The organism is Candidatus Manganitrophaceae bacterium (genome assembly GCA_016200325.1).
Classification (GTDB): domain Bacteria; phylum Nitrospirota; class Nitrospiria; order SBBL01; family Manganitrophaceae; genus Manganitrophus.
The window spans coordinates 230,319-317,523 of the sequence record JACQEZ010000007.1; the positions used below are offsets into that span (position 1 = coordinate 230,319).

An 87,205-nucleotide genomic window follows, 5' to 3' on the forward strand; every position below is an offset into this window, starting at 1 on the left:
TGCTTCAGGCCGGAATGAATGTGCCGCGTGCGGAGCATACAGCGACCCTCATGACGAACGGCAAAGTGCTGATCACAGGCGGGTTTGATCAATCGGGACTCGGCTTAAACTCAGCGGAGATCTATGACCCCGACCAGAACCTGTTTATCCCGGTTTCCTCGACGATGGGGCTCGCCCGATTCGGTCACTTCGCCGTCCCATGGCACAGTGGGGCCGTTGGAAAGGACGGAGTGCTCCTCATCGGCGGGGGGGATGCGGCCGGGGCGCCGACCTCGCTGATCGAAATTTTTTATCCTTAACGGTTTTTTCGTTGCAGCGGCGGCCTCTTAACCCGCGCGCCGGTCGCCGCGTTCGCAATGACATACACCCGCCGGGGACCCCCACCACCGCCTCTTTGCTTGATTGCCTCAATCAAATGTGATAGGTTAAACACGCCTCAAAACAGATCAAAGGCCTGTCGTGAGCATCTACGCCTCCCAGAAAAAATATTTTGAGAAGGCCTATCGGACCGGCGAGCATGGCTGGCCGGTCGAAGGGGCCTCTGCGCCGGTCGTCCGGTTTGTCGAGCGATTCAAAAAAGAGCGGCCCTCCGGCCGCATCCTCGACATCGGCTGCGGCGAGGGGCGGCACACCGCCCTCTTTGCAAAAGCGGGATACCGCGCCGTCGGCCTCGACTATCAGCCGCTGGCGCTGGAGCGGGCCCGCCGGTTCTCCGGGAACGGCGCCGCCAACCCGAACCTCCGATTCATGCTGGGAGATGTCTTCCATCTTCCGTTTCGACCCGGCGCCTTCGACGTCCTGCTCGATTACGGCTGCCTGCATCATGTCCGCCGGCGGGATACGCAGCGCTACCTGGCGAATGTCCTTCCGGTGTTAAAGCCGGGCGGCTATTTTCTTCTCTCCTGCTTTTCAACCGATTTTAAACATCATGCCGATGAGAAAAGAAAACGGAATTGGATGGTCCATCACGGCCACTACGATCGATTTTTTCGGAAGGGCGATTTCAGGTCGATCTTCGGCGGCGCTTTTAACATCCTTCAAATCGAAGAGGAGCGGCAGCCGCTCTATGTCTTCCATCATGTCTTGATGCAAAAGAAAGGGTAACGTCCGGATGCCGAATATCGCTTTTGTGAATGGGAAATGGTCTCCGCTTGCCGCCGCGAAGGTTTCCGTGGAAGACCGCGGGTTTCAGTTTGGAGACGGCATCTATGAGCTGATTCGGACCTATGATCGCCGGATCTTCCATATCGGGGAGCACCTCTCCCGGATGGCCGCGAGCGCCAAAGAGATCGAAATTACCCTCCCTTATACGGCGGCGCAGCTGGAGCGGATTATCCGGACCGGCTGTCGCAAAAGCGGGTATGCCGACACCAAGATCTACATTCAGGTGACGCGGGGGGCGGCGCCCCGCCTTCATTCCTTTCCCAAAAAGATCAAACCGACCGTCGTGATGACCTTTCGTGAATTTGAGCCCCTTCCGATGCGGCTTCGGGAGGAGGGGGTGGCGCTGGTCTCGACGGCCGACATCCGATGGACCCGGTGCAACGTCAAGTCGCTTAACCTCTTGCCGAACGTGATGGGCCGAGAGCAGGCGAGCCGCGCCGGCGCGTTCGAGGCGATTTTCATCCGCGAGGGAAAGGTGACCGAAGGGGCTGGAAGCAACCTCTTTGCGGTGATTGGAAAGAAGGTAATCACACCCCCCGCGGGACCCTATATCCTCTCCGGCATCACCCGCGAGGCGGTCCTCCAGATCGGTAAGAAAAGCGGCCTGGAAATGGTCGAGAAAGAGCTGAAACTCTCGCAGTTGTATGCCGCCGACGAGCTTTTTCTCACCGGGACCACCGTCGAAGTCTTGCCGGCGGTCCGTCTCGACGGGAAGGTGATCGGCACCGGCCGACCCGGGGAAAAGACGAAGATTTTATACCGCGCGTTTCAGGAGCAGATTACGGGAAAGTGAGGATTGCCCTTGCATTTTTACAACGCGTATGCTATAAACACTCTTGAATTTGGTCTACTTGTCAAAGTGGGCAGCTCCTCCGCCCACTTTTTTGTTTTAAGGCATCGATGGATCGAATGGTTCTGATCGATAAGGTCAAGCAGATCGCCGAGCCGATGCTTCGATCGCTCGGCCTGGAATTGGTTGACATCGAATATGCCGGCTCTCCACGAAGCGGCATCCTGCGCGTCTTCATTGACAAGCAGGCGGGGGTCACCCTGGAAGACTGCGAAAAGGTCAGCCGTTATCTCGGACAAGCGTTGGATGTCGAAGACCCCATCCCCAATCACTACACATTTGAGGTCTCCTCGCCCGGCTTGGATCGACCGCTGAAGCGGCGGGAAGATTTTCTCCGATCGATCGGGAAAAAAGTCAAAATAAAAACGCGTGATCCAATCGAAAATCAAAAAGTGTTCAGCGGTCGGCTGACCGACTTTAAGGAGGATCAGGCGGTGGTCCTGCTGGAGAGCGGCAAGGAACAGCGGATTCTGTTTGATCAGGTCGCGCAGGCCCGTCTTCAGGTTGAGTTTTAAGTTTAAATAAAGCGGATCCGGAAAGATTTTATTGCGGAGGTCAAACGTAAAATGAATCGCGAGCTCCTCTCTGTTATCGACCAGATTGGAAGAGAGAAGGGAATAGAGAGTCAAAAGATCATCAAGGCGGTTGAGTCGGCCCTTCTGACCGCCGCGAAAAAACGGTACGGCGCCAACGAGAATATTCAGGTTCGGCTCGACTCCGAGACCGGAGAGATCGAAGTGATCTCGCTGAAGAAGATCGTTGAAGAGGTGACCAACCCCCGGGCCGAGATCTCTCTCGAAGAGGCGAAGAAGGTCGACGATACGGCGGAGCTGGGAGACGAGATCGGCTCGCTGCTGGAAATGGAAGACTTCGGCCGGATCGCCGCACAGACCGCAAAGCAGGTCATTTTCCAGCGGGTGCGCGAGGCGGAGTGGGAGTCGGTTCATCGTGAGTACTCCGTCCGGCAGGGGGAGATCATCAGCGGAATGATCCTCGGCCAGGAGCGCCGCAATTACATTGTCGAGCTCGGCAAGACCGAAGCGATCCTCCCCTATCAAGAACAGGTGCCGCGGGAAGCGTATCGCCGGGGCGATCGGATTCGCGCCCATCTGCTGGAGGTAAAACCTTCCGCCAAGGGGCCGCAGATCGTCCTCTCCCGCACCCACCCGAACTTCGTCGCCAAGCTCTTTGAGATGGAGGTCCCCGAGATCGCCGAAGGGGTCGTCATTATCAAAGGGGTGGTCCGAGAGCCGGGCGATCGGACCAAGATCGCCGTTTTCTCGAAAGATCAGGCGGTCGATCCGGTCGGCGCCTGCGTCGGCGTCCGCGGCTCCCGCGTTCAGGCGGTCGTGCGCGAGCTCAAAGGGGAGAAGATCGATATCGTCACCTGGAGCGAGGACCCGCGAACCTTTATCGGAGAGGCGCTCAGCCCGGCGGTGATCGAGAAGGTCGGGATCAACGAGGGAGAGAAATCGGCGCTCGTCGTCGTCTCGGATCAGCAGCTGTCGCTCGCGATCGGCAAGAAGGGTCAAAATGTCCGGCTCGCCGCCAAGCTGACCGGCTGGAAGCTCGACATCATCAATCAGGGAGAATATGAGAAAGAGCGGGCCAAAGAGCGCGAGCAAGAGATCGCGGCCGCTATTTCCCATGAGCAGAAATTACAGCAGGATGCCCAGATGGTGGCGGAACAACGTCAGGCGGCCGAGGGGAAGGAGTATACCCTTTCGGATGTGCCGGGCGTCGGCGAGAATATGATTGAAGGATTGAAAGAAAAAGGAATAGACACCGTCCAAAAACTGGCGGAGGCGAACGAAGACGCCCTTGCCGATCTTCCGATGATTGGAAAGAAGACCGCAGGGAAGATCATCGAAGAAGCACGCGCCCTCCTCAAAATGGAAAAGAAGGGGGAGGGGGCATAGGATCGTTTGCAACGAATGAGAGAAGGTGAAGGTCCCATGAGAGTGTTTGAGCTTGCGAAGAAAATCGGAATTCCGACCAAGGAGATGATGGCGCTCCTCAAGCGACTCGGCATCAAGGCGAGCAATCATATGGCCGCCTTGGAGGAGAGCGACATCCAGACGGTCATGAAGGGAATGGATAAGTCGGGGACTGTGAAGGTCGCCTCGAAGGGGACGAAGTCCGCCAAAGTGGCGGCCCCTCCTCCCGCTCCGGTCGCGGAGAAAAAATCGCGCGTCTTAATTAAAAAGAGGCCGACCCCAGAAGAGCTGGCGGCGATGGCCGCCCCGTTGGTGACGGAGGAGATACCGGTCGACGGCATCGGGAAAGAGCTCCCGTCCGGCCCCGTGAATGAGCAGGCGCCCGCCGCGGCGGCATTGACCGCGCCCGAGGCCGCGGTCCCTTCCGTTTCGACCGAAGAGGTAAAGAGTGCGCCTCCTCTTTCTCCGATCGCAGAGCCGCTTGCGGCCGCAGCGGAGGTCGCCAAGGTCATCTCTCCGGATGGCGCGAAGAAAGAGGAGACGGCCGACAAGAAAGGCGACAAAGACAAGAAGAAGGGAAAGATCGAGCCGCGCACCGAGGTGAAGAAAGACGCCGCCGCTAAGTTCAAAGACAAGGCGAAGCGTCCGAAGCAGCGGGAGCGCTGGGATCCGCAGGTGGTCGTGGAGGAGGTCGAGACGGTCGCCGAGGTTCCGGTGGAGGCGAGAAAATGGCAGGACTTCAAGCCGATTCATCGGAAAGAAGATCGGAAGGGGGTCCGCAGAGGCCTTGCCGTCACCGCCGAAATTACCAAGCCCCGAAGAAAAGTGGTCAAGCTCTATGAAGGGATGACCGTGAAGGAGTTCTCGGAGCTGATCGGCCAGAAGGTCCCGAGCATCATCGCAAAGCTGATGGTGATGGGAAAAATGGCGACGATCAACCAGCCGATCTCGCTGGATGAGGCCTCTCTCATTTCGGAGGAATTCGGCGTGAAGGCGGAAATGGTCTCCGAGAAAACGGAAGAGGAGATCCTTAACCAGCCGGCCTCGGAAGATCCGGATACGTTGTTGCCGCGGCCGCCGGTGATTACCATTATGGGCCATGTCGACCACGGAAAGACGTCGCTGCTCGATGCGATTCGACAGACGAAGGTCACGGAAGGGGAGGCGGGCGGCATCACGCAGCATATCGGCGCCTACACCGTCACCGTCGGAGAAAAGCGGGTCACTTTCCTCGACACGCCGGGCCATGAGGCGTTTACCGCCATGCGGGCGCGCGGGGCCAAAGTCACCGACATTGTCGTCCTGGTCGTCGCCGCCGATGATGGGGTGATGCCGCAAACGGTCGAAGCGATCAACCATGCGAAGGCGGCCGGGGTGCCGATCATCGTCGCCGTGAACAAAATCGACAAGCCGGAGGCGAATGCGGAGCGGGTCAAAACGGCCCTCTCCGAGTATGAGCTGATTCCGGAAGCGTGGGGGGGCAAAACGATCTTCGCCGAGGTCTCCGCGAAGAAGAAGATCGGTCTGGAAGGGCTCCTTGAAATGATCCTCCTGCAGGCCGAAGTGCTCGAGTTAAAGGCGAATCCGAACCGGCCGATGGCCGGGACGATCGTCGAAGCAAAGCTCGACCGCGGCCGCGGTCCGGTCGCGACCGTCTTGGTCCAGCAAGGAACGCTGCGGGTGGGGGATGCCTTCGTGACCGGGACCCATTTTGGAAAGGTCCGCGCCCTCATCAACGACAAGGGACAGAAGGTCGACGAGGCCGGTCCGTCGATGCCGGTCGAGGTCATCGGACTCGATGGGGTGCCACTCGCAGGAGATACCTTCGTTGTGGTCACCGACGATCGCGTCGCCAAGGATGTCGCCCACAGCCGCTCGCAGCGGCAGCGGCTGGTCGAATTGTCTCAATCGCACCGGGTCACCCTCGATGATCTCTATCAGGAGATCCAGCAGGGAATCGTGAAGGAGCTGAACATCATCGTGAAGGCCGACGTTCAAGGCTCCACCGAGGCGATTAAAGAGTCGCTCGAAAAACTGAGCTCTCCTTTGGTCAAGCTTCGGGTGATTCACCGCGGGGTCGGCGGGATCACCGAGTCGGATGTGCTCCTCGCCTCCGCCTCGAACGCCATCGTCATCGGCTTCAACGTCCGGCCGGAGGCGAAGGGGCAAGAGCTGGCGGAGCGGGAGAAGGTCGACATCCGGCTCTACACGATCATTTACGACGCCATTGCCGACGTGAAGGCGGCGATGGAGGGTCTGCTCGAGCCGACGCTCAAGGAGCGGACGCTCGGACGGGTCGATGTCCGGCAGGTCTTTCAAATTCCGAAACAGGGGTTCATCGCCGGGGGCTATGTCAGCAGCGGGACGGTCTCCCGAAGCAGCGCCGGCGCCCGGGTCCTTCGAGACGGCGTGGTCGTTTACGAGGGGAAGGTCGGCTCATTGCGGCGCTTCAAAGATGACGTGAAGGAGGTCCAGACCGGCTACGAGTGCGGGATCGGGGTTGAGAACTTCAACGACCTCAAGGTCGGCGACGTGATCGAAGTCTACACGTACGACAAGATTGCGGGAAAGTTATAGAGGCGGCGGTTTTCAATGGTCGTCGGCGTCTGCACCATCGAATTGTATATTCCGCAGAACGGCTCGCTGAAGGGGAAGCGACATGTTTTGCAGAGCATCAAGACCAAGGTGAAGAATCGATTTAACGTCGCCATCGCGGAGGTCGGCGAGCAGGATCTCTGGCAGAAGGCGATCCTCGGGGTGACGACCGTTGCGAACGACCGAAGCTTCGTGAATGAAGTAATGGACAAAGTCGTCGGGTTTGTGGCAAGCCATCCCGAAGTCCAGATCGTCCATCATCAACTTGAATTTATTTAGCCGCGCTCCGGAGAAAGCAATGGGGGTTTCGTTTGCCGTGCAAGAGTTCAAGAGAACGAGCCGGATTGGAGATCAAATCAGAATGGAGGTGGCCGACATCTTGGCGACCAAGACGCGCGATCCGCGAATCGGGTTTGTGACGGTGACCGGCGTCGAGGTCTCGGATGACCTGCAGCATGCGAAGGTTTTTGTCACGGTCCAGAAAGATCAAGATGCCAAGCAGACTTTTCTCGGGCTGAAGAAGGCGACCGGATTTGTTCGGGCGGAGCTGTCGCGGCGGCTGGCGTTGCGCCGGATTCCCGAGATCTCTTTTCTCCCGGATGAGACGACCGACCGGGTCTCTCACGTTCTGGACCTGCTCGATCGGATAGAGAAAATTGAGAAAGATGAGAAATAGACGAGAAATAATGGCCGAGGAGGAAATGAATGAGCCTCGCTGACGTCGTCGCCGTTCTTCAACAAAAGAAGTCGTTCTTAATTACGGGACATGTCAGCCCGGAAGGAGATGTCCTCGGCTCCGGCTTGGCGCTGGCGATGGCGCTTCGTCAGATGGGAAAAACGGCGGAGGTCATCAATAAGGACCCTTTCCCCCGCCAGCTCCTCTTTCTTCCCCACAAAGGCCTTTTTTCGCAACGGGAGACCGTCACCCCTTCTTCGGAGGTGCTGATTGTTGTCGACTGCGGCACCTTGGAGCGGACCGGCTATCCGCGGCCGCTGCCGGCGGAAATTCTCGTCAATATCGACCATCATGTGACCAATCCCGCCTTCGGAGATGTGAACTGGGTCGTTCCGACCGCCACGGCGACGGGGGAGATGATTTATGATCTCCTCAAGGCGCTCGGCACCGAGATCACCCCGCCGATTGCGACCGCGCTGTATACCGCGCTGGCGACCGAGACCGGCTCTTTCCGGTATGTCAACACCTCTTCAAAGACCCTTCGGATGGCGGCGGAGCTCATCGAGAGCGGCGCCGACCTGGCTCGAATCGCGCATGCCCTCTACGACGCGAACACCTCGGGTCAGATGCAGCTGTTGGGAGAGGTCCTGACACAGATGGAGATCAGCGTCGACGACCGGCTCGCCTGGATCCGGGTGACGCAGTCGCAGCTGCAGCGGACCCGAACGACCCTGGAAGATACCGAGGACTTTGTGAACTATCCCCGCTCCATTGAAAAGGTCGAGGTGGCGATCTTCTTCCGGGAAGCGGGCCCCGACCAATATAAGATCAGCTTTCGCTCCCAGGGAAAGGTCGATGTGGCACTCCTGGCAAAGCGGCTCGGCGGCGGGGGGCATACCTATGCGGCCGGCTGTACCTGCTTCGGCGCCTGGGAACAGGTCAAGGAGCGGGTTCTCTCTACCGCACGGGAAGCGATCTACGACGTCTCGGGCGCGGTGAGATGAGAATGCGGATTTCGGAATAGAAGAGAGAAAGATCGGGTATTTTTTAATCCGCAATCAGAGTGATTTGATGATGAAAGATGGTGTCCTGAACATCGATAAGCCGGCCGGCTGGACCTCGCATGACGTGGTCGCGAAGCTTCGCGGCGTGCTGCGGATAAAGAAGGTCGGCCATGCCGGAACGCTCGATCCGGATGCGACCGGTGTGCTCCTGGTCTGTTTCGGAAAGGGGACGAAGGTCGTTCCCTTTCTGATGGAAGGGGAGAAGGAGTACGAAGCGGTTTTGCGGCTGGGGGAGGAGACCGACACGGAAGATGCGACCGGGACGGTCCTTCGGCGCTGCGAGGTGTCGGCCGAGGTGCTCGGACAGGTCCGAGAGACGCTCGAATCGTTTGTCGGGACCTATGAACAGATCCCGCCGATGTATTCCGCGATCAAGGTAAAAGGGGTTCCCCTCTATCGGTCGGCGCGCGCCGGTAAATCGGTCGAGCGGACCGCCCGGCCGGTGACGATCCGGGAGATCCGCTTTCAAAAGAGCGAGGGACGGGATATCTCCTTCAGCGTCGTCTGCTCGAAGGGGACCTATATCCGGACCCTCTGCGTCGACATCGGGGCAAAGCTGGGGGTGGGAGGACATCTTCTCCGGCTTCGCCGGACCCGCTCCGGTTCGTTTCGAATCGGCGAGGCGGTCGAGCTCAACCGTTTTGCGGCGCTTTATGCCGAGGGAACCTGGGCGAAGAGCGCCTATACATTGAATGACGTGCTGGCCGCTTTTCCCGCGATCTCGGTCCGGGAGCACTACCGAGAAAAAATATTGCATGGCGCCGCCTGCGGCGCCGAGGGAATCTTGAAATTCGATTCCTTCCAAAAAGGGGAGTCGCTTCGACTGCTCGATCCGTCGGGGACGCTCTTGGCGATCGGGCGCGCTGTGGCCTCTTCGGAAGAGGTGAGCGGCAAAGAGCGCTTGTTTAAAATAGAAACGGTTCTTTCTGAACTCTCGGAAGAGAGTGCGGCTCTGCCGGCGCTGAGTCGTCCGGCGGGGGGCGCTGCGAAAGAATCGATTGAAAGTCCACTTTATTAACCGCATAGAGAGGAGAAACGCACGTGTTGGTGAAAGAGAAGAAGCAGGAAGTCATCCAGAGCAACGCAACCCATCAGAACGATACCGGCTCTCCGGAGGTTCAGATTGCCCTCTTGACGAACCGGATTACCTATCTTACGGAGCACTTTCAGACACACAAGAAAGATCACCACTCCCGCAGGGGCCTGATCAATATGGTCAGCCGCCGCCGGAAGCTTCTCGATTATTTGAAACGAAATGACCTCGCCCGATATAAGGCGATTGTCGCCAAATTGGGTTTGAGAAAGTAACTCAACCTCTGCGTGGTCGGCCCAGAAATACAATGATGAGCCAATAAGGAGGGTGAAGGACCGGATTCCTCCCCATTCTCTTTGTTGGTTTTTCATTGTAGTTCTGCGGCCCGCTGCGGCATGTCTATCATAAAAGGAGTCGATGACGATGGTTCATCGTGTAGAAGCGGAAATCGCAGGAAAGAAATTAATTTTGGAAACGGGCCGGATGGCCCGACAGGCGGACGGGGCGGTCCTCGTCCAATACGGTGACAGCATGGTCCTCGCCACCGCCGTTGCGGCAAAAGAGCCGAAAGATGTCGATTTTCTTCCGCTCACGGTCGATTACCAAGAGCGGGCCTACGCGGCCGGAAGGATTCCGGGCGGGTTTTTCAGACGGGAAGGGAAGCCGAGCGAAAAGGAAGTGTTGACCAGCCGGCTGATCGACCGTCCGATGCGGCCGCTCTTCCCGGACCACTGGCATTACGAGACGCAGCTCATCACTTCGGTTCTCTCGAGCGATCTGAGCGCTTCGACCGAAATTCTCGGGATGGTCGGCGCCTCCGCGGCGGTAACGATCTCGGACATCCCCTTCAACGGGCCGATCGGTGCAATCCGCATCGGTCGAATCGACGGGAAGTTCGTGGCCATGCCGAGCCTGGAGGAGATTGAGAAGAGCGACATGAACATCGTCCTTGCCGGCACCGCAGAGGCCGTCATGATGATTGAGAGCGAGATCAAAGAGCTCTCCGAAGAGGTGGTGCTGGAGGCGGTCGCTTTCGGTCATCAGGCGCTTCAGACGATGATCCAGCTTCAGAAGGAGCTGCAGGCGAAGGTCGGAAAACAAAAACGCGCCCCCGCTGCAGTCGAGCGGGATGTGGCATTTGAAAAGCAGCTCAGAGAGGGGTGGATGGGGCCGATTCAGCAAGCGGTTCTGGTCCCGAACAAAGCCGAGCGGCAAGAGCGGCTCGATCAGATCCTTCAAGAAAAGCTCGCTGCGCTCAATACCGGGGAGGAAGATCGCACCAGCGAGGTCAAATCGCTCTTCCATGATTTGGAACGGGAAGCGGTGCGCGAGATGATTTTGACCAAAGGCGTCCGGGCCGACGGCCGTGGGCCGTCCGATATCCGCCCGATTACCTGCGAGGTCGGCCTCCTTCCCCGCACGCACGGGTCGGCGCTTTTTACCCGCGGTGAAACACAGAGCTTGGCGGTAGTGACCCTCGGAACCTCCGAGGATGAGCAACGGATCGACTCTCTGGATGGCGAGTCGAAGAAGACCTTCATGCTCCATTACAACTTTCCCCCCTTCTCCGTCGGCGAGGCGCGGCCGATGCGCGGCCCCGGACGCCGTGAGATCGGACATGGGGCGCTGGCAGAACGGGCGCTCAAGCCGATTATCCCGAGCCGGGAGAGCTTTCCTTACACCGTCCGGATCGTCTCCGACATTCTCGAGTCGAACGGCTCGTCTTCGATGGCGAGCGTCTGCGCCGGAACGCTGGCGTTGATGGATGCCGGGGTGCCGATCGTCCGCCCGGTCGCCGGAATTGCGATGGGGCTGATCAAAGAAGGAGATCGGGTTCAGGTCCTCTCCGATATCCTCGGCCTGGAAGACCATCTCGGCGATATGGATTTTAAGGTCACCGGGACGGCGCAAGGGGTCACCGCGTTTCAGCTCGACATCAAGATCGGCGGTCTGACCATTGCAATCATGAAGCGGGCGTTGGAGCAGGCCAAACAGGGGCGGCTCCACATTCTCGATAAGATGCTTCAAGCGCTCTCCACCTCGCGTCCGGAGCTCTCCAGCTATGCGCCCCGTATCGTCACGGTCAAGGTCAAGCCCGATAAGGTCAGAGAAGTCATCGGACCGGGTGGAAAGGTGGTCCGCGGGATCATCGAGAAGACCGGTGTGAAGATCGACATCCAGGACGACGGCACGATTCATATCGCTTCGACCGATGAGGAAGCTGCCAAGAAAGCGATCGAGATGATCAATATGATCGTCGAGGAGGTCGAGGTCGGCCGGGTCTATGTCGGAAAGGTCACCCGGATCATGGATTTCGGCGCCATCGTCGAACTCCGCCGGGGGGTCGATGGACTGGTCCATGTCTCCCAACTCGCCCACCATCGGGTCAAGAATGTCTCCGATGAGGTGAAAGAAGGGGACGAGATCACGGTGAAGGTCCTCGAGGTCGACCGACAGGGCAAAATTCGCCTCTCCCGCAAGGAGACCCTTCCCCCTCCGGCGGACGGGCAGCAAAGCCGCGGACCGAGAGAATCGAAAGAGTCTGAATAGTCGCATTTCAAGCGGACGCCGTCGAATGGCGGCGTCCGCCTTCTTCCATCCCGCACGGTTTTTCGAGGAGAGTCGAATCGCATGGTTCGGAAATTGGTTTTGGACAACGGAATACGGATTGTCGCGGAGAAGATGTCGTCGGTGAAGTCGGTCTCGATCGGCCTGTGGGTCAATGTCGGCTCCCGCGACGAAGAGACCCACGAGCACGGCATCTCTCACTTCCTGGAGCATATGTTCTTCAAGGGGACCGAGAATCGGTCGGCCAAGGAGATCGCCCGGGAGATCGATGCGATCGGGGGGGAGCTCAACGCTTTCACCTCCCGTGAGACAACCACTTTTTATGCCAAAGTCTTGGACGATCACCTCTCCAAAGCGGTCGATATCCTCTCCGATAATTTTCACTCCTCCACTTTCGATCCGCGCGAGATCGACAAAGAGAAGCAGGTCGTGGTCGAAGAGATCAAAATGGTCGAAGACGATCCGGAAGACCTCGTCCACGATCTCTATACCAAGGATGTATGGAAAGGCAACCCGCTCGGGCGGCCGATCCTCGGGACGATTGAAACGATCACCGGGATGACGCGGAAGAAGATCCTTCGCTTTCTCAAGCGGACCTACGATCCGAAACAGATCGTCATCTCGGTCGCCGGCCACTTTGACCTCGACCCGCTGATGAAGATATTGGAGAAATCGTTCGGAGGATATCGCGCCGAGGAGGTCGATCTGCATCCGCGGATTGCCCCGCAGATCACCCCCCATTTTCAGGTCAAAAAGCGGAATTTAGAACAGGTGCATCTCTGTATCGGGACCCAAGGGCTGCCGCACCGTCATCCCGACCGATATGCCCTCTATGTTTTAAACACCATCCTCGGAGGGAGCGTCAGCTCGCGGCTCTTCCAAGAGGTGCGTGAGCGCCGGGGCATGGCCTACTCCATCTACTCGTATCCTTCCTCTTACCAAGACGGCGGCCTCTTCACCATTTACGCCGGAACCGGCCCGCAGAACGCGCCGAAAGTGATCTCCTTGATCTTGAAGGAGTTCAAGAAGCTGAAAGAGAAGGGGGTCGAGGCGGGCGAGCTGGACCAGGCGAAGAACCATATTAAGGGTAGCCTCATGCTCAGCATGGAGAGCACCAGCAGCCGGATGAGCAAGCTGGCGAAAGACGAGCTTTATTTCGGACGGCATTTCTCGCTCGAAGAGGTGGTCCGCGAGATTAACAAGGTGTCGTTAGAGCAGGTACAGGGGTTGGCGAAGAGCCTCTTTGATTCGAAATATCTCTCTTTGACGGCGCTCGGGAAAATCGACCCCAATCTTCTGCCGCAGGAGTTGAGCCTGTAGGGAGCAGGTGCGGTCTCTTCGAGCCCTTCCGTCCTTCCCAAAGGGTGAATCGGGAAAGCGCCTGGAACCGATGGGAAAGGCCTTGCGTTCCCGATCGCTTCGCGAAGCGATCGATTGATTAAAATCAAACTTCAAGACTGTTTCCCCCCCTTTTTCCCCCGCGTCAACGAGACATAGACCCGGTTTCGGCCCATCGTCTTCGCGCGGTAGAGGGCGCGATCGGCTTCTTCGATCAGGTCGTGCGAGGAGCCGGCGTTTTCCGGGTAAGAGGCCAGTCCGATGCTGATCGTAATGGCCTCTCCCCGCGGCGCTGCCGGCTTAAATGGATAAACGGCGATCGTTTGTCGCAGCCGCTCCGCAATCAACCTTCCTTTGGTCCGATTCGTCTCCGGCATAATGATCGAGAATTCCTCCCCGCCATACCGGGCCGCGATATCGGTCTCGCGGATGTTTTTTCGGATGAGGTCCCCGAGTGTCCGGAGGATTTCATTTCCCAACAGATGTCCGTGGGTGTCGTTGTAGCGCTTAAAGTGGTCGATGTCGATCATCGCAAGGGTCAAGGCCCGGCCATAGCGTTGCGTCCGGGAGAACTCCGAAGAGAGCTGCTGCAGCAGATGCCGGTGGTTGTAGAGGCCGGTCAGCTCGTCGGTGATCGCCATCAGCCGGGTCCTCTCCAAGACCTTCGCCTTCCCGATGGTGGTCGCGGCGATCGTCGAGACCAAGGAGAGGAGCGAGGTCTCCTTTTCAGAGAAAAAGCGGGGCTTGAAATCGTCGACATAAAGAAGACCCAAGATCTTCCCCTCATTCCAAAGGGGGATCGCCGCGACGGCATGCACCTTCTCTTTGAGCAGGACCGGGTTGTTGAATTTCGGGTGCCGGAAGAGGTCCTCGATCACCATGACCCCTTTCTGATTGAGGATGTGCGTCGTCAATCCTCCTTTCCGCACCTTCCAGCGGCGAACGCGCGAAAAGTTCCGGGAGAACCCCTTTGCGGCGACCAGGACCATCTCCCCCTGTTCCTCATCGAACATCGCCAGGCTTCCGGCGGGGGTCCGGGTGAGATCGGTCGCATAGTCGATCACCGTCATGTAAATTCGATTGATGTTTTCGTTGGAGGAGAGTTTCAGGCTTAAATCATAGAGGGAGAGATATTCCGAGAGGAGCCGTTCGGTCTCGCGTTGGCTCTTCTGCCTTTCATCAATCAACGCCCAGGTCAGCTTCGCCGATTGGCCGCTGATGATCTCGATCCCAGTTCTTCTGGAGGCCTGAAGGACCGCCTCGACCCGCGGTGAGCCGGTGACATTGATGATGATGTCATTTTTTTTCCCCAAGAGGTCGTTGAAGTCGGTGGTGGTCGGAATGGAGAGCGCCCGGGCGAGCCGGAGGCCGGGAGCGCTCTTTTTCCGGTCGGCCACCCCGGTGATTTTAATCGAAGGATCTTCGGACAGAATCTCCAGGAGGGAGGTCCCTCCCTTCCCGGCGCCGATGATGGCAATCCGCATGACACTTCCCTCCAGAGGGGATGTGGGGGATCCTACCTAAATACGGTATTTAAGTCAATCGTCCTGTCAAAAGATCGATCTGGAAGTCTGGAAGGATAGACGGCCGGCGTCGAAAGGGAGGAGCGGTCGGCCGCGACCGATGCGGCCGGCTTATTTTTTTACCGTTCTTGCGCGCCCGATTCCTCGGCGCCGGGCGATCCTTCGCGCGCTTCTTCCGCCAGATCGGCGAGAAGCTGGAGCGCCTGAAGGGGGGTGATCTGAAGCGGGTTGATCCGGCGAAGCCGCTGCACCACGGGGTGGACCTCCCGTTCCGGGAGGGAAGGGGGGGAGAAGAGATCGGACTGTACGGCGGGGAGGGAGACGGCCGGGCGCCAGGCGCTCTCCTCGAGCTGTGTGAGAACCGCTTTGGCCCGCCCGACAATTTCCGCCGGGAGACCGGCCAGCCGGGCGACCTGAATCCCATAACTTTTGTCGGCCCCCCCTTCGACCATCCGTCTTAAAAAGATGATCTCATCGTTCCACTCGCGGACCGAGACATGGTAGTTCCGAATCCCTTCGTTCACCGCGAGCTGCGTCAGCTCGTGATAGTGGGTGGCAAAGAGGGTGCGGGCCCCCAATCGCTCGGAGTGGGTATACTCGGCGATCGCCCAGGCGATGCTGATGCCGTCGAAGGTGCTCGTCCCGCGGCCGATCTCGTCGAGCAGGACGAGACTGCGCGCGGTCGCCTGCCTCAGGATCTGCGCCATCTCGGTCATCTCGACCATGAAAGTGCTCATCCCTTCGGCGATGGCGTCTTGGGCGCCGACCCGGGTGAAAATCTGATCGACGACCCCGATCGTCGCTTCGCGCGCCGGGATGAAGCTCCCCATCTGCGCCATGATGACGATCAGCGCCACCTGGCGCATGTAGGTCGACTTCCCCGCCATGTTCGGCCCGGTCAGAATCAAAAGCCGGTGGCCGGGAGGGTCGAGGAGGGTGTCGTTCGGGATAAAGCGCTCTTTTGCAATCTGCTCCAAGACCGGATGCCGTCCCTCTATGATCCGGATCGTTAGGCCGTCGTTGACCTCGGGGCGGCGGTAATGGTTCTGGTGCGCCACCTCGGCGAGCGCGGCGAGCAGGTCAAGCGTCGCGATCTTCTGCGCCATCGATTGAATGCGGGCCGCCTGACGTGAGACGGTCTGGCGGACCTCCTCGAAAGCGGCCGCCTCCATCGCCCGGATCGCCTCTTCCGCCCCGACCAGCTTCCGCTCGATCTCCCGCAGCCCGTCGGTGGTAAAGCGCTCGGCACGGGTCAGCGTCTGCTTGCGGATGTAATCGGCCGGAATCTTCTTCAGGTGGGTCTCGCTCACCTCGATGTAATAGCCGAAGACCTGGTTGTAGCGGACCTTGAGCGATTCGATCCCGGTCCGGCGTCGCTCCTGCAGCTCGACCTCGGTCAGCATCGAGCGCCCCTCCTTCTGGAAGCGGCGAAGGTCGTCGAGCGGCGGGAGGTAGCCGTCGCGGATCACCCCTCCTTCTTTGACGGAGAGGGGCGGATCGGGGAGGATCGCATTTTCGATCATCTGGTAGACCTCATCGAGGTTGTCCCAGCCTCGGATCAGATCGACGATCAGCGGCGCCGTCATTCCAGAGAGCGCTTTTTGGAGCTCCGGGAGGAGCGCGGCCGATTCTTTCAGCGCGATGAAATCGCGGGGATGCGCCGCTTTCAGGCTGATCCGGCCGATGAGCCGCTCCAGGTCGGAGACCTGCTGAAGAAGACCCCGCAGCCGGGTTCGCAGCGGAAGGTCGTTGTAAAAAGCGGCGACCGCCTCCTGCCGTGCAATAATCGGGGCCGGGGAGAGGAGCGGCCGGAGGATCCACTCGCGCAAGAGCCGCCCCCCCATCGCGGTGACGGTCCGGTCCAAGAGAGAGAGAAGGGTCGTTCCCTCCGATCCGCGCGCGGTCGGGATTAATTCAAGGTGCCGGACCGCCAGGGGATGAAGGCGGAGCTGCTCCCCCGGGAGATGCGGGCGAAGCGAGAGGATGTTTCCGAGCGCGGTCTTCTGTGTCTCCTGGACATGGCGCAAGAGGGCGCCGGCGGCGAGCCGCGCCGCGGGGTCGCCGCCGAGCGAGGCGATGGAATGAAGCTGAAAATGGGCGGCGAGGGTCGCCTCGGCCCGATCCGCGATAAAGAAAGCGGGGTCGACGAAGCGGAGCGGCCAGCGCCGATGAAAGGGGGCGATTGATTCTTCTTTCCCTTCGAGCGTCGCGGGGAGGATCACCTCCCGCGGGGCGACCTTCGCAAGCTCCCCCTCCATCTCGCTCCAGCGGTCGGCAGAGGCCATTCGAAAATCGCCGGTCGAGAGATCGAGGTAGGAGAGCCCGATCGACCGGCCCCGCTCCAGCGGCGCGGCGAAGTCCCAGGTGACGGCGGCGACGTAGTTGTTCTCCTTGGGGGAGAGCAGCTCCGGCTCGATCAGCGTGCCGGGGGTGATCACCCGGACGACCTCGCGGCGGACGATCCCCTTGGCCGTCGCCGGATCTTCGACCTGCTCGCAAACCGCCACGGCATATCCCGATTTGATCAGCTTCGCGATGTAGCCGGAGGCGGCATGGTACGGCACCCCGCAAAGGGGGACGGCGTTTTCTTTGCTCTTGTCGCGGGAGGTCAATGCGATTTGCAAAATCTTGGACGCGGTCAGCGCGTCGTCGTAAAACATCTCGTAAAAGTCCCCGACGCGGAAAAAAAGAATTGCGTCGGGGTTTTGGCGCTTGATATCGAGGTATTGCCTCATCAGGGGGGTTGCTTCATTCATAACGAATTCCTTATTGCCGTCCGCCGTCGGCGCTTCGCAACGTGCTTTTTAAATGGAAGCGCCGGCCGCTTTCTTTTTCTCACCCATCGCCGTGTAGGTCGTCATGGGTGTCGTCCAGGTCGGTGGAGAACGAAGGATGGCTCGGCGCCGTCACCCGCAGCGCCTCGGAGCGGAGGTGATCGAGGTCCGATTCGAGCTGCTCGATCCGCTTTGCCAGCTTCCGCCGTTCCAATTTCAATTTCAGCCATCCCGGAAAGACCATCAGCACCGCAAAGACGGTCCCGATTAAAAAGGTCCCGGCCACGATCAAATAGACCGCCACCGGCGGGGTCGGCGTTCCCCAGATAAAGTGGAGCGAGATCCGCTCTTCTTGGTTCATATAGGAGAAGGTGAAGAGGAGAAAGACGATGAGGATGAGAAAAATCAATCGGAACATGACGACCTCACTTGAAGTGGCGTTTTAACTGTCGGTAGCTCTCCATCAGATCTTCGGGAATCACCCGGATCTCCGCGACGGAGGTCATGAAGTTGGTGTCCCCGGTCCAGCGAGGGACGATATGAAAATGGAGGTGCTCCTCGATCCCCGCCCCCGCCGCTTTGCCGAGGTTGAGCCCGACATTGATGCCGTCCGGTTTGTAGCTCTTCCGGAGCACGCCGAGCGCTTGCTTCATCATCTGCATCAACTCGGCGGTGACCTTTTCGGGGAGCTCTTCCAGCGTGCTGACATGCGCATAGGGCGAGACCATCAAATGCCCGTTGTTATAAGGATAGAGGTTCATCATGATGAACGCATGTTTTCCCCGCGCAAGAATCAGCTTCTGACGGTCCTTTTTTGCCCGCGGGTTCTCGCAGAGGATACAACCGATCGGCTTTTCTCCTTTGATATAAGCCATTCGCCAAGGGGCCCAGAGGTGGTTCATCGAGAATCCGATTGCGGAATACGGAATGCGGAGTGCGGAGTGAAGCGTTGGAGTGTAGACGCCGGCCGCGCGCTCATTTTTCCATTTCCATCTTTTTTAATTCCTCCATGATCTTTTTTAAATCTTCCCAGACACTTTTCTTCTCGCTCGGATTGCGGAGGAGGTAGGCGGGGTGGAAGGTCGGGAGGACTTTCACCCCGCGATAGTCGTGGAATTTTCCGCGCAGGGCGGAGATCTTCTGCTGTGTCCCGAGCAGCGTCTGGGCCGAAAAGGTGCCGAGGGCGCAGACGACCTTCGGCCGGATCGCCGCAATCTGCATCTCAAGAAACGGTCTGCAGGCGGCGATCTCGTCCGGCTGGGGGTTGCGGTTCTCCGGCGGACGGCATTTAATGATATTCGCGATGTAGACCGTCTCGCGCGAGAGTCCCATCGCCTCAATCATCTTCGTCAGGAGCTGTCCGGCCCGGCCGACGAACGGCTTTCCCTGGAGGTCTTCATCTTGTCCGGGGGCTTCGCCGACGAACATCAAAGAGGCGTTCGGATCTCCGGTGCCGAAGACGATGTTCTTCCGGGTGCTGCAGAGCTTGCAGCGCTGGCAATCGCCGATCTCCCCGCGGATCTCCTCCAATGTCTTCGACGGCGGGACAAGAGGGAGGAGGTCTCCGCCGCTCGGGACGTCGCTGAGAAGAGAGGAGACTGCGATATCGGCGGGGGTGGGGATCTCCGGCGGCGGCGGGGTCGGTTTCGAAGCGGCCAACCGCGGCCAGCTATCGACCCCTTCTTCCCGATACCAATCGAGCCGAGCACGGATCTGCCGCGCCAGGGCGGCTATTTCTTCTTTTCGGCTATTTCCCATCGGCGCTCTTCCTTAATTTTTTGAAGCCATTGTATGTAGCCTTCTCCGACGGCCGAGAGGTCGATCTCCCGCCGCCCTTCTCCCGCGTAGCGAAAGGTCGCCGTCAGCCGGGCGGGGGGGAGCAGCGCGAGCCCTTTGTCGGCCCACTCCACCGCGCAGACCCCGTCTCCCTCCAGAAATTCTTCCAGGCCGAGCGCTTCGAACTCGGCCGCTCTCTCCAGCCGATAGAGATCGATGTGGTAGAGGGGGAGCCGCCCTTCATGGCATTGGAGGAGGATAAACGTCGGGCTGTTGACATACCGGATCGGGACATCCAGACCTCTGGCCAGCCCCTGGACGAAGCGGGTTTTCCCCGCACCGAGCGGCCCGATCAGTGCGATCACCTCGCCGCCGGTCGCCTCCCGTCCGAGCCGTTCCCCCAGCGCCGCCGTCGATGCCTCTCCCTCGCTCAGCAGGGTCAGCGCTTCTTCGGGTCTTTCTGCCGGCGTCTCCGCGCCGCCCGTCCGATCGATCAATCGCATCTCAGGCATCTCTGGCATTCTATCGCGCCGCTCCTAAGCGGGGGTGAAGCATCGCTCCATCGCCTCGGCCAGTTCTTGAAGGGTCCGGACATTTCGGACGATATGGGCCGGATCGATGTCGATCGGTCCATCATAGGGTTTTCCGACCACCAGGGCGTCGGGTCCGAGCTGCAGGCTGGAAAATTCATCCAGCGGGGCGAGAAACGCCTCAACACCGGCCCGTTCGAAGATCTCCCGCGCTTCCTCCGGATTGAGCGATCGGAGCTGATAAGGGGCGTCGACGCCGGAGACAACCTCTCCAGAGGAGACGGCGAGCGATTCCTCATCTTTGACCGGCTTGAAAAAGGCCGACTTGACCAGCAGCAGGTCGCACGGCACCTCCGCCTTCATGCTGTAGATGTAATAGAGAATATGTTGCCGGCCGGCCTTGACCACTTTGAAGAAAAGATCGAATCGCCGCCCATCGACATCGGAGGTGAAGTGGGGGTAGACCAGCCCGTTCTCCTGAGCGACATAACCTTGAAGCTCGGCGGCGAGCCGGAGGAAGCTCTTTTTGATCCGCCGTTTATCGATCCAGGAGTGAACCAGCATCGAGATGCCGATGACCGAAATGATAAGGAGGAAAAAAAAGGTAATTTGTGTCAGTGTCATAATGGCCTCAATCGCGTGCGGCCTTGCCGTCACGCCCTTCTGTTGATCGGTTTCGTTTCTCCGGGAGGGCGCGGAGCGTTTGAATCGCCTCCGGAATTTTTTCAATCAGATCGGAGGTGATCAACCCGATCTCACCGCGCGCTGCGGCCGCCAGATCTCCGGCATGTCCATGGAGCGCCACCCCCCAGGTGGCCGCATCGAGCGGCGCGACCCCCTGCGCCAGCCAGGCGCCGATCATTCCGGTCAGCGCATCTCCCATTCCGGCGGTCGCCATTCCGGGATTTCCGGTGTTGTTGACCCGGACGCTCCCGTCGGGGGCCGCGATCAGCGTATGAGCCCCCTTTAAGACGACGATGGCATTCCATTGCTCTGCAAATGCGGCGGCGACGGTGAACCGCTCCTTCTGAATCTCGGCCGCGCTCTTCCCGGTGAGGCGGCCCATCTCCCCCGGATGCGGGGTTAAGATCGCCGGGGTTTTCCGCCGCTTCAACACCGAGAGATCCCCCGCCAGCGCATTGAGACCGTCGGCATCGACGACGATCGGCTGCGCGGTTTCCGCGACGACCGTTCGAATCAGCCGCTGCGTCTCCTCATTCTGAGAAAGACCGGGACCGATCGCCACCCCCTCTTTTCCTTCGATCGCGTCCGCGAGACGTTTTTCCGAGGCCAATGAGATCGTCCCCTCTTCCGTCTCCGGAAGGGGGAAGGTCATCGCCTCCAGTAATCCCGCGGTCGCCGGATCGATCGATTTGGGGAGGGCGACGGTCACCAATCCCGCGCCGCAGCGGAGCGCCGCCCGCGACGACAACAGCGCCGCCCCTTTTTTGCCGAGCGATCCGGCGATGATCAGGAGGTGCCCCGCCGTTCCCTTGTGCGCCCCCCGCGGGCGGGGAGGGGGGAAGCCGATCAGCTGCGCCGGGGTGATCAGGTCGATCGGGATCTTGGCCGCCTCGATCAGCGCCGGCGGGAAGCCGATGTCGACGATGCCGAGCTTTCCCCGGTATTCCAGCCCCTCCTGGAGGTAGTGTCCCCGCTTCGGAAGGGCCATCGTAAAGGTGAAGTCGGCCTTCACGGCGGTCCCCAGGATCTCTCCGGTGTCGGCCGAAATCCCCGACGGGATATCGATCGCGACGATCGGCCGGACCGCCGGGTGGAGACCCTCCGATTGGTTCATCAGGGTGATCGCCTTCGCAAAGTCCCCTTCGACCGGATGGGAGAGGCCGGTCCCGAGAAGCGCGTCGATGATCAAATCGCTCTCGGCCAGCTCCCGCACCAGGTGATTCCAGCGGAACGAGCCGATCACCTGAAGCGCCCCGCCGCTCTGCATCCAGATGTCGAGGGAGATGCGGGCATCGCCGGTCACCTTTTCGATCGGGGAGAGGAGGTAAACGGTGGCGGCGCCTCCCCGCATCCGGAAGTGCCGCGCCGCCGCGATTCCATCGCCGCCGTTGTTTCCCCGGCCCGCCAGGATGAGGACCCGCTTGCCGCGAACCGGCGCGATCGTCCGCTCGATCTCGTCGACCAAGCCCCGCGCGGCGTTCTCCATCAACAGGAGCGAGGGGATGGCGTAATCGGTCGTCGCCTTCCGATCGAGCTGCTTCATCTCCTCCGCGGTGACGATCTTCATTTCATTCCTACTTCCTCGCTAAGATCACCTGCGCGATCGAGTAGTCGTGATCGTGGGTGATGCTGGCGAAGACCTCTTCGACCTGCTGCGCATCGGCCAGCTCCCGGGTGCGGCCCGACATCCTCACCTCCGGTTTTCCCGCCGGGTTGTTGATCGTTTCAATCTCCTTCCAGCGGGTTCCCATTCGGAGTCCGGTTCCGAGCGCTTTGAGGATCGCCTCTTTCACCGCGAACCGGGCGGAGAGGTGGACCGGCGGGAATTTGCGGCGGAGACAATAGGCCTGCTCGGCCGGGGTGAAGACCCGATCGAGAAAACGGTCGCCCCACCGCGCCGATATTTCTTGGATCCGGGAGATCTTAACCAGATCGACCCCGATGCCGATGATCGTCATCGCTGCCTGTCCAAAGGGTCCCCCGGGGTCCTCACAAGCCTAAAGAGGTTTGGGGACCGGTGATCAGCCCCTTCATCTCCCGAACCGCCTGCGCCATGCCGACGAGCACCGCACGTGCGATGATGCTGTGGCCGATATTGAGCTCTTCTATCTCGGTGATCTGCGCCACCGGGGCGACATTCGTATAATCGAGGCCGTGTCCCGCGTTTACCCCCATGCCGAGTTTGGAGGCGAGCCGCGCCGCCTCCAGGATATGGTTGAACTCGGTCCGGCGCTCCCGTCCCCGGGCGTTGGCATAGGGGCCGGTGTGGATCTCGATAAAATCGGCCGACGCTTTGTGCGACCCTTTAATCTGCGTCGGGTCGGGATCGATGAAAAGCGAGACTTCGATTCCTCCCTCATGAAGGAGCTCGATCGCCCGTCTCAGCTCGTCCTGGTTGGCGATGACATTCAGCCCCCCCTCGGTCGTCAGCTCCTGCCGCCGCTCCGGAACGAGTGTGACCATTTCGGGTTTGACCTCCAGCGCGATCTTGATCATTTCGTCGGTGGCGGCCATCTCTAAATCGAGCTTGGTTTGTAGGGTCTCACGGAGGAGCTTGAGGTCTCGGTCGCGGATATGCCGGCGGTCTTCCCGAAGGTGGATGACGATGCCGTCGGCGCCGGCCAGCTCCGCTAAAACCGCCGCGGCGACCGGATCGGGCTGGCGGGCCTTTCGCGCCTCGCGCACCGTCGCCACATGGTCGATGTTTACCCCCAGCCTTGCCAACGTCTTCTCCTCCCGCGAGCGAACAGTCCCGGTATATGAACGCCTCTAAAGTCGGACCATTATTGCAAAATTGAGCGGGAGGGTCAAGGGGAGCGGGGCGAATTTTAGGTGGCCGAAACGGATTGCGGATTGAAAGGGGAGCGCTGTCTGCCCTCTTATTTTCAATCCGCAATCCGAAAACGGTCCTATCCGCCCCCGCTAGGCGAGGATTGCCATCCCGGCCGGCGGGAGGTCGATGCGGACGGTGGCACGCCCCTGATCGTAGAGGACCGGAACCCGTTTGTTCTGAGGGGGGGTCCGCAGCTGGGTGTCGCTCCAATCGCTTCGGTAAAGGAAGGTCAGCATCGACCCGGGGGGATGGAGCGAGGCATCGACGGTGACGTCGGCGCCGCGCGGGGCGGTGCCGTGGGTGTTCAGGGCGATCAGGACCTCTTGGCCGACGAGAAGACGGGACCAGGCGGCGAGCTCGCCGGGGCCGGGGATGAGATAAGGTTGGCCGAGGAACGAGGTCTCCCGGAGATATTGCCGGCCCCGGCGGAGTGCCAGGCCGACCGAACTGTTTTGATTCCGAATCCGGGCAATTGCGGAGATCCGAAGATAACTCGGATGATCGGGATTGAAGAAGTGGCAGCCGGCGGTCTGAAACGCGCCGAAGGTCCCACCGAACATCGTCTCACGAATGTAGCGGTCTTCAAAACCGGAGTCGATCGATGGATTGTGCCGATCTTGCGTTCCGTCGAACGCCTGCTCGGTGCCATAGTAAATGCAGGGGATGCCGAGGGTCGTCAGCTGCACCCCGACGGCGTGCGCCACCTGGACGGCGTTGTCCGGGATCTCGTTTCGCGCGGCGAAGCGGTATTTGCCGTCCCGCCCGACCATGTCGTGGTCGTCCAGGATCGAGACATGGTAGCGTCCTGTCTCGCGGTGGCTTCCCAAAAGGTCGTGGCCGCCGAATTGGCTGAAGAAAATATTCGGGTCGGAGAGCCCTTTGACCGTGCCGGCGAGGTTTCGGGTCGGTTCGCCGATGTCGAGGGCGGCGTCGAGGTTACGGCCGAAGACATCGAGATAATCCCGGGTTAACGCGGCGCCGCCGGTCACCTCGCCGACCAGAAGGAAATTTTCCTTTCCGATCGACTCGGCATACTCGTGCATCGCCCCGCAGAAATTCCGAGAGGCTTCGAACGTCACATGTTTGACCGTATCGACCCGAAAGCCGTCGCAGTCGCTGAGGGCGATCCAATATTGATAGGCGTGGATCAGTCCCGAGAGGACATCGCTCCGGCTCTGGTTCAAATCTTTGAGGTCGAAGAAGTCGCCGCGGCGAAACTCGTCGTCGGGATTTAGCGGATCTTCCCACGGCTCCGGGTCCCACCGTCCGATTCGTCCGGCGCGGGTGTACCAATCTAAATTCTGAAACTCTTTCGGCCAGACCCCTTGATCGAGCGAGGCGATCTCCGAAACGCTATCGCCGGTGCCGGAGCGCCATCCATGAACGGGATAGGGGGGCTGAAAGCGATAGGGGAGGTCGGTCACCGGATTTCCGCCGTCGTCATAGAACCAGTTGTTGCCGGAGTGGTTGTAGATCACGTCGAGGAGAACATACATCCCGCGGTCATGCGCCGCATCGACGAGGTCTCTCAGATCTTGAAGCGTGCCGAACCGCGGATCGACATCCAAAAAGTTTTGTATGCCGTAACCATGATAGGTCTCGAGGTCGGGGCGTTGTCGCCAGACCGGCCCGACCCAGAGGGTCGTCACGCCGAGTCCTTGCAGATAGTCGAGCTTGCTTGCGATTCCTTTGAGACGACCCCCTTGGAATCGCCTTCCCGACGTCTGCCAGAGGACCGGGTCGGTCGCCGCATGTGCTTGCGGCGCGGTCCAATCGAAGGTCGGTCTTCCCGCTTCTTCCCCGTCGCTGAAGCGATCGGGGAGGAGAAAATAGAGGGTCTGGTCCCGCCAGGTGGCGGGGCTCGGATAGACGCGGCCGCGCGGTTTTAAATCGGTCGCGGAGAGGGTCATCGGGGCGGATGGTTCGACGGGGGTCGGCATGTTGTCCTCCTGGGATTGAGGTGAAGGATATCACTCAGGGTAGCCAAAGTGCGTCAAAGAATGCAAGGGTCGGATTCGCAACGCTCGGATTCAATGGAGGGTTATGTTAAAATGAGGTGACGGACCCTGATAAAAATGATAGAGATAATGCAGGAGGAAACCATGCCGATCAAGATCGGGCCGAGTCCCGAAATCACATTTACAAACCCATTGGGTTGGCTGCGCGGCTGTCACGATCGGATCGAGCACTTTCTCAACGTGTTGATGACGGTGGCAGCCGATCGGCAAGGGGGCGAGCTGCACCGGGCCGATCGAGAAGCGCTGGAGGCGGCGCTCCGTTATTTCCGGGAAGCGGCGCCGAAGCATTCGGAGGATGAGGAACAGTCGCTCTTTCCTCGGCTGAGGGCCGCCACCCCCCCCTCCGCTGTGGCGGCGCGGCCGATCCTCGACGCGCTGGAGACCGAGCACCAGACCCTCCAGTCGATGTACGAAGAGGTCGACGTCTTGATTCAGCGGTGGCTGATGGAAGGGGCCCTCTCCACGAGGGAAGGGAAGCGGCTTCTCACGCTGGTCCAGCAGTTGCGGGCGGCTTATGAAAAGCATATCGCGATTGAAGATCGAGAGGTTTTTTCAACCGCTTCCGTGGTGTTGACCGCCTCGCAGATGATTGAAATCGGGCGTGAGATGGCACTCCGGCGGGGGATTAATCCCGATTTGGCGATCGCCTATCCGATCGACGGACCGCCCCCCGACTGAACGAGAAAGAGGAGAAACCGATGGTCCAGGAAATGGGACGGTCCCCTGTGTCCCGAAAGCCGCTCGTACTGTACCATGCCGGATGCGCGGATGGTTTCTCGGCGGCCTGGGTGGTGCATCATCTCGGGATCGACGCCGACTTTCGGCCGGTCGATTATGAGCATGGGCCGCCCGACGCCACCGGGCGCGACGTCATGATCTTCGATTTTGCTTATCGGCGCGAGGCCCTTCTGACGATGAAGGAGCAGGCCGCCTCTCTGGTCGTCCTCGACCATCATAAGACCCATGCGGAGGCCCTCTCCGATCTCCCGTTTTGCCATTTCGACATGAATAAATCAGGCGGGCTGTTGGCATGGGAATACTTCAAGAAGGAAGAGCCGCCCCCCTGGCTGGTTGCCTATACGGAAGACCGCGATCTGTGGCGCTGGGTCCTTCCTCACTCCCGCGAGGTCAATTCGGCGCTTCGCTCTTACCCGAGAAAAATGGATGTCTGGGACGGTCTGGCGAAACGGGATGTCTTGGAATTGATGAATGAAGGGAAAGCGATCGTCCGTTATGAAGATCAGCTGATTAAAGCGATCGTCCGGCTGGCGCGGGAGATCGAACTCGACGGCCACAAAGTGTTGGCGGTCAACACGCCGGTGTTGCTCTCGGAGGTGGCCGGCAAGCTGGCGGAGGGACGCCCCTTCGGGGTCGCCTGGTTTGCCCGGGCCGACGGCAAACGGTCGGTGGCGCTCCGCTCCCGGGAGGGGGGAATCGACGTGTCCGAAATCGCCCAACGTCACGGCGGCGGCGGGCACCGGAACGCGTCGGGCTTTATTGCCGATGCATCGACGTTTGATCCTTAAACAGCGCCGCGCCGGGTTGCACCGGAAGGGGAAAGCGCCGCCGGAGCGGCCGTCCCTCTTCCAAGAAGATCAGGCTGAATCGCACCGTCTCTTCCTGCCGTTCCATCATTCCGACCGACCGTCTCAACGAAAAACGCTTCGGCCCCGCACCGCCCGGATTAAAATAGATGACCTCTTCCCGCTGTTCGACCATCCCTTTGTGGCTGTGGCCGGAGATCACCACCCGGGGCGCAACCCCGCGCAGCCGTTGCTTCATCGCCTCGGTCGGCTTTAAATAATCCTTCAAGTTGTGGATTAAAACGATCTCCCTCCCTTCCCACGCGATCCGCTCCAGGTCGGGAAGCTGGTTCAGCGGGGGGCCGACGTCATTGTTCCCCCGGACGGCGATCACCGGCGCGATCTGCGCGAGCCCCTTCAAGACCGCCTCGCCCCCAATATCCCCTGCATGGATAATGTGATCGACGCCTGCGAAGATCTGTAACACCTTGGGGTCGAGCCGTCCGTGGGTGTCTGAGATCACTCCGATTCGGGTCGCGCGGAGTGCCATTTAAGAGCTCCTTCCCCTGATGGAGGCGCGCAGCGGGACGATCGCCATCTGGTCGATCTTCCATCCCTCGTCTTCATGGATCAGTTGATACTCGGCGGTGATTTTTTTGTGGTTGAAGCCGGTCACTTCGATCCGGGCGACGGCGTGGGTTCGGCCGGTGTCGAGGTCGATTTGGTCGAAGGTCAGCCGGAGGCTCTTGGTCAGTTGCGGATAGTCGGTCCGAATCCGCTCTTGGAATTGATCTGGCGAGAATTGGTTTCGGACCTGGGTGGAGGCGAGGTGATAGGCGGTCTCGTAGTCGTTCAAGTTGAAAGCGTCGAGCTGTTGTTGGATGATCGATTGGATCTCTTCGATCGCGGTGGGGGATTGCGCGGTGGGGGTTTGCGCGGTGCGGGTTGGGATGAAGAGCGCAGACCAGAGGAGAAAGAAGGGGAGCATCGGTGTTATCCTCAGGATGAGGGGCTATCAATCGAATTATAACCGGATTATAACATGGGGAATGGGGGGCTTTGTAGGGGGCCTGATCGATTTTCGTCGCAGGGCAGAAACCATGGGGTTCTACCCCACACCCGCTGCGGGGCGCCTCGTCGCGCCTCCTTGGGCTTCCCGGACGCCGCAGCTTAGAGATTTAATTCTTTCGCCGACGGCTGAGAGCTGATGGCGGATCGCTCTCTTCTCCTCCATTCTGAAATCTGAATCCGCAATCCGAAATCGGCATTTCGCAATCGCGCTCACCATGCGTACGCCTCCGGGGCTTCTCCGCCGGGGCCGGGCCAGAGGGTATCGAGGGTCTTTTTTGTTTCATCGTCGAGGGTCAGTTTAAGGGCCTGTAGGGAGCCGGTGAGTTGGTCCATCGTCCGCGGGCCGATGATCGGGGCGGTCACGACGGGGTTGGAGAGCACCCAGGCGAGCGCAACCGCCGAAGGGGATTCGCCGAGTTTTTTGCAAAGGGCTTCGTATTGGGTCAATCGGGCGCGGTATTTTCCCACTTCCGCTTGAAATTCCTCGCCGCTTCGCCGTCCTTCTTTTGCTTTGGCGAGGGCGCCGGCCAGCAGGCCGCCGGCGAGCGGGCTGTAGGGGAGCACACCGAGGCCGTAGGCGCGGCAGGCGGGGATCACCTCCAGCTCGATCATCCGGTTCTCCAGGCTGTAGATGCTCTGCTCGCTGACCAATCCGAGAAAATGGCGTTGCGCGGCAAGCTGGTTGGCGGTGGCGATTTGCCAGGCGGGGAAGTTGCTGCTTCCGACATAAAGGACTTTTCCCTGCTGCACTAAAATTTCCATTGCCTGCCAGATCTCCTCCCACGGCGTCTCCGGGTCGATGTGGTGCATCTGATACAGGTCGAGATGGTCGGTCTGCAAGCGCCGGAGGCTCTCTTCGCAGGCGCGTCGGATATGATAGGCCGTAAGGCGCCGGTCGTTCTCTCCCTCGCCCATCCGCCCATACACTTTGCTCGCCAAGACGATCTTTTCCCGCCGGCCTCCTTGGGCGAGCCAACGTCCGATGATCTGCTCGGTCCAGCCTTCGCCCCGCTTCCAGCCGTATACGTTGGCGGTATCGAAAAAGTTGATTCCGAGCTCCAACGCTTGATCCATGATGGTATGACTTTCCTTTTCGTCCGTCTCCGGCCCGAAGTTCATCGTCCCGAGACAGAGACGGCTGACCTTGAGTCCCGTTCGTCCCAGTTTTACGTAGTCCATCGTTCTCTCCAGTTCAAAATAGCGAGGGTCCTAATTGCACCTTAGCGTATTTTCCCGGACCTATTCAAGCCGCGCTTGCTTTATCGAGGAGGCGGCGCCTGCTGTTCGGTTATTTTTTGGACAGAAAACATCTCTTGGTATTGAAAATTACAAAACGCCTACGCTATAATTTTTACAGTAGCCAACAAGCTACTGTGCAGGGATCCGGATCGGCTCATCTCGATCTGCTATCCACTTGGACATGTGGGGGAGAAGGCTCCGATCGGATAATCGGCAGCCGGCCTTTGTTCTTCCTGCCGGTTTTTGCGACATACACCATTACCTATTCAACGGGATGCTCTTCCACGAGATCGTAGTGCTGCGATTTCAATAGTGGCACGCAATGGTTATGTGTCAGGCACGGCCATTTTTGTCGTATAAAATCGATTTCCTTGAACCGGGTCCCACACCTTTCCGCAGCATATAAACAAACGGGGAGATCGAATGCGCTCTAAGAGGAAGATCGTTCGCCGAGGGGATGGGGTAGCAAAATCTCCGACGGCAATCACAGGATTGGATGAGATCACCGGAGGGGGGCTGCCGAAGGGACGCCTGACCCTCCTTTGCGGGGGGGCCGGCTGTGGAAAATCGCTGCTGGCGATGGAGTTCCTCATCAACGGGGCGGTTCACTATAATGAGCCGGGGGCCTTTTTCTCGTTTGAGGAGCGGCCGGACGAGATCGTCGAGAACATCGCCGCCGTCGGTTTCAACCTCCCGAATCTAATCTCGAAAAAGAAAATCGTGGTCGATTATATCCATGTCGACCGGAATGAAATGGAAGAGATCGGAGAGTATGACCTCGGAGGGCTCTTCATTCGGATTGAAGAGGCGGTCCGGTCGGTGGGCGCCCGGCGGGTGGTGCTCGATACGATCGAATCGCTCTTCTCGGGGTTGACGAACGAAGCGATCCTTCGGTCGGAGGTGAGGCGGCTCTTTCAGTGGCTGAAAGACCAAGGGCTGACCGCCGTGGTGACCGGTGAGCAGGGGATCGGCACCCTCACGCGGCAGGGCCTGGAGGAGTATGTCTCCGACTGTGTGATCTTCCTCGACCATCGGGTGAAAGACGAGCTCTCGACGCGGCGGCTGCGGGTGGTGAAGTACCGCGGCTCGGCACACGGAACCAATGAATACCCTTTTCTGATTGAAGAGGGCGGGATCTCGGTCCTCCCGATCACCTCTTATAAATTAGAACATGCCGCCCCGACGGAGCGGATCTCCTCCGGCATCGCCGGGCTCGATGAGATGTTGGGGGCGAAAGGTTTTTATCGAGGGAGCACGATTTTGATCACCGGCACCGCCGGAACCGGAAAGACGAGCATCGCCTCCCATTTCGCCCACGCCGCCAGCCGTCAGGGAGAGCGATGCGTCTATTTTACATTCGAAGAGTCGGTTCCCCAGATCCTGCGCAATATGCGATCGATCGGCCTTCACCTGGAGCCGTGGGTGAAAAAAGGGCTGCTGAAATTTCATGCGGCGCGCCCGACCCTTTCCGGGCTGGAGATGCATCTCGTCATGATGCACAAGCTGATCAGCGAATTTAAGCCGAGCGTCATTATCATCGATCCGGTCACCAACCTGACGTCGGTCGGACAGACCTCCGAAGTCCAACTCATGCTGACCCGCCTGATCAGTTTTTTAAAGATGCACGACGTCACGGCCCTTTTCACCAGCCTCGTCATCAGTGGACATTCGGTCGCTCAGACCGAGGTCGGCATCTCCTCCCTCATCGACACCTGGATCATGCTGCAGGATCTGGAGAGCGGCGGGGAGCGCAACCGGATCGTGGAGGTGCTTAAATCCCGAGGGATGGCCCATTCGAACCAAATCCGGGAGTTCATCTTTACGAGCCGGGGGATTCGCCTGCTCGATGTTTACCTCAGTCCCAGCGGGGTGTTGACCGGCTCGGCGCGGGTTTCGCAGGAAGCGCAGGACCGTGCGTTCCACCTGGCGCAGCAGCGGGAGAGCGAGCGCAGGGAGCGCGATTCGTTCCGCAAACGCAAAGTGTTGGAGGCGCAGATCGCGGCCCTGCGGGCGGAGCTGGAGACGGAGGAGAAAGAGTTTTATCGGATTTCTGAAGAGGAAAAACGCCGGATGGAACGCGAGGGGCGAGACCGGGCCGATCTGGCCCAAAGCCGCAGGGCTCCGGCCCGCTCCAACGGCCACTAATCGAGGAAAGCTAAAATGAAGCCGAAGAAAACAGGAGAGGCCTTGAAAGCGGCCCCGAGCCAGAAGGTTTGGACCTTGCGCCTGTATGTGGCGGGACAAACCCCGAAATCGGTCACCGCCTTGTCCAATCTGGAGCGAATTTGTGAGGCGCATCTTGAGGGGAAGTACCGGATTGAGGTCGTCGATCTTTTAAAGAGCCCGCAGCTCGCCCGCGGGGATCAGATCATCGCGACGCCGACGCTGGTTCGAAGGCTTCCCCCGCCGGTGAAGAAAATCATCGGCGACCTCTCGAATGCAGACCGGGTGCTGGTCGGACTCGACCTCCGTCCGATCGGAAAGCAGAGACCCTGAGCGTGAGCGGAGAGAGCACAAAAAGAGCCGCGGCCTCCGACCTGCCGTCGGAGCGCATCCCGCGCGAGGCGTATCACCTTCGCCTCTTTGTGACGGGGGCGACGCCGCAGTCGACGCGCGCCATTATTAACCTGAAGGAGCTATGCGAAACATACCTAAAGGGGAGATACAATCTGGAGATATTCGATCTCTATCAGCAGCCGTCCCTCGCAAAGAAAGAGGGGATCGTCGCGGTGCCGACGCTCATCATGAGAACCCCGGTGCAAAGAAGGCTGGTCGGGGACCTCTCGGACCGAAACCGCCTTCTTCTCGGATTGGGGCTGCCGGCCGAAAATCAGCCATGAATACGAAGGGGGTCACAAAGAAAGCGCTGGCCGAAGAGGTGGAGACGCTGCGGACCCGCCTTGCGGAGGCGGAGGAGACCCTCCGCGCGATCCGGCAGGGCGAGGTCGACGCCCTCATTGTCAACGGAAAAGAGGGGCCTCGGATCTTCACGCTCCAGGGGGCGGACCACACCTATCGGATCCTCATCGAGGCGATGGACGAGGCCGCGGCGGTGTTGTCCGACGACGGCACCATCCTCTATGCCAACCGCTTTTTCTCCAAAATGCTCCGGGTGCCGCTGGAGAAGGTGATCGGCCATCCGATCGCTCCCTTCATCGCGCCGAAAGATCAAGCGACCTTCGAAGCGCTTCTCAGGGAAGCGGGGAAGGGGACCCGCAAGGGGGAAATGGCGCTGAAAACGGGAGAGGGAAATCTCCTTTCCGCCTATCTCTCGGTCAACCGGATCGAGCTCGATCAGGTCCGCCGGATCGGCTTGGTCATCACCGATTTGACCGAGCAGAAGCGGAACGAAGAGATCGTCGCCGCGGAGAAGCTCGCCCGCTCGATTTTGGATCAGGCGGCGGAGGCGATCGTCGTCTGCGACGAGGGAGGACGGATCATCCGCGCCAGCCGGATGGCGCATGGGCTCTGCGACCGAAACCCGATGCTTCAGCGCTTTGATACGATTTTCCCGCTTCGGCTGATTTCCGATGAAAATGGAACGCTCTCGGAGGAAAGCGATGCGAAGGGCCAACCCTTCTCGATCTCCTCTGTCCTGGAGGGGGAGGAGATCCAGGGGGTGGAGGCGCGGTTTACACGCGAGGACGGGGAGACCTTCAACCTTTTGGTCAGCGCCGGAAGACTCTTCGGGGCCGGCAGCCGGAAGATCGGCTGTGTGGTGAGCCTCACCAACATCAGCGAGCGGAAGCGGGCGGAAGAGCTGTTGAAGAGAAAGACCCAGGAGGCGCAGGAGGCGAGCCGGCTGAAGTCCCATTTCGTCTCGAATGTCTCCCACGAATTACGAACGCCGCTCAACAGCATCATCGGATATACCTATCTGCTGCTCGATGAAGCGTACGGGGAGCTCCAACGGGCGCAGCGCGCTTCGCTGGAGGCGGTCTCCCGAAACGCAAAGGACCTGCTTCATCTGGTGGATGATCTGCTGAACCTCTCCCGGATTGAAGCGGGGAAGCTCTCCCTTCAACTCGAGACGGTGCGTCTCGGTCCTTTGATGGAAGAGATCTTCACCGCGGCGAAACCCCTTTTGGATGAGAAAGCGTTATCGGCTGAACTTCACCTCCCCGCCGAGGTGCCGAAGATTCAGAGCGATGGGGGAAAGGTCAAGCAGATTCTCGTCAATCTGATCTCCAACTCCATCAAATTCACCAATAACGGCAAGATCGTTGTCACCGTGGAGGAGCGCGCCAGAAAAGAGGGGGTTGAAATTAGGATTCAAGACAGCGGGATCGGGATCCACCCGGAGCAACTTCCGAAGATCTTCGATGCCTTTCATCAAGCCGACGGCGACCTCACCCGAGAGTATGGCGGGGTCGGTCTCGGTTTAACCATCGTCAAGGAGTTGGTCTCCTACCTGCACGGCGAGATTCATGTCCAAAGCAAATACGGCGATGGATCGACCTTTATCCTCTTTCTCCCGTATCAATTCTCGTAATAGTAAAAAATTCTCAGGGTCTTTCTTCGAGGTTCGCTGCATTCAGTGCAGGGGATGCGGATCGGGATTCGGGCAAGCGCTCGGGCCGGAGCCGGCAGGGTCTCACCGGCCCCGGCCTTTTCGGTGGAGCGTTTGGTGTAAATAAAAACTATTTTGTTTTGCCAGCGGGGTTGGCCTCGCTCTGGGCTCCCCCTTTTGAGGCCGGTTTGTCCTTTCCGGCCGATGATCCGCTCCCTTTATCGGAGTCGGCTGGCGGGCAAGGGGTATGTCCCAGATCGGGTGTTTCTTTGTTGGAATTTTTGGTGAGCGGGCTGTCGTTGCCGACCGCCTGATCGCGTCTGCCGGTTGTTTGATTGTCAATCCCGGCCGCCTGCTCACTGCTCGACGGCAGCTGCCCGTTCAATCCCGGAGGGCAATTGGCCGCCGCATTTTGATCGGCGCTCTTTGAAGACCCTTTCGAGGCCGCCGGCGCTTTATCGGGGTGACCTGAATCGGCCCATCCTAAATTGGTCTGTGCCGCAAACAGGCCGACGGCAAGCGCAAAGACCCCAAGTGCATATCTCGTTTTCATATGAACGTCGCTCCTTTACGTTGGACCTCCCCGTCCTGTCGCAAAACCGTTCACTCTTATCGTACGGTTTTTCGCGAACGCGGGTCAAGAGACCGCCTCCGCGCCCGCCCAAAGACCGGTACCCTTAAGACAAAAAGAGATTCCTCGGATAGAATAACGAGGGCCCGATCCTTATTCATCGATCTTATTCATCTTCGGAGTATTTACTGATGCCAGCGAGACTGCCGCCGGCCGGCCCGATTTTTTGATTGCCTTCTTTTTCTTTTCAGCTTGTAACAGCCCTTCTCCTCCCCCCGCTCCGAAAGAAACGCCAAAACAAACACCGGCTCCTGTAAAGGCGGCTCACACAGATGCAAGTGAGATTTCTGCAGAGAGACTGGCATTAGTCGGAAAAGTTCTGGTTTTCGGAACCGAAGATCCTGATTTTGGAAGTGGAGGGGTTCCGATCGGAAAAGCACAGTGTCCGCTCTGCCATATGTTTTTGCCCGAACAACGTGCTGACCGCGCACCGGTTTTGGTCGGACTGGAGGTGCGCTCTCACGACCGGGTCAAGGAGGAGCGGTATAAGATGTTTGCAGCGCGGCTTGCAACGGGAGACCCCAATTCAGGGATCACGCCGCAAGCGCATACGGGCGGCGAATATATCCTCAAGGATGAGGCCGCTGCCGTGCGAGACGGTTTGGACCGCACCCCGGATGAGAAGGAGGGGGTCTTCTGCAAAGTTCAGGTCAGACCGTACCGAGCCGTTAGAGGGCCGGTTACTTCTCGCTGATCCATTTTTCGATTCGCGATCTGTCTGGGGGGGAGAGGTTGAGGAAGCGGAGGCCGGCGCCCATTCCCGGATGAATGTAGAGAACCCGGGCGCGGACCCGGATTTCTTCTTTGTCGGCGCTGTTCAGCTTAAAGCGAAGGTCCAACTCGTTTCCTTCCACGAAGTTTGCCACCATTTCAATATACATTCCGCCGGTGCTCAGATCCATCGCCCGGCGCATTCCCACACCGACCACCTCCACATCTTGAATGAAGGGAACCCGCTTTGACGCCCGTTGATCGTCCGGTGCGACGGCCACAATCGCCTCCTTAGAAAGGAATACTGAATGATGTAATCGGGTCAGAGGGTAACAGATACCCCTAAGGACGTCAAGCTTCAAATTGACTTTGTTTTCGGCCCTGCCGTATCATATCGCATCCAAGATTCCAATTGAATATTGCAAAAGCAGAGGGCACTTTATTCAACCTATTTGGAGTAAGAGGCAAGATGATACACAATCCGGGATTTTTACAGCTGGCGGAAGAGGCGAGGAGACGAATCGAAGAGTGCACGATTGCGGAGGTAAAAGCGAAGCGGGATGCCGGCGCTCCCTTTCGTTTGATCGACGTGCGGGAAGATCATGAGTGGATTGAAGACCATGCGGCCGGGGCGGAACATCTGGGACGGGGCATTCTGGAGCGTGATATTGAGAAGCTGATTCCGGACAAGGGAGCGGAGATCGTGGTCTACTGCGGGGGCGGATATCGCTCGGCGCTGGCGGCCGACAACCTTCAAAAGATGGGATATACGAATGTGAAGTCGATGGCGGGAGGAATCAAAGCCTGGCGTGCGGCGGGGTATCCGATGGTGAAGCGGGGAGATTCCAAATAGGGAAGGCCGTCGGGCGCTGCCGCTTCGTGCGTGGAAGGGGAGGGCTCAGAAGGCGAAGACAAGACCGAGCAGCGCGGTATCGGTCTTTTCCGGGTGAGCATCGGACACTTTTTTAAAGTCGTGGGTGTACTCCAAAAAAGCTTTCATGTTTCTCCGGAAATAATGGGTCAGGTTGACCGTTCCCAGACGCTTTCCGACAGCGGCGCGATCTTTTGAGGAGACGTCGTTGTAGAGGAGAATCCCGGTCCAGTCGGAATTGAAATGATAATCAAGTTCGACAAATCCTCCCGACAACCGGGCCCGCTCAGCCGGAACGAGGAAGTCGGGATTGGCCTCTCTACCGAAGAGCCATTGAGAGCGAAGATCGAGCCCTTTAATCCAATTTCGGATTCTGAGGTCCGGACCATAGCGGGTAATCGTATTGTCGAGGCGGGTCGTCTCTTCTCTTTCCCTTCCCAAATAACCGAAGAGGCCGGCCGTGACCGGCCCGGCGGAAAATCCCAGCCTCCCGAAGATGTCCTTGGGGCTGTTGTTATCGAAATTTCCGTTTTGATCTTGGCGACCGATCCCATTCCCATTCACCGCCCCCAGCACAAAATCAACGGGGCCATACCCGTATGAGAGGGTCGCTCCCCGTTGGTAGGTCAATTCGAAATTGCTTTTACTGACGTGGGTCACGTAAATCTCAATGTCTTGGAAGGTCAACCGCTGCTCGCGTGAGTAGACCGGATCCATCACCTGGAATTGCCCGATCTGAAGATAGGAGTCGGTTCCACCGAGATGACTGAGGTAAAGAAAGGCATCCTCCATCCCGACCACCTCTCCCCCTTCTCCCGCCAAGAAATAAGAGTAGAAGGTGATATCCTTTGCCAAGTAGCCGATGATGAAGAGCTTGACCAAAAACGGCGACTCGATATCACTGTGAACGGAGGTGTCGGCACGATAACGAAGATAGCTGTCGACACGAACCGCCAGATTGAGATTTTTTTCGAGACTGAGATTGGAGTCGCCGAACGACTGCGATTGGGTGGTGACATCGCCCCCCGGCATTTGATAGCCGTTTTTCGCGAAGGCTTCTCCGAACGGATTGAGCTTCGGGAAACCGGCATGACACATCACGCATGAGAAGCCGAACTTGCGGGCGAATCCAGGATTGGCCGACGCCGAAGGAGGGTTCGGCAATAATAATAGAAGGGAGATCAGAAGGAGAGAAAAAAAACTGACGAGAACGGCAGCGGATCGCGACATGGCGTAAAAATAGCGTCGTTTGCTCCTCCTGTCAATTGAAAAGTGTTCCCTGGAGGGATTTCCCGAATAGGAATCGTGAAAAGCAGCTATAATAAAGACCGAAATGGGACGTGGGGATATTCGATGTGCCTGCTCGGATTTTCATTACGCATAAAATTGCATTTGCCGGTTTGTTTCGCTATGATGGGTCTGTTTTTCTTCAGTCTATTCGGGAGGACAGACCATCATGACGCCGTCGGCGTCATCGGAGAGGAGGGGCGGAATCGAATGATTCGGTTGCGAGGATATTGGCTGCGGGAGTCGGTTCGGCAATGTTGGCAGGTCGCTGCCGGCGTGTTGTTCCTTATGGTGTTTATCTCCGCATCGGCAGCGGCGGAGGAGGAGGCGAAGCGGTTCGATCTTTCGGCGGCCTATCTGTACAGCATTCCGATCGGTGAGGAAGAGTCGGGGACCAACTGGTCGGACCTGTATGAGAATGGGCAGGGGGCCTTGCTCGAGTTCGCCTATCGGGTCACCCCGCACTTCGCCCTTTATGCCGGGACGGCTTACCATCAATACCATGGAAAGGAGCTCACCTTTGGATCTGAGACCGGCCGATTTAATGATCAGACCCTCCTCTCCCTCTACGCCGGGATCAAAGCCTATCTCCTCGCGCCGGAGCTACCCCAGAAGGCGGGGGGGATCAATCCTTACCTGCGGGTCGATATCGGCGCCACACAATATAACGGCGCCGCCTTCAACGGCGCCTCGGTCGCCGATCGGAGCGTTCAATTCGCCTACTCGGTCGGCGTCGGCGCCGACCTTCTCACCTATACGAGCTTCATCTTCTTCCTCGAAGCGAAATACGAAGATCACGGCACCCCGGACAAGGCCGGGAGCAGCTTCCGCGCCGTGCCGATTGCAATCGGTGTTCGGTATTTGATGTAGAAACGGCGAGCGCTGTTATTCGCTGAGGTGATCTCAGCTTCCGGTGAATTGCTTGTCTTCTCAATCTCCGACCTTTTTTCGGGCGTCATCGACTTGAGGGTTTCTGGATGATCGGTCCGGGCCTATTCAAAAAGTTTATTCTTCAGCGCTTTGTCGGTGCGCGCTGCCCTGATTTGATTGCAACAGCCGAGATCGTCCCTCGGATCGGTTCCATCTTCTCCTCTCCCTTCTTCCTTAAACAAGGAGCCGCCATGAAACATTCGATGGCGCTCATTGCGATCGCACTGATCTTTCCCCTTCCTCTTTCCTTGGTGGAGCCTTCCGACCCGATGATCTCCGATCTGACGGTCTCGCCGACGTCGGGCCCGGCCGGGTCTGTCTATACGCTGTCGGTTCGGATCGCAAGCCAGAAAGGAGCAATTCCCCTGCTCCATCAGATTAGGGAAGGAAGGGAGACAATCGCGGTGCCGCTTCGGGATGATGGGTTGGCGGGGGATCTCGTAAAGGGGGATGGAATCTATACCGGGCGAGGCGAGGTTCCTCCGACCGCGGCCCGGCAGACGCATCGCTTTGAGGTTTATGTGCGCAATCAGACGGGACGGAAGAGCAATCGGTTGGAGTACCGGTTTACAGTATTGGAAGGGGCCGGAATTTAAAGGAGCCGGAGGGGCTTCGTCCGGCGCGGTCTCATTTATACTTAGTAAACGGGGGTCAGAGTGCCCTCATCGGAGATTCTTTTAAGAGACTCCAACCCCATTTTTTGGCCATCGGATAAAGCGAGAAAGCGACCGCGTGGATCGATTGCCTTAGCGCGTTTTGGCGTCGGAAGCGGAGGTCGACGTTGCCGGTTCTTTGGCGACGCTGTTCTTCAATCCCAACAGCGCCCTTGCGACATCTCCTTTGCTCGACTCAAAATCATGTTCCATCACGTGGATCGCCTGATTAATCGCCTTTGTCATCATTGCTATCTTTTCGTCGGCCGTCATGGGGGTCCTTTCGGTTCATTTTTTTGTCTCCGACGGCAAGCCTTTCCGTTCCGCTCGCGATCGGGACAGAGACATCGTATCACGAGTATCCGGAGAAGTATCGTTAATAATGTATTTTAAGGGACCCTTCCAGACCACCCTCCCACAGAAGGCGTTAATCCGAAAAGGTAATCCCCGCTTTCTGTACCTCCTGGTAGGGGAGCAGCCAGACCATCGACTCGTCATGTAAATCGATCACCTGTATCCGATTGCCGAACGGATCGCGGAAGTCGCACCGGAACCTCGGCTCCAATTTCAATCCATATTTCTTGGAGACCTTTTCACGAACTTCGGCGACCTGCTTGTCGTCACGGACGATGAGGGCGAAGTGGCGCGTTCGATCGGGGGTGACCTCGTCGACCTCAAACATCGCCAGAAATTGATGGGCGCCGAGCTTGAAGAAGGCGTCCCCCTCCCCATCGTCGAGCTTCTCGAGATTGAAGACATCTTGGTAAAAGGCAATTCCCTTCTGTAGATCGTCGACTTCAATCGCAAGGTGACCACAGCCATAAACATGCACGCTCATCGGAACCTCCTTATCAGGCAAGGATGAAGGGAGTTACTATCGGAAGACCCTCTGTATTCTATCCTTTCGACCTCGGGACGATCAACCGGGCTCCCCCCATGTAGGGGGATTGTTCCCGGTGCCGCTCTGTTATAGATTCGACTTTGTAATCCGCAGGTGAAGCCGTTATCCAAAATGATCATTCATCCGGCCTTTCGAAAGGAGGGCCTTCATAAGGAGGAGACGATGAGCGAGAAAGAGAATATAGAGGTGGTTCAGAAGATGTATGCCGCATTTGGAAAAGGAGACATTCCGACGATTATCAATTCTCTCACCGAAGAGGTCGATTGGCAGATGATTGGGCCGAAAGAGATTCCCCATGCCGGGCCGCACCGGGGCCGTGATCAGGTGGCTGCCTTTTTTGAGAAGGTGGCGACCGGATCGGACATTCAACAATTTGAGCCGAGGGAGTATGTGGCGCAAGGAGACAAGGTCGTCGCACTCGGTTATTACAAGGGGAAGGCGAAGGCGACAGGGAAGATGTATGAGACCGAATGGGCGATGGTCTTCACCGTTCGAAACGGCAAGGTGGCCCGGTTCCGCGAATACAGCGACTCGGCTAATCTGGTCGCAGCCTATAAATAATGAGATCGAACGGCATGGCCTTCTCCCGAGGGAAGGCCATGCCGCCGGTTAAAATGGTGTTTAGATCGGCGTCCATTCGTTCAGGCGACGGTTGGATCGGTTCCTCTGCAGTACCGGCGCGCTTGTCTGATGAGGCAAGCGGATGGACGGTCGCAATCAGCGGGAGGAGGATTCTCGTTTTCGCGCTGCTCCGAGCGTCGCTTCCAGGATTCCGATTTTCCCGTCGACCTGTGTCCGGTGAAAGCGGGAGAATCCGGTCTCTTTCAGCCAGGCGGTAACCTCTTCCCAGGTGTAGCAGCGTCCCCGGTCGGTGAAGAGGAGCATCATCAGATTAAATGAGGAGACGTCGGGCGGGTGGGCGTGGTTTTTGTCGAGGAAATATTCGACGATGATTAACTTGCCGCCCGGTTTCAGGGCCGCTTTGATCTTTTTTAGAATGCGGCGGTTTTCTTGAGGGGAGTAGATATGAACGACATTCGAGTAGAAGATGACATCATAGGGCCCGCCATAATCATCGGTGAAGAGGTCGCCGCCGATCACATCGACCTGCTCCGACAGGTCGGCCCGCTTCGCTTCGGCGCGGGCCACCTTCACGGCGGCCGGTCGATCGAAGATCGTCGCGTGGAGCTCGGGATATTTCACCAGCAGCGCAAAGGCATAGGAGCCGGCGCCGCCGCCGAGATCGAGCAGGGTTCGCGCGCCGCGTAAATCGATCGGCCGGAGGATCTTGGGGGCAAGATAGAAGCTCCGCTCATGGAGCGCTTTCGAGAAGCGCTTGCGGAACCCTGGGTCGTCGGGCGAGGGTCGCTTCCGCGGCCGGCGGCCTTTCCGGATGGTGTCGGTGAGACCGAGCCAGTCGTCCCAATGTTGTCCCGCCAGCCAGACGAAGTTGGTGATCGATTGGGTACTTGCGGTGTCGAGGTAGAGACGGCTGAGCGGGCTGTTGCGAAAACGTTCGCCCGATTTGGTGAGAAGCCCCATCCCGGCGAGGGCGTTGAGGAGAAATTCGGTTCCTTCGGGAGAGGCGGCCGCCTTGCGGGCGATCTCTTTTGCCGTTTGGGCTTTTTTACCAAGATGGGTGAAGATGTCGAGTTCAACGCCGGTGATCAGCGTGCGGGAGTCGGTGAAAGCATCGGCGGTCTGGAGGAGATCGTCGTAAGTTCGGATCATTTTCCCCTTGGTTTGAAGTGGTGAGGTGATGTTCCTGTTCCGCGAAAGAGATCGAATGATCTTCGTTGTTACATCGCACGCTCCCTTTTATAGCCCCATCCGTCGTTTCAAATAGAGATAGCCGAGCGAGACGAGGCTCATCACGATGACGGCCGAGAGGGTGAAGATCAGGATGCGGAGCTTGGTCCGGATCTCTTTTTCGATCAGCGCGTCGAAGCGCTGCTCGATCTCTTCAATCTTGGCGTCCACCCTGGCTTCAACCAAGAGCATCTGCTCCGCCACAAACTGCTCCGCCTCGGTTCGGGCGTGCGAGACGAATTCGTTTCGTTTCCGATCGAGATAAAGATCGGTCTTCTCTCGAACCCGTTCCACAACGCCGGCGGAGACCAACGGACTGAGTACCTTCCCGAGATTAATCCAGACTTGCCATGCCATTCACGATTACCCTTTCAACAAAAGGATCGTGAGCCATCCCTGAATTGTAAAAAGGATCACGATCAATGACAATTCCACCTTCAGTGCGCGGGAGCGGAGTTGAAGAAATTTTAAAAGGATGATCCGTCGAACCCATCGCGGGAGCTGGCAATACCAGACCCCCAGCTCGATCAGGTCATAGAAAAGGGTCCCAGCCAAGAGAATCGCCAAGACCCATCGGAATGTCAGATAGGGATCAGCCATTTGCATTCAATCCATCTCCGGAACACCGCTCTATCTTAGCTTTAATCCGAATAAAGATCAAGTGATCTAGGCGTGGGGCAATGGGTCTGTTAAAATTCGTCATACTCGCCTGCGCGGAGATCGTCTGCTCATAATGGAGGGATTAACTTCCTAGAGTCATGGGGTTTCACCCCACGACTCTAAGGCAAGGAGATTTGGGGCAACGTCCCGTTCCAACGCCCTTGAATTGCACGATAGGAAATGAGGCCGGCATTCCGCTTCGGTTAGAAGCGTCCTACCCGTTTCCTCCAGGCCGGAAATAAAGATCGAACTTGCAGATCTCTCGAAAGCCGAGCCGAGAATAGACCGGGAAGCCGCTCTCCGAGCTCTGTAGCGTCCCAGTCCGGTACCCCGACACTCTTGCGTTCAATAAAGGGTGGAGGGTCATCGCCGTGCCGATTCCGCGCCGGCGGAATTCCGGCCGCGTCGCAACCGCGAAGAGACCGGCCACCCCCGCTTCCAACACCAACGCGGCGGTCGCCACCGGGGCGCCGTCGAAGAGACCGAGATAGCGCCGCGTCGGGACCTTTTCTCCGAGTCCGACCCGGGTTTCCAATGCGGCGAGCGGTTCTAGCGCCGGTTCCGGAAAACCGGTACCGATGCCGGCGGTCTCCGCCCAGATCTTCAACATTGCAGGATGGTTCACCGGCCGGATCGTCAATCCCTCCAGCCGGATCGGCCCCTGTGACAGGGAGTCCAGATCGATCGCCATCCCCGGAATCGCTTCGGCATAAACGAAACCATGGCGCTCTAAAATGTCATTCAAATCGGTCCGGCGTCCGCGGGAGCCGATCCACCATAAGAAGGGAATTTGGCGCGATCCCAACGCCTGCGCGATTTCCGAGGCGGCCCGGTCGACCTCCTTCGGCGGCTCGGTCGATACGGCGCCGTTGAACAAGGGATGAGGAACGCCGGTGATCCATCCGACCCAGCCGCTCCCTTGGGGGCGCTTACAGCCGGGGGCTTCTCCATAGGTCGTCCAGAACCGGATCATATTGGTCTCAAGCGAATCGCAGAGGGTCATTTGTTCTCCTTTTCTTAATTCAGATTTTTTCTATCTATAACGAGAGGCGCCCCGTTTCATCTTCAGCGAGAAGATGCGGGAGTCCGCCCAAAAGTTCGATACGCTCGCTCAGGCGATGGGCGGACGTTGAGAGAGAAGGTATTCGCCGAGGAGGCGATTACGATCTTGCCTAACAATCGAATGAGGGTCTTTTGACTATGGTGGAAACATCGGATGGGCTGCGATTGTGACGGAGACGTCGGGGCGACTCTTCGCCCCGACGAGAATTGATCTGTTTTAAGAGCGCGCGAGCGGCGGTTGGGCAGTCCTTGCGGTTAAAAGGTCGGCGCGAATCGGTTCTCGCCTCGGCTGAGCGATACTGGTCGTACCTCGGGAGGGCTAGGGCTGCGTCTGAACGGTTTCTTTGCTGAATGTAATTCCCGAATCCACCGCTTTCCGAAGCGCCGCTCTGGCCAGAATCCGGGTCGAGTCCAGAAGAGGAAGCGGCGCATATTTTTGAGAGATCAGAAGGGGCAATTCGGTGCAGCCTAAAATCACGGCGTCGCATCCTTGCTCTTTTAATCGTCCGATGACGTCCATCACATCGCATCGCGCTTCAGAAGGGAAGCGTCCATGGATGAGATCTCCGAAGATAATTTGATGAATCCGATCCCGCTCCGGCTGCTGCGGGATTTGAACTTCGATTTTCCTCTCCTTCAGTTTGGCGGGGTAAACCGGCCCTTCCATTAAATAACGCGTTCCCAACAGGCCGACGCGTCGATACTCCCGTTGGACCGCTTCCGCCGCCACCTCTTCGGCGATGTGAAGCCAGGGAAGAGAGGACGCCCGCGTGGCTCTGTAGAAAGCCTGATGGATCGTATTGTCGGGACAGATGATGAAATCGGCCCCGGCCCGGGCCGCTTTTTCGGCGGAGGCGGCCATTAAATTCGCCACCCCTTCCCAGTGGTCTTTCTCGATGAGGCGGATATATTCATTGAGGGGATAGGTGTGCAGGGTGATTTCGGGATGTCCGTAGGGTCCGAGGAACGCCTCTCCCTCATTGCAAATCGTCCGATAGCAAAGGGCGGTCCCTTCTGCGGTGCAACCGACGATGCCGATATGCTGCGTCATCACTGTTCCTCCTTCTCTCGATGGCGGGTTTTATGCTTTATGCGTTATGATTGATCAGCCGATTCCGTCCAAATCTTCCAGCTTCCGTCGAACTTCTTCCAGCGAGCGGCGGCAGAAAATGACCGGCAGTCCCAGCCGGCCCGCCTCCGCCTTCACCCTTCGGCGAATGATTTACGAAATAGCAGAGGATTAAAATGAGGCACACCCTTTGCGGGATTGCTCTTCGGAGCTCGTTCGTTTTGTCGCCGACCCAATGTTCTACCGAATCAATTCCTCTGTCTCTGAAGATTTCTTTAATCGGGCCACATCATAGCAGCCGACAATGAGGGCCGACATATGAACTCCTCCTTGAGGTTAAAATATTCTGACCGGCTCCGCTATCCGGTCAACTCACCGACTGACTTCGGTCGCCTCGGGTTGTACGGGAACGATTCTTTGAGGAAGTGCCGAGGGATCGAGGCATGCCACCTCAAAGATAAATCCTTGCTCCGTCAGAAGGCTTCGTTGGATGTCGGCCTTTACCCGGATTTCTTCTCCCAGGACCGTCTGGAAAATAATTTCTCCTTCTCGGAATTCAATCTTCGTCACCCCTTCGGCCAGAATTTTCTCTTCGTCTCGTTGATCCCGTAACCAGATTTCCGTGCCGACCAATTGATGCAGCTGACTCAGCACAGTGTTAGAGACCGTGTTGATCGGGAAGTTTAATTAATCCGATTCAGAATAGATCTTTCAAAAAAAGCATCGCACGTCATTTTGACCTCCCTGGCTAAACCGCTTCCAGCCCCTGACCTCCCCATACGTTAACTACTTACTCTATCTAGCTTATAGTTTAATAGTCAAATGATGTCAATAACTATTTTTAGTGCTCCAGTAAATACATAATTGGTTGATTAAATTGAAATACTTTATGAGCAATTCTAAAGGGAAGGGAATTTCTATTTAGAGAACGAATATAATTTAGGCCGTAAATCGCTTGATTTGGCAGGAGACTCATGAGTGGGTGGATCCAGCCTGCCCTGCCGTTCTGAATTGGGTAATCATGCGGAAAGCGTCGTGGATCGCTTCGCGGAACGCAATCCAATGTTCTAAATCTACGCTAAAAATAAAGAAAGGCGATAAATAAAATAGACTGAGGCGGTTTTATCTTCGCCTCAGTCTATTAATGTTAAGACCCTGGAGCGATTCAGAAGCGGGAGGCGGTGAGCTTCACATCAGCGCGCGTCCATGCCTTTTGGAAACGCTTCTCCTCCGCGGCCGCCTGTTTCGTATTTCCCTGCTCCTTCAGACTTTCTGCGAGACCGTGAAGCGACCATCCATTTTCGGGATTCCGTTTTAAATCTTCCCGATAAACTTTCTCAGCGTCGGCGGGACGGCCTGCCGCGAGCAGCACCGCCCCGAGGTTCTGGCGGACCGGCTGATACCAGGCGGGCGGCTCGTCATAGACCAGCTGATCCTCCATCTCGATCGCCTGATTCAACGCTTGCACCGCATCATCGGTTTTTCCTTCCCGCGCGGCGATCTCGCCGGAGAGAACGTTCGACGCCAGCTGAAGGAGCGATTTGGCGGGGTTGAGGTTGATCATCACGTCGGCCGGAGTCTCTTCGGCGAGCCTTGCGACGGCATCACGCTCAGCTTTGGCGTCGTCCAGCTTGCCGGTCGCGGCGAAGGCCCGCCCGCGGGCATAGCGCCAGATACCCGTCATATATTTCAATTCGGCGGGGGGCGCCGGCTCTTTTAAAATCTCCTCCCATTTTCCGAACCGGGCCAGGGCGAAATAGGCGGTCGGGGTGAACATTTCCAGGGGCGGAATCTCCTTGACCATTTCAAAAGGAACTTTTCCGACGAGGTCTCGCGCCGTCCGAATCGCCACCTCGCTTCGTCCCGCCATCGCGGCGGCCGCATAGAGGAAATGAAGATTGTGCGAATAGTAGGCGAGGGGGTAGATCCCTTGCGGCTTCCGGTCCTCGATGTAGCGCTCGTCGGTATGGACCGCATGAACGTTCGCCTCCTCGGCCTCTTTATACATACCGACACGGATGTAGGTGTGGGCCGGCATATGGACGATATGGCCTGCGCCCGGCATGAGACTCGGCAGCCGCTTGGCGCACGGCAGCGCCCGCTGCGGCTCGAACGAAGCCTCCACCGCATGGATGTAGTAGTGGCAGGCGCCCGGATGGTCCGGATTTTTTTTCAAGACCGATTCGAGCGTGGCGACGATCTCTTTCGTGTTTCCTTTCGGTTCTCCGTCATGCATCCAGTAGTCCCATGGCTGCAGGTCCATCATCGCCTCGGCGAAGAGGGTCGCCGCATCGGCGTCGTTCGGGTTGCGTTTGGCAACCTCCTGCATGGCATCGGCATAGGTTTGGTCGCGCGCCGTCCGGCTCTCGCCCGGCTCCGCGGCGTAGCGTTTTGACAGCGCCTCAATGTAGGCCCGCTCGGCCTTCGAGACCTTCGAGGCGAGGGCAAGCGCCTTTTGCGCCAGCTCATGAGCGGCCGGCTCCGTTTTGAGATCCATCGGAAGATTAATGTTCGGCCCCATCGCGAGCGCCGCCCCCCAGTAGCACATCGCGCAGTCGGGATCGAGCCGAGCCCCCTCTTTAAAGGCGGCGATCGCTTCATCATGATTGAAGCCATAGGTGAGCCGCAGTCCCTGATCGAAGTAGCGCTGGGTCAGGGGGGATTGGGTCGTAATCTGATGATGGTGTTTGCCGAGGTTATTATAGAGCGGCACCTGGGCCGGGGGGCTCTTCTCCGCAAAGGCGGGAGCAGTCCAGAGCAGGGAGAGCAACAAAAATGGAATTTTATAACGCATGGTCGGTTCCTCCTGATCGAGTTTAATCTGTCACGATAGAAAGATGCGGGAGGGAATTAAATAGTTCGATTCGAACCGCTACTCCTCCGGGACCGGCGGGCGCGGGGCGAAGTAGAACTTCAGCCGATCGGTCCGCCTGCCGCGGTGAGAGAGGACCAGGGTCATCCCCGGCGGACAGCGATACGGATTGTCACGCGGGTTGATAAAGGCGGCTTCAATAATGGTGAGATCGCGGCTCGGCAAAATCCGCTGGACGAGAACGTCGGTTCCTGCTTCGAGATCGCTGTCGACCTCTTTGTCCAAGTGGACCCGTCCCTGTAAGGTCTCGCCGTCGGGAAAGGTCACCCGGAGGTCATCCGTGTAATGGGAGAGAAAGGCGTCCCGGTCTTTTCGAGTGTACTCATTCCAGACATCCCGGTGATATCGCAGCAGGGACTCGCGCTCCGCGCGCTCCCGGCTGTGATCCAACCCGGCGGCCTGAAGCAGGGCGTCTGCCAGTTTGAGCTTCACCTGCGAGAGGCGGCTTCGGACTGTTCCGACCGGAATGCCGAGAAGGGTGGCGATCTCGTCATAGGTCGTATGGCTGCCGAAATAACGGAGGATCGCCGTCACCCTCAACGTTTCAGGGAGGGAAGAGATCGCCGCCCAGATCCAATCGCGCAACGCCAGCTGGTCGAGCTTTTCTTCCAACGCCGAGAGGTCGGTGGTCGGCTCAGCGTCGGGGGGGAGTTCTTCGATCGGAACCTCTTCCCGCCGGCCCCGCAGGCTCATGAGGCAAACATTCCGTAAGACGGCATGCAGCCAGCCGCCGACCGCGCCCGGCTCCCGCAGTTGATGCAGTTTGTTCAGCGCGATCAAAAAGGTTTCGTGAACCGCATCCTCCGCTTGGGGACCATATCCGAGCATTCCAAGCGCGACGGCGTGAAGCCGGGTGCGATAGCGCTCCAGCAGCATTCCCAAACTGCTGCTGTCCCCTTGCTGGGCGGCAGTCAGTAGTTCCGCATCGGTCGGTACAAGGATCGACATGTTGGCCTCCTTACTCTTAGAAAACGCGATACGGCGCGATATGAATACGCGATATGAATAGAAGATGCATGCGAAGCAAAAAAAGTTCGATCGCCTGAGTATAAGCGGGAGAAAAAAGAGAATCAAGAAAGGATGTAAGAAGAGGTCAACATCAGCTTTGGATCTCCCCGGAGCCGGTCCTCTCTATTGATCTACTTTCTTTCCACCGCCTATAATCGAAGGAGGTTCCCGGTTTTTGACGTGAGGAGACCCCATGAATACGAAGGCCCATTTTGTCGATCGATTCCTCGGTGATTCAAAGAGAGAAGGAACGTGGAGCCAGGTTTGGCAGCGTCTGAACCGTGCCCGGTCAAGGTGGTTTTTGACCGGCTGGCGGGGACTCTCAGTCGCCGGCCTGCTGCCGATCGTCGCAGGGCTGCTTTATCAAGCGGCGGCGACGGCGAATGAGATAAGAAACTTCCCGGCGCCCGGCCGGCTGGTCGATATCGGCGGGCGTCGGCTTCATTCCTACCCGCTCGGCGAAGGAGGTCCTACCGTTGTATTGGAGGCGGCCGGCCTCGGCTGCGCGCTTGATTACGAGGTGATCCAGCAGGCGCTCGCGAAAGAGACCCGGGTTTGCGCTTATGACCGAGCCGGGATGGGTTGGAGCGATCCGTATGCCGGCCGCCTCAGCGTCGAGGCGCTCATGGAGGACCTTCGGGCGTTGCTTCATCAAGAGAGGATCGGGCCGCCGTATATTCTGGTCGGCGGCTCGGCCGGGGGGTTGATCATCGAGCTCTTCGCGCGCCGCCATCCGGACGAGGTGGCCGGGCTGGTGATGATTGACGCCCTGGACGAAGCGGTGCTCGATCGGTTGCCGCACGCGGGTGCTTACCTGATGAGGCGGATCTCGATCGCCGGGATCGGCGCGCGATTGGGGTTGCTTCGCTATCTCGATCCCTTCGGATTGAGGAAGTTTCCCGGTATCGCGGGGAACATCCGATCGGCACTCACGTATCGCCCCGCCCCCTGGGCCGCGGCCCGTTCCTTTTTACAATCGCTCAAGACCAGCGCCGCACAGCTCCATGCCGCCCCGCCGCTGAGAGAAGACCTTCCCCTGATCGTTCTCACGCACGGGGTGGTCGGCGATCTGCTCGGTCCGCATGCCGACCCAAAATTGCTTCGGGTGATCGAAACGATCTGGCAGGAACAACAGGCCGCCCTCGCCCGCCGCACCTCCCGTGGACGGCAGATCTTCGCAGAGAAGAGCGGCCATCGGATCATCGCACAACAGCCCGAGCTGGTGATCGAAGCGGTTCGGGAGGTCCTCTCGATGGCCCGGGGAAAATAACATCCGATTCTCTCGGGGCGCTTCGCCTCTGCGCTTCCTCCGACCCGCTATGGTATACTTCCCGAATGCGTCTTGTCCCTGGCATCTATCCTCGTTTGCCTACTTTGCCCATTTTGCCCGCTCTGCGTGTTCTCCCTTTTCTGGAGGATGACCGATGAAACCCGAATTGCAAGAGCGTATCCAGCTGCTTCGCTCCGTTTCCTTCTTTGCCGCCCTCCCCGAGAAGGAGCTCTCCGAGATTGCCGTTTGGTCGAGCCGCAATTCATACAAAAAGGGAGAGATCATCGTCCGCGCGGGGGCGCCGGGCAAGGGACTTTATCTTCTGATCGCCGGCCGTGCCGATGTTTCCGTCAAGGCGGGCGGGGAGGAGAAGAATGTCGGAGTGCTTCACCCGGGAGAGCTCTTCGGCGAGATGTCGTTGATTGAGGAGCGCCCCAGGAGCAGCAATGTCATCGCCGCTGAAGCAACCGACTGCCTTTATCTCGACGCCCGGATTTTCCTTGAAAAAATGGCATTGCATCCCGAGGTGATGATCGATCTTCTCAAGACGATCTGTCGGCGGCTGAGGCAGACGGTCGAAGAGCTGCGCGGCTTCTGAATCGGAACCGTTAGGCCATTCCCTCCCTCCATCTCCTCTTGATCCTTGAACCCTCAACTGCGTACAATCGTTTTGTAAGGATCTACTCCTAAACGAATCGACCCGAGTCGAAAAAATGATTTTTCTGATGAGAAGGAGTTCTTCGATGCAAACCAGACAGCTCGGAAGAGAAGGGCTCACCGTGTCGGCCATCGGTCTCGGCTGCATGGGGATGTCCGAATTTTATGGACAGAGCCGGGAGGAAGAATCGATTCAGACGATCCGGCAGGCACTCGATCTTGGGGTCAACTTCCTCGACACCGCCGATGTCTATGGAATGGGGCATAACGAGATCCTCGTCGGCAAGGCGATTGAGGGCCGTCGCGAGGGGGTGGTGGTCGCCACCAAATTCGGGAACGTCAGGGGTTCGGACGGCAGTTTCCTCGGGGTCAACGGCCGGCCCGATTATATTCGGACCGCCTGCGAGGCGAGCCTTCGGCGTTTAAATATAGAAGTGATCGATCTTTACTATCAGCATCGGGTCGATCCGGAGACGCCGATCGAGGAGACCGTCGGCGCCATGGCCGAATTGGTGCGGGAGGGGAAGGTGCGGCATCTCGGACTGTCCGAGGCGGCCCCCGCCACGCTGCGCCGCGCCCAGGCCGTTCATCCAATCACGGCGTTGCAGACGGAGTATTCACTCTGGAGCCGCGACCCGGAGGATGAGATTCTGCCGACCTGCCGGGAGTTGGGAATCGGGTTTGTCGCATATAGCCCGTTGGGGCGGGGCTTCCTGAGCGGAAAAATCCGGCGGATTGAAGATTTGGAAGAGGGAGATTTCAGACGGATGTCGCCGCGCTTTCAAGGGGAGAACTTCCAGCGCAATCTCGATCTGGTTCAACGGATCGAAGCGCTTGCGGCCCAGAAGGGTTGTGCCCCCTCCCAGCTGGCATTGGCTTGGCTGCTCGCCCAGTGGGAGGAGATCGTCCCGATCCCGGGAAGCCGGAGCCGCGCGCATCTTGAGGAGAACTTGGGCGCATTAAATGTCAAGCTGACGCTGGAGGATTTTCTCGCCATTAATGAGGTCGCCCCTCACGGTGCCGCCGCCGGGCCGCGATATCCCGAGCAGTCGATGCGGGCCGTAAACCTTTAAGACTTTTGTCGGCAGAAATGAAAAGGGGCCGGTCCTCGCTGTGAAGATCGGCCCCGTTGGAAAAGATTATTTGGGAAGGATGACCAGGTCGTCCTTCAGTGATGCGACCTGTTTTCTGTCCTGGACGATCTTGTCGACCCGTTTTTTTTGTTCGTCGGACGATACAAATCCCTGCAGCTGCACCGATCCCCCCTTTACCGCAACCTTTAGCTTGGAAACGTGCACTGCCGGATTTTGAAGGAGGTCCGAGCGGATTTCTTTGGCAAGGACCAGATCTTGATCCGCGGGAAAAATGACCGTGATATTGTTGACGATCTCCTTGCCCTTTTTCAGGTGATCTCGAACATCGCTGGCGAGCTGGGTGGCATAAGCTTTTTCATAGTCGGTGAGGACCGTTCCGCTAAGGGTTACGATCCCATTCTTAGTCTGGACATCGACCTTGCTCAGGTCGATGTGGTTGTCTCGATCAAAGGCTGCTTTAATCTCGGTATTGATCTTTAAATCTGATGGGGGTTGTTGAGCCTCGGTTGTGTTTGAGGCAGCCCAGACCGGTGATCCGCCCACGAGGAACCAGATACCTAAAAGAGCCGTGAAGAGCGAGCGCATCTGTCTCATGAAGCACCTCCTTTATTTATTTAGAAGTTTAAGGAAGGACTGACCGCGCATACACTTATTTCCGGGCCTGAAAGAGAAGGCCAGAATCTAAGGATCCGAGTGGTAGCCTTGGCGCGGGGATATCCTATCTTCTTTTGTTATCAAAAAAGGAAGAGAATTGTATTAACCGAATGGGTAGTACTCTAATTAGGTTAGGTCAATCTTCTGAGCGCGACTGATTGGCTTGTTGTCTAGTTTAGATGGGTTCTAGGCAGGCTGTGCTATTGCCTGCCATTGCGCGGGATTATTCAACGATCGGGATCCAAAAACGAGGGGACCAACGGTCCCCTCGCATGGAGTGCTTACAAAATAGGTCAGGAAGATCAGCTCATCGGTGCCGGAGTGGTTGTATTATTGCTCGGCTGATTTCTTTGAGCGGGTGCGCCCCCCTGTCCCGTCGAAGCGCCTCCTCCGGCGAGGAGACTGGCCGCTTGATCGAAATGTTTCTTCGCCTCATCGGCTTTTCCCTCTTTCGCCAAGGCCAATGCGAGGTTGATGTGGATCTCCGGCGCATTCGGCTCCGCCTGCTCCGCCGCTGTGAAGTGGGTCGCGGCTTCGCTGTATCTCTCTTTATTGAACGCTTTCACACCGGCTTTAAATTCCTTTTTAGCATCTTTATTCTTAATCTGCCTTGCCTCCATCGGCTCCACGGGCGCCTTTGCGAAGGCCGTTACCGTGCTGAACCCCAGCGCGAGGGCGACGATCGGTACAATCCATTTTTTCATTGTCTCACTCCTTTTTTGATTAAGAGCTCATCCTTGAGCCAGAGAATCCATTTATATTGTAGTATGTCCTTCGCGCTCCCTACAATTCATCTTTATAGAGTAACCCGTTTGGGTAGTAGGACACGCTTGCTTGCGATAGATCTCAGGTTCGGCTGTTTCCACATCTTCACTGTCATTCCCCGCAACACTAGATCATCCATGTTGGCGATACGAAAAACCTTATTAGAAGGCCCGAAAAAGGAGTTCCTTCCTTTAGCCGATCCGCACACGGGCCGGTTGACTATCCGCTTGCCCTCTTTGTCGGCCGAGGAGTATGCTTAAACTAGATAAGCGCTCTATGGAGGAGAGAAATGAAACGGCGAATCATGGCAGTTCTCATTGGGATTTTTGTAACGGGGATGTTTTACTCTACCCTTCCGGCCACCGCTGAAGAGAAAGGGGTATCGACCGACGCCACACAGCCGGCTCAAACCGAAAAGGATCCGGCGATCGATTCCTCAAACGGGGTGATGGGAATGGACGATCGAGGCGGCCGGCGCCTGGACAATTCCCTCCGCTTTGAAGCCGGCCAGAAAACCCCCTCGGCCGAGCGGGAGGCGGAGGCGCTCCGCCTTCACCAAACGACCGTACTCGATCGATTCCAAGGATCTGATAATCATGGGCAGATTTTGTTGAGCTTCTCGGAGGATCGGGTCGATCTCAAGCTACGGAGCATTACAGGGGCGGAGGCGCCGGTGGCCGGCAGGAAACTCTTACCTAAAAAATAAGGGCTCCGAACCGCCGACTTGGATTAGATGGGACCGAGCTTTTCTTCCCAGCAGGGATCGGGAAGACGGGAGAAGGTCTCTCGGAGCCCTTCTGCCCACTGCCGCTTGATCTCGTTAAAGTAGGGATCGCGCTGATCAATCGTTCGGCGGAGGCCGACACGCAACCGGTCGCGCTCGTAGCAGAGCAGATCGATCGGAAGCCCGACGGAGATGTTGCTCCGAATCGTAGAGTCAAAGGAGAGGAGGGTGCACTTGGCCCCTTCCTCCAGGGTGATGTTTCGGGCGATCAGGCGGTCGAGGATCGGTTTTCCATATTTGATCTCGCCGATCTGAAAGTAGGATGTCTCAGCGGTTGCCTCGATAAAGTTGCCGGCGGCATAAATATTAAAGAGGCGAGGCTGCTCGCCGCGGATCTGCCCCCCCAGGATAATCGACGCGTTAAAATCTTCCCCATGCTGTTTCAGATAACCGCCATCGATTTCATGAATCTTCCGCAGCGCCCCTCCAACGAGCCGAGCCGCGGAAAAAAGGGACGACACGTTCCAGATCGTCTCACGGCCGTTTTCAATGGAGCGATCTTCGCCCAATAAATTGGCCACCCCTTGTGTAATCGACAGGTTCCCGGAGACCAACATCACCAGGACCCGATCTCCCGGGTTTTCATACACGGTCATCTTCCGAAAAGTTGCAATATGATCGACACCGGCATTGGTCCTTGAGTCGGACGCGAATACCAGTCCGCTGTCGAGCAGCATCCCCACACAATATGTCATCCGGTCTCCTATCCTATGTGGGGGCCTGTGCGGCAACTGAAGGAGAAAGGTCCTCCACTGCCCCCACGCCCCGCGGCTTGCACCGGCAAAGCCGGCTGCGCGCCTTTGTTTATCCTTGTCTCCCTGTATTCCCGTTTACTCCAATATCGGGGATATTAAAGGAGCGGTTCAACCTATTATGCGTCTCAACAATTCGATTGCTTGGATTTAAAAGAATAGGGACAGTATAATGGCCTCTCTGGGATGTGTAAAGCGCTTATTGTTGTGCGTTCATGACCTGGACCCGGACCTCCATCCTCTCGGCCCCGCCGCCGAATCGGACCCCGCGTACCGGGCAAGCGTCCAAATAGTCACGCTTCCGCCCAGGCGTGCATGGCGATCTCCGGATCGGTCTCGGTGCCGGAATAAAGATAGCCGCTGACATAGCGTGCCGGAATTCCAAGGCTGCGACAGCAGGCGATAAAAAGATGGCTATGGTCTTGGCAGACGCCGCTTCCCTGAGATAAGACCTCCATTGCCGTCGTTTGAACGGTCGTCGTTCCCTTTACATAGCGGACGGCGCTCCGAATCCGATCCATCAGCGCTTGGAGGAGGGCCGGGGATGACGCGTATTGCGCTCGATCTTCTTGGGAGAAGGCTTCGAGCAGCGGGTGGGTCGCCGTCAGCCGGGTCTCCCTCAAATAAATGAGCGGGGAGAGATCCTGATTTAATTCGGGAGATTGCTCCTCGGACATCTCGACCTGTCCTTGAACCCCGATCCGAATCTCTTCGTGAGGGTCTTCCATCGTCAATAGCTGGGTGGTGTTGCCGAAGGCATCGGTGAACTCCGTTACGGTGCCGGGGAGGTGGAGCTGCCACTCCAGAACCTTTTGTCGCCGATCCGATCGCGGGGTGAGCCGAAGAGGCTGAACGCAGCGTGTGACCGGGGCGCTGTAGCGATAGACGGTCTTATGCTCGATTTTCAGGCGCATATCGGGGTCCGAAGCGCTCTGTCTATTTCGGTGCTGAGGGCTTGGAGTCCCTGGGTGAAGTCGATCAAATATTCATGCAGTGTATGCCTTAGGATGACGCCGATCTGATCGTCGTGAAGGAGAAGATGGAGATCGGCGGCGAGGCGGACCGCTTCCGGCCCGATCCCGCGCGACAGCGGTTTCAACAGGTCATTCACACGATCAAGGCAGGCATGCAAAGAAGCGGGGATCTCATTGCGGAGGACGAGAAGCTCCACCACCTGTCCCGGGGTGATCCCATCTCGATAAAGCTTCCGATAGGCGGCGGCGGCGCCGACCGATCGGAGAACTTTCAACGATGCATCGTAATGGGCTTCTCTCTCGGTATCCTTGAGCAGGGAGGGAAAGCGGGCGATGAGAATGCGGGCGGTGTGATCGGCCCGCTCGATGACGGTGCCGAGTCCGATCAAGCGAACGGTGTCGTCCTGAGGGAGGGTTCTCTCGAGGGTGCCGCGAAACAGATGCGCCCCTTCTTTTACCCGGTCGAGAAGCGGTCCGACCCCTTCGATCATCAGATGCGCCGGGTCGATCTCCCGCAGGTCCAACCAGAGGGTGTTTAACATCTCCCACATCTCGGGAGAGAGGGTTCCGCAGACGGCGCGGCCGTTCTCCCGGGCGGTCCGCAGCGACGTGAGGAGACTCGAGGGGTTCTCAAGATCGAGGAGAATGAAGCGGAGCAGCTTCGTGGAAGAGATCGCACCGTGTCTCGCCAGAAAGTCATCCCGTCGACCGGTCATTGCAAGGAGGTTTTCCCATTCGAGGTCGGACGAAGAAGACCCTTTCGCAATAGAGGAGGTGAGATAAAGCGCCTCCACCGTCCGTGCGGTATTCTCCATCCGTTCGATGTAGCGGCCCATCCAGTAAAGATGGCTGGCAATCCGCAGCAGCATCGGTTACTCCTCCAAGACCCAGGTGTCTTTCGTCCCCCCGCCTTGAGAAGAGTTGACGACCAAGGAGCCGTCGCGCAGCGCAACCCGGGTCAAACCGCCGGGGACGAGGTGGATCGTCCGCCCGCTTAAGACAAAGGGGCGAAGATCGATGTGGCGGGGGGCGATTCCTTGTTCCACGAACGTGGGGCAGGTCGAGAGGGCCAAGGTCGGCTGCGCAATGTAATTCTCAGGATTCCGAAGAATCCGCTGACGGAAGAGCGCTCGCTCCTTCGGCGTGCTGGTCGGTCCGATCAGCATGCCGTAGCCCCCGGAGCCATGAACCTCTTTGACGACCAACTCATGGAGATGGGCCAACACATAGGCGCGGTCTTCGCGGTTGCGCAGGAGGAAGGTCGGGACGTTCTTGAGGATCGGCTCCTTGCCGAGATAAAAGCGGATCATCTCAGGGACAAAAGCATAGATCGCTTTATCGTCGGCCACGCCGGTCCCGACCGCATTGGCAAGGGTGACCCCGCCGGAGCGGTAGACCGAGAGGAGCCCCGGTACGCCGAGCGCCGAATCGGAGCGGAATGCGAGGGGGTCGAGAAAATCTTCATCGATCCGACGATAAATGACATCGACCTGAGCCGGTCCCTCCATCGTCTGCATGAAAACCTTGTTGTCTCGAACGAATAGATCTTGCGCTTCGACCACTTCGATCCCCATCTGTTGCGCCAGAAAGGTATGCTCGAAGTAGGCGCTGTTGTAGGGGCCGGGGGTGAGGAGAACCACCGTCGGCTCCCGGGTCCCCTCGGGCGCGGCGGCGCGCAGGGTCTCGAGGAGCAGTTCGGGATAATGTTCGACCGGCGCGATCGAGTGGGAGGCGAAGAGCTCCGGGAAAAGGCGCATCATCATCCGGCGATTCACCAGCATGTAGGAGACCCCCGAGGGGGTCCGGAGGTTGTCCTCCAGGATGTGAAATTCCCCCTCTCCCGTATGAACCACATCGACCCCGGCGATATGAACATAGACCCCGCCGGCGGGATGGATCCCCTGCATTTCAACCCGGTACTGGGGGTTGCTGAAGACCATTTCTGCCGGGATCCGGCCTGCTTTGAGGATCTCTTGACCATGGTAGAGATCATGAAGAAAGGCATTGAGCGCCACGACCCGCTGCCGCAGGCCGGCCGCCAGGATCTGCCACTCTTTCGCCGGAATGATCCGGGGGATGAGGTCAAAGGGGATCAAGCGCTCCGTGCCGGCCGACTCTCCATAAACGGCGAAGGTGATGCCGAGTCGGCGAAAGAGCCGGTCGGCCTCTTTCTGTTTCTCCTTGGCCTGAGAAGCCGGCGTCGTCTGCAGCCAATGGTGAAAAGAGGAATAGTGGGCCCGAACCGCGCCCCGGATGTCGCACATCTCGTCGGTGGCGGATCGACGGAGCGCGGTCTGCTTCGTCATCGCTGCGGTTAATTTGGCTCCCATCGTCTGAGGAAGGGAAAGGCGCTCCGGTGTCATCGCATCCTCCTTTGTTTTCCGTTGCTAAAAATAAAAAGGCGCCTCTCCGAAACCCACGCCATTATGGGAGAGGACGCCTTTGCCAGTCCGAGAATACAACACTGTATTTGCTGTTTAAAAAAGCAAAAACCGTACCCCCCTTATCGCTGGAGGTCATTTGACAGACCGGCTTGTTTTGGCAATGGAAAGGGAGACGCGCTGAACGGCTGGCGTCGGCATGAAGCGGTTTAGAAGACAGGATTGTCTATTGTGCGACAAATTTGAAGGGGTCAGTGAATTTGTTTTCTCACTTGATTCTTCCTGAGAAGGGGAGTAAATGAATATGGCCGGTCTCAGAGGGGTCTTCGCCGGGAGAATCGGGAGAATAATGATGAGGTCTGAGGATCTAAGATGAAGCTCGACGCGACGACGATTTTGAATGCAATGAGCGAAGGGGTCTTTGCCGTCAATACCGATAAGAAAGTCATCTTTGCCAACCGGGCGCTGGGACGGATGTTGTTCCACAACGATGCGGTATCGGAAGACCTGGAGTCGGTTCAGGAGATCCTTGGCGAGAGCATCCTTGTCTCGAAACACGCGGCGCTGCTCGACCGGTTGATGTTCAAGCAGGAGCGGGTCTCCCACTATGAAACGGTCCTCCGAGATGTAAACGGGACGCCGATTCCGGTCCACATCCACATCGATCTTCTCTTAAATGACGAGGGGGAGGTGATCGGCGCGGTGGAGATGATCCAAAACCTCGGGCCGGCCGCGCCGGAGCAAGGGGAGAAACAGTCCAGGCCGTCGGGCCTCCGCTCACTGGTGGGGAAGAGCAAGAAACTGCTCGAGGTGCTCGATCTGGTCGCCTCCGCCTCCGGATCGACCGCCACCGTCTTGTTGGAAGGAGAGAGCGGCACCGGCAAGGAGCTGATCGCCCGGGCGATCCATCAGATGGGACCGCGGCGCGAGAAGCCCTTTATCGCCGTGAACTGTGCGTCGTTACCCGAGGAGCTTTTGGAAAGCGAGCTTTTCGGCCATATGAAAGGGGCCTTTACGACAGCAATCTATGACCGCCCCGGCCGATTTGAATTGGCAAATCAGGGGACGCTTTTTCTCGATGAGATCGGTGATATGAGTCCGGCGGCGCAGGCAAAGGTTCTCCGCGTGTTGCAGGAGCAGGAATTCGAGCGGGTCGGCGGGACCAAGATGATCCATGTCGATGTTCGGATCATCGCCGCGACGAACAAAGATCTGACCGAAGCGGTCGGCGCCGGCGGTTTTCGGGAAGATCTCTATTATCGGATTCGTGTCTTCCCGATCCGTGTGCCCTCGCTCAGAGAGCGCAAGGATGATATCTTCCCGCTGATCAAGCACTTTATGGCGAAATTCAGCCGGGAGACCGGAAAGCAGATCACCAACATTTCCCCCGAGGCGCTCGACTATCTCCTCTCCTATGATTATCCGGGCAATGTGAGGGAATTGGAAAATATGATCGAGCACGCTTTTGTGACCTCCCCCGGCCCGACCCTCTCGATTGAGCATCTTCCGAAGCCGGTCACACCTCTTTCCAAAGGGGCACCGCCGGCGGTTAAAAAGGAGACGCTGGCCAATCAAGAGAGAAGCTTAATGCTCAAGACCCTTGAAAAGACCCATTGGAATCAGGTCAAAGCGGCGGAAGAGCTTGGAATCAGCCGATCGACCCTGTGGCGTCGTCTCAAACAATTTGGTATCAAACCTCCCCAGTAAATTCATTCTGAAACATATATGTTTCAATTTGCCACTTATTGAAACTTCCTCCCAAAAGGCTTATATATATAAGTATCTATAAATTCAGCTGAATTCTCATTTCAGCCATGTGGCATCTCTTTTGCTTTATTAAGGGGCATAAGAAACACCACCCTTTGTGAAGGAGTAAAGATGTTGAATGGATTCTTTGAGATTGGTCTGTTTTCGCTGGTTGCTTTTGGATTTGTAAATGTGATTTGGGGGATAACGATGGTCATGGATACCCCGCCGCTTCAGACGAGCAATTGGAAGGAGCTGGAGAGAGGTATCGCAACCGAAGGGGCGGCGCTCATCACCCCAGTCCCTGCTGAAAAGGTCCACGTCAGTTAATGTTCTCTCACGGGCCAGATCCAGGAGAGATCCTCGGTCTGGTCTCCATGTGGGAGTGAATCGGTTTCGGTCTCTTTTAATGAAAGGATAGGGAAGGTGCTGACAGCATCGACTTCGGTGATTCGATCAAAATCGGGTGCGCTTACTGTGCAATCGAGACGAAGCAATTTGGCAAGGCAAACCCAGATCAAGCGGGAGGAAGCCTCCCACGCCCTTGGGCTCAAAGAGCTGGTCACAAATAAGGTCGAGCTCTGGAAGGTCTCCGATCGATTGAATGTGAATCCTTCTACGATTCAAAAAATAATAGAGGGGAGTCCGGTTTCGCGGAGCGTGACCAAGAAAATCGAGGCGGCGCTCCAGGAGGGAAGGGGATTCGATGGGGGAGGCAAGACGCGCGTCGATTACCCCTCGAATCATTCCTCCGTTGAAAGGTTGATGGAGGTTTATGACCTCTACGAAGCGGAAAAGAGCCTCCGGACGGTTGGAGAGCAGCTCGGTCTGAGTCGGGAGCGGGTTCGCCAGCTTTTAGAGAAAGGGTCCGAGATCGGGCTGTTTAAATACCGGCCGGCCAAAGCGCCGTTGCTCTCGCGTGAGAAGATCCTGAAAGATTATGGAAGGTTTCTTAAGCGAAGCGAAGTGGCGAAGGCAAACCGAATTTCGACCAATTACCTCTCCAAATTGATTGAGTTGCATGAGATTACAAAATCGGACCTGAATGGAATTCGGATGGAAGGCTGGAAGCGCCGATGCCTGAAGCAATATCAGGCGTTCGCCGGCAAGTTGGGATACCATCCAACCACCACCGAATTGCAGCAGTCTAAAGTGAACCGTTCTTTGGCGTTCAAAATTCGGCGGCTATGGGGATCTCTTGAAACCTTCCGCAGTGAATTGAATCTTGTCCCTGGGATGCCCGTGGAGGGGAGAAGTCGAGAGCGGAAAGCCGTTCTCGCGGGTGTGTAAGCGGCAGGATGCCATTTAAGATCAGATGATTGGCCAGAATGGATCTGAAGTGAGACCCGCCTGGGGGAGAAACCATCCCCCAGGCGGGTTTTTTTATTTTCTCTCTTCGGCCCGTTTGGTTTGGTAGGCTTTGATCAGCTCCTCGGAAATCTGCCTCGGCACCTGAGCATATTTGAGGAATTCCATTGTGAATTCCCCTTTGCCCTGTGTGCCGCTTCGCAGATCGGTCGAAAAACCGAACATCGCGGAGAGGGGAACTTCGGCTTCAATCTGAACGAAGCTGTCGTTGCTCTGCGTTCCGGTAATGATTCCCCTTCGTTGATTGATCAGCCCCATCACGCCGCCTTGAAACTCCACCGGCGCTTCGCAACCGAGCTTCATGATCGGCTCGAGAATGATCGGGCGTCCCTGAGGATACGCCTCGCGGAAGGCCGCCATGGCGCAGATTTTAAACGCCATTTCGGAAGAGTCGACCGGATGAGAGGCGCCGTCGTTGATGACGACCCGGACGCCGACCACCGGGAATCCGATCAGCGTGCCGGTCTTTACCTGTTCGCGGAAACCCTTTTCACAGGCTGGGATGAATTCCCGGGGAATGGAACCCCCCTTGATATCATCAACGAACTCGAACGTCTCGACCGCGTCGGCCGGAAGCGGCTCAATGTAACCGCCGATCTTCGCGAATTGGCCGGAGCCGCCGGTCTGTTTCTTGTGGGTATAAACAAAGTCGGCCCGTTGAGAGACGGTCTCACGATAAGCCACCTGCGGCTGCCCGTTCTGGACCTCGCAGCCATATTCCCGCTTGATCCGCTCCATGTAGATATCGAGATGGAGCTCGCCCATCCCGGAGATGATCGTCTGGGCGCTCTCCTCATCGCGGTGGACGCGGAAGGTCGGATCTTCTCTCGTAAAGCGATTCAACGCTTTGGAAAAGTTACCGGCGCCCCCTTTGTCTTTCGGCCAGACCGCCAGCGAGATCACCGGATCGGGGACATGCATCGAGGTCATCGTATAATGAACGGTGCCGTCGGTGAAGGTGTCTCCCGAGGCGCAGTCGACGCCGAACATGGCGCAGATACCCCCCGCCTCGGCGCTGTCGATGTCGTGCATCTCATCGGCATGCATCCGAACCAATCGGGAGACGCGGATCTTCTTCCCGTTCGTCGAGTTGTGGATGACGTCTCCCTTGCTCAGCTTCCCCTGATAGATCCGGGTGTAGGTCAATTGGCCGTATCGCCCGTCTTCCAGCTTGAAGGCGAGCATCACCAGCGGCTTGTCGGGACGGCTCTCCAGGATGACCTTCGCTTCGCTGTTCTCTTGGTCGTGCGCCTGGTTGGTGACCTCGGTCGGGTCGGGGAGATAGTGGCCGATGCCGTCGAGGAGGAGCTGTACCCCTTTATTTTTAACGGCGGAGCCCATCATCACCGGGATGAGCTGAAGGGCGATCGTTGCTTTTCGAACCGCCTTCCGGAGCTCTTCAGTGCCGACCGGTTTCTCTTCCAAGAATTTTTCGGCGATGGCATCGTCAAAATCGGAGACCGCTTCGATCAGGTCATGGCGAAGCGCTTCCGCCTGGTCTTTTAGATCGGCCGGGATCTCTTCCTCACGGATATTCTCTCCATTATCACCCTCGAAATAGTAAGCCCGCATGTTGGTGAGATCGATGATGCCTCTGAAATCATTCTCCGCGCCGATCGGCATCGTGAGCGCATGGGCGTTGTGCCCGAGCTTCTCCCGCAGCTGTTTAATTACGCGGAACGGATCGGCTCCCGATCGGTCCAACTTGTTGATGAAGGCGATCCGTGGAATCTTGTATCGCCGCATCTGACGGTCGACGGTGATCGACTGGCTCTGAACGCCGGAGACGCCGCAGAGGACCAGGATGGCGGCATCCAACACCCGAAGGGCCCGCTCCACCTCGATGGTGAAATCGACGTGGCCCGGCGTATCGATGATGTTAATGACGTTGTCCTTCCAGGTGCAGTAGGTTGCGGCCGATTGGATGGTAATCCCTTTCTCCCGCTCCAACTCCATCGAATCCATCTTCGCGCCGACGCCCGATTTTCCGCGGACCTCTTCGATTTTATGGATCTTTCCGGTGTAATAAAGAATTCTTTCTGTCAGAGTCGTCTTACCGGAATCAATATGCGCCGAAATGCCGATATTTCGAACTTGACTGATGCTTGCCATGACTGCTCCTCACATGAAACACCCCGCCGGAACAGAATCCAGGCGGGGTGTCATTTAGGTCAAATGTTTCTAAAATTAGGAAACTAATTTGACGTTAGTGGCTTGCGGCCCCTTCTGGCCCTGGGTCACGTCGAACTCAACCGCATTTCCCTCTTCGAGGGATTTGTAGCCGTCGCCCACGATCGCGCTGAAGTGGACGAAGACATCGCCTTGTCCATCCTCACGTGTGATAAACCCATACCCTTTGCTGCCGTTAAACCACTTTACGGTTCCTTTCATCATTTCGGTGCTTCTCCAACTTGGTGTGATTATGTCAGCCCTTCGCTAACGGAATGCCCATTGCTCTTTCTCGTTTTAATCAGCTTCAAAAAAAAAGCCGCAGCGTTGTAAAAGACTGCAGCTTCCGATGGATTCTGTTCAACTTTTACAATGGACTGGTTTCTTTATATCATAGCGGGCTCCGCGCGTCAATAGGTAAAATTCAAAGGGAGAAGGCGATACAGCTTAATCATACCCGTAGCGGGCGAGGATCTCTTCATCGAATCCGAAGTAGTGTGCAATCTCATGGACCAAGGTGATCTCAATTTCACGGATCAACGACGCGCGGTCGGGAAAATCGGCTTCAAGCGGCCTTTGATAGAGATAAATGACATCGGGCAACATCCCCGAGTCATCGGCGGTCCGCTCCGGAAGCGGCACCCCCTGATAGAATCCGTAGAGGACCTCGTCCGGATCGTCCTCCATCAACTCCTCGGCTTCGGGGCCGGGCCAATCTTCAATCAGGATGGCGACGTTCTTCATCGCCGCCTGGAACTCGGCCGGAATCCGATCGATCGCGTCCCGGACGCGCGCTTCAAATTCCTTCCTCGTCACGTCAAAGACTCCAGAGGCCTTTAATGAAATCTCGGATCAACGCCATCTCCTCCGGAATCACCTGATGGCCCATCGGGTATTCCTGCAGGCGGGCCTGAAATCTTTCCTTGAGAAGCAAGGTCGACGCTCTCCGCGACCCCTCCACTGGGACGACCTCATCCATCGTTCCATGGACGAGGAGAACCGGCATCCCTTCGGCGGCGGGCGACTTTTCAGCGGAAAGGTTTTCGGGCAGGGCGAGATAACCGCTCAATGCAATGACGGCGGCCAGCCGTTTAGGAAACCGAAGGCCGACATCGAGGCTCATGACCGCCCCTTGTGAGAACCCCGCCAAGGCAATCCGGTGGGAGGGAATCCCCTCCTCGGAGATCAGACGATTGAGGAGATCAAAGAGCCTCTTCCGGCTCTCCAGAATTCCCGACTGGGTTTGGGGCGGGGAGGCATACCACATCCGCCCGCCATATCCATCCGGAAAAGGAAAAGGCGCGTCGGGAAAGAGCCAGCGGAGTCCCGGGAGTCCGATCTCATCGGCGATCGGCATCAGATCGGCTCCATGGGTCCCACGCCCATGGAGGGTGACGATACATCCTTGCAGCGGACCGGCCGCCGGCCGCTCTTGCACATCCAGCCGGTTTGATGTCATAAATCACTCCAATATTGAAGGGAAACAGCAGGTCGGTGCAATTCAACAGATTCAAAAGTAAGGAGCTTTATGGGATTCTATTCTCGCGTCCTCTTTCCACGGCTCGTCAATTTTGTGATGAGCGGCGCCGAGCTCGCCGGGTTGCGCAAAACGCTTCTTGCCGACGCCGCCGGAGAAGTCTTGGAAATCGGGTTCGGCTCGGGATTAAATCTGCCCTACTACCCCGACCGTGTTATAAATCTCACCACGATCGATGCTAATCCGGGGATGAACACCCTCGCGCAGAAACGGATCGCCGCCTCTCCGATTCAGGTTAATCAGCATCTGCTTCATGCGGAGAGCCTTCCCTTCCCGAATGCCTCCTTCGATACGGTTGTTAGTACCTGGACCCTCTGCAGCATTGCCGATCTCGATCAAGCGCTTCGGGAGATTTATCGCGTACTAAAGCCGGCGGGGCGGTTCCTTTTCCTCGAACATGGATTGAGCGAGGAGCTCGCGGTTCAGAAATGGCAGCATCGTTTAACCCCGCTGAACAAAAAGGTCGCCGATGGCTGCCACCTCGACCGCGACATTGCCGCGCGTATTCTCCGCAACCGATTCAAAATCGTCGATCTCCATCGGTTCTCTCTGAAGAAGGCGCCGAGAATCGTCGGATCGATGTATCGAGGGGTGGCGGTGAAGGCGGAAATCGTCCAAGCAAGATTATTTTAACGCAGGTCGGAGAGCGACCCCAATATGGCGCGGGTCGCCGGCGATTTGTTGAGAGTATAAAAGTGAACGCCGGGCGCACCCTGGAAGAGGAGCTCGCGACACTGCTCCGTCGCATGGCGGATGCCAAGCGCCATCACCGCTTCAGGGTCGTCTTGAACCGGCTCCAATGCCGACAGGAGCGAGAGGGGAATCGAGGCCCCACACATCTCGGTGAAGCGCTTCACCTGGCCGACATTGGTGATCGGCATGATCCCAGGGACGATCGGGACCTGAATTCCGAGCGCCCTTGCCCGCCGCTCGAACGCGAAATAATGCCGGTTGTCGAAAAAAAGCTGGGTAATAATAAAATCGAGCCCGTTGTCGACCTTTTTCTTCAAGTGCGCGAGATCTTTCTCCAGGTTCCGGCACTCGACATGCCCTTCCGGATAACAGGCCCCCCCTAAAGAGAAGTCGTATCGCTTTCGAATATAGGCGACCAACTCATACGCGTATGAGAACCCATCGGCCGGTCGGGTAAAGGTCGTCTCTCCCTTCGGCGGATCGCCCCGGAGCGCCAAGATGTTTTCGATTCCGGCGGTCTTCAATTGCTCCAGGGTCCGCTCGATTTCGAGCCGGTCCGATCCGACGCAGGTGAGGTGGGCCATCGCTTCAATTCCGTGCTCGTTCTTGATCCGCTGAACGATCTCCACCGTCCGTTGCCGGCTGCTCCCCCCGGCGCCGTAGGTCACCGAGACGAACGCCGGCGCGAGCGCCTTTAATTCGCCGATCGTCTGGAAGAGATGTGCTACCCCTTCGTCCGTCTTCGGCGGAAAAAATTCAAAGGAGAAGGCCGGTCGGCCCGATTTAAAATAGAATGGGATTTTCATAATGGACGAATCAATCTGTGCTCATAAGCAGACAGGTCTTTATGGATCGCGGCTCCATTGATCCCTATTATCCTAAACGAAATTTTTGGAAACTGGAAGAAAAAAATGGGATAGCTTAATTAAGTGGGATCAGCCGAATACCGGAATCCTCCGGACCGGGATGATGGAATTTAAAGCCGTCCGGCTCGATGTGGTCGAGTGTCACCCCATCCATTCGGCGCGCGCTTTTGGCTTCGATCGCAACGCGAAGGCCGTTGTAATCTTGCACCTCGTCCTCCTCTTCCGGCGCCGCGACGAGGACGATTTTAAAGAGAAGGCGTCCATCGTCGCGATTCTTCACCGTCAAGCGGATGAACGGCTCGGCGGGGTGTTCCGCAATTAAACGGCTAAGCTTCTGGTGGGCGGCGGGGGTGATCTGAATCATGATGACTCATCCATTGTTATGACGTTAGGACGAGCAGCTGACCTGGATCCCCTTCGCCCATTCGGGTGGAGGGGCGGCATACGCTTCTCGGTCGGGCTGCTCGTCGAAGGGGTGCTTCAGCAGGTCCAACAATCGATGGACCTCCGTGTAGTCGCGTTCCTCGGTCGCTTTCCGGATTGCGGTCTGCGCCAGATAATTCCGGAGAATATATTTCGGGTTGACCCCATTCATTTTCTTTTTCCGCTCTTCATCCCGACGCCCCTCCTCGAGAAGACGGGCGCGGTAGCGCTCCGCCCAGGCGTCGAAGCTGGCGACGTTGATAAACCGGTCCCGTAAATCGACGTTTTTCTCCCCCGGGGCCTGTTTAAAGTGCGCGAGCGCCCGGAAGAAGATCGTATAGTCGATCCGGTTGGCCTGCAGGAGTTGAAGGAGATCGACCAGGAGGGGAGCGTCTTCTTTCCCGAATTCCTTCAGGCCCAACTTCCCGGCCATCAACGCCGTATATCGGGCATTGAAGGTCGGCTCGTATTGATCGAGCGCCTCCATCGCCGCCTCCTTCGAAACCAGCGGGGTCAAGGCTTGGGCAAGGGCGCTGAGATTCCAGAGGCCGATCTGCGGCTGCCGATGGAACGCATACCGGCCGCCAGGGTCCGAATGGTTACAGATGTAACCGGGATCGTACCCCTCCAGGAAGCCGAAGGGGCCGTAGTCGAAGGTGAGGCCGATGATCGACATGTTGTCGGTGTTCATCACGCCGTGCGCGAAGCCGACCGCTTGCCACTCGGCCATCAGCCGGGCCGTCCTTAATACGACCTCCAGCAAAAAACGGCCATATCGGTCTTCGCGTTTATCTTGGCGTCCGGCCAGATCGGGAAAATAATTTTCGATCGTGAAATCGGCGAGTCTTTGGAGAAGGTCATGCTGGCGGCGATAATAGAAAACCTGAAAAGAGCCGAAGCGGATGTGGGTCGGCGCCATCCGGAGCAGCACCGCTGCGGTTTCGACCGTCTCCCGGAAGATCTTTTGATCGCTTCCGACGATGGAAAGGGCGCGGGTCGTCGGAATTCCGAGCCCGGACATCGCCTCGCTGCAGAGGTACTCTCGAATCGTAGAGCGGAGAACGGCGCGGCCGTCTCCTTCGCGGGAGTAGGGGGTCCGTCCGGCCCCCTTGAGCTGCAGCTCCCAATGTTCCCCGGCGCTGTTTTTCACCTCTCCCAATAAAATCGCCCGGCCGTCTCCCAACTGCGGAACATAAACGCCGAACTGATGTCCGGCGTAGAGCGCCGCGAGCGGATCGCTCCCCGGAAGGAGTTTGTTGCCGGAGAAATATTCGGCGAACGCAGGACTGTTTAGTTCAATGGGGTCGAGGTCGATCAAAGCCGCCGCATCGCCGTTTACATCGACCCAATAAGGATCGGGCAGCGGGGTCGGGGAGAGACGGGTATAAAAGGCCGACGGCAAACGGGCGAAGCGGTTTTCGAATTGAAGGGTCTCAAGGGTTTTCATCTGATCTGATGAATTATACACCGACGGGAGGTCGGTTTGTAAAGGGTGGAAGTGAGGTTTTCTCCGAGGGGGACCACTGCTACCAATGGAAGAGGAAAAAGGGGAGTTCGAATCGAAAGGGCGCCGGTGCGGCCGATTGGGCTTCCCGTTTTAGATCGGGAAGGGTCGGGACGGGGGGCGAGACCTCGACCTTTCCGCTCAGGTTACGCATTGCGGCAGGGAGATCGGGCGCCGCGACGTTGTTCGTCCCAGGCGCCGGGTCGTTGCGGTCGACCCGTTGGCTATATCCGACATTAAAAGAGGCGATCCCTCCTCCGACCACCACGGCGGTCCCGACGGAGAGGCCGACATAGATCCGTGCGCTCGCCTGCGCGGCTGAGGATGAAAAGAGAACGAGCGCTGCAATACTGAAAGTGATCCCCGTTCTTTTGATCTGCGCGCCGGTCCGCTTCTTATCTTCACGGTCGATGCGGACGCTGTCGCAATCATTCCACTTGATCTTGATAGATTTCGAAATAGGCATCGATGCTTTCATGAAGCTGTTTCCGTATCTTCTCCAGGTCGCCGTTAATGACATGGAGCGGCATCTCCCCATCGCCTCCGTCAGGGAGCCGAACCGGGACATGGGGATGGAGCTCCTCCGGTGCCGTTCCGGGGTCGAGCCGAATGCCGTAGGTCAGGGTGAATTGCGGTTTTACCGATTTGAGATGTCTTTTTCCGTTGGGTGTCGCCATGGGCCTCCTCTGGATGGTTCGTGTCATCTATTTGGGTGGATCGGGTATATCAGGATTCGAAGTTCGGGCAGATCAACCGGCTCTCCTCGCGTTTCAAGCGGGGAGACTTCGATCATATAGAATTCGGGAGGCCCCTGTCTACTCCGGTAGCTTCGGCGGGGTGATCTTGAGCGGCTCACCGGTGAGGGCCTTGAGAAATTCGACCAGATCTTTTTTGTCTTGGTCGCTCAGAAGGCTCAAGGGGGTGATCAACGGGTGACGGGGGGCGGTCGTCGGCTCCGCCTTCACATAGAATTCGACCACCTCTTCCAGGGTTGCGAACTTTCCGTCGTGCATGTAAGGGGCGCTCTGTGCGACGCTGCGGAGGGTCGGTGTCTTGAACTGTTCCCGGTGGTCATCATTTTGCGTGACGGCATACCGTCCCGGATCGATGGCGACCCCGGGCCTCCTCTGAAATCCCAACGCATGGAATTGATTGTCTGTAAAATTGGGGCCGTTGTGGCAGGTGACGCATTTGGCCTTTTCGTTGAAGATCCGGAGGCCGTGCAGCGCGGTCGGGGTGAGTGCGTTGTCGTCGCCCGCCATGTAGCGGTCAAAGGGGGAGTTGTTCGAAAGGATCGTCCGCTCAAACGACGCGATCGCCTGCGCGATCCCGTCGGCGGTCACGCCGGTTCCGAAAACGCTCCGAAAAGCGGCGACATATCCCGGAACCGCGTTGAGTTTCTGTGTGAGGTGGTCTAACTCCTCTCCCATCTCGATCGGGTTTTGAATCGGTCCGAGCGCCTGCTCTTCGAGCGATCCGGCGCGGCCATCCCAAAACTGAAATTTATTATAGGCGGCGTTGAAAATCGTCGGAGCGTTCCGGGCGCCGCGTTGCCCGCGAATGCCGGTTGCGACCGGCTGGCCGTTCGAGAATCCCAGCTCGGGGTTGTGGCAAGAAGCGCAGGAGAGGGTGTTGTCGCGAGAGAGCCGCGGATCGAAGAAGAGCACTTTTCCAAGCGCCACCTTGGCCGGCGTTTGCAAGTTGTAGGGAGGGATCGGAGGCGCCAGAAGGGGATGGAGGTTGAAGGGGGGATTGGGAAGGGTATCGAAGAGGGTCTCCGGCGGATATTTGTCGCTCTTCTTGGGGCGGGCATGGAGCGGTCCTTCCGATCCCAAAAAGAGAAATAAAAAAGCAATTAATCCGAAGAGCATCCAGCGGCGTTTCATTCTTTCAAAATATCCCTACGAAAAGAGTGGGGCCGATTATAAAAGCCGCTTGCCGTCTTGTCAAGGCAGAATCGTTGTCTGGGGAGAACCGTAGAAGTAAGACGATCAGATGGACCTGGAGGGGTGTTTAAGAGGACGACATGCCTTTTTTCCCGGCGAGCAACTCCGTTATCTCTTTTGCCGGAAGCGGCCGGCTAAAGAAGTAGCCTTGCATGCCGTCGCATTTTAACGATTTGAGAAAGGCGAGCTGGTCGGCTGTCTCGACCCCTTCGGCGACGACCTTCAGCTTCAGACTGTGCGCCATGTTAATGATGGCGGTGGTGATGGCGGCATCATCGGGATCGGTGGTGATGTCGCTGACGAAGGAGCGGTCGACCTTTAGTTTGGAAATCGGGAAGCGTTTTAGGTAGCTCAGAGAAGAGTAGCCGGTCCCAAAGTCGTCCACCGAAATTTGGATTCCCATCGTATTGAGCTCCAACAGGACCGAGGTGATGATTTCGAGCTTCTGCATCAAAATGCTCTCGGTCAATTCGAGCTCCAGATATTCCGCCCCGAGCCCGGTCTCGATTAAGATCCGGCGGACCGTCTCAATTAAGTTTCTCTGCTGGAACTGCTGTCCCGAGAGATTCACCGCCACCCGCATCGGAGGGAGGCCGGCCTGCTGCCATGCTTTGTTCTGGGCACAGGCGGTGCGGAGGACCCACTCTCCAATCGGGAGGATCAGTCCGGTCTCTTCGGCGAGCGGGATGAACTTCGCCGGGGAGATGAGACCTGATTCGGCCTGCTGCCAACGGACCAGCGCCTCGACGCCGACGATCGCGCCGCTGTTCAAATCGACCTGCGGCTGATAGTGGAGGAGGAGCTCGTCCCGCTCGAGCGCCTTCCGGAGGTTGTTTTCCATCGCGAGGCGCTCGGAGACCTTTGCATTCATCTCGGGGAGATAAAATTGATAATTGTTTCTCCCCTGTTCTTTGGCGCGGTAGAGGGCGGTGTCGGCATTCCTCAACAGCTTTTCGGCGCTGTCCCCGTCATTCGGATAAAGGCTGATGCCGATGCTGGGGGTGACGAAAAGCTCATGCCCCTCAATAAAGAAGGGGGTCATGAAAAGGTTGAGGATCCGTTGGACGACATAGGGGACATCCTGTGCCTGGGCGATGTCGGAGAGGAGCAGGGTGAATTCATCTCCGCCGAGGCGGGCGACCGTATCGTTTGGATTGCTTAAGCGGGCGACCGTATCGCTGCGGCGCAAACAGGTGGAGAGCCGCTCGGCGACCGCTTTGAGAAGAAGATCGCCGATGCCGTGCCCCAAGGTATCATTGATTAACTTAAAGCGATCGAGATCGAGAAAAAGGACCGCGGACAAGCGTTGACGCCGCTTGGACGTCATCAGTGCAAGACGCAGATGGTCCATAAAGAGGGTCCGATTCGGCAGGCCGGTCAGGGAATCATGGCTGGCGAGATATTGGAGCCGCTCCTCGGAGAGTTTTCTATCGGTAATATCGATGATGAATCCTTCCAGGGCCAACAGCGCTCCGCTCTGTGCATAAATTCCGATCCCTTGTTCCCAGACCCACTTTTCCTTTTTCGTCGCATCGACCATCCGATAGACCAATTTGAAAGAATGCTTCTCTTTGACGGCGGTTTTTTTATCCCCCTCCACCCTTTCCAGATCGTCGGGGTGAATCAGTTGGGCGAAGGAGGTTTTCATGTTTCCCGTCAGGTCGGCAGGCGCGTGGCCGGTGAGATCGAGGGCCCCCTCGCTGACGAACTCCATCGTCCAGTCGGGGTCATACCGGCAGCGATAGGCCATTCCCGGCAGATTGCTCATCAGCGTCGCCAGCGCCCGCTGGCTCTCCCGCAGCGCTTCCTCCGCCCGTTTCCGCTCGGTGATATTTTGTGCGAGAGAGATGATCCCCTGAATTTGTCCGGCCGAATCGCGCATGACCGAGCCGGAGATCGAGACCGGTATCTTTTTTTTCTCCTTGGAGAGGTAGGTGCTCTCGAAGACCCCCGGCCCGATTCCCTTGAACGGGGAGTCGTCGGCGAAGACCACCTCGATCGGCCGGCCGAGTAGTTCAGCCTCGGTATAGCCGAGCAGCTCGCAGGTGGCCCGGTTGACCGTCTTCATCGATCCATCCGGATCGATCACGATGAGGGCATTCATCATATGATCGATGATGGAATCGACATAGTCTTTCCCGAGAGAGGGTCCTTTTGTTTCTGTCGGTACCGCTTCTTCTTTTCGGCTCTTTTTCTTCACGCGGGCCCCGGATAGAGAAGATAAAAACTCATATCAGCTCGGAATTCATGACCATAACCATATATGAATAGAGACTTCAATGGGACGGCAAGGGAGTGTCAAGCCGTTTTAATTTTACTACCAATTGCCTTTCTGTCAATTCTTCCCGCTTTCATATAGATAAGATAGATAAGAACGATGAGGAAGGATTCATCTCCGTCAGGAGCATCGGATTTTCGTCCGCCTTGCCGGAATGTATCGAGCCGTTCGGAACGGTCACCTTGAATCGGGGTCAATGCCGCAAGGAAAAAAGGGATGCGCGGACCGCTATATCATTTGACAATCTGGGGCTTTTCAAATAAAATGTTTGAATTTCAATCGGTTTGAATTTTCAGACTAAAAAATTTTTCAGAGGGACGCAGGTGGAATTCCAACGGATTAAACGGCTGCCGCCGTATGTTTTTAATGTCGTTACGACGATGAAAATGGACGCCCGCCGGCGGGGGGAAGATATCATCGATTTCGGGATGGGAAATCCGGACCAGCCGACCCCGGAACACATCGTCGAAAAGGCGATTGAAGCGCTCGAAAACTCAAAAAATCACCGCTACTCGGCCTCCAAGGGGATCACCAAGCTTCGGCTTGCGATCACCGACTGGTATAAGCGGAATTACGGGGTGGCGCTCGATCCCGATTCGGAAGCGATCGTGACGATTGGCTCCAAAGAGGGGATCTCGCACCTCGCCCTCGCCACCATCGGTCCCGGGGATGTCGTGTTGGCCCCCAGCCCGACCTATCCGATTCATCCTTATAGTGTCATCATTGCCGGAGGAGAGGTCCGGTCGATCCCGCTTGCGCCGGGCCGCGATTTCTTCGAGGACATGACCTCCGCCTTTAAGCAGGCGTGGCCCCGCCCGAAGATGCTGATCATCAACTTTCCGCACAATCCGACCACCCAGGTCGTGGACCTCGAGTTTTTTAAGAAGATCGTCGACTTCGCCCGCGACAATGAGCTCTTGGTCGTGCACGATCTGGCCTATGCCGATCTGGTCTTCGACGGCTACAAGGCGCCGAGTTTTCTCCAGGTGCCGGGGGCGAAGGAGGTCGGTGTCGAATTCTTCACCCTGTCGAAAAGCTATAACATGCCGGGATGGCGTGTCGGCTTCTGCGTCGGCAACCGAGAGATGATTGGGGCGCTGACCAAGCTAAAGAGCTATCTCGACTATGGCATCTTTCAGCCGGTTCAAATCGCCGCGATCATCGCCCTCAACGGCCCGCAGGAGTGCGTCGGGGAGGTCGTCGAACTCTACCGCCGTCGCCGAAACGTCCTGGTCGACGGTCTCAATCGAATCGGCTGGAAAATCGAGAAGCCGAAAGCGACCATGTTCGTCTGGGCGCAAATCCCGGAGGAGTTCCGAAAGATGGGATCTCTGGAGTTCTCCAAGCATCTTCTCACCGAGGCCAAGGTGGCGGTCTCGCCGGGAATCGGCTTCGGAGAGTACGGCGATGACCATGTCCGTTTTGCCCTCGTCGAGAACGAACATCGAACCCGTCAAGCGATTCAGGGGATCAAGAAAGTGTTGAAAGGGAAATAGTTGGATGAAGGCAGGAGACAGAAGTCAGAATCCAGAAGAACTGATTCTGACTTCCTGATTTTTCTATGAAGAAGTCCTCAATCAAAGTCGGAATCATCGGTTTCGGAACCGTCGCCAGCGGGGCGGTCCGGATTCTCATTGAGCAAAAAGAGCTGATCCGCCGTCGGCTCGGCTGCCCGATCGAGATTGTTCAGATCGCCGACCTCGACATCCGACGAAGCCGGGGGATCCCCCTCCCCAAGGGAACCTTGACGACCGATGCCATGAAGGTCGTGCGGCATCCAGAGATCGATATCGTCGTCGAGCTGATCGGAGGATATGATCCGGCGCGGCAGTTCATTCTCGAAGCGATCCGTCAGGGGAAACATGTCGTCACGGCGAACAAGGCGCTCCTGGCCGTCCATGGAGAGGAGATCTTTTCCGCGGCGGTGGAACGGGGGGTCGACATCGGCTTCGAGGGGAGCGTCGGCGGCGGCATTCCGATCATCCGCGCGTTGAAAGAGGGATTGGCCGCCGAGAAGATCGCGGCGATCTATGGAATCGTCAACGGCACCTGCAACTATATTTTGACGAAGATGACCGACGAGGGGAGGAAGTTCGCCGAGGTGTTGACCGAGGCGCAGCGGCTCGGCTATGCGGAGGCCGATCCGACCCTCGATATCGGCGGGGCCGACTCGGCGCACAAGCTGGCCGTTCTGACGGCCCTTGCTTTTGGGACCCCGGTCTCATTGAAGGAAATTTACACCGAGGGGGTCGACAAGGTCACGCCGCTCGACATCGCCTTCGCCGAAGAGTTCGGCTACAAGCTGAAGCTCCTGGCGATCGCAAAGCTGACCGGCGGCGAGATCGAGGCGCGCGTCCATCCGACGATGATTCCGAAGGAGTATCTCCTTTCCCGGGTCGGCGGTGTTTACAACGCCATCTATCTCATCGGCGAAGCGGTCGGCGAAGCGCTCTTCTATGGGCGGGGGGCCGGGAGCCTTCCGACCGGAAGCGCGGTGGTGAGCGACCTGATCGACATTTCCCGGAATATTTTGACGGGAGCCCATGGCCGGGTTCCGCCGGCGTCGTTTCGAGCCGACGCCCGCCCGGCGCTCCGGATCAAGCCGATGGAGGAGATCGAAAGCCTCTACTACCTTCGCTTTATGGCGGAAGACCGACCGGGGGTTCTCTCCAAAATCTCCGGGGTGCTCGGAAAATACCGGATCAGCATCTCCTCCGTCATTCAGCAAGGAAGGAAAGCGGGAGGCAATGTTCCGCTGGTCATGATGACCCACCGGGCGCGCGAGAGAGATATTCAGGAAGCGCTCTCGAAAATCAACCGGATGGATTATGTTTCGGAGCCGACCGTGCTCATTCGCGTGGAGGGAGAGGATGAGTGACATCCCGCTGAACAGACGTTTAGGAAGGGCTTGGCCCGGGATTGTCAAGGCCTATCGCGCCTTCTTGCCGGTCAGCGATGAAACGCCGATCATTACGCTCAATGAAGGAAACACGCCGCTCATCCCGGCCCCGCGACTGGCGGCCGCCATCCATGCCGAGATTGATCTTTATCTTAAATTTGAGGGGGCGAACCCCACCGGCTCCTTTAAAGACCGCGGGATGACGCTCGCCATTACAAAGGCGAAAGAAGCGGGGGCCAAAGCGGTCATCTGCGCCTCGACCGGAAACACGTCGGCCTCGGCCTCGGCCTACAGCGCGCGCGGTGGGATGAAGGCTTATGTCTTGATTCCGGAGGGGAAGATCGCGCTCGGGAAACTGGCCCAGGCGATGATTCACCGCGCCACGGTTATCCAGATCGACGGCAATTTCGACGAAGCGCTGGAGCTGGTAAAACAGGTGGCGGAGAAATATCCGATCACCCTCGTCAACTCGATCAATCCTTATCGGATCGATGGGCAGAAGACGGCGGCGTTTGAAGTCTGCGATCAACTCGGCGCGGCGCCGACCTACCATTTTCTTCCGGTCGGAAATGCCGGCAACATCACCGCCTATTGGAAGGGCTATAAAGAGTATTATCAAGCCGGGAGCGTCTCATCGTTGCCGAGGATGATCGGTTTTCAGGCCGCCGGCGCCGCCCCGATTGTTCTGGGTCACATCGTCGAGAAGCCGCGCACCATCGCCACCGCCATCCGTATCGGCAACCCGGCGAGCTGGAAACTCGCGGTGGAAGCGGCCTCAGAATCGAGGGGAGAGATCAATCTGGTGACCGACGATGAAATCGTCGAGGCCTATCGAATGATCGCCGGTCTGGAGGGGGTCTTCTGCGAGCCGGCCTCCGCCGCCGGAGTGGCCGGTGTGATCAAGCTGAACAAGAGCGGTTTCTTCGGGAAGGGAGAGACGGTCGTCTGCACCCTGACCGGCCATGGGTTGAAGGACGCCGATTTTTCAATGAGTATTGCACAGAAGCCGACCACCATCAAGGCCCGCTTGGACGATGTCTTGAAGGTGTTGGGATTTTAACGCTTCTCAACTCCCGTTAGTTGAAGATGAGCGACAGTCTGCCCCCACAAACAGACTGAACCGTAGATGAAGTATATCGTTTTGGTCGCGAATGGAATGGCCGACCGCTCCCTCCCGGCGTTGGATGGGCGAACCCCCCTGGAGGCGGCGCGGACGCCCCATATTGATCTGTTGGCGGCCAGTGCGGAGATCGGACAGGTTCAAACGATCCCCGAGGGATTTATGCCGGGGAGCGATGTTGCAAATCTATCGATCCTCGGATATGATCCGCGTCAATTCTACCCGGGACGGGGCGCGCTCGAATCGGCCGGGATGGAGGTTCACCTGAACGAAGGGGATGTCGCTTTTTGCTGCAACCTGGTGACGCTTCGCGACCGTCAAAAGGAGTATGCCTTCTCGGAGCTGTCGCCTCGGGTCTTCTTGGAGGACCCTTCGGGCGGAGGCATCGAAGATGACGAGGCCCGGGAGCTGATCGACCTTCTGAATAATCTCCTCGGGAGCGACCAGATCCAGTTTTATGTCGGGAGGGGATATCGGCATCTGATGGTCTGGGCCCATGGGGCCGCGAAGGTGGAGTGCCTGCCGCCGCAGCGGCTCGTCGGCCGTGAGATCATCCCCTCTTTTCCCCGAGGGGCCGACAAGGGGATCCTAAAGAAGCTGGTCCAAAGTGTTTTCAGCATCTTGTCCGAGCACCCGATCAATGAAGCGCGGATTGCCCGCGGGGAGCGGCCGGCCAATGCCGTCTGGTTTTGGGGGCCGGGAAAAGCGCGCACACTCCCCTCCTTCTCGGAGCGCTTTGCAAAACGGGGGGCGATGGTCTCCGCGGTCGATCTGCTCCGCGGTTTGGGGCGCAGGGCGGGGATGAAAGTGATTGATCTTCCCGGCGCGGCCGGAGGAGCCGACACCCCTCATGCGGGAGAAGTCGCTGCTGCCGACGGGGCGCTCAAGGCCCATGATCTGGTTTATCTCCACTTCCAGTCTTCTGATGAGGCCCGGCCTTCCGGAGACCCCCGGATGAAGGTCGAGGCGATTGAGCGCTTCGACGCGGAAATTGTCGGCCCGCTGCTTTCCCGACTGAAGGAGCGCGGCCCCTGGCGGCTCCTCTTGCTTCCCGACCATGCGACGCTCGTTTCGACGCGCGATCCGGTTGCCGATCCGGTTCCTTTCCTCCTTTGCCGCGGACTGGAAGGGGGACGGGAGGGGCGCTCTTTTTCTGAAAAGGAGGCGGCGCGCAGTTCGATCTTCTGGTCCGAAGGGCATCGTCTGATCGATTATTTCTTGAAAGGTTAATTAAGATGAGTTTGATCGTTCAAAAATTCGGCGGAACCTCCGTCGGAAACACCGATCGGATAAAAAATGTGGCGAAACGGGTGGCGCAGGCCCGGGCGGAGGGACACGATATCGTGGTCGTCGTCTCTGCGATGAGCGGGGAGACCGACCGATTGATCGGCCTTGCGCACCAGATTGCTTCCCTTCCCGATCAGCGGGAAATGGATATGCTGATCTCCACCGGAGAGCGGGTGACGATTGCGCTGCTGGCAATGGCCCTCCAAGAGGTCGGGGTGGCGGCCCGATCGTTCACCGGACGGCAGGTCGGCATCTTAACCGACGGGGCCCACACCAATGCCCGGATCGAGCAGATCACGGCAGAGCGGTTGAGGGAAGCGTTGGCCGAGGGGAAGGTCCCGGTCGTCGCCGGTTTTCAGGGAATCAATCAACGATCGGATGTAACAACGCTGGGCCGAGGCGGCTCCGACACAACGGCGGTCGCATTGGCCGCGGCATTAAAGGCCGATCTCTGCGATATCTACACCGACGTCGACGGCGTCTACACCACCGATCCGAATATCGTTCCGAACGCACGGAAGCTGGCGCGAGTCTCCTATGAAGAGATGCTGGAGATGGCAAGCCTGGGGGCGAAGGTGCTCCAGACCCGTTCGGTCGAGTTTGCAATGAAATATCAGGTTCCGGTTCGCGTTCGCTCGAGCTTCAACGACAACGAGGGAACCCTGGTGACAAAGGAGGATCAGGAAATGGAGCAAGAGGTCGTCTCAGGGGTGACCTACGATAAAAACCAAGCCAAGGTCACCCTCCTCGGGGTGCCCGATCGGCCGGGAATCGCGTCCAAAATCTTCGGCACGCTGGCGCGGGAGAACACGGTGGTTGATATGATCATCCAAAATATCGGCCAGGGAGGAATGACCGACATCTCGTTCACCGTCCCGAAGGCCGATGCGCGGCGGGCCAAAGAAAATCTCACCAAGCTCGCCGAAGAGATGGGGGTGCAGGAGATTCAGCTGACCGAAAACATCGCCAAGGTCTCGATCGTCGGGGTCGGGATGCGCTCCCACTCGGGGGTGGCGGCGAAGATGTTCTCCAGCCTGGCCGCGGAGGGGATCAACATCATGATGATCTCCACCTCTGAAATCAAGATTTCGTGCGTCATCGACTCCAAATACACCGAGCTGGCGGTCCGGACGCTGCACGATGTGTTCGAACTAAGCAAAGCACCGCCGCAAAAAACAGAAAAGGCCAAATCAAAGCCGGCCCGGCGGACCTCAAAATAAACAGTCGTTGCAGCCGATCAAGCGACGAGATCATAACCCAGATCGAAAATCGAATAATAAAACATTTTCGAGGGCTGCAAGGACAGGAGTTTTAAATGCGAATCGTTGAAATTTATGACACGACCTTACGCGACGGAGCGCAGTCGGAGGATGTCTCCTTCTCCGTCGAGGACAAGCTCCGGATCGCCCAGAAGCTCGATGAGCTCGGCCTGCACTATATAGAAGGGGGCTGGCCGGGGGCCAACCCGAAGGACATCCTCTTCTTCGAAGAGATGAAGCGGGTCCCGCTGAAGTCGGCCAAGCTGGTCGCATTCGGCGCCACGCGGAAGTCGAAAAACAAGGTCTCCAAAGATCCGAACATCAAAGCGTTGGCCGAGGCCGGGACCGAGGTGGTCACCCTCTTCGGCAAGAGCTGGGACCTGCATGTCACCGATGCGCTGGGGATCACCCTGAAGAAGAACCTCGAGATCATCTCCGACTCCATCGCCTATCTCCGGTCTCAAGGGAAGCGGGTTTTTTACGACGCGGAGCATTTTTTCAACGGCTATGCGGCGCAGCCCGAGTATGCGTTGAAGACGCTCGATGCGGCCAAACGCGCCGGGGCGGAGTGTATTATCCTCTGCGACACCAACGGCGGGACGATGCCATGGCAGTTGCGCGAAGCGCTGGAGGTTGTTCAGCGGGAGATCGGCGGGCCGCTCGGGATTCATACCCACAACGACTCCGAGATGGCGGTGGCGAACGCCTTGACGGCGATTGAATCGGGGGTGACTCAGGTACAGGGGACGATGAACGGCTTCGGAGAGCGTTGCGGAAATGCGAATCTCTGCTCGCTGCTCCCGAATTTAAAATTGAAGATGAAGATCAACTGCATCGCCGATGAGCAGCTCAAACGGTTAAGGGAGGTCTCCCACTTCGTCAGCGAGATCGCGAACCTCCCCCACAACAAACACCAACCGTATGTCGGCGACGCCGCGTTCGCCCACAAAGGGGGGATTCATGTCCACGCCGTCCGGAAAAAGGCGGAGACCTACGAACATATCGCCCCGAGCAAGGTGGGGAATCGACAGCGGGTGTTGATCTCCGACTATGCGGGGAAGAGCAATCTGCTTGAGAAGGCGAAGGAGTTTCGGATCCATCTCGCCAGCGACAGCCCGCACCTCAAAGAAATTCTTGAAACGCTCAAAGAGCGGGAGCACCAAGGATATCAGTTCGAGGGGGCGGAAGGTTCGTTCGAGCTGATGATGAAAAAGGCGCTCGGAAAGCACAAGCGATTTTTCGATCTCGTCGGATTCCGGGTGATCGTTGAGAAGCGCAAGGAGAGCGAGGAGACCCTCTGCGAGGCGACCATTATGGTGGCGGTCGCGGGCCAGGTGGAGCATACGGCGGCGACCGGAAATGGGCCGGTCAACGCCCTCGACCATGCCCTTCGAAAAGCGCTTGAAAAATTCTATCCGGCGCTCTCCGAGGTAAAGCTGCTAGACTACAAGGTCCGTGTCTTGACTGCCAGCGACGGCACTGGATCGAAGGTCCGGGTGTTGATCGAATCGGGGGACGGCGAGCGGACCTGGGGAACGGTCGGGGTCTCCGAAAATATTATCGAAGCCAGCTGGCAGGCGCTGGTCGATAGCATCGAATATAAACTGCTCACCCCCTAAACTTCGAATTCCCCGGGGGGAAGCGTCGGGGCGGAAAAGTCAACCGGCACGGCAGGGTCACGTGAGGAAAGAACGGTACATCATCGGTTGCAGGTTGATCGTGGCTCGGCCTATAATTTAGTCAATGAGGGGAATCGCTCCATGCAGAGCTGGAATGTCAGGCTGACCACGGTTTTTTCCGTCTTTATCGGGGCGATGGTTTTTTGCGCCTCCTGCAAGAAGGCGCCGACCCACGCCCCGGTCGCCACCTCCGCCCCCGATGTCGGTTTTCAGGAGATGGAGCCGGTCGGAGAGGTCCCTGCGCGCGAGCTCCTGATCACAGAGAAAGCATTCATCCGTGTGGCGAAGCGGGTGACGCCGGCGGTCGTGAACATCAGCACCGTCCACTTCGTTCGACACCCCGACGCCTCCCAGGAGAAGGGGCTGTTTAAAGATTTTTTCGGAGAGCTCTTCAAGAACCAACCCCGGCGTGAATTTCGCCAGAGGAGCCTCGGCTCCGGATTTATCATCAGCGACCAGGGCTATATCATGACCAACCACCACGTCATCGCAGAGGCCGACAAGATTACGATTAAGCTCTCGGATCGACGGGAGTTCGTCGGGACTGTCGTCGGGAAAGATCCGAAGACCGACCTGGCGATCATCAAAATTCCGCCTCAGACCGATTTGCCGGTCGCCTCGCTCGGCGATTCGGGACACATCGAGGTCGGAGAATGGGCGATCGCCATCGGAAATCCTTTCGGACTCGACCGGACCGTCACCGTCGGGGTGATCAGCGCCACCGGGAGAACCGATCTCGGCCTGACCGATCAAGACAATTTCATCCAGACCGACGCCTCGATCAACTTCGGAAACAGCGGCGGTCCCCTCCTCAACGCAAAAGGAGAGGTCATCGGGATTAATACCGCCATCGTCGCGACCGGACAGGGAATCGGTTTTGCCATTCCGATCAACATGGCGAAGACGGTGGTGGAGGAGTGGATTGAGAAGGGAAACGTCAGCCAAGGCAGGCTTCTCGTGCATTAATTCTTCCTCTCTGGAACAAAACACTTGACATTATTGACAACCTATTGTATTTTATGGCCAATTTACGACCCCCTGGGGGGGGTTGAACTCTTCGAGAATCAATTCCGCGAGATCATCAAAGAGAGGGGCCGCGATGAGAAAAGCCGATATAGCGAATGAGGTTTTTGAGAAGCTAGGAATCTCTAAGAAGGAATCGGCCGATATTCTTGAAGTGATTCTCAATTCAATTAAAGAGGTGTTAAAAAAAGGAGAGATGGTCAAGGTTGCCGGTTTCGGCAATTTCGTTGTCCGCAACAAAAGAGCCCGCAAGGGACGAAATCCAAAGACGGGTGAGGAGATCGGGATCACCCCTCGCCGGGTGGTCACCTTTAGGCCAAGCCAGGTCTTTAAAAAATTCGTCAACCAAAACCAATAGGTGTGGGTCGATGGACAAACTCTTTTATAAGATTGGAGAGGTCAGTCAGATCACCGGACTTGAAGCATATGTCCTCCGCTTTTGGGAATCTGAATTCCCGGCCCTTCATCCGAAAAAGAGTAAAGGGAATCAACGGGTTTATACAAGGAAAGAGATCGATCTGGTTCTCCAGATTAAGCAGCTTCTTTACCAAGAAGGGTTGACCATCGCCGGTGCCAAAAAGAAGCTGGCCGGCGTGCAGGGGAAACCGAGCCCAGAGCCGAAAGAGACTCTCCTTGACGATAATACATTAGAAAAGGTAAAAAGGGAGCTTGAAGAGGTTCTGCACATCTTAAGTTAAACGGGGCGTAGCGCAGTCTGGTAGCGCACTCGCTTGGGGTGCGAGTGGTCGCTGGTTCAAATCCAGTCGCCCCGACCAACTTAGAGGTTGTGAATAAATCCTTAGACCGAGCTGGGCGGCGGAGGTGCAAGCAGGACCAACCCCAAAAAGCAGGCTTTTGGGGGACCCTAATCGTTGCGACGACGAGGCGTAGCCAAAGGCTACGGCGAGGAGGCGCAACGCTGTAATGCGCCTCGCATCGGCGGTCCAGCGACGGGAGAGGATTTGTTCACAACCTCGATGAGGTAAGCGGTCGATCTTTCGTGAGAGAGGGGACCGCTCACCGAAGGCTACTGTGAGAGATACGAAAGCTGCTCAGCAGCTTTTTTTATTTTCAGTCGGAATAGAAAGGGTTTAATTGCAAGGGAAAGAAAAAGTCATTTTGGCGACGAACGACGACGGCGTTCACTCGCCGGGGTTGATTCAATTGGCAGAGGCGCTTCGAGAGGTCGGAAAGGTGATCGTGATCGCGCCCGATCGAGAGCGGAGTGCGGCGGGCCACGCGCTCACCCTTCACAAGCCGCTTCGCGCCGATGAGATCCGTCCGGGGGTCTTCAGCGTCAACGGCACCCCGACCGACTGTGTTAACCTCGGCGTTCTTTATTTGATGAAAGAGTCGCGTCCCGACCTGATCGTCTCGGGGATCAATAAAGGGGGGAATCTCGGGGACGATGTGACCTACTCCGGGACCGTCTCGGCGGCGATGGAGGGGACGCTGTTGGGGGTTCCTTCGATCGCGTTTTCCCAGCTGGGGGAGGGCCATTTTCATTTTGAGGCGGCGGCCCGATTCGCCGTCGGCTTATCGCGATTGGTCTTGGAAAAAGGGCTCTCGAAAGAGGTCTTCCTTAATGTGAACGTTCCAACGCTGAGCCCCGCCGAGATCAAGGGGGTCCGGATCACCACGCTCGGAAAGCGGGTCTTCAACGACAGCACGATCATTGCAAACACCGACCCCCGCGGCAGGAGATACTTTTGGATCGGGCTGAACGGCATGACCTGGGAGCAGCGGAAGAACACCGACCAGCAGGCGGTCGAACAGGGAGAGATTTCGGTGACCCCGCTTCATCTCGATCTCACCCATCATGAAACCATTGAACGGCTGAGCTCCTGGAGAGAGCAGCTCTCCGCGGAGATAAAGAATCGATGAATCATTACGAGACCGCCCGCCGCCGGATGGTGGAAGACCAGCTGGTCGCGCGGGGAATTAAAGATGAGCGGGTCCTGGCCGCGATGCGTAAAGTCCCACGCCATCTTTTTGTCGAGGAGGCATTCCGCGACCGGGCCTACGGGGACCATGCCCTTCCGATCGGAGACAAACAGACGATCTCCCAGCCCTATATGGTCGGCCTGATGTCGGAAGCGTTGGGGCTGAAGGGAACCGAGAAGGTTCTGGAGATCGGAACCGGCTCCGGCTATCAAACGGCGGTCCTGGCCGAGCTGTCGGCGCGGGTCTGCTCGATCGAGCGAATCCAGTTTTTTGTCTCACGGGCCTGGAAGATCTTGGGGGAGCTCGGCTACCGGAACACGGTGATTCATCTGGCCGACGGCTCCTACGGTTGGAAGGATGAGGCGCCGTTTGATGCAATCTTGGTGGCGGCCGGCGCTCCTCAAATTCCACCGATCCTTCTTGATCAGCTCAAGGTCGGCGGACGGATGATCGTCCCGGTCGGCGAACGCGCATCACAGATACTCAAAAAAATCATCAAGGAAGAGAAGGGGGTGACCAGCGCCTCTGTCACCTCTTGTCTGTTCGTTCCACTTCTCGGCGCATCGGGATGGGAGAAGGAAGAGGAAGGACGGGGAGACGGTTTTTAGGTTTGCCGGAATCGACGTGGCAGACTCCTGAACGACGCTCAGATACAGGGTTAAAGATGCTTCGAATCACAAATACCCTCTCCGGTGAGAAAGAGGGGTGGTCTCCGCCCGCCAACAGAGAGGTGCGCCTCTATGTCTGTGGTGTCACGGTCTATGAACACTGCCACCTCGGGCATGCGCGGTCGGCGGTCGTCTTTGACGTGATCCGGAATTATTTGGAATACCACGGTCTCTCGGTCCGGTATGTCAAAAATTTTACCGACATCGACGACAAGATCATCCGGCGGGCGCAGGAGGAGGGGAAGGAGTGGAAGGAGATCGCGGAAACCTTCATCGCTTCCTACAAAGAGGACATGACCCGTCTGGCGGTGCGGCCCCCGACGGTGGCGCCGAAGGCGACCGATTACATCCCTGAGATGATCGGGTTGATCGAGGGGTTGATTGCAAAAGGAGTTGCCTATACAATCGGCGGTGATGTCTACTTCGAGGTGGCGAAGTCTCCCGGCTACGGCAAGCTTTCCAAACAAAAACCCGACGAGATGGTCGCCGGGGTGCGGGTGGAGGTCGATGAGCGGAAGCGAAGCCCGCTCGATTTTGCCCTCTGGAAATCGTCAAAGCCGGACGAGCCGGCCTGGAAGAGCCCATGGGGTCCGGGAAGACCGGGGTGGCATATTGAATGCTCGGCGATGGCGCTCCGTTTGCTGGGGGAGACATTTGATCTGCACGGCGGAGGAAAAGATTTGATCTTTCCTCACCATGAAAATGAGATCGCACAATCGGAAGCAGCGACCGGAAAGCAATTCGTTCGCACCTGGATTCACCACGGCTTCGTCACCATTGATCAGGAGAAGATGTCGAAGTCGCTCGGGAACTTTTTCACCCTTAAAGAGATCTTTGAAAAGGCCCCCAAATTCCCGGAGCCGGTGATTGCCGAGGTGATCCGCTTTTATCTCCTCTCCACCCATTATCGCTCCGCGGCTGATTTCTCCGATCAGAGCCTGAGTACCGCGAAGAGCGGGCTCGATCGCTTCTATGAGCTATTCCAACGGATCGAGGAGGTTGAAAAGAGAGGCGCTGTCCCCTCGGCGTCCGACTCCGGCGTCTGGAATCGTTTTCATGAAGCCTTCAAGGGGGCGATGGATGATGACTTCAACACCGCGAGGGCGATCGGCGTGCTTCAGGAGCTTCGCGCCGAGGTGAATGCCCGGCTGGCAAAAAATGAGACGGCTGATGTCGCCGCCGCAAAGAAGCTTTTCCAAACGCTGGGCGGGGTTCTCGGCCTCTTTCGCGTTCCGCCGGTTCAGTGGAGTCATCAGCCTTGGGAGAAAGGATTTTCTGCCGAAGCGACCCTGTCGGACCGAGCGGTGGAGGCCTTGATCCGGGAGCGGGAAGAGGCGCGCCGAAAGAAAGATTGGAAGAAGTCGGATGAAATTCGAGACCGACTGGCCCAGGCCGGGGTCGTTCTCGAAGACCGGCCGGACGGGTCGACGCGGGTGAAACGATGAGACGGCGAGAGGGACCCCCAAAAGAGCGACCGCAGCGCCCTCCGGAACGTCCTCCGGCGGCCGTCGAGGAGTCGGTGATCTATGGGGTGAATCCGATTCTCGAAGCGCTTCGAGCGAAGCGGCTCAATAAAATTTATCTGGCCCCGGGGCGCGGCGGCCAAGAGATTGACGAGGTTCGAACGCTCGCCCGGCAGCAGCGGACCACCCTTCAGACGGTTCCCCGCGACGTGCTCGACAAGATGGCCAAGACGGCGAAACATCAGGGGGTCGTCGGTCATCTTTCGGCCCAAAGCTACATCGATCTCGATGCGCTTCTGGCCGCATCCCGGCAGAAGGACGAACCGCCGTTTCTCTTCGTCCTCGACGAAATTGAAGACCCCCGGAACCTCGGGGCGATCATTCGCACGGCCGACGCCGTCGGCGGGCATGGGATCATCATCCCGGAGCGGCGTGCGGCCGGCTTGACCGGTGTCGTCTCCAAAGCCTCAGCCGGCGCGGTGGTCCACCTCCCGGTGGCGCGGGTGGTCAATATCTCGGCGACCATCGATCGACTGAAGAAGGAGAACATCTGGACCGTCGGCATTGAGACCGGCGCGCCGACCTCCTATCTCGATTATGATTTCACCGATGCGGTGGCGATCGTCGTCGGATCGGAAGGGAAAGGGGTTCATCAGAAGGTTCTCGAACATTGTGATCAGATCGTTTCACTCCCGATGCGGGGGCATGTCTCCTCGCTGAACGTTTCGGTGGCGCTCGGGGTGATCGCGTATGAAGTGTTAAGGCAACGTCGGCAGAAAATAATGAAAGGAGCAAAATAATGGAAGTATCGCGGGAGACCCATTTGAAATTGGCGTTCCTGCTCTGGGCGGTGGTCGGCGTCGGCCTTCTCATCGCCGGCGGAATTTTCCTCTTCGGCAATCGGACCATGAGCGAGCTTGACGCCCGATACAGCACGAGCGGACCGGGGATGGCGGAGGGGATCGGGCTCGTCATTGCCCTGGCGATCGGATTTGGAAAAGGGAATTTCGTTCTCCCTAAGATTGCCAGAAAAAACATCGCACGGATCGAGCAGCTTCCGGCGAAAAGCCCTTTTTATATGACCTTTAGCCTAAAGAGCTGGCTCTTAATTCTGAGTATGATGCTGATTGGAACGATCATCCGATTGTTGGGCGCGCCGCACTTTGTCCGTGGGGTGATTTATGTGGCGGTCGGCTTTGCGCTGCTTCTCGGGAGCCGGACTTACCTGGCGCCCCAGGCGGCCGGGCCGATGGAGAAGAAGGTTCCGTTATAACAGATATTCTCTTCGAAAAGGAGGTGGTCCGATGGCTGCGAGTGAATCCGAATATAAGGGAAATCCGATGTTGGTCTTAACGCAGGGTGCCGAAGATCGGTTTCCATTTCAGTTCGGTCTTAAGAAAGCCAAGCTAATTTTAGAGCATCTAGAAGACATCAAACAGTTCGTCGAAAAACATTCAAAGACCGAATAGTCACTTCGCAGCGAGGCTGCCGCCCGGAACGCTGAGGGCGGCCTTTCTTTCGGGTAAAGTCGGCTCCTTGCAATGGCTCCTCTGTGTTGATATCATCGGAGGATGATCCCGGCCCTTTGCAAACGTCTCGGAAAGAGGCGGAAAAAACAGAAGGCCCGTCTTCGACGGTGTTCCTTCCTTCTGTTGTTCGTATCGCCTTTTTTGTTGTTTTTATCTAATAGCGCCGACGCGATGGGGGTGTGGGTAGATCATGCCACCGTGAAGATCCGGCCGAACAGCCCTTCGAAGCCCGAACAAGCCTCCGCACAGCTCAAAGCGGCTCGCAATGAGTTTGAATCTTTCCAATTGGTGGTCACCGCCGAC

The 87,205-nt window shown here is 57.8% G+C and carries 89 protein-coding genes, 1 tRNA gene and 1 pseudogene (1 of these 91 running past the window's edge); 47 read left to right on the plus strand and 44 right to left on the minus strand.

All coding sequences use genetic code 11. The features are described 5' to 3' along the window. From HY282_05360 to HY282_05420, 13 genes are all read left to right on the plus strand, one after another. Positions 1-299, plus strand: partial view of a hypothetical protein gene (locus tag HY282_05360; protein ID MBI3803173.1) — the 3' end only. Its footprint begins 2,212 nt before the window's first position; 299 of the gene's 2,511 nt are visible here — the last part of the coding sequence; the start codon falls outside the window, past its left edge; its stop codon occupies positions 297-299. A 160-nt stretch (positions 300-459) separates the two neighbouring features. Further along, complete coding sequence (locus HY282_05365; GenBank protein ID MBI3803174.1) at positions 460-1,104, plus strand: methyltransferase domain-containing protein; 645 nt, start codon at positions 460-462, stop codon at positions 1,102-1,104. Positions 1,105-1,111: 7 nt separating this feature from the next. Next, positions 1,112-1,957 carry a D-amino-acid transaminase gene (dat, locus tag HY282_05370; protein MBI3803175.1) on the plus strand — a complete coding sequence of 282 codons (846 nt, stop codon included), beginning with the start codon at positions 1,112-1,114 and terminating at the stop codon, positions 1,955-1,957. A gap of 125 nt (positions 1,958-2,082) precedes the next feature. Then, positions 2,083-2,529: a ribosome maturation factor RimP gene (locus tag HY282_05375; GenBank protein MBI3803176.1), complete on the plus strand. Its 447-nt coding sequence runs from the start codon at positions 2,083-2,085 to the stop codon at positions 2,527-2,529. Between the two features lie 51 nt (positions 2,530-2,580). Continuing rightward, positions 2,581-3,933 (plus strand): transcription termination/antitermination protein NusA, encoded by a 1,353-nt coding sequence (gene nusA, locus HY282_05380; protein ID MBI3803177.1) that lies wholly within the window; start codon positions 2,581-2,583, stop codon positions 3,931-3,933. A 36-nt stretch (positions 3,934-3,969) separates the two neighbouring features. Then, positions 3,970-6,528, plus strand: coding sequence for a translation initiation factor IF-2 (infB, locus tag HY282_05385; protein MBI3803178.1), 2,559 nt, complete (start codon positions 3,970-3,972; stop codon positions 6,526-6,528). A 15-nt stretch (positions 6,529-6,543) separates the two neighbouring features. After that, a complete protein-coding gene (locus HY282_05390) occupies positions 6,544-6,825 on the plus strand; it encodes a DUF503 domain-containing protein (protein ID MBI3803179.1) in 282 nt (93 codons plus the stop codon). Between the two features lie 19 nt (positions 6,826-6,844). Next, positions 6,845-7,222, plus strand: coding sequence for a 30S ribosome-binding factor RbfA (gene rbfA, locus HY282_05395; GenBank protein MBI3803180.1), 378 nt, complete (start codon positions 6,845-6,847; stop codon positions 7,220-7,222). 29 nt (positions 7,223-7,251) lie between these two features. Then, complete coding sequence (locus HY282_05400; protein ID MBI3803181.1) at positions 7,252-8,226, plus strand: bifunctional oligoribonuclease/PAP phosphatase NrnA; 975 nt, start codon at positions 7,252-7,254, stop codon at positions 8,224-8,226. A gap of 67 nt (positions 8,227-8,293) precedes the next feature. Beyond that, a complete protein-coding gene (gene truB, locus HY282_05405) occupies positions 8,294-9,304 on the plus strand; it encodes a tRNA pseudouridine(55) synthase TruB (protein ID MBI3803182.1) in 1,011 nt (336 codons plus the stop codon). 23 nt (positions 9,305-9,327) lie between these two features. Beyond that, positions 9,328-9,594: a 30S ribosomal protein S15 gene (rpsO, locus tag HY282_05410; protein ID MBI3803183.1), complete on the plus strand. Its 267-nt coding sequence runs from the start codon at positions 9,328-9,330 to the stop codon at positions 9,592-9,594. A 148-nt stretch (positions 9,595-9,742) separates the two neighbouring features. Continuing rightward, entirely contained in the window at positions 9,743-11,869 is a 2,127-nt protein-coding gene (gene pnp, locus HY282_05415) for a polyribonucleotide nucleotidyltransferase (GenBank protein ID MBI3803184.1), read from the plus strand. 81 nt (positions 11,870-11,950) lie between these two features. Next, complete coding sequence (locus HY282_05420; GenBank protein ID MBI3803185.1) at positions 11,951-13,207, plus strand: insulinase family protein; 1,257 nt, start codon at positions 11,951-11,953, stop codon at positions 13,205-13,207. A gap of 131 nt (positions 13,208-13,338) precedes the next feature. Here the strand turns inward: HY282_05420 and HY282_05425 are convergent, their stop codons facing one another. The 11 genes from HY282_05425 to HY282_05475 all read right to left on the minus strand — a co-directional run bounded on the left by HY282_05425 (position 13,339) and on the right by HY282_05475 (position 25,285). After that, complete coding sequence (locus tag HY282_05425) at positions 13,339-14,709, minus strand: diguanylate cyclase (GenBank protein MBI3803186.1); 1,371 nt, start codon at positions 14,707-14,709, stop codon at positions 13,339-13,341. Positions 14,710-14,867: 158 nt separating this feature from the next. Then, positions 14,868-17,504 (minus strand): DNA mismatch repair protein MutS, encoded by a 2,637-nt coding sequence (mutS, locus tag HY282_05430; protein ID MBI3803187.1) that lies wholly within the window; start codon positions 17,502-17,504, stop codon positions 14,868-14,870. 79 nt (positions 17,505-17,583) lie between these two features. Further along, complete coding sequence (locus HY282_05435; protein ID MBI3803188.1) at positions 17,584-17,940, minus strand: LapA family protein; 357 nt, start codon at positions 17,938-17,940, stop codon at positions 17,584-17,586. A gap of 7 nt (positions 17,941-17,947) precedes the next feature. Next, positions 17,948-18,424: an HIT domain-containing protein gene (locus HY282_05440; GenBank protein ID MBI3803189.1), complete on the minus strand. Its 477-nt coding sequence runs from the start codon at positions 18,422-18,424 to the stop codon at positions 17,948-17,950. Between the two features lie 73 nt (positions 18,425-18,497). Next, positions 18,498-19,280: a uracil-DNA glycosylase gene (locus HY282_05445; GenBank protein MBI3803190.1), complete on the minus strand. Its 783-nt coding sequence runs from the start codon at positions 19,278-19,280 to the stop codon at positions 18,498-18,500. Beyond that, positions 19,253-19,801: a tRNA (adenosine(37)-N6)-threonylcarbamoyltransferase complex ATPase subunit type 1 TsaE gene (gene tsaE, locus HY282_05450; GenBank protein MBI3803191.1), complete on the minus strand. Its 549-nt coding sequence runs from the start codon at positions 19,799-19,801 to the stop codon at positions 19,253-19,255. Before tsaE ends, HY282_05445 begins: the two co-directional genes overlap by 28 nt. Positions 19,802-19,834: 33 nt before the next feature. Next, complete coding sequence (locus HY282_05455) at positions 19,835-20,452, minus strand: hypothetical protein (protein MBI3803192.1); 618 nt, start codon at positions 20,450-20,452, stop codon at positions 19,835-19,837. 7 nt (positions 20,453-20,459) lie between these two features. Next, complete coding sequence (locus HY282_05460; GenBank protein ID MBI3803193.1) at positions 20,460-22,079, minus strand: NAD(P)H-hydrate dehydratase; 1,620 nt, start codon at positions 22,077-22,079, stop codon at positions 20,460-20,462. Positions 22,080-22,086: 7 nt separating this feature from the next. Beyond that, complete coding sequence (gene acpS / locus HY282_05465; protein MBI3803194.1) at positions 22,087-22,464, minus strand: holo-ACP synthase; 378 nt, start codon at positions 22,462-22,464, stop codon at positions 22,087-22,089. Between the two features lie 37 nt (positions 22,465-22,501). Continuing rightward, positions 22,502-23,236 carry a pyridoxine 5'-phosphate synthase gene (locus HY282_05470; protein MBI3803195.1) on the minus strand — a complete coding sequence of 245 codons (735 nt, stop codon included), beginning with the start codon at positions 23,234-23,236 and terminating at the stop codon, positions 22,502-22,504. 198 nt (positions 23,237-23,434) lie between these two features. After that, on the minus strand, positions 23,435-25,285 hold the full coding sequence (locus HY282_05475; GenBank protein ID MBI3803196.1) for an alpha-amylase: 1,851 nt from the start codon (positions 25,283-25,285) through the stop codon (positions 23,435-23,437). Positions 25,286-25,447: 162 nt separating this feature from the next. On the opposite strand from HY282_05475, the gene HY282_05480 reads away from it, so the two are divergent. Next, positions 25,448-26,041, plus strand: coding sequence for a hemerythrin domain-containing protein (locus HY282_05480; GenBank protein MBI3803197.1), 594 nt, complete (start codon positions 25,448-25,450; stop codon positions 26,039-26,041). A 20-nt stretch (positions 26,042-26,061) separates the two neighbouring features. Continuing rightward, positions 26,062-26,889, plus strand: a complete 828-nt coding sequence (locus HY282_05485; GenBank protein MBI3803198.1) for a hypothetical protein — start codon at positions 26,062-26,064, stop codon at positions 26,887-26,889. Here the strand turns inward: HY282_05485 and HY282_05490 are convergent. The 3 genes from HY282_05490 to HY282_05500 all read right to left on the minus strand — a co-directional run bounded on the left by HY282_05490 (position 26,858) and on the right by HY282_05500 (position 29,136). Continuing rightward, positions 26,858-27,436 (minus strand): metallophosphoesterase family protein, encoded by a 579-nt coding sequence (locus tag HY282_05490; protein ID MBI3803199.1) that lies wholly within the window; start codon positions 27,434-27,436, stop codon positions 26,858-26,860. The two genes, HY282_05485 and HY282_05490, sit on opposite strands and share 32 nt — an antisense overlap. Then, positions 27,437-27,874: a DUF4864 domain-containing protein gene (locus HY282_05495; GenBank protein MBI3803200.1), complete on the minus strand. Its 438-nt coding sequence runs from the start codon at positions 27,872-27,874 to the stop codon at positions 27,437-27,439. 293 nt (positions 27,875-28,167) lie between these two features. Beyond that, the gene (locus HY282_05500) at positions 28,168-29,136 is read right to left on the minus strand and encodes an aldo/keto reductase (protein MBI3803201.1); all 969 of its coding nucleotides are present in this window, start codon (positions 29,134-29,136) and stop codon (positions 28,168-28,170) included. Positions 29,137-29,619: 483 nt separating this feature from the next. Here HY282_05500 and kaiC point away from each other — a divergent pair, with 483 nt between their 5' ends. From kaiC to HY282_05520, 4 genes are read left to right on the plus strand one after another with little or no spacing between them, the layout of a single operon-like run. Then, complete coding sequence (gene kaiC / locus HY282_05505; protein ID MBI3803202.1) at positions 29,620-31,341, plus strand: circadian clock protein KaiC; 1,722 nt, start codon at positions 29,620-29,622, stop codon at positions 31,339-31,341. A gap of 15 nt (positions 31,342-31,356) precedes the next feature. Beyond that, a complete protein-coding gene (kaiB, locus tag HY282_05510; GenBank protein ID MBI3803203.1) occupies positions 31,357-31,692 on the plus strand; it encodes a circadian clock protein KaiB in 336 nt (111 codons plus the stop codon). Positions 31,693-31,733: 41 nt separating this feature from the next. Next, positions 31,734-32,036, plus strand: a complete 303-nt coding sequence (locus HY282_05515; GenBank protein MBI3803204.1) for a circadian clock protein KaiB — start codon at positions 31,734-31,736, stop codon at positions 32,034-32,036. Then, a complete protein-coding gene (locus HY282_05520) occupies positions 32,033-33,688 on the plus strand; it encodes a PAS domain-containing sensor histidine kinase (GenBank protein MBI3803205.1) in 1,656 nt (551 codons plus the stop codon). The genes HY282_05515 and HY282_05520 overlap by 4 nt, the downstream gene beginning before the upstream one ends. Positions 33,689-33,836: 148 nt before the next feature. On the opposite strand, the gene HY282_05525 is transcribed toward HY282_05520, so the two are convergent. Beyond that, the gene (locus tag HY282_05525) at positions 33,837-34,259 is read right to left on the minus strand and encodes a hypothetical protein (GenBank protein ID MBI3803206.1); all 423 of its coding nucleotides are present in this window, start codon (positions 34,257-34,259) and stop codon (positions 33,837-33,839) included. Positions 34,260-35,017: 758 nt separating this feature from the next. After that, positions 35,018-35,329, minus strand: a complete 312-nt coding sequence (locus tag HY282_05530; GenBank protein ID MBI3803207.1) for a PilZ domain-containing protein — start codon at positions 35,327-35,329, stop codon at positions 35,018-35,020. A gap of 188 nt (positions 35,330-35,517) precedes the next feature. Here HY282_05530 and HY282_05535 point away from each other — a divergent pair, with 188 nt between their 5' ends. Beyond that, positions 35,518-35,901 carry a sulfurtransferase gene (locus tag HY282_05535; protein ID MBI3803208.1) on the plus strand — a complete coding sequence of 128 codons (384 nt, stop codon included), beginning with the start codon at positions 35,518-35,520 and terminating at the stop codon, positions 35,899-35,901. A 45-nt stretch (positions 35,902-35,946) separates the two neighbouring features. Here HY282_05535 and HY282_05540 read toward each other — a convergent pair whose 3' ends face one another. Further along, positions 35,947-37,149, minus strand: coding sequence for a hypothetical protein (locus HY282_05540; protein ID MBI3803209.1), 1,203 nt, complete (start codon positions 37,147-37,149; stop codon positions 35,947-35,949). Positions 37,150-37,416: 267 nt separating this feature from the next. On the opposite strand from HY282_05540, the gene HY282_05545 reads away from it, so the two are divergent. Together HY282_05545 and HY282_05550 are read left to right on the plus strand one after the other, a co-directional pair. Then, complete coding sequence (locus HY282_05545; GenBank protein ID MBI3803210.1) at positions 37,417-38,076, plus strand: outer membrane beta-barrel protein; 660 nt, start codon at positions 37,417-37,419, stop codon at positions 38,074-38,076. A gap of 107 nt (positions 38,077-38,183) precedes the next feature. Continuing rightward, complete coding sequence (locus tag HY282_05550) at positions 38,184-38,732, plus strand: hypothetical protein (protein MBI3803211.1); 549 nt, start codon at positions 38,184-38,186, stop codon at positions 38,730-38,732. A 150-nt stretch (positions 38,733-38,882) separates the two neighbouring features. On the opposite strand, the gene HY282_05555 is transcribed toward HY282_05550, so the two are convergent. Together HY282_05555 and HY282_05560 are read right to left on the minus strand one after the other, a co-directional pair. Next, complete coding sequence (locus tag HY282_05555) at positions 38,883-39,038, minus strand: hypothetical protein (GenBank protein MBI3803212.1); 156 nt, start codon at positions 39,036-39,038, stop codon at positions 38,883-38,885. 178 nt (positions 39,039-39,216) lie between these two features. Next, positions 39,217-39,627, minus strand: a complete 411-nt coding sequence (locus HY282_05560) for a VOC family protein (protein ID MBI3803213.1) — start codon at positions 39,625-39,627, stop codon at positions 39,217-39,219. A gap of 225 nt (positions 39,628-39,852) precedes the next feature. On the opposite strand from HY282_05560, the gene HY282_05565 reads away from it, so the two are divergent. Further along, the gene (locus tag HY282_05565) at positions 39,853-40,251 is read left to right on the plus strand and encodes a nuclear transport factor 2 family protein (GenBank protein MBI3803214.1); all 399 of its coding nucleotides are present in this window, start codon (positions 39,853-39,855) and stop codon (positions 40,249-40,251) included. Positions 40,252-40,407: 156 nt separating this feature from the next. Here the strand turns inward: HY282_05565 and HY282_05570 are convergent, their stop codons facing one another. The 8 genes from HY282_05570 to HY282_05605 form a co-directional block, all read right to left on the minus strand. Then, positions 40,408-41,421, minus strand: coding sequence for a methyltransferase (locus tag HY282_05570; protein MBI3803215.1), 1,014 nt, complete (start codon positions 41,419-41,421; stop codon positions 40,408-40,410). Positions 41,422-41,508: 87 nt separating this feature from the next. Then, positions 41,509-41,856 (minus strand): hypothetical protein, encoded by a 348-nt coding sequence (locus tag HY282_05575; GenBank protein ID MBI3803216.1) that lies wholly within the window; start codon positions 41,854-41,856, stop codon positions 41,509-41,511. A gap of 6 nt (positions 41,857-41,862) precedes the next feature. Beyond that, on the minus strand, positions 41,863-42,105 hold the full coding sequence (locus HY282_05580) for a hypothetical protein (GenBank protein ID MBI3803217.1): 243 nt from the start codon (positions 42,103-42,105) through the stop codon (positions 41,863-41,865). Positions 42,106-42,373: 268 nt separating this feature from the next. Further along, positions 42,374-43,162, minus strand: coding sequence for a hypothetical protein (locus HY282_05585; GenBank protein MBI3803218.1), 789 nt, complete (start codon positions 43,160-43,162; stop codon positions 42,374-42,376). Between the two features lie 378 nt (positions 43,163-43,540). After that, positions 43,541-44,272 (minus strand): amino acid racemase, encoded by a 732-nt coding sequence (locus HY282_05590; GenBank protein ID MBI3803219.1) that lies wholly within the window; start codon positions 44,270-44,272, stop codon positions 43,541-43,543. A 390-nt stretch (positions 44,273-44,662) separates the two neighbouring features. After that, positions 44,663-44,923, minus strand: a complete 261-nt coding sequence (locus tag HY282_05595) for a CooT family nickel-binding protein (GenBank protein ID MBI3803220.1) — start codon at positions 44,921-44,923, stop codon at positions 44,663-44,665. Positions 44,924-45,455: 532 nt separating this feature from the next. Continuing rightward, positions 45,456-47,084, minus strand: coding sequence for a hypothetical protein (locus HY282_05600; GenBank protein ID MBI3803221.1), 1,629 nt, complete (start codon positions 47,082-47,084; stop codon positions 45,456-45,458). A gap of 78 nt (positions 47,085-47,162) precedes the next feature. Beyond that, positions 47,163-48,110: an RNA polymerase sigma factor gene (locus tag HY282_05605; GenBank protein ID MBI3803222.1), complete on the minus strand. Its 948-nt coding sequence runs from the start codon at positions 48,108-48,110 to the stop codon at positions 47,163-47,165. Between the two features lie 253 nt (positions 48,111-48,363). Here HY282_05605 and HY282_05610 point away from each other — a divergent pair, with 253 nt between their 5' ends. The 3 genes from HY282_05610 (at position 48,364) to HY282_05620 (ending at position 51,170) form a co-directional block, all read left to right on the plus strand. Next, the gene (locus HY282_05610) at positions 48,364-49,440 is read left to right on the plus strand and encodes an alpha/beta hydrolase (protein ID MBI3803223.1); all 1,077 of its coding nucleotides are present in this window, start codon (positions 48,364-48,366) and stop codon (positions 49,438-49,440) included. Positions 49,441-49,594: 154 nt separating this feature from the next. Next, on the plus strand, positions 49,595-50,038 hold the full coding sequence (locus HY282_05615; protein MBI3803224.1) for a cyclic nucleotide-binding domain-containing protein: 444 nt from the start codon (positions 49,595-49,597) through the stop codon (positions 50,036-50,038). Between the two features lie 145 nt (positions 50,039-50,183). After that, a complete protein-coding gene (locus HY282_05620) occupies positions 50,184-51,170 on the plus strand; it encodes an aldo/keto reductase (protein MBI3803225.1) in 987 nt (328 codons plus the stop codon). Positions 51,171-51,236: 66 nt separating this feature from the next. Here HY282_05620 and HY282_05625 read toward each other — a convergent pair whose 3' ends face one another. Together HY282_05625 and HY282_05630 are read right to left on the minus strand one after the other, a co-directional pair. Then, the gene (locus HY282_05625) at positions 51,237-51,785 is read right to left on the minus strand and encodes a BON domain-containing protein (GenBank protein ID MBI3803226.1); all 549 of its coding nucleotides are present in this window, start codon (positions 51,783-51,785) and stop codon (positions 51,237-51,239) included. A 362-nt stretch (positions 51,786-52,147) separates the two neighbouring features. Beyond that, positions 52,148-52,549: a tetratricopeptide repeat protein gene (locus HY282_05630; GenBank protein MBI3803227.1), complete on the minus strand. Its 402-nt coding sequence runs from the start codon at positions 52,547-52,549 to the stop codon at positions 52,148-52,150. 350 nt (positions 52,550-52,899) lie between these two features. Between HY282_05630 and HY282_05635 the strand changes: the two genes are divergently transcribed. Beyond that, positions 52,900-53,316, plus strand: a complete 417-nt coding sequence (locus HY282_05635; GenBank protein ID MBI3803228.1) for a hypothetical protein — start codon at positions 52,900-52,902, stop codon at positions 53,314-53,316. A 23-nt stretch (positions 53,317-53,339) separates the two neighbouring features. Here the strand turns inward: HY282_05635 and HY282_05640 are convergent, their stop codons facing one another. From HY282_05640 to HY282_05655, 4 genes and pseudogenes are all read right to left on the minus strand, one after another. Next, entirely contained in the window at positions 53,340-54,089 is a 750-nt protein-coding gene (locus tag HY282_05640; protein MBI3803229.1) for a peptidase, read from the minus strand. A 256-nt stretch (positions 54,090-54,345) separates the two neighbouring features. Continuing rightward, a pseudogene (locus tag HY282_05645) lies at positions 54,346-55,060 on the minus strand (transglutaminase family protein). Then, positions 55,051-55,989, minus strand: coding sequence for an alpha-E domain-containing protein (locus HY282_05650; protein ID MBI3803230.1), 939 nt, complete (start codon positions 55,987-55,989; stop codon positions 55,051-55,053). The pseudogene HY282_05645 and the gene HY282_05650 overlap by 10 nt, the downstream one beginning before the upstream one ends. Positions 55,990-55,992: 3 nt before the next feature. Beyond that, entirely contained in the window at positions 55,993-57,426 is a 1,434-nt protein-coding gene (locus HY282_05655) for a circularly permuted type 2 ATP-grasp protein (protein MBI3803231.1), read from the minus strand. Positions 57,427-57,873: 447 nt separating this feature from the next. Here HY282_05655 and HY282_05660 point away from each other — a divergent pair, with 447 nt between their 5' ends. The 3 genes from HY282_05660 (at position 57,874) to HY282_05670 (ending at position 60,537) form a co-directional block, all read left to right on the plus strand. After that, complete coding sequence (locus HY282_05660) at positions 57,874-59,208, plus strand: sigma 54-interacting transcriptional regulator (GenBank protein ID MBI3803232.1); 1,335 nt, start codon at positions 57,874-57,876, stop codon at positions 59,206-59,208. Positions 59,209-59,379: 171 nt separating this feature from the next. Continuing rightward, positions 59,380-59,577 carry a hypothetical protein gene (locus HY282_05665; protein ID MBI3803233.1) on the plus strand — a complete coding sequence of 66 codons (198 nt, stop codon included), beginning with the start codon at positions 59,380-59,382 and terminating at the stop codon, positions 59,575-59,577. A 168-nt stretch (positions 59,578-59,745) separates the two neighbouring features. Then, positions 59,746-60,537: a hypothetical protein gene (locus HY282_05670; GenBank protein ID MBI3803234.1), complete on the plus strand. Its 792-nt coding sequence runs from the start codon at positions 59,746-59,748 to the stop codon at positions 60,535-60,537. 93 nt (positions 60,538-60,630) lie between these two features. Here the strand turns inward: HY282_05670 and HY282_05675 are convergent, their stop codons facing one another. The 4 genes from HY282_05675 to HY282_05690 form a co-directional block, all read right to left on the minus strand. Further along, positions 60,631-62,727, minus strand: coding sequence for an elongation factor G (locus HY282_05675; GenBank protein MBI3803235.1), 2,097 nt, complete (start codon positions 62,725-62,727; stop codon positions 60,631-60,633). Between the two features lie 75 nt (positions 62,728-62,802). Beyond that, complete coding sequence (locus HY282_05680) at positions 62,803-63,009, minus strand: cold shock domain-containing protein (protein ID MBI3803236.1); 207 nt, start codon at positions 63,007-63,009, stop codon at positions 62,803-62,805. A gap of 222 nt (positions 63,010-63,231) precedes the next feature. Next, positions 63,232-63,600 carry a metallopeptidase family protein gene (locus HY282_05685; protein ID MBI3803237.1) on the minus strand — a complete coding sequence of 123 codons (369 nt, stop codon included), beginning with the start codon at positions 63,598-63,600 and terminating at the stop codon, positions 63,232-63,234. Position 63,601: 1 nt separating this feature from the next. Then, complete coding sequence (locus tag HY282_05690) at positions 63,602-64,243, minus strand: dienelactone hydrolase family protein (protein ID MBI3803238.1); 642 nt, start codon at positions 64,241-64,243, stop codon at positions 63,602-63,604. A gap of 69 nt (positions 64,244-64,312) precedes the next feature. On the opposite strand from HY282_05690, the gene HY282_05695 reads away from it, so the two are divergent. Further along, complete coding sequence (locus HY282_05695; protein MBI3803239.1) at positions 64,313-64,954, plus strand: class I SAM-dependent methyltransferase; 642 nt, start codon at positions 64,313-64,315, stop codon at positions 64,952-64,954. Here the strand turns inward: HY282_05695 and metF are convergent. The 7 genes from metF to HY282_05730 all read right to left on the minus strand — a co-directional run bounded on the left by metF (position 64,951) and on the right by HY282_05730 (position 71,635). Continuing rightward, a complete protein-coding gene (gene metF / locus HY282_05700) occupies positions 64,951-65,820 on the minus strand; it encodes a methylenetetrahydrofolate reductase [NAD(P)H] (protein ID MBI3803240.1) in 870 nt (289 codons plus the stop codon). The two genes, HY282_05695 and metF, sit on opposite strands and share 4 nt — an antisense overlap. 115 nt (positions 65,821-65,935) lie before the next feature. After that, on the minus strand, positions 65,936-66,244 hold the full coding sequence (locus HY282_05705; GenBank protein MBI3803241.1) for a hypothetical protein: 309 nt from the start codon (positions 66,242-66,244) through the stop codon (positions 65,936-65,938). Between the two features lie 24 nt (positions 66,245-66,268). Further along, positions 66,269-67,750, minus strand: coding sequence for a YdiU family protein (locus HY282_05710; GenBank protein ID MBI3803242.1), 1,482 nt, complete (start codon positions 67,748-67,750; stop codon positions 66,269-66,271). Between the two features lie 79 nt (positions 67,751-67,829). Beyond that, positions 67,830-68,273, minus strand: coding sequence for a hypothetical protein (locus tag HY282_05715; protein MBI3803243.1), 444 nt, complete (start codon positions 68,271-68,273; stop codon positions 67,830-67,832). Beyond that, complete coding sequence (locus tag HY282_05720) at positions 68,236-68,484, minus strand: hypothetical protein (protein MBI3803244.1); 249 nt, start codon at positions 68,482-68,484, stop codon at positions 68,236-68,238. The genes HY282_05715 and HY282_05720 overlap by 38 nt, the downstream gene beginning before the upstream one ends. A gap of 138 nt (positions 68,485-68,622) precedes the next feature. Further along, entirely contained in the window at positions 68,623-69,693 is a 1,071-nt protein-coding gene (locus HY282_05725; GenBank protein MBI3803245.1) for a cytochrome-c peroxidase, read from the minus strand. 127 nt (positions 69,694-69,820) lie between these two features. Then, positions 69,821-71,635: an EAL domain-containing protein gene (locus HY282_05730; protein ID MBI3803246.1), complete on the minus strand. Its 1,815-nt coding sequence runs from the start codon at positions 71,633-71,635 to the stop codon at positions 69,821-69,823. A 719-nt stretch (positions 71,636-72,354) separates the two neighbouring features. On the opposite strand from HY282_05730, the gene alaC reads away from it, so the two are divergent. The 16 genes from alaC to HY282_05810 all read left to right on the plus strand — a co-directional run bounded on the left by alaC (position 72,355) and on the right by HY282_05810 (position 86,842). Further along, on the plus strand, positions 72,355-73,527 hold the full coding sequence (alaC, locus tag HY282_05735; protein ID MBI3803247.1) for an alanine transaminase: 1,173 nt from the start codon (positions 72,355-72,357) through the stop codon (positions 73,525-73,527). Positions 73,528-73,592: 65 nt separating this feature from the next. Beyond that, positions 73,593-74,909: a homoserine dehydrogenase gene (locus tag HY282_05740; protein ID MBI3803248.1), complete on the plus strand. Its 1,317-nt coding sequence runs from the start codon at positions 73,593-73,595 to the stop codon at positions 74,907-74,909. Beyond that, positions 74,902-75,990, plus strand: coding sequence for a threonine synthase (locus HY282_05745; protein MBI3803249.1), 1,089 nt, complete (start codon positions 74,902-74,904; stop codon positions 75,988-75,990). Before HY282_05740 ends, HY282_05745 begins: the two co-directional genes overlap by 8 nt. A gap of 66 nt (positions 75,991-76,056) precedes the next feature. Further along, positions 76,057-77,280 (plus strand): cofactor-independent phosphoglycerate mutase, encoded by a 1,224-nt coding sequence (locus HY282_05750; GenBank protein ID MBI3803250.1) that lies wholly within the window; start codon positions 76,057-76,059, stop codon positions 77,278-77,280. 5 nt (positions 77,281-77,285) lie between these two features. After that, a complete protein-coding gene (locus HY282_05755; GenBank protein MBI3803251.1) occupies positions 77,286-78,557 on the plus strand; it encodes an aspartate kinase in 1,272 nt (423 codons plus the stop codon). 95 nt (positions 78,558-78,652) lie between these two features. After that, complete coding sequence (locus HY282_05760) at positions 78,653-80,215, plus strand: citramalate synthase (protein MBI3803252.1); 1,563 nt, start codon at positions 78,653-78,655, stop codon at positions 80,213-80,215. Positions 80,216-80,410: 195 nt separating this feature from the next. Then, positions 80,411-81,241, plus strand: a complete 831-nt coding sequence (locus HY282_05765; protein ID MBI3803253.1) for a trypsin-like peptidase domain-containing protein — start codon at positions 80,411-80,413, stop codon at positions 81,239-81,241. A 133-nt stretch (positions 81,242-81,374) separates the two neighbouring features. Beyond that, entirely contained in the window at positions 81,375-81,656 is a 282-nt protein-coding gene (locus HY282_05770) for an integration host factor subunit alpha (protein MBI3803254.1), read from the plus strand. 10 nt (positions 81,657-81,666) lie between these two features. Then, on the plus strand, positions 81,667-81,996 hold the full coding sequence (locus tag HY282_05775) for a MerR family transcriptional regulator (protein MBI3803255.1): 330 nt from the start codon (positions 81,667-81,669) through the stop codon (positions 81,994-81,996). A 1-nt stretch (position 81,997) separates the two neighbouring features. Further along, a tRNA-Pro gene (locus HY282_05780) sits at positions 81,998-82,074 on the plus strand. A gap of 340 nt (positions 82,075-82,414) precedes the next feature. Further along, positions 82,415-83,182, plus strand: coding sequence for a 5'/3'-nucleotidase SurE (gene surE / locus HY282_05785; GenBank protein ID MBI3803256.1), 768 nt, complete (start codon positions 82,415-82,417; stop codon positions 83,180-83,182). After that, positions 83,179-83,850: a protein-L-isoaspartate(D-aspartate) O-methyltransferase gene (locus HY282_05790; protein MBI3803257.1), complete on the plus strand. Its 672-nt coding sequence runs from the start codon at positions 83,179-83,181 to the stop codon at positions 83,848-83,850. Before surE ends, HY282_05790 begins: the two co-directional genes overlap by 4 nt. Before the next feature lie 56 nt (positions 83,851-83,906). Continuing rightward, the gene (locus HY282_05795) at positions 83,907-85,355 is read left to right on the plus strand and encodes a cysteine--tRNA ligase (GenBank protein ID MBI3803258.1); all 1,449 of its coding nucleotides are present in this window, start codon (positions 83,907-83,909) and stop codon (positions 85,353-85,355) included. Beyond that, the gene (gene rlmB, locus HY282_05800) at positions 85,352-86,173 is read left to right on the plus strand and encodes a 23S rRNA (guanosine(2251)-2'-O)-methyltransferase RlmB (protein MBI3803259.1); all 822 of its coding nucleotides are present in this window, start codon (positions 85,352-85,354) and stop codon (positions 86,171-86,173) included. The genes HY282_05795 and rlmB overlap by 4 nt, the downstream gene beginning before the upstream one ends. Then, positions 86,173-86,646, plus strand: coding sequence for a hypothetical protein (locus HY282_05805; GenBank protein ID MBI3803260.1), 474 nt, complete (start codon positions 86,173-86,175; stop codon positions 86,644-86,646). Before rlmB ends, HY282_05805 begins: the two co-directional genes overlap by 1 nt. Positions 86,647-86,677: 31 nt before the next feature. Continuing rightward, the gene (locus tag HY282_05810) at positions 86,678-86,842 is read left to right on the plus strand and encodes a hypothetical protein (protein MBI3803261.1); all 165 of its coding nucleotides are present in this window, start codon (positions 86,678-86,680) and stop codon (positions 86,840-86,842) included. Positions 86,843-87,205 lie beyond the last annotated feature (363 nt).

Bases quoted from the DNA above. Each gene is read 5' to 3' on its own strand.
- dat (MBI3803175.1), top strand. From the start codon at position 1,112: ATGCCGAATATCGCTTTTGTGAATGGGAAATGGTCTCCGCTTGCCGCC.
- nusA (MBI3803177.1), top strand. From the start codon at position 2,581: ATGAATCGCGAGCTCCTCTCTGTTATCGACCAGATTGGAAGAGAGAAG.
- infB (MBI3803178.1), top strand. From the start codon at position 3,970: ATGAGAGTGTTTGAGCTTGCGAAGAAAATCGGAATTCCGACCAAGGAG.
- HY282_05390 (MBI3803179.1), top strand. From the start codon at position 6,544: ATGGTCGTCGGCGTCTGCACCATCGAATTGTATATTCCGCAGAACGGC.
- rbfA (MBI3803180.1), top strand. From the start codon at position 6,845: ATGGGGGTTTCGTTTGCCGTGCAAGAGTTCAAGAGAACGAGCCGGATT.
- HY282_05400 (MBI3803181.1), top strand. From the start codon at position 7,252: ATGAGCCTCGCTGACGTCGTCGCCGTTCTTCAACAAAAGAAGTCGTTC.
- truB (MBI3803182.1), top strand. From the start codon at position 8,294: ATGATGAAAGATGGTGTCCTGAACATCGATAAGCCGGCCGGCTGGACC.
- pnp (MBI3803184.1), top strand. From the start codon at position 9,743: ATGGTTCATCGTGTAGAAGCGGAAATCGCAGGAAAGAAATTAATTTTG.
- HY282_05420 (MBI3803185.1), top strand. From the start codon at position 11,951: ATGGTTCGGAAATTGGTTTTGGACAACGGAATACGGATTGTCGCGGAG.
- HY282_05425 (MBI3803186.1), bottom strand. From the start codon at position 14,709: ATGCGGATTGCCATCATCGGCGCCGGGAAGGGAGGGACCTCCCTCCTG.
- mutS (MBI3803187.1), bottom strand. From the start codon at position 17,504: ATGAATGAAGCAACCCCCCTGATGAGGCAATACCTCGATATCAAGCGC.
- HY282_05435 (MBI3803188.1), bottom strand. From the start codon at position 17,940: ATGTTCCGATTGATTTTTCTCATCCTCATCGTCTTTCTCCTCTTCACC.
- HY282_05440 (MBI3803189.1), bottom strand. From the start codon at position 18,424: ATGAACCACCTCTGGGCCCCTTGGCGAATGGCTTATATCAAAGGAGAA.
- HY282_05445 (MBI3803190.1), bottom strand. From the start codon at position 19,280: ATGGGAAATAGCCGAAAAGAAGAAATAGCCGCCCTGGCGCGGCAGATC.
- tsaE (MBI3803191.1), bottom strand. From the start codon at position 19,801: ATGCGATTGATCGATCGGACGGGCGGCGCGGAGACGCCGGCAGAAAGA.
- HY282_05455 (MBI3803192.1), bottom strand. From the start codon at position 20,452: ATGACACTGACACAAATTACCTTTTTTTTCCTCCTTATCATTTCGGTC.
- HY282_05460 (MBI3803193.1), bottom strand. From the start codon at position 22,079: ATGAAGATCGTCACCGCGGAGGAGATGAAGCAGCTCGATCGGAAGGCG.
- HY282_05475 (MBI3803196.1), bottom strand. From the start codon at position 25,285: ATGCCGACCCCCGTCGAACCATCCGCCCCGATGACCCTCTCCGCGACC.
- HY282_05480 (MBI3803197.1), top strand. From the start codon at position 25,448: ATGCCGATCAAGATCGGGCCGAGTCCCGAAATCACATTTACAAACCCA.
- HY282_05485 (MBI3803198.1), top strand. From the start codon at position 26,062: ATGGTCCAGGAAATGGGACGGTCCCCTGTGTCCCGAAAGCCGCTCGTA.
- HY282_05490 (MBI3803199.1), bottom strand. From the start codon at position 27,436: ATGGCACTCCGCGCGACCCGAATCGGAGTGATCTCAGACACCCACGGA.
- HY282_05495 (MBI3803200.1), bottom strand. From the start codon at position 27,874: ATGCTCCCCTTCTTTCTCCTCTGGTCTGCGCTCTTCATCCCAACCCGC.
- HY282_05500 (MBI3803201.1), bottom strand. From the start codon at position 29,136: ATGGACTACGTAAAACTGGGACGAACGGGACTCAAGGTCAGCCGTCTC.
- kaiC (MBI3803202.1), top strand. From the start codon at position 29,620: ATGCGCTCTAAGAGGAAGATCGTTCGCCGAGGGGATGGGGTAGCAAAA.
- kaiB (MBI3803203.1), top strand. From the start codon at position 31,357: ATGAAGCCGAAGAAAACAGGAGAGGCCTTGAAAGCGGCCCCGAGCCAG.
- HY282_05520 (MBI3803205.1), top strand. From the start codon at position 32,033: ATGAATACGAAGGGGGTCACAAAGAAAGCGCTGGCCGAAGAGGTGGAG.
- HY282_05525 (MBI3803206.1), bottom strand. From the start codon at position 34,259: ATGAAAACGAGATATGCACTTGGGGTCTTTGCGCTTGCCGTCGGCCTG.
- HY282_05535 (MBI3803208.1), top strand. From the start codon at position 35,518: ATGATACACAATCCGGGATTTTTACAGCTGGCGGAAGAGGCGAGGAGA.
- HY282_05540 (MBI3803209.1), bottom strand. From the start codon at position 37,149: ATGTCGCGATCCGCTGCCGTTCTCGTCAGTTTTTTTTCTCTCCTTCTG.
- HY282_05545 (MBI3803210.1), top strand. From the start codon at position 37,417: ATGATTCGGTTGCGAGGATATTGGCTGCGGGAGTCGGTTCGGCAATGT.
- HY282_05550 (MBI3803211.1), top strand. From the start codon at position 38,184: ATGATCGGTCCGGGCCTATTCAAAAAGTTTATTCTTCAGCGCTTTGTC.
- HY282_05555 (MBI3803212.1), bottom strand. From the start codon at position 39,038: ATGATGACAAAGGCGATTAATCAGGCGATCCACGTGATGGAACATGAT.
- HY282_05560 (MBI3803213.1), bottom strand. From the start codon at position 39,627: ATGAGCGTGCATGTTTATGGCTGTGGTCACCTTGCGATTGAAGTCGAC.
- HY282_05565 (MBI3803214.1), top strand. From the start codon at position 39,853: ATGAGCGAGAAAGAGAATATAGAGGTGGTTCAGAAGATGTATGCCGCA.
- HY282_05570 (MBI3803215.1), bottom strand. From the start codon at position 41,421: ATGATCCGAACTTACGACGATCTCCTCCAGACCGCCGATGCTTTCACC.
- HY282_05575 (MBI3803216.1), bottom strand. From the start codon at position 41,856: ATGGCATGGCAAGTCTGGATTAATCTCGGGAAGGTACTCAGTCCGTTG.
- HY282_05580 (MBI3803217.1), bottom strand. From the start codon at position 42,105: ATGCAAATGGCTGATCCCTATCTGACATTCCGATGGGTCTTGGCGATT.
- HY282_05585 (MBI3803218.1), bottom strand. From the start codon at position 43,162: ATGACCCTCTGCGATTCGCTTGAGACCAATATGATCCGGTTCTGGACG.
- HY282_05590 (MBI3803219.1), bottom strand. From the start codon at position 44,272: ATGACGCAGCATATCGGCATCGTCGGTTGCACCGCAGAAGGGACCGCC.
- HY282_05600 (MBI3803221.1), bottom strand. From the start codon at position 47,084: ATGCGTTATAAAATTCCATTTTTGTTGCTCTCCCTGCTCTGGACTGCT.
- HY282_05605 (MBI3803222.1), bottom strand. From the start codon at position 48,110: ATGTCGATCCTTGTACCGACCGATGCGGAACTACTGACTGCCGCCCAG.
- HY282_05610 (MBI3803223.1), top strand. From the start codon at position 48,364: ATGAATACGAAGGCCCATTTTGTCGATCGATTCCTCGGTGATTCAAAG.
- HY282_05615 (MBI3803224.1), top strand. From the start codon at position 49,595: ATGAAACCCGAATTGCAAGAGCGTATCCAGCTGCTTCGCTCCGTTTCC.
- HY282_05620 (MBI3803225.1), top strand. From the start codon at position 50,184: ATGCAAACCAGACAGCTCGGAAGAGAAGGGCTCACCGTGTCGGCCATC.
- HY282_05625 (MBI3803226.1), bottom strand. From the start codon at position 51,785: ATGAGACAGATGCGCTCGCTCTTCACGGCTCTTTTAGGTATCTGGTTC.
- HY282_05630 (MBI3803227.1), bottom strand. From the start codon at position 52,549: ATGAAAAAATGGATTGTACCGATCGTCGCCCTCGCGCTGGGGTTCAGC.
- HY282_05635 (MBI3803228.1), top strand. From the start codon at position 52,900: ATGAAACGGCGAATCATGGCAGTTCTCATTGGGATTTTTGTAACGGGG.
- HY282_05640 (MBI3803229.1), bottom strand. From the start codon at position 54,089: ATGACATATTGTGTGGGGATGCTGCTCGACAGCGGACTGGTATTCGCG.
- HY282_05650 (MBI3803230.1), bottom strand. From the start codon at position 55,989: ATGCTGCTGCGGATTGCCAGCCATCTTTACTGGATGGGCCGCTACATC.
- HY282_05655 (MBI3803231.1), bottom strand. From the start codon at position 57,426: ATGACGAAGCAGACCGCGCTCCGTCGATCCGCCACCGACGAGATGTGC.
- HY282_05660 (MBI3803232.1), top strand. From the start codon at position 57,874: ATGAAGCTCGACGCGACGACGATTTTGAATGCAATGAGCGAAGGGGTC.
- HY282_05665 (MBI3803233.1), top strand. From the start codon at position 59,380: ATGTTGAATGGATTCTTTGAGATTGGTCTGTTTTCGCTGGTTGCTTTT.
- HY282_05675 (MBI3803235.1), bottom strand. From the start codon at position 62,727: ATGGCAAGCATCAGTCAAGTTCGAAATATCGGCATTTCGGCGCATATT.
- HY282_05680 (MBI3803236.1), bottom strand. From the start codon at position 63,009: ATGATGAAAGGAACCGTAAAGTGGTTTAACGGCAGCAAAGGGTATGGG.
- HY282_05690 (MBI3803238.1), bottom strand. From the start codon at position 64,243: ATGACATCAAACCGGCTGGATGTGCAAGAGCGGCCGGCGGCCGGTCCG.
- HY282_05695 (MBI3803239.1), top strand. From the start codon at position 64,313: ATGGGATTCTATTCTCGCGTCCTCTTTCCACGGCTCGTCAATTTTGTG.
- metF (MBI3803240.1), bottom strand. From the start codon at position 65,820: ATGAAAATCCCATTCTATTTTAAATCGGGCCGACCGGCCTTCTCCTTT.
- HY282_05705 (MBI3803241.1), bottom strand. From the start codon at position 66,244: ATGATTCAGATCACCCCCGCCGCCCACCAGAAGCTTAGCCGTTTAATT.
- HY282_05710 (MBI3803242.1), bottom strand. From the start codon at position 67,750: ATGAAAACCCTTGAGACCCTTCAATTCGAAAACCGCTTCGCCCGTTTG.
- HY282_05715 (MBI3803243.1), bottom strand. From the start codon at position 68,273: ATGCCTATTTCGAAATCTATCAAGATCAAGTGGAATGATTGCGACAGC.
- HY282_05720 (MBI3803244.1), bottom strand. From the start codon at position 68,484: ATGGCGACACCCAACGGAAAAAGACATCTCAAATCGGTAAAACCGCAA.
- HY282_05725 (MBI3803245.1), bottom strand. From the start codon at position 69,693: ATGAAACGCCGCTGGATGCTCTTCGGATTAATTGCTTTTTTATTTCTC.
- HY282_05730 (MBI3803246.1), bottom strand. From the start codon at position 71,635: ATGCGCGATTCGGCCGGACAAATTCAGGGGATCATCTCTCTCGCACAA.
- HY282_05740 (MBI3803248.1), top strand. From the start codon at position 73,593: ATGAAGAAGTCCTCAATCAAAGTCGGAATCATCGGTTTCGGAACCGTC.
- HY282_05745 (MBI3803249.1), top strand. From the start codon at position 74,902: ATGAGTGACATCCCGCTGAACAGACGTTTAGGAAGGGCTTGGCCCGGG.
- HY282_05750 (MBI3803250.1), top strand. From the start codon at position 76,057: ATGAAGTATATCGTTTTGGTCGCGAATGGAATGGCCGACCGCTCCCTC.
- HY282_05755 (MBI3803251.1), top strand. From the start codon at position 77,286: ATGAGTTTGATCGTTCAAAAATTCGGCGGAACCTCCGTCGGAAACACC.
- HY282_05760 (MBI3803252.1), top strand. From the start codon at position 78,653: ATGCGAATCGTTGAAATTTATGACACGACCTTACGCGACGGAGCGCAG.
- HY282_05765 (MBI3803253.1), top strand. From the start codon at position 80,411: ATGGTTTTTTGCGCCTCCTGCAAGAAGGCGCCGACCCACGCCCCGGTC.
- HY282_05770 (MBI3803254.1), top strand. From the start codon at position 81,375: ATGAGAAAAGCCGATATAGCGAATGAGGTTTTTGAGAAGCTAGGAATC.
- HY282_05775 (MBI3803255.1), top strand. From the start codon at position 81,667: ATGGACAAACTCTTTTATAAGATTGGAGAGGTCAGTCAGATCACCGGA.
- HY282_05790 (MBI3803257.1), top strand. From the start codon at position 83,179: ATGAATCATTACGAGACCGCCCGCCGCCGGATGGTGGAAGACCAGCTG.
- HY282_05795 (MBI3803258.1), top strand. From the start codon at position 83,907: ATGCTTCGAATCACAAATACCCTCTCCGGTGAGAAAGAGGGGTGGTCT.
- rlmB (MBI3803259.1), top strand. From the start codon at position 85,352: ATGAGACGGCGAGAGGGACCCCCAAAAGAGCGACCGCAGCGCCCTCCG.
- HY282_05805 (MBI3803260.1), top strand. From the start codon at position 86,173: ATGGAAGTATCGCGGGAGACCCATTTGAAATTGGCGTTCCTGCTCTGG.
- HY282_05810 (MBI3803261.1), top strand. From the start codon at position 86,678: ATGGCTGCGAGTGAATCCGAATATAAGGGAAATCCGATGTTGGTCTTA.